The following is a 114,447-nucleotide window of genomic DNA, read 5'->3' as shown; positions in this document are numbered from 1 at the left end:
ACTTTACTTGCAATAAGGAAATACCTACATACACCAACTCAACGCATGGTTTATTTGATCTAGTTTTCCGGCCAGTAAACTCTGCGTTTATGAATACATCAGGTGATCGCTTAAGAACGTTACTTAGGGAAGTGCATCTTTCCGCCTCCGACTTCGCCAAGAATCGCGACGTCACGCCCCAGCACGTCAATAACTGGTTCAAGCGTGGCGTGCCCATGGCCCGGCTCGACGAAATAGCAGAACTGCTGTGTGTCACCAGCCGCTGGCTGCGTACCGGCGAAGGCCCCAAACACCCGCCGACCAACTACCACCTGGAAGGCTCCAACCGCGCAAACAACGCCGCCGCACGCGAAGACTGCGGCCACTACCTCTGCGACCCCAGCAGCGGCCCGGAAAAAGTCGACGTGGAAGTCCCCCTCCACGCCTCCTTCAACGCCCAGGAAACCCTACGCCTGTCCCTGCATACCCTGGAACAACTCAATGTCACCGCCGACCGCGCCTTGGGAGCCTATATGGTTGGCAACAGCATGATCGACATCATCCAGGACGGCGCCATCCTGGCCATCGACCGCGGCCGCACGCAAATCATCGACGGCGAGATCTACGCCCTCGAACACGACGGCATGCTGCGCATCAAATACCTCTACAACCGACCCGGCGGCGGCCTGCGCATCCGCAGCCACAACAGCAACGAACACCCCGACGAACTCCTGACCTACGACCAGCGCTTCGAGCAAAACGTCCACATCCTGGGCTGGGTGTTCTGGTGGTCCACCCTCAACAAACGCCGCCCTCCCGTCCCGCTGGACGACCACCTGATCGGCCACGACAGCTCTAAATCAGACCAGGCGCTGGGAAAATGAAATAAATGTGAGTAACATGCGCGGCACATTTGGCAGGGTCGGCGTAAAGCCCACACACCCTGCCCGGCGACGCGGAGGAGTTCCCGCCGATGCCCCCTTTATCACTTGGGCGAGCGCTTGAGTGAACGATTGAAGGCTGGTGAGGTTTACCAAAAATAGACTTAACCAGTCCCCGAGAAGCCGGCCACAAGCCGGCTTTTTAATTGTCCGAAATAAACCTGTTCCATCCGAGAATCCTGCCGATAGCTCAGCTATCACGGGCGTTTCAGGCTCGTCCCTGTCCGATGGCGTTCAACGCCACTTGACCTCATCCGACGATGAAGTGGGGGGACAAAAGACTCGCATTCTGAATAGCTGTGTGGCGAGGGAGCTTGCTCCCTCGCCACAGGTTGAAGTTTTACTCTTGCTAAAGCGTCAAAAATCCACGGTCGCCGACAACTCGTACGTGCGCGGCGCGCCCAGGCCCAGGCTGGACGTCAGCGGCATGCCCCAGTACGCCTTGTCAGTGACGTTGGTCACCGTGCCACGCAGGGTCACTGGTCGCCCGGCGACCTGCATTGCATACCGCGAGCCCAGGTCGAAAATGGTGTAGCCGGGGATCGACTGCGAGTTGTCATCACTGATGTATTGCTGGGAAACCGACGTCGCGTTGGCGGTCAGGGTCAGGCCCGGCACCAGTGGCGTGTCCCATTCCGCGCCGAGCTTGCCTTGCAGCTTGGGCAACCCGGTGGCCGTCTTGCCTTCGTCATCGCCGCCTGGCGATTTGGTGATCTTCGGATCAACATGGGCAACGCCGCCCATCAGGCGGACGTCGTCGATGGGCGAGCCGAAGAAGCCCCACTCGATGCCTCGGTTGCGCTGTTCGCCACCAAAGGAGAACACATTGGTCACCGGATCGGTGGAGCTGCCCGGGCGCTCGATCTGATACAAGCTGAGGGTGTGGGTGAACGCGCCCAGGTCGAGCTTGAGGCCGATTTCCTTCTGCTTGGATTTGTACGGGGCAAAAACGTCGCCGTAGTTAGCCGCCGTCATCGGCGCCATCGCGCCTTTGCTCAGACCCTCGATGTAGTTGGCATACACCGAAACCTGTTCCGTGAGCTTGACCACCACGGCTGCGGCGGGAGTTGTCGCGCTTTCGTCATAGCCGGGCTTGTTACGCGCGCCGGTGGTGGTATTGAAGGTGTCCGTGACCACGTTCTGGCGGCGCACGCCAAGGGTCAGTTGCACCTTGTCGTCAAGGACCGACAAGGTGTCCGCCACGCCGTAGCTGGTCAGCGTGGATTCGGTGTGCGCCACCGGCGCAAAGCTGCGCGGCGCCTCCGGCCCCCAGGTCGGGTGATAGATATTGGTCAGCCAATCCGCACCGGGCACCCAACGCCGGCCATAGTCCTTTTGCTTGTCGGCATACCGCGTGGCATTGACCACCCACTGGTGCCCGATCGGCCCGGTCTGCCATTTGCCCTTGAGCCCCGCCTCGCCCGAGGTTTTCTCGATGTCCATCTTCAGTTGGCCCATGCTGGTCTTCAAATCCCCCGCATTGTTGATCACCTGGGCCGACATCGCGCCGCTGTAGCGGTAGTGGGTCTCGCTGGCGCCGAACGCCGCGTAGGCCGACAGTTGCTCAGTCAGGTCAAATTCGCCGCGCACAATCGCGCCCTGATCCTTGGTATCGACAAACGCCCAGTCCGGGTTGAGCAAAGTGTCCGACTTCGGCGGCTTGGGCACGGCCACATTCGCCGCCAGGCTGATCCCACGGTTTTGCCCGCGCACGCGGTCTTCGCTGTTGTAGAGGTCGGCCGACAGCCGCGCCCGCTCACCGCGCCAATCCAGGCCCAACGAATTCAACTGCGCTTTCTGCTGTTGCTGCTCGGTCGCTGTGTCGCCATCGCGGTACACACCGTTGAAGCGCACGCCAAATTGCTGTTCATCGCCAAAGCGACGGCCTACGTCGAGGTGGCCGCCAAACTGCGCCTCGGACATGTAGGTGGTGGTAAAGCGCGTCAGCGGCTCAGCACCGGCACGCTTGGGCACCAGGTTGACCATGCCTCCCACCGAACCGCCTGGCGGCATGCCATTGAGCAGCGCCGACGGGCCTTTCAATACTTCGATGCGCTCGTACATTTCCGGCGAAATGCGGTAGTACGGCGCCACGCCAAACAGGCCGTCGATGGTCACGTCGCTGATGCTGGTGGCAAAACCACGGATCGAATAGTTCTCGCTGTAGGTGCCCTTCAGGCCATTGCTGAACACCGCAGGGTCGGTCGCGGCGATCACATCGGTGACGGTCTGGGCCTGGCGGTCGGCAATGAACTTTTCCGTGTAGCTGATGGTGCTGAACGGCGTTTCCATAAAGTCCTTGTTGCCCAGCAGGCCGAGCCGGCTGCCATACGCCACCTGGTCACCGGCGTAGCTCAGCGGCAGGTCGGCGGCCGGCATCTCACCCTCGACGCGAATCGCCGGCAACGTGGACACGCGGTTTTCTTCGGCTTGCACGAGTTCTTCGGCGAACGCAGGGGCACTGCTGATTGCCAGGCCGAGCAAGGCCATGGAGGTAAAACCCGGACGAGCGGGCACAGGGGTACGTGTACGGTGAGTCATGGAAGGCTCCGTAAGGTGGGATGTTTTTTTAGTGTTGGCAGCTTGAAGCGGGGTTAACGCCTGGAATCAGGGTTGATAGCCCTGGATCACATCGGCGATCACTTGCTTGATCGAGCTAGGGCTGGCCGCCATGACGTACCAGGCATCGGCATCGACAAACACCACGCGCCCGGTTTTCCAGGCATTGGTCTGGCGCAACAACGGGTTGCCCAGGGTTTGCGCATTCAGCAACGGGCGATGCTCCATGACGGCCGTGCGATCAACTACGTAGAGAATGTCCGGGTTGGCCTGCTGGATGAATTCACTGGAAATCGGCTGGCCATGCAAGCCGGCCTCGGCGGTCGGGCTGGCCGGTTTCACCCCCAGCTCGGTGAACACAAAGCCGTAGCGCGACTGCACGCCAAACGAGCTGAACGCACCGTTGTTATGCAGCACCACCAGGGCGCGCTCGGGGCGGTCGGCGGTGATGCGTTTCGCTTCTGCAACCTTGGCGTCGAGGGCGCCAACCTGTTGTTGCGCCAGGGCCGGCTTGGCGAAGATCTGCCCGAGGGTCAGCAGGTGCTGCTTGATTACTTCGATATGGCGCTTCTGGCTGTCGCGGTAATCCACGTCGAAATGCACGGTGGGCGCGATCTCGCTGAGTTCGCCGTAGTGCGGGGCCTGCAGCGAGGTGATCAGGATCAGGTCCGGCTTGGCCGCGTGCACCCGCTCCAGATTCGGCTGGACGATGGCGCCGGTGTCCACCACCGCCGCGTCGTCCTTGTAGCGTTGCAGGAACGGCGGCACGAAGTCCTTGGGCATACCGGCCACCGGTACGCCCAGTTGGTCGAGAAAATCCACTTCGTTCATGTCCAGGGCCACCACGCGCTGTACGGGCGGCTGGATCAGCGTGCTGCCCAACGCGTGGGTCACGTTGATCGGGGCGGCGGCCGAAGCCGGCCCTGCGCCAAGCGCGGCCAGTAACAGGGCGCAGGCCCAGGCTGTGTGTGTGCGGTTCATGGGAGTTCTCATGCGGGGTTGAAGTAGTTGCACAGGCGGCCACGGGCGCCGTGGGTGATCTCGAAATCGAGGTCGTACAGTTCGCCCAGGCGGGTTTCGTTGACCACCTCGGCCACGCTGCCGGCGCAATGCACGGCACCGCCTTTCATCGCGAGGATGTGGTCGGAGTAATGGGCGGCGAAGTTGATGTCGTGCACCACCAGGATCACCGTACGGCCCTGCTCGTCACACAGCCGGCGCAGCGCACGCATGATGTGCACGGCGTGTTTGATATCGAGGTTGTTCAACGGTTCGTCTAGCAGCAGGCAGTCGGTTTGCTGGGCGATGGTCATGGCCAGGAACGCCATTTGCCGCTGGCCGCCGCTGAGCTCGTCGAGGTAGGCGCGGCGCAGGGGTGACAGCGCGAGAAAGCTCAGCGCGTCATCGATCACGCGGTGATCTTCGCCGGTCAGCGCGCCACGGCTGTAAGGGAAGCGCCCGAAGGCCACCAGTTCCTCGACGGTCAGGCGCAGGTTGAAATCCGGCGCCTGGCGCAAGGTGGCCACGCGCTTGGCGTAGTCGCGCAGCGGGATATCGCCGACCTGGCGGCCATCCAGGCGAATGTCGCCGCCGCTCGGTGCCATCAGCCTCGCGATCATCATCAACAGCGTGGTCTTGCCGGCGCCATTGGGGCCGATCAGCGAGGTCAGGCGCCCAGCGGCAAAGCTGGCGTTGACGCCGGCCAGCACGGTCTGGGTGCCGTAGGTTTTGTGGAGGTTGTGCACAGTGATCATCGGGTGCCTCGGGTGCGCAGCATCAGCGCCAGGAAATACGTGCCGCACAGCAGGTTCACAAGAATGCTGACGGTGGTCTTGTAGTTGAAGACGTGCTCGACCAGCAGTTGCGCCGCGATAAAAATCGCGATGGCAATCGTGCTGCCCATGGGCAACGTGACCCGGTGGCGGAACGTGCGCGCCAACGCATAGGTGGTGTTGGCCACGAGCACGCCCATGAACGCCGTGGGCCCCAGCAGCCCAGTGGAAATCGCCACCAACGCCGCGACCAATGCCAGTTGCAGGCGCACCACGCGCGGGTAGTCCACCCCCAGCGACATGGCTTGGTCGCGGCCCAGGGCGAGCACATCGAGGGTCGGCAACGTGCGTGCAAAGCCCAGGCACAGCGCCGCCACCAATAACCCCGAGAACAGCAGTTGCTGCGGCTGCACGCGGTTGAACGAGGCCTGGCTGAAGCCTTGCAGGATCGAGAACTCGCCGGGGCTGATCTTCAACTGCACAAACTGCGTGACCGTGCCGATCACCAGGCTCAACACCAGGCCCAGCAGCAACAGGAAGTACACGTTGCTGTTGCCCTCGCGCAGCAACCAGCGTTGCAGCGCCCAGGAATAGCCGAGCATCAGCAGCACCGACAGCACAAAGTTGCCCTGGCTGCCCAGCAGCATCAGGCTGGCGGTGCCCAGCAACAACACCAACAACGCCTGGAACAACAGGTACACCGCTTCATAACCCATGATCGCCGGCGTGAGGATGCGGTTGCCGGTGAGGGTCTGGAAAATGATCGACGACCACGCCACGCACACCCCGCCGATACACATCGCCGCCAACCGCGCGAGCCGCTTGGGGATCACGTAGTCAAAATCCAGCCCCGAACGGAACAGCACAAAGCCCGACGCCAGGGCGAATACCAAGGCCCACAGCCGCTTCATCGCTGCCTCCAGACGATCAACGCGAGGAACATCCCGCCACCCACGATGCCCGCGGTGAGGCCAATCGGCACTTCGAACGGGAAGATCAGCAGGCGCCCGAGAATGTCGCAGGCCAGCAGCAACGCGGCACCGCCGAGGGCGACGATGGGCAGCGTGCGGCTGAGGTTTTCGCCGTAATACAAGGCCACCAAATTGGGAATCATCAGGCCGACAAAGGGGATCGAACCGATGGTGATCACCGTCGCCGCCACGGTCACGGCCACCAGCAACAGGCCCAGCGCCGCCGTGGCCGCGTAGTTCACGCCCAGGCTAGTGGCCATGCCCTCGCCCATGCCCATCACGGTAAAGCGCTGCGCATACAGGTACGCCAGCGCGACGATGGGCAGGATCAGATAAATGATCTCGTAGTTGCCCTGCACCACCTTGGAAAAATCCCCCAGCAGCCAGCCCTGCATGCTTTGCAGGATGTTGTGGCGGTACGCATAAAACTCGGAAATGGCGCTGAGCACACCGCCGTACATCAGGCCAATCACCGGCACCAGCAAGGTATGGTGAAAACGCAGGCGCCGGATGATCGCCAGGAACACTAGGCTCGCCGCGAAGCAACACAGCAGCGCAAACAGCATGCGCACGCCGGCGCTGGCAGCCGGCGCCACGCCCAGCGAGACGAGGATGCCAAGCTTGGCCGCGTCCAGGCCGCCGGTGGTCCCCGGCTCCACGAACTTGTTGCGCAGGATGTGCTGCAAGATCACCCCGCACACCGCCAAGCCCACGCCGGTCAGCACCAACGCGGCCAAGCGCGGCAAGCGGCTGGCCGTCAGCGTCAGCCACGCGTCGCCGTCGACTGCCAACAGGTCGATCTCGCGGGCGCCGACCAGCAGCGACGCGCCGCACAGCACCAGCAACACGCCACAGCCCACTAGACGCATCATGCAATCCGCCAACCACGGGCCGCCCGGCGCTGGGCGAGAAACTGCGCGTACCGCCCAGCGCTGGCCGCCAGGATCGCTGGCGTGCCCTGCTCGACAATCTCGCCGTCATCCAACACTAGAATCTGATCGGCCATGGCCACCGTCGACAACTGATGCGCGATCACAATCAACGTGCAGCGCCCGCGCAACCTGGCCAGCGCATCGGCGATGGCGGCTTGGTTGTAGGTGTCGAGGGCGGCGGTGGCTTCGTCCACCAGCAGGATCGGCGCGTCCTTGAGCAACGCACGGGCAATGGCGATACGTTGGCGCTCGCCCCCTGACAACCGCGCCCCGCCCTCGCCCACCGGCGTGTGCAGGCCCAGGGGCAAACGCGCAATGATCTCGGCCACGCCGGCTTGCTGCGCCACCGCCGCAATCTCGGCCAGGCTGGCGCCCGGTTTACCGAGGCGGATGTTGTCGGCAATGCTGCCCTGGAACAGGTAGGTGTCCTGGAAAATCTGGCTGATCTGCGCGGCCAGCACCGCTTCGGACATCTCGCGCACCTCCACGCCACCGATCAACACCTGGCCCCGGTTCGCATCGAAGAAGCGCGCCAGCAGCCGCACCAACGTGGTCTTTCCCGAGCCCGACGCGCCGATCAGTGCGGTCATGCTGCCCGGCTCGATACGCAGGCTCACCCCGCGCAGCACCTGGGGTTCGTCGGGGGCATAACGAAAACTGACGTTGCGCAATTCCACCGAACTATCCATGGGCATTTTCGCTTGCGCGGCGACCGGTAACGGCTGCTCGGCAAGAATGCTGCGCACCTCATCGAGCTGGGCGTTGGCGCTGCGCAGGATCTCGCCATAACTGGCCACTTCCAGCAGCGGTTCGATATAACGACACACCAGCACCAAGGCCACGCAGACGGCGATGGCTTCGTGGGCATCCAGGGCGTCGCACCACAGCGCGACCGCCACCAGTAAGGCGCAGAAGATCCCTTGCACCGCCCAGGCATTGAACACCGCCGACAATGAGGAGCGATAGATCAAACGCTGGCCGGACTGGCGTTGCTGGTCGATGGCCTGGTCCAGCAAACGCGTAGCGCCGCCGCTACCATTGAACGCGCGCAACACCGACTGGGCCTGCGCGAACTCGACCATGCGCTGGCTGGTCTGGGCGAAGTTCTGCTGATAGGTGTTGTCGGCACTTTGGCCCAGGCGCGCGGTGAGCAGCATCACGCCCACCAACACCGGTAGCGCCAGCAACGCCAACACACCCAAGGGCCAGTGCAAGGCAAACAGCGCGGCAACCAGCACCAACGGCGTCACCGCGCCGCTGATCACCGGGGTGAACACATGCGCCGGCAACTGCGCCACCGCCATCATGCCCTGGGTGATCAGATGGCCGAGCCGCGCACTGTTTTGCGCGCTGAACCAGCCCAGCGGCAGGCGCGCCACGTGATCGCCGACGCGTTGTCGCGCACCTTGCAGGCCCGCCACGCCGACGGCTACACCGGCTTTGTCGAGGGTGCGACGCCACAGCGCGCAAGCGGTCACGCCAAACAGCAGCGCAATCAACCAACGCCCTGCCTCCAGCGCATCACCGGCCAACAGGTGGCTGATCAGCGGCACCAGCGTGATCAGGGTCAGCCCGCTGAGCAGGCCGTAGAACACCGCCATAACGGCATAGCGGCGCAGCGTGGGCGCGTCTTCACCGAGCAGGCGCACAAAAGTCTTCAGCATGGTTGCACCGCCTGTGATTCGCTGCGGGCGTAATCGCCCAGTTGCCATAACCGTGCGTAGAGCCCGCCATGGGCCAGCAGGTCGGCGTGACGGCCATGCTCGTGCAGGGTGCCGTCGTGGATCACGAGGATCTGATCGGCGTGCATCACCGTGTCGAGCCGATGGGCGATGACCAACAATGTGCGGCCCTGGGCGAAGCGTGACAGTGCTTCCTGGATCGCCACTTCGTTGTCGGCATCGGCCGCGGCGGTGGCCTCGTCGAGCACCAGCACTGGCGGGTCCAGCAGCACTGCACGGGCGATGCTGAGGCGCTGTTGCTCGCCGCCGGAGAGCTGGGCGTCCTCGCCGATCACCGAGTCGTAACCACGCGCCAGGCGCAGAATGCGCTCGTGGATATTCGCCGCGCGGGCGGCGTCTTCGATCTGTTGCGCGGTGGCGGACGGTCGGCCGAGGGCGATGTTGTCGCGCACGCTGGCGTTGATCAGGCGCACCTCTTGCAGCACAAAACCGATGCGCTGATACAACAGCGGCGTATCGATGTGGCGCAGGTCCGCACCGCCCAAAGTGATGCGCCCACTGCTGGGATCGAAAAACCGCAGCAGCAGGCGCGCCAGCGTTGACTTGCCGGCGCCGGACAGGCCGACGATGGCCGTGGTGGTGCCCGGTTGCAGGGTGAAGTTGATGTCCCTCAGCACCGCGTGGTCGCGCTCATAGGCATAGCCAACCTGCTCAAAGCAGATTGCGTTGCCGCTCGGCAACTGCACGGCCGATTGCGTCAGCGTCGGCGTGTCCAGCAACCCCTGCACGCGCTGCGCAGCGCCGGTGGCGTTGTTCAAATCGTGGGTGATGTAGTGCAACAGCAGCAACGGCGCGCTCAGACCCGGCGCCACCAATACGAAGGGCAGCACGTCCACTGGCGCGATCCAACCCAGGCTAACAAACAGCGTGCCCGCTGCCAGTACTACGCCGAGCACAGTGACCGGCGCGATCATCGCGTTGGCATTCGCCATCGACGCCACCAGCGGGCGGGTGAAGTCGATAAAGGTCGTGGCAAAGGTGTCGATGGCGCTGCGATAAGCCCCGTGCGCTTTGCCACTGGCGCCGAAAGCCTTGACCACCGGAATGCCGTTGACGAACTCCACCACCGCGTTGTCGATGCGAGCCATCCCGCTGACAAATTCCTGCATACTCGCGCCGCTGGCGCGCATGGCCCGCGAGAGAAACAGGAAATACCCGGCAAACGGCAACAGCGACACCAGCGCCAAACGCCAGTCCATCGCAAACAGGTAAACCATCGACACCAACACCGCTCCGCCCGCGCGCCCGGCGGTGGTGTAGAAATGCGCGGTGAGGCTGTGCAGCGTATTGATATCGTCCTGCATCGCCCGTTTCACTTCGCCCGATGCTCGGCTGCTGAACCAACCCAGTGGCACACGGCTCAGGCGCTGGGTGATCGCGCGGCGTAAATGGTGAGTGAGGCGATTGTCGGCCAGGTGGGCGAGCAGCTCAGCGATAAAAATCAATGCCATGCCCGCGAATAGGCTTAAAGCGCTAAGGCCTACAACCCACCACAGTTCGCTCGACAGCTGAGCGCCAGCACCGAGGACACGTGCGGCGATATGGGCGATGGCCGCCAGCGGCACCAGCGTCAGCATGCCGCCGACAGCGGCAAGCCCTGCGGCGACACACAGACGCCCACGGATAGGCGTCAGAATCCGGCTAAGCGTGCCTGCGACTTGAGGGTTGGCCGAAGCCGCTTCAGGTGAGTCCATTGACAGAAAAAGTCCGTTTGAGAATCAGAATCATATTTAGTTGCATGACTATAAACTAATTTGCGCAAAGCCGACAAGACAGCTACAACCTTGTGTTCAGCGATTAAGGAATACCCATGGAACCCGCAAAAAAAACCGCCACTCGCGGCCGCCCGCCGAGCATCACCCGCGAGCGCATCGTCGACGCCGGCATCGAGATGGGCCTGCCCAACATCACCTTCGTCGGCCTGGCGGCGGCGTTGGGGGTCAGCCATATGGCGCTGTACAAACACGTGGCCAACCTCGAAGCGCTCAAGGCCATGGTTGCTGAAGAAATCTTCACCCGCTGGCAGATCCCCCAGGACTGCGGTGAGGCCGACGGTGGGTTGAAGGACTACCTGATCGTGTTCGCCACCTCGGTACGCGAATTCGTCAAAACCCACCCCGGGCTGACGCCCTACGTGATCCGCCGCGCGGCAGCAACCGCGCCGATGCTGGCCAAGATTGATGGGCACCAAGCGTTGATTGCGCAGGGGTTTGGGGTGAGCAAGGAACAGGCGCGGTGGCTACTGGCGACGGTGGCGTTTCACTGCATGGCGGTGGCGGATACGGTGTACACGGTGACGCAGCGGGAGCCCGTGGTGGAAACGGCGCGGGATACGGAAGAAGCGGAGATGGAGGTGGAATTGGCGCGGGGGATGGAGGCGTTGGTGGTGGGGGCGTTGGTATTGGTGGAGGGCGTTGCCTGAGCGTTGCCAAGGCCTGCCTTGGGCAGGCCGATAGGTTGTCATCGTCCCAATCGGGACTTGACCGGTTTCTGAGGCCATCCAGATCAGAAAGCTACGTCGTTGCGCGGTAAATTCTTTCGGCTTGGCGTCCGGGTGCGTAGAGCATCGAAGAGTTCTACCTCAATGACCTTACTTTCGCCGCCCCTATCCACAACATCTGGGGAGCGCCTGTGGCCTCATTGAAAATCGGAATAAATTTTATAAATAACGCCGCACAAGCCGGCTTTTTATTTGCCCCGAATAAAGCGCCCCAACAGCCTGACTACCCATCGGGCTAGACACCTTAAAAAAAAGCAAAGAGCCGCACCCTCAAGCACGGCTCTCGCCATCTAACTAACAACGACAGCCCTATCGAGTCCCGCGCAAGCGCAACGCCGAGGGCATGAAGTACGAGTCTTCCGGAATCGGCTGCGCAAAGTCCACCGTCTGCGGCTCTTCGTTATCCAGGTTCTGCACGTAGTACCGCCGTGCCTGCAGGTCATGGAACACGTCCAATGCGCTCCAGGTAGTCGGCAAATCATAGAAGTTTTTCAGGTAGGCCATCGACACCCGCCACAGTTCGCCACGGCCGTCGTACTGATCAACCACTGCCGCGCCCCAGCTGTCTTCATCAAGGTACAGCACGCGTTTGGAATACAGGTGCCGCGCCGTTGGTTTGAGGGTGCCTTCGACTACCCACACGCGGTGTAGCTCGTAGCGGGTGTATTGCGGGTTGAGGTGGCCGACTTTGAGCAGGTCGGCGTATTTCACGTCGGCGCTGGCGAGCTTGTAGTTGTTGTAGGGGATGTAGATTTCTTTCTTGCCCAGCAGTTTCCAGTCGTAGCGATCCGGCGAGCCGTTGAACATGTCGGTGTCGTCCGCCGTGCGCAGACCATCGGAAGATGAGATCGGTGTGTCGTAGGCCAGGTTCGGTGCGCGGCGTACGCGGCGTTGTCCGGCGTCGTAGATCCAGGCTTGGCGGGCGTCTTTGATCTGGTCGAGGGTCTCGTGCACCAGGGTCGCACCACCGGCCAGGCGGGCCGGGCTTTTTACGAAGGTCAGGTAGTAGAACAGGATGTTTTTCAGGTCGGCGTATTGCCCGCCCTGGCGGTAGTAGTTGAACAGCCCCTCCTGCTGCGCCGTGACCAGGGCGAAGCTGCCGTTGCGTTGCACGGGCGCCTCCGAGGCGCGGCGCACGATGTAGGTGCCGCGGTAGCGGGTGATGTGGTTCCACAGTGCTTCCACGCCGTTTTGCGGAATGGGGAACGGCACGCCGCCAAAGGCATCGGCGAAGCCGGTACCACCGTCCAGCAGCTTGGCGCTGGTGGCGTTCTTGAAGGTGTTGTCATACACCCACTGCGGCGCCGAGCCGGAGCGTCGGCTCGGATAGATGGGCATCTGGAAGCTGTCGGGGTAGCTGTTGAACAAGGCGATCTCGCCCGCCGTCAGGTTGGCCTTGTACTGTTCCAGGTTGGCCTTGGTGATGGTGAACAGCGGTTTGTCACCGGCAAAGGGGTCGATGTGGTGCTTGCCCTTTTCATAGCCCTTGGGCGCCTGGGTGATGCCGCCCTCCCAGGTGGGGATGGTGCCGGCGGCATTGCCCGCGCGCTCGGCGCCGAAGGGGGTGAGCTGGGCCTTGAGCTGTTGCGCATCTTGGGGCGAGAGCGCCGCAAGGGCATTGCCAGCGGCCAGGCCGAGGGCCAGCGCCAGGCCGGCGGTGAGCATTCGAGGTGTGTGGAACATGGCGAATCTCCAAAAGAACGAGGGCGGGCAACCGCCCTCGCGCCGCAGCATGGCAGCGGCTTACAGGAAGTACTTGAGGTTGAAACCGATGTTGTCGCGGTCGCGGATAACGTTGTTCTGGCCGCCACCAAAGAACTCGGTGTATTGCAGCTCGGCTTCCAGCTTGTTCTGGTAGTTGGCCTTGAGCCCCAGGGTGTAAGCCTTGCGGCCCTCGATGTAGTTGCCGGCCTGGTAGGAGTTGCCTTTGAAGTCGTCTTTGTAGACCACGTAGGGCGACAGGTTGACCCCGGCGTACACGTCGTTCCAGGTACCGTTGAACATCACCGTGTAGCTGTAGGAATCACGGCTGACCTGGTCATCACGATCACCACCCGACACATAGGAAGTGTTGCCGCTGCCCGCGTAGTAACGGGTGCTGCCATCGTAGGCCTGGTACTTCAGGCCACTGCCGCGCAGGTGCTCGGAGGCCAGTTCGAAGACGCCGAACAGCGAGTCGAAGCCCAGGCCCGGGCCGAAGTTATAGATGCTGCCCAAGGAGGTATTGAAAGCCTCTACGCGCTCGGAGTTGTCGATCTGGCTGTCGAGGTTGACCATCTGCCCGCCGACATTGATGAACTGCCCGCCCGCTGCCGCGCCGGCACCATTGGCCAGGTCGCCGATCAGGTCGTTGGTGGCGGCAACGCCGATGGGCAGGTTCGGCCGGTAGGCCAGCTCGCCAAACACCGAGGCCTTGCCCAGGGTGGTGTTGAAGCTGAAGCCGTACATGCGGATATCTTCAGCGTAGCGCCGGTGCGCCTGGATGTTGCCCATCACGTCAACCGTCGCCAGGCCATTGGCCAGGGCCGCCGCCTGGCTGCCGGCCACCGACGACAGCATGCTGGTCAGGGCCGCCATGTCGATACCTTTGTAGCCCGCCAGGTTAGCGGCGATGGTCGGCTCCTTGGCGTGGTAGTTGACCAGGTACAGGCCGAACTCGGTGCTATTGAGCTCCTCGGCGATGTAACGGAAGGCGAAGCCGAACTGGCCATCGTTGCGCGCGTTGTAGTCCTTGCCGATCGACGCCACCTTGAGGGTGTTACCGTAGGCCGGGGTCATGCCGTTGGCGTAGAGCCCGGTGCTGCGCAGCATGCCCCCGAGCATCGGGTTGTTGCCCAGGGCGTCGTATAGCCCGATGACGTTGCCGCCGATGGGCGTCGGGGTGTCGAGGGCACTGCCGGTGAAGTTGTTGTAGCCGGTGCGGCCGCCATCGGCGAACAGGTCGCTCTGGGAGTAGAAGGTGCCGACTGGATCGATGCGTGTCTCCTTCCAGTTCCACTGGTAGAAACTCTCCATCGACAGGTTGTCGCTCAGCCCGATATTGAAGCTGATGGCTTCCACCGGCATCAGCACTTCCTTGACCTCGGCACCCGGCAGGCGGTATTTGGCCGCGTCCACCGGGTTGGTGGTGTTGACCCCGCCGCGATAGAAGATGCCCTCGCCCCAGTTGAATACCTGGCGCCCCAGCCGGGCAGTCAGCGGCATCTGGCCAACGTCCCAGTTGCCGTAGACGTAGGAGTCGAGAATCTCCACGCGGCTACCGGCAATATCCCGGGTCTGGTCAGTGAAGTGGTTATCCTGGGGATGGCTCTGGCTGGGTTGCGATGGGCTGTTGTTGCGGTAGTAGTCGTTGCGCTTATCCATGATCTGGGTGTCATAGAACGCCGTGCCACGCACGAACAACCCGTAGTTCTGGTAGTTGGCTTCCAGCTCCGACGTGATCTTGTACACCTCGGAAACCAACCCGGTGTCGAAGTTGCGATTGCCGTCGTTGGTGTTGACGTCGTCGTTGCCCTTGTCCCGCCCCTGGACCCGCCACAGGCGCCCATAAGACAGGGTGCTGTCGAGCGAGCCGGTGACCTGCTTGTCCAGCAGGCTGAACTCCATGGCCTGCACGCCCCCGCTGCTGCACAGTTGCAGCAGGCCTACCAGGCCGACACCCGCCCCAGTGGATTTGATGGACCATTTACCCTCGGATCCCGAGCCTTGCGCGCGCACTGTCGTGCTCATTGCGGTCTCTCCCCTGCAATCTTTCTTGTTGTTATTGCACTGCGATGTGTTGTGGTTTCACTGCGCCGGGCGATCGAGGCCGGCCCGGACGTAGTTGCGACTGTGGGCGCCAAAGTGGCGCAGCAACTGCACCAACTGCTCGTTGAGCCGGGCATGGTCGTAGCGCTCGACGGGCAACTGGTTGCCGGCACTGAAGCTCTGGGTTGCCCCGGGCGTGGCCAGCCACTGGCCGATGGCCTCGTCGAACGCCACCGCCTGGGCATCCGCCTCGGCGCTGACCACCTGGCGCAGGTAGTCCGTCGAATAGCCGGGGTAATCGCCGTCTTGGCGGGTGTCGGCATAGGCCGCCAGCATCGGGTTGTTCGCCCCCGTCAGCAGCAGGTGACGTAGCCAGGCAAACTGGTAGCGCTCCACCTCGTTGTGGCGCGTGGCGACACGTTCGATCGCCGCTTGCTTGTCGCTGTCATAGCCGGCCAGGGCCTTGCCTTCCATCAGCAGCATGCTGGTCAAATCGTCGCCCGGCAGCGTGGTGGCGTGATAGGGCTGGGTCAGGTCCTGCAGGTAGTGCATGCCCCAGCCGAGGAAGCGATAGCCCCAGTAGGGATGGCCATTGGCGAAGGCAAAACGTGCCAGGCCGAAGTACTGGTAGGCGCGCCAGTCCGGCCAGTTGCGCAGCAGGAACGGCGCAGCGGCATACACCAGCGCGCTCTCGTGGAAGAACCCCATATGGAACGGCGCCTGGGAGCTGTACTGGAAACGCGCATCGCCAAACGACTGCACGCCAAAGCCATACAACGCGCCGACGGCCCCCGGGTTATCGCTGAACAGGTTGATATCGTGACCGTAGTCCGGCTCGTCGGCAGCGGTCGCCAGCACCGCCAGCGGCGCGACCTTCTGCCCCGGTTGCAGTTGGATAAAGCGCTGGCGATTCCACGGTGAGAGGGTTTGTTCGACAATCACGTCGGCCGCCTTGAGTTGCGCGCGCCCCGCCAGGTCTTCGCCGGGCATGGGCTGGATCACCTGGGCCAGGTGGATCTGTGGATTGACCCGCAGGGCCATGAGGAAGTCGCGGCGCAAATCGGCGCTGGGCTGGGGCGCCAGGCGCAGGTTAGCGGGGCGCGGCGGATAGTCGGGAAAGTGGCTGCGGGCGAAGTTTTCCTGCTCGTCCAGCAGGGCCACCAGGCCAGCGTATTGCTGGGAAAGAAACTGCTCAAGCGTCTCGACCTGCACCTCGGGCGCCTCGCGCAACGCGGGCAAATCTTGCAGGGCCAGGTAGCTGCCCACGCTGTGATTGGACCAGGCACCAACCCCCGGCGACAAACTCCATAGCCCCAGGCACAGCAGCAACGACGGCAACTTCATGGCTTTACGCTCTTGTTGTAGATGCGTTCAGCCTAACAATCCGGGTATGCCCCGACACTGTCCGATCTTGCCAAAACGACTCACCAATAGCGCCACGTAGCGGGGTCTAATGCCCCTGTAGGAGCGAGCTTGCTCGCGAAGGACGTCAACGATAACGCGTGCTTGCAGGATAAACGCGGAGCTCTCAAGTTCTTCGCGAGCAAGCTCGCCCCTACAGGGGGGCCTACGCCGGGTAGCCGGTAATCTCGCGGATGCTCTGGTACAGCGGCTTGAGCTGGCGATACATGCGCAGGTAAACCTCACGGTACAAACGGTCGTACATCTGTTGTGCCTCGGGTTGAGGCATGAAGACTTCGGCGGTGCGGGTCATGGCGGCGATGGCGGTATCAAAATCCGCGTACAACCCAAGCCCCACGGCACAGGCGATCCCAGCGCCCAGCCCGGACGCCTCATACACATGGGGACGCTCGGCGGGCAGGCCAAAGATATCGGCGGTCAGTTGCATCGCCGCGTCGCTCTGGGAGCCGCCACCGGCCACGCGCAAGCGCGTGATCGATAGTTTCGAACGGCGCTCGATACGCTCCTTGCCCTGGCGCAGCGCATAGGCCAGGCCCTCAAGAATCGCCCGGTAGATATGGGCCCGGGTGTGCACATCGCCAAAGCCGATCATCGCCCCCTTGGCCTCCACCCCCGGCTCGCGGATGCCGGGCGACCAGTAGGGTTGCAGGGTCAGCCCCATGGAGCCAGGTGGCACAGCGTTGACCAGCGCATCAAACAACTGTTCCGGCTCCAGGCCCTGCTCGCGGGCCTGTTGCATTTCCCGCAGGCCAAACTCGTTTTTGAACCAACTGACCATCCAGTAGCCGCGATAGATCATGACTTCGCAGTTGTAGTGATCGGGAATCGCCGCCGGGTAAGGCGGGATCAGCGGGACAATCTCCAGGTAGCGCGAGCGAGTGGTGGTGATGGTCGCCGTGGTGCCATAGGACAGGCACGCGGTCGTCGCTTCCACCACGCCGGAACCAAGCACCTCGCAAGCCTTGTCGGAGCCGGCGGCAATCAGTGGCAACCCTTCCGGGATGCCGGTATGGCGGCTGGCCTCGGCGGTGATGCGGCCCAGCTCTTCCCCCGGTTTGTACAGGCTCGGCAGTTGTTCCGCACGCACCGCCAGGGCCTGCCATTTCCAGTCCCGGGGGGCGGCCCAGCGCAGATGCTTGAAGTCGAAGGGCAAGTAGCCCACGCAACAGCCCACCGAGTCGACAAAACGCCCGGTCAGGCGATGGCTGAGAAACCCCGAGAGCAGCAGGAACTTGTCAGTGGCAGCCCAGATATCCGGCTGATGCTGGGCGATCCAATTGGCCTCGGCCTGGGCGCGGAAGTAGTCCACCGTGGCCTCGGCCCCCACCAGTTTGAACAGCCAACCCCAGGGCCCCTTGATCCCGCCCTCCGGCTCGCACTGGCGCTGGTCGAGCCAAAGGATGGCCGGCCGCAGCGCCTGGCCTTGGGCATCGACATTGATCAAGGTGCCGCGCTGAGTGGTCAGGGATACGCCACGGATCAGACTGCGATCGATGCCGGTCTGCGCCCACAACTGCTGGCAGGCCTCCCCCAGTTTGCGCCAGTAATAGTCCGGGTCCTGCTCGGCCCAGCCGGGCTGGCTGGAATAGTAGGCCTGCAACTCGACCTTGCCTTTGCCCAACAGGTTGCCCTGCAGGTCGAACAACAGCGCACGAACACTCTGGGTGCCGTTGTCGATCGCCAGCACATAGTCTTTGCCGGGGGTGTTGTTATCCACGAAGCTCTCTTTTTTCATGAGGCACTCTTCAGATCGAGGCGCAAGGGACGCTGTGATGGCGTTGCCAGAGTTGCAGGTAGCGCTGCTGTTCCTGTTCCCAGCGCGTGTCGTCCCAACCCAGGCGAGGCTGGCATAGCCGACGGATGTCCGCCAGGTAGTGGGCAGCGCCTTCGGCCAGTAGCAGGCCGAGGCGTGTGCGCCGCAGCAGCAGGTCGTCCAGGTGCAAAACCATCTCGGTCTCGGCGGCAAACGCCAGCTCCGCCCAGAGGGTATCGCTGGCGCCCACACAATCACTGCCCAGGCTGTTGATCAGACTGGCCAGGCGCGGCAAATCGCGGCCATGACGCCCGGCCAGGCGCCGCACGCCGGTGTCGCTCAGCCCGGGGATCGCCTGCAACGGTACGGCCTGGAACACCGGCGCGCCGTCATCTTCCAGGGGTTTGCCGAGCATCCCGGCACAGGCCCGCAACACCTCAATGGCCTGGGGCCTGAAGGTGGTCAGCTTGCCTCCCGCCAAGGTCACGCAGCCGGGTTCCTGCCACAGCACGTGCTCGCGGGTTTCATTCGATGGCTTGGCCTGGGAGTCGGCGGCGCCCACCACCGGACGCACCCCGGACCAGGTGCACAGCACGTCCGCCGCCGTCACTTGGGCCTGGGGAAATGGCTGGGCGCAGGCTTCCAGCAGGTAGTCGAGTTCATCAAAGGTGATGCTCGCACCAAGGTCCAGATCCTCGCGGTGATCCAGGTCGGTGGTGCCCACCACCGTGGCCCCTTCCCACGGAAAGACAAACACCGGGCGGCCGTCGCGCCGGTGCATGAAACTGAAGGCATGGGCCACCGGCAAGCGCCAGCCCGGCAACAACAGATGGCTGCCACGCAAGGGCCGCAACTGGCGCTGCCCGCCGCCCGGTTGCAGGCGCTCAGCCCAGGCACCAGTGGCCACCGCCAGCACCGCGCAGCGCACTTGCATAACCGCGCCGCCCTCAGTGTCCTCGACCTCGACCCCACACACTCGCTCGCCGTCGCGCAACACCTGGCGCACCCGCAGGCCATTGAGCGCCCAAGCGCCATCGGCACGGGCCTCGGCCAGCACGCGCATGACCAGCCGCGCATCGTCGGTCAGCGCATCGCGAAACTGCGAAGCCCCCAGCAGCCCCGGCTCCTTCAAGCCCGGTGCCAGATAGCGCAGTTGCTCAGGCTTGTGGAACTGCCGGCTGCGACAACCGGCCAGGGCGTCATACAGGCGCAGCAAACCGCCGAATACCCGCGGCCCGGGGAACCCGCCGCGATAGTGCGGCATCAGGAAACTCATGGGGTCCACCAACCCCGGCGCTTCGCCCATCAAGCGTTGGCGCTCGCGCACCGAATCACGGGCCAGGCGCCACTGGCCCTTGGCGATGTAGCGCAGGCCACCATGGACCATTTTCGACGAGCGGCTGGAGGTGCCCCAGGCAAAATCCCGCTGCTCCAGCAGCAGGCAGCGCCAGCCGCGCCGGGCCGCCTCGCGCAGGATCCCGGCGCCGCTGATGCCGCCGCCGATCACGATCAGGTCCCAGGTTTCACTCGCCAGTTGCGGCAGCACGGCCTCGCGCCATTGGGTATTCCAGTCATTGCTCATGGGCCTAGTCTTCCAGCAGCGTGCCGGGGTTGAGGCGCCCGGCCGGATCAAAATGCCGGCTCAGGCTGTGCAGCGCTGCCATCGCCAATTCGCCCTTTTCCCTCGGCAGGTAGGGCGCGTGGTCCTTGCCCACGCCATGCTGGTGGCTGATGGTGCCGTGGTTTTCGACGATGGTGCGGCTGGCCGCCTGCTTCAGGACCTTCCAGCGTTCGAGGGTGGCCGGGTAGTCCGCCGCCGGGCGGAACACGTAGCTGGTGTAGATGCTCGACCCTTCGCCATAGACATGGGACAGGTGGGTGAACACATGGACCCGCTCGCCCTCGGCCGCCAGGCAATCGCGCAGGCTGGCCTCGATCGCGTGCAGCAAGGCGTCGACATGGCACCAGTCGGTCGCGGTCTCCAGGGTGTCGACCACGTAGCCGGCCTGCCAGAGGTTCTCCCGCAGGTAGGGGAAGCGAAAGCGGTTCTGTTGCCATTTCTTGCCCAGCAAGGTGCCGGTGAACACGCCGCCAAAGGCCTTCAGATGCTGGCGGGCCTGGCGCAACGACAGGGCATTCTGCCGACGATTGCCGGTGACACCGAAGGTCAGCAGGCACTTGCCCTCGCCAGCGCCACGCAGCGCCAGGTAGCGCTCCAGCCAGGCGATTTGGTTGGGGTGGCCGGCCAGCGCCAGCTGAGTCTGGGTTTCCATGGCATTGGACAGGCGCAGCATCGACAGCGGCACCCGTGCCTGCACCAGTTGCCGAATGGCCTGCAGGGCCCGGGGCCAGTCCGGCAGGAACACGCCATAGAAGCGTTCATCCTCGGGCAAGGCGCTGACCCGCACCTTGACCTCGGAAATGATGCCGAAACGTCCTTCACTGCCCAGCACCACTTCCCGCAGGTCGGGGCCGGCGGCCGACGCAGGGAAGCTCGGGATCGCCAGGGGCCCGGCGAACGTTTCCAGGGTGCCGCCGGCGAACAGTTGCTCGATCCGCCCATAGCGCAGCGATTGCTGGCCGCTGGAGCGACTGGCGACCCAGCCGCCCAGGGTCGACAGTTCCCAGGACTGCGGGAAGTGCCCCAGGGTGTAGCCTTTGGCCCGCAGCTGGCTCTCCACCTGGGGGCCACTGGCACCAGGGCCGAAGGTGGCGAGCAGGCTTTGCTCGTCCAGGTCGAGCAGGCGATTCATATGGGCCAGGGACACCGTCAGCACCGGGCGCAAGGACGCCGGCGGGTTGATATGCCCGGCCACCGAGGTGCCACCGCCATAGGGGATCAGGCACAGGTCGGCACTGTCGGCCAGGGCCAGCAACTGGCGGATCTGCTCGACGCTTTCCGGCAGGGCCACCCCATCCGGATACTGGCCCAACGTCCCCTCACGCAGGGCCAGCCAGTCCGGCAAGCTCTGGCCCCGGGCATGCATCAGGCGGTCACGGGGCTCGATGCTGTAAAGCGGATGGGGCGCCAGGCGCGAGGCGGGAACCCTGGCCAGGGCGCTGTCCAGGCTGGCGTCAGGCAGGGTGTGACCCTCGCCCAGTCGCTCGCGCAAAAACGCCGCCCCATGGGCCGGCATCTCCATCTGCGTGGTTTCTTCGCCCCAGCCGTTCCAGCGTCGCATGCGTGTTTCTCCCAGCAGATCGTGTGATTTTCAGTCCACCCATACTAATCAGCCGGCGCAAGCTGTCACGGTCGCATCAGGACAAATGGAGTAGCCAATTGGGTCAATCGGTCCATTACCCGATGTCGCCACGGGAGCATTTACTTTAGCCACGGTTTCAAATTACCTTGCCAGCCATCGAAGCGCGCAAGGTAATGCCGCCGGCAACACCCCCGCCAGGAACCCGATCATGCAGACACTCGGCTCGACCTCAGTCCCTCCTCTGCTGAAATATCTGCGCCATGCCGAACAACTCGGCGTAGCGACCGCCCCCGCCCTGGCGGCGGCCGGGATCACTGCCGGCCAACTGGACGACAACAGCCTGCGCCTGCCCGTGCACGTCCACGAACGCCTGCTGGAGTATTTCTGCGAACACTCCGGGGACCTGCTGTTCGGGCTCAATTCGGCACGTTTCGTGTTGCCCAACTCGTGGAGCGTGCTGGGTTACATCACCATGAACTGCGCCACCCTGGGCGAGGCGATGAACCGCATCATGCCGTTCGAAAAGCTGGTGGGCGACATGGGCACCAGCCGCGCGGAGATGGTCGGTGAGCAGGTGCGGCTGATTTGGAACTGCCGTCACCAGCAGCCACGGATCCGTCGGCATATGGTCGAGAACGTGCTGGCGTCCTGGCTGGTGTATGCACGCTGGATCGCCGACGCCGAACTGTCGCCCAGCCAGGTGCTGCTCGAACACCCTTTGCCGGACGGCGCGCAACTGAGCCAATACGAGGACTTCTTCGGTTGCCCGGTGCTCTTCGAGCAACCCTGCTCGGCCCTGGTAGCGCCGTTGAGCTACCTGCAAACACCCCTGCGCCAGGCCGATGCGCAACTGCTGCGGACCCTGGAAGAACACGCCCTGGCCCTGATGGCCACGCTGGACGACTCGACCCTGGCGCTAAGGGTGAAGAACGCCCTGCGCCAGTTGCTCAAGGAAGGCCTGCCGCGCAAGGAACAGGTGGCCGAGCAGTTCGCCATGTCGGTGCGTACCTTGCAACGCCAGTTGCAGCAGGCCGGCACGTCCTACCAGCAGATCCTCGACGACTTGCGCCAGGAACTGGCCGAGCACTACCTGCTGCACAGCGACCTGCCGATCCAGGACATCGCCCAATATTTGGGCTTTACCGAACCGCGCTCGTTCCACCGCACCTTCAAGAGCCGCACCGGCATGCCGCCGGGCGAGTATCGGCAGACTCACCGCGCCAGCTGAAACAGCGCAGATTACAGGCGGTCGAGCCCCAACCCCTCAATCAAATCCTCCCCCGCCTCGTCCGCCCGCCACCGCCGGCTGGATATGCGCATGGTGTAGCGCCGCCGATACTCTGAAGGCGTCAGCCCCGTAGTGCGCAAAAACAGGCGGCGAAACGCACTGGCGTCTTGATAACCGCAGTACTCCATGACTTCCGTCAGATCGATCAAGGTCACTTCCAGCAATTGCTTGGCCCGTTCAACCCGCAGGCGGTGCAGGTAGTCCAGGGGCGTCATGCCTTCCACCTCTTTGAAGTGCCGCAGCAAGGTCCGCGGGCTGGCGGTCGCGGCCTCGGCTACCGCGTCCAGGCTGTAGGGTGTCTGAATATGCTGCTGCAGCCATTGCTTGGCGCGGAACACGACGCTGTCGCGGGTTTTTACCGAGATGCCGGGGAAGTTCAGGCTGGAATGCTCAAAACGCATCGGGTGGTAAAGCAGGCCGTTGGTGGCGATCTGGGCCATTTCTTCGCCGGCGAAGTGACGGATCAATTCCACCATCAGGTCGCAGACCGCCGCAGGGGCTCCGGCGGTGAATACAGGCCCGTCGACTACCACCGGGCCTTCCATCGCCAATTGCACGTTAGGAAAGGCGGACGCAAACCAATTGGCAATCATCCAGGTGACGGTTGCGCGCCGGCCATCCAGTACCCCTGCACGGGCAAGCAGCACGGCGCCGTTAAAACTGGCAGCCACCACACGCCCTTGGGCGTGATACCGCGCAATGCAGTTCAACTCGTCGGTGCATTGAGCAAGAACCTGGTTCAGGTCCGGCACGCTTTTCATCTGCACGCCAGGCACAAACAGGACCGTCTGCGAGGGCCGCAGGGTTTTGCGGCCGGGGCTGGGCGGGCGCATTTCCGACAGCCAGTCCGGAAGTGGCAGTTCATTGCCCGCCGCATCGATCAAGCGCCAGTGGAAAAACGCCCCGCGCTTATCCGGGTTGCGCAGCTGCCAGAGGTTGTTGAAGGTGCGCAGCGTGTCGATAACGCTAAACAGCGTGCCAGCGAGATTGTGCGGGCCATGCAATAAATCGACGCGGACATTCATGGGCTTACCTGGCGATATTGGATTTATGGTTGGCGATATTAGCCCTACGCCTCATAAAAACCAGCCCTGGCACTGCGCTGACTTGTGGCGATGAGGCTTGCCCCCTCGACAAAGCTCAGCAGATCCCTGGTTTTTTATTGGCGATATTGGCTCTATTGCTGTCGGTATTCGCCGTATTACCGCAATCGCTTCGACGCTAGACTGAAAAACACCTGGCCTCAGCAAGAAAAAAAACAAGGGTATCAGTCAGTGAAAACAACAATAAGAAACGCCTGGGGAAGTACCGGCAAGCCAGTGGCTGCAGGGTTGGCCACGACCTTGCTCAGTGCGGGTATCAGCGCTCCAGTCAGCGCAGGGGAGTTGGTGTTCAGTGACCTCAAGTCAGGGCTGGGTAACGGCATGCAATGGCAACATGAAGACACGCGCCTGCAGGTCAAAGGCGCCCTGGCCCTGGGCACGGTACGACGCATGGACGACCCAAGCCACCGCCTGACCAGCGCCGAATACGGTATGAACCTGTTCAACGACGGCAACCTCAACTACAAGCGCGGCGATGCGGTTTCTACGTCCGCCGAAGCCTACCTGCAAGCCGATCTGAGCCACCGCAACCTCGGGGTTTTCGTCAGCGCAAAGGGGTGGTACGACTACACCCAGAAACACCAGGACGTCGACCACGGCAGCGTCCCCAACGGCTATCGCTCGGGAGAACCACTCAGTGACTCGGGGTTCGATTCCCTGGCGCGCTTCTCCAATGCGCTGTTCAACGATGCCTACGTCTACGGCAACTTCCAGCCTGGCGGGCATGACCTGCTGGTGCGCCTGGGCGATCAGGCGATCCCGTGGGTCACGCCGACTACCATCAGCGGTGGCCTGCAGGCGGTGAACGCGTTTGACTGGGCGGCGGCACGCCGGGCCACCTCGATTGCCGAGGCCCGCACCGTGCCAATGCCGACCCTGTACGCCAAGCTGGCCCTGACCGAGAACCTGTCGGTGGATGCGTTCAACCAGTTTGAATTGCGCCCCAGTGCCTATTCTGGCTGCGGCACATTTCTGTCGACCAGCGACTACGCCCAACCGGGCTGCAACCAATTCATCCTTAACGGCAGCGTAATGAGCGCGATCGCCGGACGGCCGATCTACACCAGCGATGGCCAGGCCCTCAACAACTCCCTGGACTACGTGGCCCGCGGCCCGGACCATCGCCCAGGCAACAATCAGTTCGGCGCCAGCCTGCAGTATTTGTGGAAGGACGTCGGGTTGTTCGGTTTGTATTTCGCTGACTACAGTAGCCGCGAAGCGCTGACCCAAGTGGTGCGCACCGGCCCTGGCGTACTGACGCCACCGGCCGCGAACGTGGGGCAGGCAACGCCAACCGGCGTGGCGGCTTATTATCAGCGCGCCTATCCAACCCGCATTCGCCTGTATGCCCTCAACTTCAAGACGCGGCTACCGGGCGGCACCGGGATTTATGCCGAATACAGTTACCGCCCCAATCAACCGATTGCATGGAACGGCGCCGACTTTATTGCCGGGCTGCTCGCCGGCAGCGGGCCCCTGGGCTACCTGTCCAAAACCCCGACGGGCTACCTGGCAAGCGGCTACGACCGCTTCCACGTCAGCCAATTGAATCTGGGCGCCAGCCACCCTTTTGGCCAGGTGTTGGGCGGCGCAATGAAGCTGTCCGCAGAAGCCGGATTGAAATACGTACACGACCTGCCCGACACCGAGCAGATCCGTTATGGCCGCCCCGGTTTCGGCAGCGCGCCCTACGGTAAAGCCGCGAAGTGCACAGGCCCGGCGGCCAGGTGCGCGGATGACGGGTTTATCACGCCGTTTGCCTGGGGCACCCGCGTCAAAGGCGAAATCAACTACAGGAATGTGTTGCCCGGGCTGGACGTGACGCCGTCGCTGACACTGGTCTACGACATCAAGGGGCATGCCTATGACGGGGTATTTTCCGAGGGCCGCTACGCACAAATACTCGGTGTGCGCGGCGATTACAAAAGCACGTACACCTTCGATCTCAGCTACCTGAACACCGGTGGCGGCGATTACAACCTGGTGGCAGATCGCAGCCTGTTAGAGGCCAGTGTCGGCATTCGCTTCTAGCACTCCCCTTAAAACAAGGCCATTTCCATGCGTTCATTGACCGATAGCCGACGCCCGCTCGTAGTTGCCCTGCTGATGACAGTGGTGATTATCAGCGTGCTGGACAAGACCATTTTCGCCTTCGCCGGCCCGCAGATCATTGATGAGTTAAAGCTCACGCCAGCGCAGTTCGGCTTTATCAGCAGCGCGTTCTTTTTTCTCTATTCGATCTCGGGGGTGCTGGTGGGTTTTCTTGCCAACCGCATGCCGAGCCGCTGGATTCTCTCCGGCATGGCCCTGGTGTGGATGACCGCACAATTGCTCGCGGCCCTGTCCACCAGTTTCTTTACCCTGTTGGCCAGCCGCGTACTGCTCGGCGCCGGTTGCGGCCCGGGCACGGCGGTGACCCAACACGCCTGCTTCAAGTGGTACACCAGCCGCGAGCGGGTGCTACCGGCGGCGCTGATTCAGGTTGCGATCATGCTCGGTGCGATTGCCGGCGCCGTGGCGCTGCCCAAGTTGATCGAGCAGTACGGCTGGCGCACGGGCTATGTGCTGCTGGCCGGTGTCGGCCTGGTGTGGCTGCTGCTGTGGCAACGATATGGCCGCGAAGGCCAGCATGACGATACACGGGACACCCAGGGTGACCTGCTGCCTACGCTGCCCTACAAGCGGCTGTTGCTCAACCGCACGTTTGTCTGCATTACCTTGGTTGCGTTCTGCAGCTACCTGCCCAATGCCTTGCTCTACAGTTGGTTGCCCACCTACCTGCAAAGAGGCCTGGGCATGACGCCGATGCAATCGGGCTACCTGGTGCTGGCCACCACACTGGGGGTGATCTTTATCAACCTGCTGGTTTCCAGCCTGGCGCAACGCGCAATGAAACGCGGCGCCAGCATCCGCAAGGCGATGGTCGTGCCGCCCCTGCTGGCTTGCCTGGTCGCCGCCGTGACCTACATCCTGATGGGTTTTACCAACACCAGCCTGACCGTGACCCTGGGCTTTTTCCTCCTCGGCAGCATTCTCCTCAACCTGCTGTCGGCTTTCGGTTTCAGCATCGTTGCCCACATCGCCCCGGCTCGCCAACGCGGGAGCATGCTGGCGATCCATATCGCCCTGCTGACCACCGCCGGCATGCTCGCGCCCGTGCTGGTCGGGCAAGCCATCGGCTGGCAGAACGGCGACCTGGTGAGTGGCTTCGAACTGGCCATCGGCCTGTTTGGTATTGCCCTGCTGGTGTTCAGCCTGCTTGGGCTTGCGCTGATCGACCCGGAACGCAGTCGCCGCGCACTCACGGCCAGCATTCCCGGCGCAGGTTCTGCGGCCATCAGCCCGGCATAAGCCGCGCAGCGGCGGCCCCACCACCTTGATCGCTGCGCGCAGCGCCCAGCACGACTGCCAATAGGGAACACCCGATGGACTTATCCTGCTTTTCACAAAGCTACGCCGAAGCTCGGCAAAAATTCCTCCAGGCCTGCGCCAGCGCCGGCCTGGAGGTCCAATCCCATCCTCACCCGTTACCGGGCAGCGATGGCGAGGAACTGGCCCTGGATGTGGCGCTTGCAGGCTCGCCCACGGCCACCAACCTGCTGGTCCTGAGCAGCGGTGTGCATGGCGTGGAAGGTTTCTGCGGCTCGGCCGTGCAGGTCGATCACCTGCGCAACCGCGAGTGGATGCAACACGGCCAGCGCCAGGACCTGGCGGTGCTGTACCTGCATGCGATCAACCCCTACGGCTTCTCCTGGCTGCGCCGGGTCAACGAAGACAATGTCGACCTCAACCGTAACTTCATTGACTTCGCGCAACCGCTGCCCGACAACCCTGACTACCACGCCCTTGCCCCACTGCTGCTGCCGCGACGGCAACCACCGACCCTGCTCAGCACGTTGGGCCTGGCCGGATACGCCCTGCGCCATGGCAGCAAAGCCCTGCAGTCAGCTATTACCCGCGGCCAACACAGCCACGCGGATGGCCTGTTTTTCGCGGGCACCTCACCAACCTGGAGCAATCGGCAACTCCGCCAGATTATCCGTCGCCTGGGCAACCACTGCCGGCGCATCGGCTGGATCGATGTGCACACGGGGCTAGGTCCGTGTGGCGTGGGTGAGCGGATCTACAAAGGGCTCAACCACCCCGGCGATATTGCACGGGCGCGAAGCTGGTGGGGCGCGCAGGTCACGACCAGCGCAGACGGAACCTCCTCGTCGGCCATGCTCAACGGCACCCTGGACCTGGCCGTGATGGAGGAATGCCCCCACGCGCAATACAACGGCTTGACCCTGGAGTACGGCACACAGCCGGGGCCACGGGTGCTGGCGGCCCTACGTGCCGATCACTGGCTGCACACCCATCCGGATACGGCACACGCCCGGCGAGTGCAGATCAAGCGCCAGTTGCGCGATGCTTTCTACATCGATACCGAGCGCTGGAAACGCCAGGTACTGGAACAAGCCCGCGAAGTGACGGCGCTGACCCTGCGCGGTCTTGCCACACGCCTTGAATGACAAAAATGCCCACTATCGGTGGGGTACCCACTCAAACCACAGAGGATGTTCATGATGAGTGCCTATTTGGTGCAAGCGTTAAAAGAGGTCATGCAAAAGATCCAGGCCCGTCTCGACCTGCATCAGGATCAGGTCGTCGCCACACTCAGCCAGGTAGCCACTGGCGAACTGCAGATGACCGAAACGCTCAGCCCCCAGGAGCAGGAAAACGCCCGGGTGCTGTTCGGCTGGGTGGCCCAGGAGGGCCCGCAAAAGGTGTTTGCCGCGATTCAGCCAATCCTGGCCGACCCTGCCACGTTGAGCGCGGGCGTCACCTTCGATGACCTCATCAACGGCCCGCCGTTCGGGATCATCCCCCCTGCTCTCAAGCACATTGACCTGCGCGGCCTGACCCGGCTCGCGGTCCTGCTGGCCAGCTACGTTTTCTATGAGCAATTCCACTACCCGCAGGCAGAAACCGGGGTGTACGACATCTCGGGCAAGCCCTTCCAAAAACTCAAGTGGCTTTATCGCTACTGGTTCAATCAACTTGAGGTGGCCGAGAAAGGCTCAGGGCTGGAGGAGCTGTTTGAGTCGCAGGCGTTCAACTTCTTCAACCTCAATCAATCGCCGCTGGACCCTGGCTTCGGCTACCCGCCTTTGCGCTCGGTCTCGGTGTCATGTGCCGGAGACCTGCTGGCGGTCGATGTCCTGACCCCGGAGAACACACCGCACCTGTTCGATGACATCACGGACTTCTACAGCACCGCAGACATCGTCAGCGCCAACCTGGAATCGACCGTTGACCGGGACAGTGAACTGGGACGCTATCAGGACAAAGGGCAACCGGCCAAGATGAACACCTCCGAGGCGATGTTCCGCAAGTTCCGTGATGAAGCGAACATCAACTTCTTCAGTACCGCGACCAATCACGCCCTGGACTGGGGTGAACAAGGCGTACTCGCCACCCTCGATGTACTGAAAAAATCCGGCGCCTACTATGCCGGCACTGCCGCCAGCCAGGCCGAGCAGGATGACGTGGTGGTGGTGGAGAAAAACGGCATCAAGGTTGCCCTGCTCGCCTATACCTTTGACCTCAACGGCCGCGACCCATCGCCTGACAAGACGTACCTGGCCAACGTGGTGCGCTTCAACGATGTAAACCCGGCGCCCGACTACTCACTGATCGAAGAACAGGTCGCCCGCGCCAAAGCCAAGGGTGCGGACTGGATCATTGCCTACTGCCACTGGGGCTGGGAGTTCGAGATGTACCCCCACGTCAATATCGTGGAAGCCGCACGCAAGGTGATTGCCTGCGGTGTAGACACGATCCTCGGCAACCATGCCCATGTCAGCCAGCCCGCAGAACTTATCCCGCGCCCTGGCAAGCAGGATGCGCTGGTGATCTACGCGTTCGGCGACTTCGTCAGTTACCACCCCGAAAGCCGTAACTCAAAACTGGCCTACACCCTCAAATTCAGCATCGGGAAATTCCTGGGGGTTACTCGCCTGTTCAACGTCAAGGCACTGCCTATCTACATCGTTAACGAAAGATTGGATGACAAGCGTTTCAACTGCCGCATCGTCAAGTTCTTCGATGTGCTGGAGAACCCGGATGGCTACGGGCTGACCGAACTGGAGAAGAGCCAACTGCCCCATCTGCGGGACAAGGTGTGGAACGAAATCCTGTCGCCACTTTCCAGCCTCCCGGACTGATGGGAGCAACAGCGCCAAGCCTGCCTTGAACCGCAGGCTTTTTTTTCGCGGGCCTTGACTCTCCCCTATACGGCAGACCCTACGCTGAGCATCACTCCCTTCAGGACTTCCCCCGTGGTTCAGCGCACCCTGGTCATCCTTGGCCATTCCTCCAGCACCAGCTTCTGTTCGGCCCTCGCCGAGACCTACCTGCAGTCGGCCCGAAACGCCGGCCATGAGGTGCGCATCCTGCGCCTTGGCGAGCTGGTTTTCGACCCGATCCTGCACCATGCCTATCACCAGGCCCAACCCCTGGAGCCCGACTTGCTCGGCGCCCAATCCGACATTCTGTGGGCGACACATCTGACGTTCGTGTTCCCCATCTGGTGGGGCGGTGTTCCGGCCTTGTTGAAGGGGTTCATCGAGCGGATTTTCCTTGCCGGCTTCGCCTTCAAATACCGCAAGGGCAAAGCGTTCCCCGACAAGCTGCTGCAAGGCCGAACCGCTCACCTGCTGGTGGCCCTGGATACGCCGCCGTGGTATTACCGCTGGTTCTACCGCATGCCCGGATTGCACCAGATGCGCAAGACCACCCTTGAGTTTTGCGGCATCAAGCCGACCAAGACCTTATTGTTCGGGCCTGTGCTGGGCTCTACCGCAGCGCAGCGCGACAAGTGGCTGAAAAAGGCCGGCACACTCTTTTAGGAAAGGATCTGCATGTACATCGGTAAAGCCGCGCAGCTGTCAGGTACGACAATCAAGGCCATTCGTCACTATGAGGACATCGGCTTGCTGCCACCGCCACAACGCGAGGGGCGGTATCGGGTTTACTCGGCGCAGAGCGTGGAGCTGCTGACGTTTATCAAGTGCGCGCAACAGCTGGGTTTCAAGCTCAAGGAGTTGCAGGAGATTCTGCACGGGCACCGTGGCGATGAGCTGCCATGGCAGCGCGCCAACCAGGCGATAGCGCAAAAGAAGCGCGAGTTGATGACGCAGATCGAAGCCCTGCAACAGGTGCATGCAGGGCTGGTGGCGTTTGAGGGCAGCCTGGAGCAGGCCCAGGGTCAGTGCCAGTTTGCACGGCTGGTGGAAACTGGCACTGCGCGCAACAGCTAGTTCAGCAGATCGCCCCATTTGTTTTGCAGGGCGCGCTCTTCGGCGATGATCTCCCGCGTCAGGTTGTCGACCCACTGCTGGGCAAACCCATTGGCCTCACGCAGCAGCAACATGATGTCGTCGACTTCGAAATCGCCAGGTTTGGCGCCGCCCTTGTGCTCATCCAACAGCTTCCTGACCATCTCGTTGAGCTGCTGCTTGGTGGCCATTTTGGCCATGGCCATTGCCATCAGCATCTGGTCGTCTTCCGGCCTGACCTTGCTGTGGGGACTGCGTTCCTGATAGTTCTCGCACACCATCAGGAACCCGGTCAGGAAGCCCTCGAGCAGGCCATCCTGCTGGCGGATCGATTCGGGAATCTTGTGAAAAGAGAAGCCGTACATAAAGGCCATCACGTAGAAAATCTGCTCTTCAATCTCTTCATCCGGGCAGCCGATCAGCTTTTTCGCCTTGGGAATCACCGCCCCCAGGTAGTTGATCGGCAACTGCCAGATCACAGCTGAATCAGGATCGTCACGCTGTTCCTGTTTCAGGTCGGCAAGGATGGCCTGCATCTTTTCAATCGCCCGCTGCCCCGGTTGCACCACCGGTTCGTCGTCCATCAGCAGGTCATCGAGTTCGGCGTGATAGGCCGGTGCCAGTTGCGCCGCCGGGGTGATGTCTTGCAACGCCGCGACCCGCTCGGCTTCACCGGCCAGCAGTTTGTCGAGGAGCTTGTTGCGGTTGTCGAGCACAAAACGTACGAAGGTCTCTTCCTTGAGGGCCAGGCGCACAACACCGGGCAGGAAGGCGTAGATAAACCCGCCGAGCTTTTCGACATTGCTGTCATCGCGCAGGGCCGCCAGGGACGCTTCGCCGGTCTTGTCCTTGATGAACGGCAGGATCTTCGATTTGTTCTGCTCGATGGCCACGGCAACGTAGCCCAAGAGCTTGTCCTTGCCGCTGACTTTTTTCTGCGGGTCGTCAGAGGATGTCTCTTCGATCACCGCCAAGGCGAGGATTTCTTCGGCAACCGGCTCTACCAGCGCGGGCTCGGCTTCGGGCTTGGGCGCGAGCACCGCGACGGCAGGCTGCGCCACTGCCACCAGCGGCTGAGCGGCCAACCCACGGCGGGCATCGCCCAGTGCCTCGTTGATCACCGAGAAGAACTCACCCAGCTCTTTCTCACCCACCTGGGTAAAGGTTCCGACCTTGCGCGAGTTGACGAACAGGTCGCGTTTTTCCACCGCCAACGAATCCAGATGGCGCCAGAAAAACAAGCGTGGCGTGTCAAAGACCATCTTCACCGCCAGCTTGCTCTCGCCCATCAACACGCCTTCCTTGGCGCCGCCGAACAGGGTGTCGTCAATCAGCACCAGCACTTCGTCTGCGCTCATGTTGGCGCCGTAGGACTCCAATGCCGCCGACAGTTTTTTCTGCGGGATATGCGGGCGCACATACACACGCTCCAGCCCCAACCGTTCGGCCAGGCTGAGGGTCATTTGCACAATGGAATCCACCTGCTCCGCCGACAGCTCCTGGTTACCGGCCGAGGCTTTTACCGCCGCAGGCTTGGTCTGCGGGGCCGACTGCTCGCCGCCCCGGGTCCGCAGCCATTCCTGCACCAGGGAAAAGCAATCGTGCAGATCGTCTTTGTCCGGCATGTTGAAGGCAATCGCCTGACGCTTGTTGAGGAAGAGTTTGCTGCCCTTGAGTTCCAGGGCGTCTACCTCGTCGTAGGCATAGGCCACGGCATCACTGAAGCTCTCGCGGATGGCCAGGTATTGCTGGCCGATCAGGCAGCCGTCCTTGCCGCTGGCGAACATGGTGTCGTCAATCAGCACCACCACTTCGCTGGGGTCCACGGTCAGGCCATAGGCAGAAAGGGCGTTGCTCAAGAGTTTCTTCGGGATATTGGGTGCAACATGGACCCGCCCCGAACTCGAATACTTTTGGGCCTGCAAGAACTCCAACAACGACATATCCCTATCTCCCTTTCTGATTTTTTTCAGCGTCATCACGCCTGGCCCCCGGAGGTTGCGCGGCAGAATAGCACTAGGCCACTATCCCGATCACCCTTCAAGACAGCTCCAGCTTGAGCTTCAACTCCTGGACCCGTGCCCGCTCCGCCCGCAAGGCGCGCTTGAGTTCACGGTTTTCCATCTCGCGGATCTTGGCCCAGCGTGCTGCCGTGCGGCAGCCAGCCACGAAGGTCCAGATTTCCCGCAGGCGCAGGTACTGCATCAACAGCACCAGCAAAATCACGCCAATGAGCACCAGTGCGCTTGTCGAAACAAGCTCCGACATCCCCATGTCCTGCTTCCTTTTAGTGAGTTCGAGTGATCTCGAAGACAGCCGCAAGATATGTCGTGTTTTATTACAGGTCCATACTGTAGACAGATACAGGTAAAGTAATCGCACACATGGGAGGGGTCATGAAACGCAAACAATCCGTCGAGCAGGTCCGCTGGGACCTGGCACTTCGCTATCGTTTAATCGAGACCGTCGCGTGGTGGGAAGGCCGCCTGACCACAGGGCACTTGATCCAGAGCTTCGGCATCAGTCGCCAGCAGGCTTCGAAAGACATCAACACCTACATCACCGAACATGCGCCCCGAAACTTGACATATGACAAGCAGCTCAAGGGCTACATCCCGAGCAAACACTTCAAGCCGCGCTTTATCGACGACAGCGCCAGCGCCTATTTGCACCTGCTGTACCAAAACAACGAACGCGCGCCGCACATCGAAGGGCTGGCGCTGGCCTATGCCCATACCAAAGTGCTGGAAGTGCCGGACCGCAGCATCCGCCCACAAATCCTGCGCCCGCTGCTCAAGGCTTGTCGCGAAGGGTTACGCCTGGAAACCGAGTACGTGTCCCTGGCCAACCCGGAGCCCGAGGTGCGCCTGATCGCGCCACACACCCTGGTGTACACCGGCATGCGTTGGCATGTGCGGGCCTACTGCGAGAAGAACGGCAAGTACCGCGACTTTGTGCTCAGCCGCCTGCGCGGGGAACCGGAGTTACTGGGCAAGTCCGATAACCCGATCGGCGAAGACCACGTGTGGCAGACCGCCGTGGACTTGGTGATCACCCCGGACCAGCGCCTGGCGGCGATGCAGCGGGCAATCATCGAGGCGGATTTCGGCATGCTCGATGGGCAGTTGGTGATCCCCAGCCGCCAGGCACTGGTGAAATATGTCCTACAGCGCTACCAGATTGATCCAAAGAACCTGGACCCCAAACCCGAGGCCCAGCAGATTGTGGTGAAAAACCTGCAAGAGCTGAAGCCTTGGCTGTATGACTGAAAACGGCTTTTGCCAGTCAGCAACATCGCCGTTTGATGTGGGCTCAAGCGGCGATTCCACCCAGTAAATTCTTCCTGCACGTAAGCCCATTCTGATTTAACAGACCACACCTCCAACCGCCCTTTTCCTGCGGCATTCTCCGACGCCTTTCTTTTGCAGAGACGTCATGGATGCCAGCCCCTGCCCCTGATTCATCGCCTATCGACCTGATCGAATACGAGCTGAATGGCTTTCACCAGAGCCTGGCGGTGTATCGCCAGCAGGTCACCAACTGGTACGCGCAGGCCCTGGACAAGGCCAGCCATGCCGCGGACTTGCCGGCGTTACTGGGCATGGAGCGGGTGCTGCGGGTCGGGGATTCCCAAATGTCGGTGAGCATGACCGACAGCGATTTTGCTTCCAGTGTTGCCGTGTGCCCGGCAGGCGGTGAGCTGAAGATCGAGAGCAAGTTCGAGTCGGTGTATGACGTGCCGCTGGGCAATCTCCAGGTGCAGGTGATTGGCCTGGATGACGGCAGTTCCACGTTTATCCAACTGGATGAACAGGGTCAGGCCTCCCATCACTGCGTGGCCGGCGGGCGCTATCAGGTGCGTGTGCAGGGCGGGGTGTCGGCGGCGCAGGTGGAGGCGCTGTTTGCGTCCTACGACGGTTTGACCGCTGAGCTGCAAGCCTGGCTGCGCAAGGAGTGGAGTGGGTTCAAACCGCACTGGCAGGCCTCCAGCGCGAGCGCCATTGGCAGTGGGATATTGGCCGGGACCTGGTCAGCCATTTCCGGAGTGTGGGACAGCGTGTCGCTGGTGCAGGACATCCTCAAGGACCCGGCCAAGCACATCGAACGCCTCGGCACCCAGGCCGCCGAGTTGGCGGCCCTGGCGCGTGAGGCGCCCCAGGTGATGGAACAGGCGATGTTGCTGGCCAGCGACGAGGCGGCGCTGTACCTGATGCTGCGCACGGCGATGATCTGGCTGTCGGCGTTGCCGCCCAGCCAGGTGGCGGGGAAAACCGCCGAGGTGATTGCCGGATTTGCCGTGTCGCTGCTCATTGATTTGCTGATTGCGCTGGTGCTGACCATTGCCCTGCAAGGTGCCGGGATCGCGTATCTGGGGCTGCGCCTGGCGAAGTATGGAGCGCAGGTGGTTGAGCTTGCGGTGGGCTTCGTCAAAGGCGTGTTCGACATCCTCAAGCGTTTTACGGCGGCGGTGGATCGCTACAAGGCGGTGGCCGTGCGCGGCGTCGTCGGCGGCTTACAAAAAGGTGGCCTGCAGATGCACTGGGGGGCACGGCGCAATACCACACTCAAGCAACTTGAGGCGGTGGACGACGCGCCCTCCTCCGCGAAAAACCCCAACGGCGCGGCCAGCGCCAGCGCCGATAAAACCGCGACCCATGGCTGCCCGGTGTCCATGGTCACTGGCGAAGAACTGCTGACCCTGACCGATGGCGAGTTGCAGGGCGTGCTGCCGTTTGCCTGGACGCGGCTGTATCGCACCAGTGCCGTGGAGGTGGATAGCGGCTTGGGTTTTGGCTGGAGCCATTCCCTGGCGCAGCGCCTGGAAGTGGCCGGCGAGTCGGTGGTGTGGACTGACCACGAGAACCGCAGCACCACCTTTCCCCTGCCCACCGTAGAGCGACCAGCCATCAGCAATAGCCTGGCTGAAGCGGCGATTTATCTGGGGGCGGCGTCGGATGAGTTGGTGCTGGCTCAAGGGGCACGGTCCTACCACTTCCAGGGCGGTGTGCTGACGGCGATCAGCGATGGGTATGACAACCGCCTGCGCATTTCCCGCGATGGGTTGGGGCGGATTCTGCGCCTGGATAACGATGCCGGGCGGGCGCTGCTGTTGCGCTACGAGCGCGGGCACATCGTGGCGGTGGACTACCAGGTGTTTCGCGTGGAAAGCGAAGCGGATGACGCCTGGGTGACTGAGCAGAACGTCGTTTCCTACCGCTACGACGAACAGTGGCGACTGGTTGAGGCGACCAACGCTGTAGGCGAAAGCGAGCGTTATCAGTACGACAGCCTTGCGGTGATCACTGAGCGGCAGTTGGCCGGTGGGGCGAGTTTCTTCTGGGCGTGGGAACGGTCTGGCAAGGCGGCGCGCTGTGTGCGGCATTGGGCCAGTTTTGCGCAGATGGATACGCGCTATGTCTGGGATGACGACGGCCGCGTCACCCTGCTCAACGCCGATGGCAGCCAGGAAGTGTATGTGCATGACCCGCGCGCACGGCTGGTGCAGCGGGTTGACCCGGACGGCGGCGAGCACTTCAAGTCCTACGACGCCCAGGGCCGGCTGACGGTTGAGCAGGATCCCCTCGGCGCGATTACGGCCTATCAGTACGACGAGGCTGGGCGCTTGGTGGCGCTGTTTCCGGGGGATGACGAGCCTACCGCCTACGAGTATGAGCATGGCTTCGTACGGGTCATGCGCCGGGGTGCGGCGGTCTGGAAGTACCAGCGTAATGATCAGGGCGATATCACCCGCCAGACTCATCCGGACGGCAATGTTACCGAGTACAGCTATGACAAGCGCGGGCAGCTTTTAGCGGTTTGGCATCCGGACCACAGCTGTCAGCGCCTGACCTGGAATGACCTTGGGCAGTTGGTTGGGGAACAACTGCCCAATGGCGGCGTGCGGCGTTATCGCTACGACGCTTTGGGCCGGCAGGTTGCCCGTGAAGATGAACACGGCGCGCTGACCCACTATCACTGGGACGCGGTAGGCCGCCTGCTCAAGGTGGTATTGCCGGGCGGCGCCACCCGCGAATTGAGCTACAACCCCTACGGAAAAGTCACCGCCGAGCGCGATGAACTGGGGCGTGTGACCCGGTATGAATATGCCGACGGACTGCACCTGATCAGTCGTCGGATCAACCCCGACGGTTCTCAACTCAAATACCGCTACGACAACACCCGCCTGCTACTGACCGAAATCGAAAACGAGTCAGGCGAGCGCTATCAACTGGCGTACCACCCCAACGGCCTGATCCAGCAGGAAACCGGTTTCGACGGCAAACGCACCGCCTACGTCTACGACCTCAACGGCCACCTGCAGGAAAAAACCGAGTTCGGCGACGATGACCGTCAGCTGATTACCGCCTACCAGCGCGATAACGCCGGGCGCCTCATCCGAAAAACCCTGCCCGATGGCAGCACGGTGGATTACACCTACGACCGCCTCGGCAATCTCCTAAGCGTCGACGACGGCCACTGGCCGCTGCACTACGAATACGACAGCCAGAATCGCCTGACCGCCGAACATCAAGGCTGGGGCACCTTGCGTTACGGCTACGACAACTGCGGCCAACTCGACCACCTGCGCCTGCCCGACAACAACCACCTGACCTTCAACCACGACAAGGGCGGGCACCTCGCCACCGTTGAGCTCAATGGCCGCACACTCACCTCGCACCTGTTCAAGGCCGGCCGCGAACAGCAGCGCCAGCAGGGCCAACTGCTGAGCCACTACCACTACGACGACCAGCGCCGCCTGGCCCAACACGAACACCGCCACGGCCTTCGCCGCTACACCTACGACCCAGGCGGCAACCTCACCCGCCTGCTCGACACCCGCAAGGGCCAGCACGACTACCACTACGACCCCCTCGACCGCCTGACCCGCGCCGACCACTCGCAAGACGTGCAAGAACGCTTCGCCCACGACCCGGCGGGCAACCTGCTGATGCAAGACCGCCCAGGCCCCGGCATCGTCGTCGGCAACCGCCTCTTGCTACAAGGCGACCGGCATTACGACTACGACGCCTTCGGAAACCTCATACGCGAACGCCGCGGCCGCGCGCAGCAACTGGTTACCGAATACCGCTACGACTGCCAGCACCGCCTGATCGGCCTCACCCAACCAGACGGCAGCCAGGCCAGCTATCGCTACGACCCGTTTGGCCGGCGCATCAGCAAAACCGTGGCGGGCAAGACCACCGAGTTTTTCTGGCAAGGCGACAAGGTCATCGCCGAACACACCCATGGCCAGCACCGCAGCTACCTCTACGAGCCTGACAGCTTCAGGCCGTTGGCCTTGCTCGACGGTTTCGGGCCGGCCAATACACAGGTCTTCCACTACCAACTTGACCACCTGGGCACGCCGCAGGAACTGACCAACGCGGACGGCAAAATCGTCTGGTCTGCCCATTACCAGGCCTACGGGAAAATCACCCGGCTGGATGTAGGCGAGGTCGCTAATCCACTGCGTTTTCAGGGGCAGTATTACGACCGGGAAAGCGGGCTGCATTACAACCGGCATCGCTACTACAATCCGGATAACGGACGCTACCTGACCCCCGACCCGGTGAAGTTGGCGGGTGGGGTGAACGGGTATTTGTATGCGCCTAATCCTACGGGGTGGGTGGATCCGTTGGGGTTGGCATGTAAACCTACAGATTGCCCTCAGCTAAACGCCAAAAAAGAGTGGCAGTTAAACTCCAACGTTGATCTTGACTGGCGTAAACAAAGCGGTAGTGCCTATGAACAAATGCATAAAGGCTTAAATGAGGCATTCCACCGCACAGGTATCCCCAAGCACGATTACAGCGTGACCAAGTGGGGAAAGGATAAATACGGAAAGTCCTTTCCAACCGAGTGGCGTGTACAGAAAGGACCAAACAGGGGAACGGAAGTCAACATTGACGACCCAGTACTCGTTTCTAGTAAACAGGGTCCTCAATCACCTCATATTGGTTACCAAACTGCCGGAAAAAGGACAGATGGTGGTGCAGTAAGAGGGCATATACTCCTAAAATCACTTCCAGTTAGCCGCTCAAGAATCGGAGCACCGTGATGAATTACCTAGAAGAAGAACTAGACGAAGTTCTAAAAACACTGAAGATCACCTCAAAAAAACTCAACCCGGAAGAACTTGAAACATTAATACTTAACTTAACAAAAAAATACTTTAAAACTGAAAAAAATGTACTAGACCCACTCGACTTCAATGAGAGCCACACCGAACACAACCCCGACTTTTGGAAGCAAATACCAGAACGCATAAAAAAAACCGACCTTATTCTTTTGGTTTTTGATACTGACTATAGAGGATGGAAACTCAAAAATGCACAAGACCTAGCACTAGTCGTAGGGGAAACAACTGGCTATCCGTTCTGGCTCACCGATCAGGACCTATCGTTTTTGGTTCACTTGGATGACCATGATTGCGTGCTATGGGCTTAAAAGCAAAGCACCCAACCGGACGGATTTATTTGATAGCGGGTCAGCGCAACAATAGATCCGCCATTGACGCGCCCATCCCCACTGAGTCTAGTGCTTATATGAAAAGTGCGATGAGCGGTGAACACTTACGGCCATTGTACGCGCACTGCACTAAATAGACCCGCCGTTCACACACAGCGCATACGGACTTCTAATATGAAACCACCACCAAAACTTTCAACCATCAAAAGCCTGCTATTTACATACAGCTTTGACAATTACGACGACCCCGACAGGGAACGTCTTATTGTTTCAAAAAACATTAATGACGACAAAGAACTTTCAGAGTTATTCGACAAACTGACGAAACCTGAGTTTCTTAATTACAAAAAAGAAGAAAGAGAATGGTACATCAATACACTAGAGCACTTCTTGAAAACCGATGAGAACTTTGATTCGGTTTTTTATCTTTTCGATACTTACTTTGACGATGAAATTACTGATCAGAGACAGTTTATGAAAGTCTTACTCGAATGCCTCAATCGCTATCACGCCGAGGCAATGCAGAATGAGTCATAAAATTAAAGCATCTGAACAACGCTCCTCAAATTTACTATTTCAACAACAGAAAGCTATGAGGTTCAGCCCCCAGCACAGCTTCACTTAGTAAACCAACCCATGACCAGCGAGTCATAAAAAACGCCACCCTCGATAACCGGGACGACTCTATTTAATCGTAGCTCGATACAGCAGCAAGTTTGCCATTGCCCCCCCGCAAGCCATTACTCTATGCGTAAATGCCGGAAAATACTTACGGCCGCTGCTCTCGCGCAGCGTTAAAAAGATCCGCACCTTTATATTGTATAAAGGCAAAAAGATACACTTTTCACAATAAGGCTCATTGACAATATCAACACCCATCCAGGCTCATTAAACAGCATCAATGACGTTGTAAGCTTTTCAAAAACCGTAGAAATAGATAAATCAAAAAGGCCAAGAGAATGAAAACCCAGACGATAGAAAATCTGATCAGCGAGGACGTAGCAAAAGGAAAAGCAAAGAAAATACATGACTCAACCTCCAACTTGTACTTTCAAAGCTCTTGACAAAAAAAACAAACATCAAAACCAATGCAGATCAACGCTCTTTAACAACATAATAAATGGCGAAAAATAGAGATGGATATTTAATAAAACAACAATTATCGCGACAGACCCACCGCTAAATAGATCCGTCCCCTTAAGTCCCAACACGACCATTTACGGCATTCCCAAAGTGAGCAATCTATGCTGAAAGCCCCCTTCACGGACACCCCCTACATCCCAAACATCTCCCACATACTGGGAGCGCTATCAATATACGACCTTGAAAACACCGTCGGAGAAGAACTTCGAAAATACGATCCAAATAACGCACAAGAAAGAGAGAAGATAATTAGGGATTTTATAATAAAAGATCTTCTATATCTGTCTTATAGGCACCGTTACTATTTAATTTTAGAACTCGAAAAGGCTTTGAAAACACCCAAGTACAATTTTGCCAAAGAATTTGAAAGCGATTACGACGAACACATAACTATGGCTTGGGACGAGACCGAAATAGATGATCCGCGACTTTTTTTTGCAGATATTCTGCGCCTAGCCAATGAAGAGTGGAAAGACGACCTGTACAAGGCCAGCCTGGAAGATCAGTCCACCTGGTGACTACTGCCTCAACGGCGACGGCCAGCCTGCCCCACCACCGTGCCCCAATTTGCCCCTCCCCCCCCTATCTGCTAGTGTCGCGCCCGTTTACCGTCAACCGGAATAGCCGCCATGGCCCGTAAAAAAGTTGCACTCGATTTCGAACAATCCCTCGCCGATCTGCAAACCCTGGTCGAGCGTCTGGAGAACGGCGAGTTGTCGCTGGAAGACTCGTTGACGGCGTTTGAGCAAGGTATCGGCCTGACCCGCGATTGCCAGAGCGCCCTGGCGCAGGCCGAGCAGAAGGTTCGGGTGTTGCTGGAACGGGATGGGGAGTTGGCCGAAGAACCTTTCGACGCGGAACAAGCGCAATGATCGACGTTTATCAGGCCAGCAGTCAGGCCCGGGTCAATGCTGCGCTGGAACCGTTGTTTGTCGCGCCAAGCCCGGAGCTGGCGCGGCTGTATGACGCCATGCGCTACAGCGTGATGAACGGCGGCAAGCGCGTGCGGCCCTTGCTCGCCTATGCGGCCTGTGAGGCGCTGGGTGTGGACGCCGCGCAAGCCAATGGTGCGGCGTGTGCGGTGGAGTTGATTCATGCCTACTCGCTGGTACACGACGATTTGCCGGCGATGGACGATGACGATCTGCGTCGCGGCCAGCCCACCACCCATAAAGCGTTTGACGAAGCCTGTGCGATCCTCGCCGGTGACGGTCTGCAAAGCCTGGCGTTCAGCGCCTTGCTTGATCCGCGCCTGAGCGGCGTCGATGCCCAGATCCGCCTGCGTATGGTCACCGCGTTGGCCGCTGCTGCAGGCCCGGCCGGTATGGTCGGGGGTCAGGCGATTGACCTGGGTTCAGTGGGCCTCAAGCTGGACCAGCAAGCCCTGGAATATATGCACCGGCACAAGACCGGTGCGCTGATCGAGGCTGCCGTGCACCTCGGTGCCTTGGCCAGTGGCCGCGCCGAAGCTGCGCAGTTGGCCGCCTTGCAGGTTTATGCCCGGGCTGTCGGCCTGGCGTTCCAGGTGCAGGACGATATTCTCGACGTAGAAAGCGACACCGCGACCCTTGGCAAACGCCAGGGCGCCGATATTGCCCGTGACAAGCCGACCTATCCATCGCTGCTGGGGCTGGAAGCCGCCAAGGCCTATGCCCTGGAGCTGCGTGACCAGGCCCTGGCCGCCCTGCGACCATTCGACGCGGCAGCCGAGCCGCTGCGTGACTTGGCGCGGTATATCGTCGAACGCCGCCACTGATTACAGCGGCCATTAGCGCCGCATATCGGCCAAGTTCGGTGCTCTGCGTGGGCAGTTTGCGATGCTTGAGGTAAACTGCCGCCTCTTCTATACCTATAACGATTCGCCTGATGCCCACGACGTTTCAAGAGATTCCCCGCAAGCGCCCGACCACGCCGCTGCTGGACCGTGCCAACACGCCGGCCGGCTTGCGCCGCCTGGGTGAAGCCGAGCTGGAAACCCTGGCCGATGAGTTGCGCCTGGAATTGCTCTACACGGTCGGCCAGACCGGTGGGCATTTTGGTGCCGGCCTGGGCGTCATCGAGCTGACCATCGCGTTGCATTACGTATTCGACACCCCGGACGACCGGCTGGTGTGGGACGTGGGTCACCAGGCGTATCCGCATAAAATCCTCACCGGACGCCGCGAGCGCATGGCCACCTTGCGCCAGAAGGACGGCATTGCCGCCTTCCCGCGCCGCTCCGAGAGCGAGTACGACACCTTCGGCGTCGGCCATTCCAGCACCTCGATCAGCGCAGCCCTGGGCATGGCGATTGCCGCCCGTCTGCAAAACAGCGATCGCAAGGCGATTGCCGTGATCGGTGATGGCGCGCTGACAGCCGGCATGGCGTTCGAAGCGTTGAACCATGCGCCGGAAGTGGACGCCAACATGTTGGTGATCCTCAACGACAACGACATGTCGATCTCGCGCAATGTCGGTGGTTTGTCCAATTACCTGGCGAAAATTCTGTCCAGCCGCACCTACGCCAGCATGCGCGAAGGCAGTAAGAAAGTGCTGTCGCGCCTACCCGGCGCGTGGGAAATCGCCCGTCGCACCGAAGAATACGCCAAGGGCATGCTGGTCCCCGGCACCCTGTTCGAGGAGCTTGGCTGGAACTATATCGGCCCGATCGACGGCCACGACCTGCCGACCCTGATCGCCACCCTGCGCAACATGCGTGACCTCAAGGGCCCGCAGTTCCTGCATATCGTCACCAAGAAAGGCAAAGGCTTCGCCCCGGCGGAAGTCGACCCGATTGGTTACCACGCCATCACCAAGCTCGAACCCCTGGACGCGCCCGTGGCGGCGCCGAAAAAAGCCAGCGGGCCGAAGTATTCCGGCGTGTTTGGCGAATGGCTGTGCGACATGGCCGTCGCCGATCCGCGCTTGGTGGGCATTACCCCGGCGATGAAAGAAGGCTCCGACCTGGTAGCGTTCAGCGAGCGTTTCCCGCTGCGCTACTTCGACGTGGCGATTGCCGAGCAACACGCGGTGACCTTTGCTGCCGGCATGGCCTGCGAAGGCGCCAAGCCAGTGGTGGCGATCTATTCCACCTTCCTGCAACGCGGTTATGACCAATTGGTGCATGACGTGGCGGTGCAGAACCTCGACGTGCTGTTCGCCATCGACCGCGCCGGTTTGGTGGGCGAAGACGGCCCGACCCACGCGGGCAGCTACGACTTGTCCTACTTGCGCTGCATCCCCGGCATGCTGGTGATGACCCCAAGCGACGAGAACGAACTGCGCAAGATGCTCAGCACCGGGCACCTGTACAACGGCCCGGCGGCGGTACGCTACCCCCGTGGCAACGGCCCGAATGCAGTGATCGAGAAAGACCTGGAACCGATCGAGATCGGCAAGGGTATCGTGCGTCGCCAGGGCAGCAAGGCCGCGTTCCTGGTATTCGGCGTGCAACTGGCCGAAGCCCTGAAAGTGGCGGAGAAAATCGACGCCACGGTGATCGACATGCGCTTCGTCAAACCTCTGGACGAAGCCCTGGTGCGCGAAATCGCCGGTAGCCATGAGTTGCTGGTGACCGTTGAAGAAAACGCCATCATGGGCGGCGCCGGTGCTGCAGTCAGCGAGTTCCTGGCGCGGGAGAATATCCTCAAGTCGGTGCTGCACCTGGGCTTGCCGGATATATACGTGGAGCACGCCAAGCCGGCGCAGATGCTGGCTGAGTGCGGGTTGGATGAAGCAGGAATCGAGGCCGCGGTGCGCCAGCGCATGGCCTTGCTCGGCCTGTAACCCAATCCTCCGGTAAAAACCGGATCAAATTGTGGGAGCTGGCTTGCCTGCGATAGCATCACCTAGGTCTATCTGAAAGACCGAGGTGTCTGCATCGCAGGCAAGCCAGCTCCCACATTTGTTTTGTATTGCCTTGGAACCCATGGACGGCCCATGAAATACCTTCGATTTGCCCTGCCCCTCCTGTTTTTACCCTCTGCGCAACTATTCGCCGACAGCCGCGACGCCGCCCTGAAGCTCCCCGACGTGGTGATCAGCGCCAACCGCCAGGTGCAGGCGCGCAATGACAGCAGCGCCGCCAACACGGTATTCACCCGCGACGATATCGACCGCCTGCAACCCTCCAGCGTCACTGACCTGCTCAGCCGCGTGCCCGGCGTGCAAGTGGCGCGGACCGGTGGCCGGGGCAGCTTGCCGGGGATTTTCATACGCGGCACCAAGTCGGCACAAAGCCTGGTGCTGGTGGATGGCCAGCGGATCGCCAATACCACCTCCGGCGACAGCGGCTTGCAATACCTGAATGTCGATCAGATTGAACGGGTGGAAGTGCTGCGCGGGTCGCGCTCGGTGATTTACGGCAGTGACGCGATTGGCGGGGTGATCCAGATATTCACCCGCCGCAATGCCGGACAAGGCCTGCAACCGCGCCTGAAACTGGGCTTTGGCAGTAACAACACCTGGGAGCGCAGCCTGGGGCTGTCGGGCGGCGATGAACGCACGCGCTTCAACCTGGGCTCGAGCCTGGATGAAACCGCCGGTATCGATTGGAGCCACGCCTCATTCCCCAGTGACCGTGACCATGATGCCTATCGCAATAAGTCGCTGAGCCTGAACCTCAGCCATGAGTTCAGTGATGAACTGGAGGTGGGCTTCAACCTGCTGGATAGCCGGGGCAAGTCGGAATATGACAATAGCTTTGGTCGCTATGATTTCGCCACTGGGCAAAGCGTCGGCCAGAAGCCCTATACCGACTACACCGTCAGCAGCGCCAGCGCCTATATCGACGCCCAACTCAACGAGGCATGGCAGACCCGTGTGGAGCTGGGCCACAGCGAAAACCGCGATACCAAACGCGACAAGCTCAGCCCTGACTTCAGTGTGTTCAACACCTACCGCGACTCGATCAACTGGCAGAACGACCTCACGCTCGATCAGCAAAACAGCCTGATCCTGGGTGGCGATTGGTATGAAGACCGTTTTCACGGCAGCACCACGTTCAGCGAAAACAGCCGCTGGAACCGCGCAGCGTTTATCCAGCATCGCTTCAAGGGAGAGTGGTTTTCCACCGAACTGGGGCTGCGTCACGACGACAACCAGCAATTCGGCGCGCAGAACAGTTGGAGCGGTACGCTGACCTTGCCGGTCAATAGCGACAACGACGTATTACTGAGTTACAGCGAAGGCTTTCGTGCGCCGACCTTCAATGACCTGTATTACCCCGACACCCAATACAGCAACCCAAACCTGCAGCCCGAAACGTCAAAAAGCTACGAACTGCAATGGCGCAGCCAGCTCAGCGACAGCTCGCGGCTGGAAGCCTCGCTGTATCGCACCGACTTGAAAGACGCGATCATTCTCGACGGCGGCAAACCGCAAAACGTCGCCACCGCCCGCATCAACGGCTTCGAAGCCGCCCTCAAGCAAGAATTGTTCGGCTGGCAAGGCAACCTCGGCCTGTCGATCATCGACCCGCGCGACCGCACCAGCGGCCATACCCTGGCCCGCCGGGCCCGGCGCACCCTGAACCTGGACCTGGATCGGCAGTTCGATCAGTTGAGCCTGGGCGCCAGTTGGCAGGCCATCAGCAGCAGCTACGACGCCGAGGACAATAAGAACCGCCTCGCGGGCTATTACCTGGTGGGATTGCGCAGCGGCTGGGCGCTGAGTCGGGAAGTGGCGTTGTCGCTTAAGGTCGATAACCTGCTGGATCGCCGCTATACACGGGCGTGGTACAGCTATAACGATCCGAATTTCCAGAACAACCAGCCGTATCGGGAAGAAGGCCGGACGTGGATGGTTGGGGTGACGTGGACGCCGCAGCTCTGAGGTTGTCTGGGCCGACGTCATCGCAGGCAAGCCAGCTCCCACATTTGACTTTACTCACACGCGGCAGTACAGAATATTTTGGCCGCACCCCAGCACAAATGTGGGAGCTGGCTTGCCTGCGATAGCGGTCTCAGCGGTTCGGCGCAATCACCTGACACAACCTGCCCACCGCCTCCACCATCTGCCCACTGGGCCGCTCCAACCCTTTATCCGGCACGATCAGCAAGCGCCCCTGGGCCACCGCCGCCACCTGAGGCCAGGCCCTCCAGTCGTCCAGTTGCGCTTGATCCGCCGCCAGGATCACCTCGGGATCACGCTGTAACACCGACTCGATACTGACCTGCGGCGCTGGCAGCTTGAGGTCGTCAAACACGTTGCGCGCACCACACACACTTAGCGCGTCGCTGATGATCTGCCCACCGCCCACGGTGTACAGCGGCTGGTTCCAAACCTGGTAGAACACCCGCAACGGCTCGCTGCGGTAATAGCGCTGACGCAGCTCGGCCAAGCGTTGGCGCAAGCGGGCGGCCAGTTGGCGACCATCCTCGGCACGACCCAACTGCCGGGCGATGGCCTCGACCTGGCTGCTCAGTTGTTCAAGGCTATGGGGTTCGGCGACGTAGATCGGGATGTTCAAGCGCTTGAGCTGCTCGCGCTGGGCAGGGCCGACGCTGCCGGGCCAGAGCAGCAGCAAGTCAGGCTGCAGGCTGAGCAGGCGCTCCAGGTCCAACTGCCCATAACGCCCCACCGAGGGCACATTGCGCAGCGCGTCAGGCCGTTCGCCGCCGTCGAGAACGCCCACCAACAGATCACTGGCGCCCAGTTCAACGACGATTTCAGATAAGGATGGCGCGAGGCTGACCACCCGCTCGACCGCCGTCGCCGACGCGCTGGCGGCCAGCAGCAAAACCGCCAGCCAGAGGCGCATCAACCGAGCTGACGCGGGATGCGATAGAGGTAGAACAGCACCAGGGTCGACAAGACCAGGAGAAACAGCGGCACCGCTTCCAGGCCGACGAACACCGCCAGCGCACCGATCCAGGCGGGGAATGCCGCGACCAGCAACGCCGTGCGTCGACGGGCCGCAAGGGTGATCCACGCGGCGGGTTCTTCAGGCGTATCGAGGGCCTTGGAGGTGGCGATCAGCGCGTGTTTGTAGCCATGGAAGTAACGCAGGCTGGCAAACATCGAGGCGACACCGGCGATAAAGAACGGCATCGCCAACACCGGCAACAATGGCTCACCCTGGCCAAATACCAGGTTGATCACGAACAACGGCAACACCGCCAGCGCCAGGTACTGCCACCAACTGAACGACAGCCGCCGCTTGACCTGCCCGCGCGTCACGCCCGGTCAACCTCGCCCTGGTGCTCGTTGCCCATCATGTGGTCGAGCTTGCTGGCCTTGGTCGCCAGGTAGAGTTTGTTGTGCGGGTTATGCCCGGTGTGCAGCGGCACGCGCTCGGCAACGGTGATGCCCATTTCGGTCAAGGCTTTGACCTTGCGTGGGTTGTTGGTCATCAGGCGCAGGGACTGGATGCCCAGGTGTTCCAGCATCGGCAGGCAGATGGCGTAGTCGCGCTGGTCGGCGGCAAAGCCCAGGCGCTCGTTGGCCTCGACCGTATCGGCGCCACCGTCTTGCAGTTCGTAGGCGCGGATCTTGTTCAGCAGGCCAATGCCACGGCCTTCCTGACGCAGATACAGCAGCACACCACGGCCTTCACGGGCGATGGCTTGCAACGCGGCTTCCAGTTGCGAACCGCAGTCGCAGCGCTGGCTGAACAGTGCGTCACCGGTCAGGCACTCGGAGTGCACCCGGCCCAGGACCGGGGCGCCATCGGCCACGTCGCCCAGGCTGAGCACGACATGCTCGCGCCCGGAGGCTTTTTCAAGAAAGCCATGCATGGTGAACGTGGCAAAAGGGGTAGGCAGCTTGGAAGCAGCGACGAAAACGACGGGCACCGTGTGCTCCTGATTTCAGATTTCACAGAGGCGGGCATTGTAACAGCACGTTCCTACACACGCTTAAGCTGAATTATCGCTGATAAAGATCAATCGGTTCGATTGGCCTTTGCCTTGGTTCTATGAATGCTCAGCTTTTCATGTAGGAGCGAGCTTGCTTGCGAAGAACCAGAGAGCGCCGCGCTTATCCTGCAACCAAGCGTTATCGGTGACGTTCTTCGCGAGCAAGCTCGCTCCTACATAAAAGCGGGGTGATCAGAACGGATAGGGCTGGTGCCAACGTTCGAAGATGGGTTTCAACTCGCCGCTTGTCACCAGCGACTCCATGCGCCGGTCAAACAACGCCATCAACGCCCGGCCCCGCTCATTGTCGGTAAACCCCAGGAACAGCGGCAGTTCGGCAATGTGCGTGAGCTTGAACACCGCGGGGTCGTCGGCTTGGCCAAGGATGTATTTCAGTTCGGCCAGGGCATCGATGTAGAAATCGGCCCGCCCGTGCTGGAGCATCGGCAAAATCCCGCCGCGCCGCTCGATCTGGTTGAAGCGGTGAATATTGGGCAGGTATTCCTCGTACTTGTAGCCGCGCACCCAGGCCAGGCGGTAGGCACCCAGCGTCTTCAGCGTCGGCTCTGGGCTGCTCGCCAGGGCGTAGATGTGGTCGGCGTCATAGTTCCAGCGGGCGTACAGCACGCCCTCGGTCTCATCGTGATAGGAGCCGACCCAGGCATCTACTTCGCCGCGCCGCGCCAGGCCGACCGAACGGGTGTAAGGCACGCTGCGGATCTTGACCTTGACCCCGGCGGGCTCGAAGACTTCCCGCAGCACGTCCCAGGCCAGGCCGCTGCCGTCGGCGTTGGTGTAGTCATTCCAGGCTTCACTGGCCAGGCGAATCTGGCCGGGTACTTCGGGAGTGTCAGCGGCCCACCCGGCAGATGCGCCAACACACAGCAGGATCAGCAACCAGCGACGTAGGCCCATGATGACGTCCTCCTGGGAAAGCGACCTTTTCTGTAACGTTGTAAAGGGTAGCGCAGCCAGCCGTGTCACGGCGTCTCGCGAAAATGCTGATAACCGCGCACGGCCGGGGTGATGTCGTGGCCACCGGCATCCAGCAGCCTCACTCCCGCTCCCGCCTCCACCCGCCCGACGACATGCACCGGCCACCCCTCAGCCAGCAATGGCCCCAGCTCAGTGGGTGGCAAGGTGAACGCGAGGACGTAATCATCCCCCCCGCTCAAGGCTGCGGACCGCGCCTGCTCATCGCCGAGAAAGGCCAGCAACGCGGCCGAAAGCGGCAGCCGTTGTCGCTCGATCACCAGGCTTACGGCCGAAGCCTTGGCGATATGCCCACAATCGGCCAGCAGGCCGTCAGAGATATCCAGCGCAGACGTAGCCTTGCCCCGCAACGCCATGCCCAAGGCCAACTGCGGTTGTGGCGACCAATAGTGGCCCAGCAGCGGCTCGGCGATTTGCGCTGCGGCGCTACGTTGCCCCAATACCAACGGCAAGGCCCCCGCGGCATTGCCCAGGTCGCCGCCGACACACAGCAGGTCGCCCGGTTGCGCGCCACTACGAGTCAACGCCAGCCCGGCCGGGACACGGCCAAACACGGTGACGGTCAGGCTCAACGGGCCACGGGTAGTGTCGCCGCCCACCAAGCCCACGCCACAGCGCTGGGCCATGGCGTTCAAACCCTGGGCATAGCGTTGCAACCAATCGGCCGCGACCGTAGGTGTGGTGAGTGCAAGGGTAAAGGCAAGGGGGCAGGCGCCCATGGCCGCCAGGTCGCTGACTGCCACCGCCAGCGAGCGCTGGCCGAGCAGGAACGGATCGCAGGGGTCGGCAAAGTGCACGCCGGCCACCAGGGTATCGGTAGAAATCGCCAGCTGTTCCCCGGGGGGAACCGCCAGCAAGGCGCAGTCGTCGCCGATCCCCAGGGCAATGCCTTCGCCGCCTTGCGCACAGGGCGCGGCGGCGAAATAGGTGCGGATCAGCTCGAACTCGCCCATCAGGGAGCCAAGCGCAGGTTAGCGCTTGTACGCCTTCACTTCGGCTTCACGCAGGCGCGGGGCCAGCTTGTCGAGCACGCCGTTGACGAACTTGTGACCGTCGGTCGAACCGTAGACTTTCGCCAGTTCGATACCTTCGTTGATCACAACGCGATACGGCACGTCGACGCGCTTGAGCAGCTCCCAGGTGGACAGGCGCATCACGCACAGTTCAACCGGGTCCAGCTCTTCGAGGGTCAGGTCCAGGCAAGGTGCCAGGGCCGTGTCGATCTCGCTCAGGTTGGCATGCACGCCGTGCAGGATGTCGTGGAAGTACGGCAGGTCGGCGAAGGTAAAGTCGTTATCGACGCGAAACTGCGCTTCGATTTCGTTCAGCGAAGTACCCGCCATCTGACGCTGATACAGCGCCTGGGTCGCCAACTGACGGGCAGCACGGCGCTTTTCGTTCTTCGACGGTTTGCCGGCGTCCGCAGGACGTGGCTCGCGTGGGTTGAAACGATCGCTCTCGTCGGAAATCACTTGGCCTCCAACTGCGACAGCAGGCTGACCATTTCCAGGGCGGACAGGGCAGCTTCAGCGCCTTTGTTGCCGGCCTTGGTGCCGGAACGCTCGATGGCTTGCTCGATGGAATCAACGGTCAGTACGCCGAAGGCCACTGGCACGCCGAACTCCATGGACACCTGGGCCAGGCCCTTGGTGCACTCGCCAGCCACGTATTCGAAGTGCGGAGTACCGCCACGAATGACCGCGCCCAGGGCGATGATCGCTGCGTATTCGCCTTGCTGGGCAACTTTCTGCGCAACCAGTGGAATTTCGAAGGCGCCAGGGGCACGGATAATCGTGATATCGCTTTCGCTCACACCGTGGCGAACCAGGGCGTCCACGGCACCGCTTACCAGGCTTTCAACCACGAAGCTGTTGAAGCGGCCAACCACCAGGGCATAGCGGCCTTTGGGGGCGATGAAGGTACCTTCGATGGTCTTCAGGGTCATTCGACAAATCTCTTAAAGAGCCGGGACGCGTCTATGACGCGCCCCTTAGTGATATTTGAACCGCGAACAAGGAGCGAAAATCGCCGGCCTTTATTCGGAGGGCACGTATTCTACTACTTCCAGGTCGAAACCGGATATCGCATTAAATTTCATGGGTGCGCTCATCAGGCGCATTTTGCGCACGCCCAGATCACGCAGGATCTGCGAACCGGCACCGACGATGCTGTAGGTGGTCGGCTTTTTCACCGGTACCTGGTCAGCGCTTTCGCGGATATGTGCCAGCAGCACATCGCCATCCACCGGATTGCCCAGCAGCAGCACGACACCGCTGCCCGCCTGAGAAACCGCGGCCATGGCGGCTCGCAGGCTCCAGCGGCCCGGCTGCTTGACCATCAACAGGTCACGCAGCGGGTCCATGTTGTGCACACGCACCAGGGTCGGCTCTTCGGCGCAGATGTTGCCCAGGGTCAGGGCCATGTGCACGTCGCCTTCCACCGAATCACGGTAGGTCACCAGGTTGAAATGCCCCAGTTCGCTGTCCAGCGGCTGCTCGGCAATCCGCTGAACGGTACGTTCGTGGATCATCCGGTAGTGAATCAGGTCGGCAATGGTGCCGATCTTGATGTTGTGCTCGGCGGCAAAGGCTTCCAGTTCCGGACGACGCGCCATGGTGCCGTCGTCGTTCATCACTTCGCAGATCACCCCACTCGGCTCGAACCCGGCCATACGCGCCAGGTCGCAGGCAGCCTCTGTGTGGCCGGCACGGGCCAGGGTGCCGCCAGGCTGGGCCATCAGCGGGAAGATATGGCCAGGGCTGACGATATCTTCGGCCTTGGCGTCTTTGGCGGCAGCGGCTTGCACGGTGCGGGCGCGGTCAGCGGCAGAGATGCCGGTGGTCACGCCGGTGGTCGCTTCAATCGAGACGGTGAACTTGGTGCCAAACCCCGAACCATTGCGCGGCGCCATCAGCGGCAGCTTGAGCAGTTCGCAGCGCTCGCGGCTCATGGGCATGCAGATCAGGCCACGGGCGTGCTTGGCCATGAAGTTGATGTGTTCAGGCTGGCACAACTCGGCGGCCATGATCAGGTCGCCTTCGTTCTCGCGGTCTTCGTCATCCATCAGGATGACCATCTTGCCTTGGCGGATATCTTCAACCAGTTCTTCGATGCTATTGAGCGCCACGCGGCACCCCCTTGGTCAGGATTTCAGGTAGCCGTTAGCGGCCAGAAAACTTTCGGTGATGTTACCGGCTGCAGGCTCTGCGGCCTTATCGCCTAGCAACAGGCGCTCCAGGTAACGGGCAAGCAAGTCCACTTCCAGGTTCACCCGGCGACCTGGCTGGTATGAGGCCATGATGGTTTCGCTGAGGGTGTGGGGAATGATCGTCAGTTCGAATTCAGCGCCGTTCACGGCGTTCACGGTCAGGCTGGTGCCATCGACGGTGATCGAGCCTTTGTGGGCGATGTACTTGGCCAGTTCTTTAGGGGCCCGGATGCGGAACTCCACGGCCCGCGCGTTTTCGCTGCGCGCCACCACTTCGCCGACGCCGTCGACATGGCCGCTGACCAGATGGCCGCCCAAACGGGTGGTCGGGGTCAGGGCTTTTTCCAGGTTGACCGGGCTGCCAGCCTTGAGGTCATTCATCGCGGTGCAGTCCAGGGTTTCGCGGCTGACGTCGGCGGCAAAGCCGTTGCCCGGCAGTTCGATGACGGTCAGGCATACGCCGCTGACGGCGATGCTGTCGCCCAACTTGACGTCGCCAAGGTCGAGCTTGCCGGTTTCAACCAACAGGCGCACGTCGCCGCCTTTGGGGGTCATGGCGCGGATGCTGCCGATGGATTCGATAATGCCGGTGAACATGGCCTTCTCCTGGAAAACAGTGCGGGTGCCTGGGCGCCCGGTCGGAATTATACGCTCGCTGGGGGGAGCGGGATGGCAGTGACTCGCCAGTCGTCGCCGACAGCGCGCATTTGCGTGATCTTGAGTTGGGGGGCGTCGGCCAGCTTCTCAAGCGGCCAGTCCAACAATGGCCGAGCGGCGGAGCCCAGGAACTTGCCGGCGACGAAAATCACGTATTCGTCCACCAGGCCCTGCTGGGCAAACGCCCCCGCCAGGCTCGGCCCGGCTTCCACCAGCACCTCGTTGACGCCACGGGCCGCCAGGGCCACCAGCGCCGAGCGCAGGTCGACCTGGCCGTCGACACCCGGTACCACCAGGCATTCGGGGCCACGGGGGAACTGGTTTTCGGGGGTCACGCAGGTGATGACCAGCGCCGGGCCGGCCTTGAAGAACGGCGCGTTGAGCGGCACCCGCAGGCGGCCGTCGATCAGCACGCGCAGCGGCGGGCGCGACATCGCCAGAGCGGTGGTCTGCGCATCCAGGCCCAGTTCGGCGGCGCGCACGGTCAGGCGCGCGCCATCGGCCAGCACCGTGTCGGCGCCGGTCAGCACCACACTGGCCTCGGCCCGCAGGCGCTGTACGGCGGCGCGGGCGGCAGGGCCGGTGATCCACTGGCTTTCACCACTGGCCATCGCGGTGCGGCCATCCAGGCTCATCGCCAGTTTGACCCGCACAAACGGCAGGCCGTGTTCCATACGCTTGAGGAACCCGGGGTTCAAGGCGCACGCCTGGCTTTCCAGTACGCCGCTGAGCACCTCGATACCGGCCTGGGCCAGGCGCTGCATGCCGCGCCCGGCCACTTCCGGATTCGGGTCCTGCATGCCCGCTACCACCCGCGCCACGCCGGCCGTCACCAGCGCATCGGCGCAAGGTGGCGTATGACCATAATGGCTGCACGGTTCAAGGGTCACGTACACCGTGGCACCCCGGGCTTTATCGCCAGCAGCGCGCAAGGCGTTGGGTTCGGCATGGGGTTCGCCGGTGCGCTCGTGCCAGCCTTCGCCGACAATCTGCCCATCACGCACAATCACGCAGCCGACCCGTGGGTTGGGGTGGGTGGTGTACAGGCCCTTGCGCGCCAATTCGAGGGCGCGGGCCATGTAATGGGCGTCAAGCACGGCCTGCTCAGCAGAAGGAAGGTTCATTCTTTGACCGGCTCACGGGCCAGGCGGTCGATCTCTTCGCGGAACTCGTTGAGGTCCTGGAAGCGTCGATACACCGAGGCGAAACGAATGTAGGCGACTTCGTCGAGCTTTTGCAGCTCGCCCATCACCAGTTCTCCAACCACCAGGCTCTTGACCTCGCGCTCACCGGTCGCCCGCAGCTTGTGCTTGATATGCACCAGCGCCGCTTCCAGCCGCTCGACACTGACCGGGCGCTTTTCCAGGGCGCGCTGCATACCAGCGCGCAGTTTGTCTTCGTCGAAGGGCTGGCGGCTGCCGTCGGACTTGATCAGGCGTGGCAGTACCAGTTCGGCGGTTTCGAAGGTGGTGAAACGTTCACCGCAGGCCAGGCATTCGCGCCGGCGACGCACTTGATCGCCCTCGGCGACCAGACGCGAGTCAATGACCTTGGTGTCGTTGGCACCGCAGAAGGGACAGTGCATGGTGGCAGGCAACAAAAAAAGGGAGGGCCATGGTAGCGCATCCCCGTGGCAAGACAAGCCATAGCCTTTACGGTATATAGGCTGACTATTATGTTTCTTATGTTTAGTTCACGGATTTTTGCCCTTTTTGGAGCCGTACATGCCGTTACGACCGCTGGTTTTACTCACAATGTTCAGTTTTCTGGTCGCCTGCAGCAGCGAGGCACCAAAACCAGCGGCCCCGCAACCCACGCCGCAACAAGAGAAAAAAATCCCCGGCCAGGAGCCTCTCGGGCCTTTGCCGGCGTATCAGCGTGAAGTGAGCGGCACCCTCAATGGCGTGCCGGCCGGCGCCGAAGTCGAGCTGGCGTTGCTGGTGATCGACGAGCGCAGCCGCCCGCAACAACTGCTGGCCAGCAGCGTGCTGATCGGCAACAACAAACCACTGGCCTTCCGCCTGCGCTTCAACCCCCAAGCCTTCCCGAGCGGCGCCCGCGTTGAGTTGCGTGGTCGCGCCAGCCAGTCCGGGCAGTTGATCCTGCATCTGCCGGCGGTGCGTATCCAGCAGCCGATCACCCAGACCACCGGGCCACTGCAACTCGTCCGCGCACCATGACGCCACCGCTGCACCTGCAACGAGCCTTGAGCGAGCTGATCGGCGACGCGCAACTGGTGCCCTGCCCGTTACCGGGCACCGACCTGTCGTTATGGCTGCTGGACGCCGACAACATGCACCGCGCCTTCAGCCCTGAGGAAACCCGGCGCATCCTGCACGAACCGCCCTACTGGAGCTTCTGCTGGGCCAGCGGCCTGGCACTGGCCCGTTACCTGGCGGCCAACCCGCAGTGGGTGCAGGGCAAGCGGGTCCTGGATTTTGGCGCCGGCTCCGGGGTGGCGGGGATTGGCGCAGTAAAAGCCGGTGCCCTGGAAGTGGTGGCCTGCGACCTCGACCCGCTGGCACTCGGCGCCTGCCGGGCGAATGCTGAACTCAATGGCGTAACGTTGGGCTATTCGGCGGATTTTTTTGCCGAGGCCGATCGTTTCGACCTGATCCTGGTGGCGGACGTGCTGTACGACCGGGCGAACCTGCCGCTGCTGGATCAGTTCCTCACCCGCGGGCGAGAAGCGCTGGTCGCCGATTCACGGGTGCGGGATTTCCAGCATCCGGACTATCAGCGGCTGGGGATTCTGGAGGCGTTGACGTTGCCGGATCTGGCGGAGCCTTGGGAGTTTCGCAAGGTGAGTCTGTACCATTCGCGCAGGCCTTGAGTCCGTCGCCAGCAAGCCGGCTCCTACAGCGCTTGTCTGCGCTTTCAGCCAACTGCGCCAAGCCTTATAGTTGCCCCATTCCCGCTTTCTTCGAGATACCCCATGAGTGAGCCCACGCCGTACATTTTCGATGTCACCACCGCCACCTTCGATCAGGCTGTCATCGAAAACTCGTTCCACAAACCCGTGCTGGTGGATTTCTGGGCCGAATGGTGCGCGCCATGCAAGGCGCTGATGCCGTTGCTGGCGCAGATTGCCGAGAGTTATCAGGGCGAGCTGCTGCTGGCCAAGGTCGATTGCGAAGCCGAGCAGGATATCGTTGCGCGCTTTGGCATTCGCAGCCTGCCGACCGTGGTGCTGTTCAAGGACGGTCAGCCGGTGGATGGGTTTGCCGGGGCCAAGCCGGAGTCTGAGATTCGCGCGTTGCTGGAGCCCCATGTGCAACTGCCGCCACCGGCCGATGAGGACCCGCTGGAGCAGGCCCAGGCGCTGTTTGCCGAGGGCCGTATCAGTGAGGCCGAGGCCGTACTGGTGACCTTGCTGGGTGAAGACAACACCAACGCCGCGGCGTTGATCCTCTACGCCCGCTGCCTGGCCGAGCGTGGCGAACTGGGCGAAGCGCAGACCGTACTCGACGCGGTCAAGAGCGACGCCCACAAGGCGGCCCTCGCCGGTGCCAAGGCGCAGATCACGTTCCTGCGCCAGGCTGCCGACCTGCCTGATACCGCCGACCTCAAGGCCCGCCTGGCGCAAAACCCGCAGGACGATGAAGCCGCGTATCAACTGGCCGTGCAGCAATTGGCCCGCCAGCAATACGACGCGGCGCTGGAAGGCCTGCTGAAGTTGTTTATCCGCAACCGCAGCTACAACGAAGGCCTGCCACACAAGACGCTGCTGCAAGTGTTCGAGTTGCTGGGCAACGACCACCCGCTGGTCACGGTGTATCGCCGCAAGTTGTTCGCCGCGCTGTACTAATCAGCGATCCAACTGTATTGCGGCGTATCCCCGCCGCTGGCCACCTTCACCTTGGCGCTATGGCGCAGGCGTACCAACAGGCGCTTGCCCGCCTGGGCGTTGCCGGCCAGGCCTTCGAGGCGGTCCGACAGCTCCAGCCCGCTGAGTTGCCCGGCCTCGCGCAGCAGGTCCTGGGCGGCCTGCCACAGGTTTGCGTCCTGATTGAGCGGCGCGGGGGTGACAGGCGCCTCGCCCGTCACCGGCGTGGTTGCCTGAAGGTGTACACCCAGCCGTGCCCAATCGCTCTCGTCCAACTCCAGGGTCAAGTCCACGGGCAGCTCGCCGATGGTTCCACGAATTCGCATCATTGCTCGTCCTCCAAGACTTTTCTGACGAGCATGCTCCCATGCGTCTTGCGCTGCGCCAAGCAGACGGTCAAACTCTCACGGCTTTTGTTATAAGATCACATAACAAAATATTCATTCACGCCCGGGAGTTTTTCTATGCGCCGCCTGTTGCTCGCTTTGCCGTTTGCCCTGTTGCCCCTGGCTGCCCTGGCGGCTGACGAACACGACCACGATCATGACCATGAACACGGCAGCCTTGGCGCCCATGAGCATGGCGTTGCCCGCCTTAACGCGGCGCTCGATGGCAAGGCCCTGGAACTGGAGCTGGAAAGCCCGGCGATGAACCTGGTGGGTTTCGAACACCTGGCCACCACCGATGCAGACAAAGCCAAGGTCGCCGCCGCCCGTAAACAGTTGGAACAACCCTTGGCGCTGTTCAGCCTGCCAAAAGCCGCCGGTTGTGTGGTCAGCAGCCAAGAGCTCGAAAGCCCGCTGTTCGGCGACAAGCCAGAAGACGATCATGACCACGCCACCGATGGCAAAGGCGCCGCTGCCCATGACCATGACCACAGTGAAATCCACGCCCACTACCAGTTCACCTGCACCAGCCCTGCCGCGCTGAAAAACCTCGACCTGGCGAACCTCTTCAAGACCTTCCCCGCCACCCAGAAAATTCAGGTACAACTGATCGGCCCAAGCGGCCAGCAGGGTGTTGAAACGACGGCCAAGGCTGCGACCCTGAAATTCTGACTACACACGCTCAACTGTAGGAGCTGGCTTGCCTGCGATGGCATCGGCGCGGTGTCGCAGATACACCGCGTAGTCTGCATCGCAGGCAAGCCAGCTCCTACAGGTGACCGCGCTCTGCAGGTGATACTGAGTTCCCATGACCCAAGCACTGATCGAACTGTCCGACCTGGGCTTTAACTGGCCCGGGCACCCCCAGTTGCTGGATATCCCGGCGTTTCGCCTGGAGCCTGGGGAAACCCTGTTTCTCAAGGGCCCCAGCGGTAGCGGCAAGACCACCCTGCTAGGCCTGTTGGGCGGCGTGCAGAAACCCACGCGTGGCAGCATTCGCTTGCTCGGCCAGGAGCTGACCGAACTGTCGGCCGGCGCCCGTGATCGGTTTCGGGTCGACCACACCGGCTACATCTTCCAGCAGTTCAACCTGCTGCCGTTTCTCTCGGTACGCGAGAACGTTGAACTGCCTTGCCATTTCTCCAAGCTGCGCGCGCAACGCGCGACCCAGCGGCATGGCAGCATCGATCAAGCCGCCGCGACCTTGCTCGCGCACCTGGGCCTCAAGGATGAGGGCTTGCTGGAACGCCGCGCCGACTCGCTGTCCATCGGCCAGCAACAACGGGTCGCCGCCGCCCGCGCACTGATCGGCCAACCGGAACTGGTGATCGCCGACGAGCCGACGTCGGCCCTGGACCACGATGCACGGGAAGCCTTCCTTCAATTGTTGTTCGCCGAATGCCGCGAGGCGGGCGCCAGCCTGTTGTTCGTCAGCCATGACCAGAGCCTGGCTTCGCTGTTCGACCGCAACCTGTCGTTGGCCGAACTCAATCGCGCCGCCACGCCGCTCGAGGTTTGAGATGTATTTGTTCCGTCTAGCCATGGCCAGCCTGGCAAACCGCCGCTTTACCGCGATCCTCACCGCCTTCGCCATCGCCCTGTCGGTGTGCCTGCTATTGGCGGTCGAGCGTGTGCGTACCGAGGCGCGCGCCAGCTTTGCCAGCACCATCAGCGGCACCGACCTGATCGTCGGCGCCCGCTCCGGCTCGGTCAACCTGCTGCTGTACTCGGTATTTCGCATCGGCAACGCCACCAACAACATCCGCTGGGACAGCTTCGAGCACTTCGCCGCCAACCCGCAGGTGAAATGGGCGATCCCCATGTCCCTGGGCGACTCCCATCGCGGTTACCGAGTGATGGGCACTACCGACGCCTACTTCGAACACTACCAATACGGGCGCAGGCAGAACCTGCAACTGGCCAGCGGCCGCGCCTTTGCCACTGACCCTTTTGAAGTGGTACTCGGCGCCGAAGTGGCTGACGCGCTGCATTACAAACTCGGTGACAAGCTGGTGCTCGCCCACGGCGTGGCGGTGGTCAGCCTGGTCAAGCACGATGACAAACCCTTCACCGTGGTTGGCATTCTGCAACGCACCGGCACCCCGGTGGACCGCACGCTGCATATCAGCCTGGGCGGCATGGAAGCGATCCATATCGACTGGCACAACGGCGTGCCGGCCCAGGGCAAGGGCCGGATCAGTGCCGACCAGGCGCGCAATATGGACCTCACGCCCCAAGCCATCACCGCGTTTATGCTGGGCTTGAACAACAAGATTTCGACCTTCACCCTGCAACGCCAGATCAACGAGTTCCGTGGCGAGCCGATGCTGGCGATCCTGCCGGGCGTGGCCTTGCAAGAGCTGTGGAGCATGATGGGCACTGCGGAAAAGGCGTTGTTCGTGATCTCGCTGTTTGTGGTGCTGACCGGGTTGATCGGCATGCTCACGGCGATCCTCACCAGCCTCAATGAGCGGCGCCGCGAAATGGCGATCCTGCGTTCCGTGGGGGCGCGGCCCTGGCATATTGCGAGCCTGCTGATTTTCGAGGCCTTCGCCCTGGCCCTGGCCGGCGTGGTGGCGGGGGTTGGCCTGCTGTATGTGTGTATTGCGGCGTCCCGTGGCTATTTGCAGGCCAATTACGGGCTGGACCTGCCGCTGGCGCTGCCCAGCCCGTATGAATGGACGCTGCTCGCCGGTATTCTGGGCGCCGCCCTGCTGATGGGCAGCGTGCCGGCCTGGCGCGCCTATCGCCAATCCTTGGCCGATGGCCTGTCGATCCGTTTATGAGGAAGGCTTTGATGCGTCATGCCCTGCTTGCGCTGTTATTGATGATCGCCCTGCCCGCCTGGGCCGCCGAGCCTCGGGATTTGTCGTGGCAGGAAATGATTCCACCGGACGCTCCGGTGGAGGTGCCGAATATGACGCCGCTGCACGACCTGTCGAACATGGCCGACGCCCTGTCAGCAGAGGCCGCACCAGCGGCCAAGCAGGATTTGCCCAACGCGCCGGTGGTCGCAACCCTCAACGACCAGCACATCCGCCTGCCGGGCTATATCGTGCCGCTGGAGGTCAGCGAAGAAGGCCGCACCACTGAGTTCCTGCTGGTGCCGTACTTCGGCGCCTGCATCCATGTGCCGCCGCCGCCGTCGAACCAGATTGTGCATGTACGCAGTGAGATCGGGGTGAAGCTGGAGGAGTTGTACCAGCCGTACTGGATCGAGGGGCAGATGCAGGTAAAACCGTCTACCAGCGAACTGGCGGATGCGGGCTATCAGATGGAAGCCGAGAAGATCTACGCCTACGAGTTGCCCGAATAGCAGCCTCAATCAAATGTGGGAGCAGGCTTATCGGATCACGGTTTCATTGAGCTGAGTCAAAGGCTCACGCGTAACGATCTTTACCATTGGACACAGCCAACTAAAAACGTCCTTTGGAGCCACCCATGCATAAGTCACTGCTCAGCGCTTCCCTCTTCGCGCTTGCACTCGCCGCCCCTCTCGCCCACGCTCACGAAGCTGGCGACATCCTCGTTCGCGCCGGTGCCATCACCGTTAACCCGAAGGCCGATAGCGGCAGCGTCAAGGTTGACCAGGGCCCATTGGCCGGCACCAACCTGGGTGGCAAGGCGACCATGAGCAGCGACACGCAACTGGGCCTCAACTTCGCCTACATGCTGACCAACCACGTCGGTATCGAACTGCTGGCCGCCACGCCGTTCGAGCATGATGTGAAGCTCAAGAACACCGCCCTCGGCGCCGCCAACGGCAAGCTCGGTACCCTCAAGCACCTGCCGCCTACCCTGAGCGTCGTGTACTACCCGCTGGACAGCAAATCGGCGTTCCAGCCTTACGTCGGTGCCGGTATCAACTACACCTGGATCTACGACGAACACGTTGGTAGCCGCGCCCAGGGCGAAGGCTTCAGCAACTTCAAGGCCGAGAACTCCTGGGGCTGGGCCGCGCAGATCGGCGCGGACTACATGATCAATGACAAGTGGATGATCAACGGCCAGGTGCGCTACATCGACATCAGCACCAAAGCCACCGTCGACAACAACGCCCTGGCGGCGGGCACTCGTGCCAAGGTCAATGTGGACGTGGATCCGATGGTCTACATGGTCGGTATCGGCTACAAGTTCTAAGCTAGGTTAAACAAACGCTACACAACAATGTGGGAGACCGGCTTGTGTAGGAGCTGGCTTGCCTGCGATGCATCGCCTCGGTGTCTTTGAAAGACCGAGGTGTGTGCATCGCAGGCAAGCCAGTTCCGGCACAGGACGGGCTCCCACATTTTTTTGTGTTCAGTCAGCTAGTTATGCCGGTAGAAGCGATCGAGTAGCGCCGGCAGTCCCGCGCGCCACGCCCGGGGCTTGATGCCAAACGTGTGCAGGATCTTCTTGCAGGCCAGCACCGCATGTTGCGGTTCGTCGGCGGCGTCTGGCCGGGCGGCGTGGGCTTGGGCGGTTGGCGCTTCGACCGCCAGCGCATGGAAATTGCGCGCTTCGGTGAGGATCGCCTGGCCAAGGGCCACAGGGGTGGTCGCCTCTTGCCCGGCGTAATGGTAGGTGCCCCACAACGGCGCCGCACAATCGAGTTGCTTGAGCACCGAGATAATCACCCGTGCCGCATCGTCCACCGGCGTCGGGTTGCCCCGTCGATCATCGGCCAGCAACAACTCCTCGGACTTCTCGGCACGCGCCAGGAAGCGCCCAAGCGCACCGTCGACACTGTCATCGAGCAACCAGCCAAAGCGCAGCAGCACATGTTGCGGGCAGGTAGCACGCACACTCTGCTCAATGCGCCATAGCGCCTGGCCGCGCAGGCCCAGGGGCACCGGCTCGTCTTTTTCGCTGTAGGCCGTGGCGCGCGAGCCATCGAACACCCGGTAGCTGGACGGTTGCAGCAGCGTGATGTTGTGGTGTTGGCACAGCTGCGCCAGGCGCTCGACGGCAGATTCCTGCCCGGCCAGACGGGCCTCGTTCACGCTCTCGGCCTGGAACCAGTCGAAATAGTAGGCGAGGTTGATCAAGGCATCGGGACGGGTGTCGTCGAGCAATTGGGTAAGACTGGCGGCATCCCAGCCGTCTTGGGGCGGGCGCGGGGCGAGGAAACCGATATCTTCCTCCGCACCGAGGCGAATCAGCGCCTGCCCGAGGGCATTCCCGCCGCCCAGTAACATAAGGCGCATTCGCATAAATTGAGCAGGCCCGGTCTGTTTGGAACGATGGCTATTGTCGACAGGCGTTGATGCCGTGCCGTTGGTATTTGCCAGAATCGTTGCATTTTGCGGGTTTGTAGCGCAACCGTCACTTACTAAGTGGCGTTAGGACAGCGCGCCGTTTGTAGGATCGTCGAAACTTTCGCGCGAGCACCACAGTCAGCCATTAACGAACGGAGGCCACTGCCCCGCCAACCCACGGGAGCCACCATGGCTGTGATTCCAGAATGGGTGCCTGTCACGCCCACTGCTGCCATCACCCGCTTCAAGGTGCTGACAGTCAATACCCACAAGGGCTTCACTGCCCTCAATCGACGCTTCATCCTGCCGGAATTGCGCGAAGCGGTGCGGGGTGTCGCAGCGGATGTGGTGTTCTTGCAGGAGGTGCATGGCACCCATGAGCACCACCCCCGGCGCTACAGCAACTGGCCGAGCATGCCGCAGTATGAGTTTCTCGCCGACAGTATCTGGCCGCAGTTCGCCTACGGGCGCAACGCGGTGTATCCCCATGGCGACCACGGCAACGCGTTGCTGTCGAAATTCCAGATCATTCGCTATGACAACCTCGATATCTCCCAGAGCGGCCACGAAAGCCGCGGGCTGCTGCATTGCGTGCTACGCCTGCCCGGCACCGGCCAGGAGGTGCACGCCATTTGCGTGCACCTGGGGCTGCGCGAGGTGCATCGCCAACAACAGCTCAAATTGCTGGCCCAGCGGGTGGCCGAGATCCCCGGCGCCGCGCCGCTGATCGTCGCCGGTGACTTCAATGACTGGCGCCAGCAGGCCGATCTGAGCCACAGCGGCCTGCAGGAAGTGTTTGTGCAGGCCCATGGCAAACCGGCGCGTACGTTTCCGGCGCGCCTGCCCTTGCTGCCGCTGGACCGCATTTACGTGCGCAACCTCAAGGTCCATCACGCGCAAGTGCTGACGGCCCGGCCCTGGTCGCACTTGTCCGATCACGCACCACTGTCGGTGGAGATTGAGTTATGAACGGCGCCGTGGAACACATCGCCACCGATCAGCCACCCGATGACGCCAGGGCCAGGGACCCGGACTACGGCTGGCAACCCGGCAACCAGGTGCAACTGCTGGAAAACGGCGAGGCGTACTTCCCCAAAGTCTTCGAGGCTCTGCGCCAGGCTCGCCAGGAAATCCTCCTGGAGACATTCATTCTGTTCGAAGACAAGGTCGGCCATGAACTGCACCGGATTCTGATCGAAGCCGCCCAGCGTGGGGTGAAGGTAGTGGTCAGTCTTGATGGCTTTGGCTGCGGCGAACTGAGCCCCGGGTTTCTCGGCGAGTTGTCCCAGGCCGGGGTCACGGTCCAGATGTTCGACCCGGCGCCCAAGACCCTGGGGTTTCGCACCAACTGGTTTCGCCGCCTGCACCGCAAGATCGTGGTCGTGGACGCTGAGGTGGGGTTTATCGGCGGGATCAATTTTTCTGCAGACCATCTGGCGGACTTCGGCCCCGAAGCCAAGCAGGATTATGCGGTGCAGGTGATCGGGCCGGCCGTGGCGGACCTGCATCACTTTGCCCTGGCGCAAAGTGGCCGCCCGGTGCGCACGCGGCGCGGTTGGCGACGGCGCCAGCAACCGTCCTGGGCGGCCGACGACGGTGAAGGCCTGGTACGCCTGATCTACCGCGACAATCTGCAACACCGCAGCGATATCGAAGAGGCCTACCTGCACGCCCTGCGCCACGCCCGCCAGCGCGTGGTGATCGCCAACGCTTACTTCTTTCCCGGTTACCGCCTGCTGCGGGAACTGCGCAATGCCGCCCGGCGCGGCGTGCAGGTGCAGTTGATCATGCAGGGCCAGCCCGATGTGCTGCTGGCCAAGCTGGCGGCGCGCATGCTCTACGACTATCTGCTCAAGGAAGGCGTGGTGATCCACGAGTATTGCCAGCGCCCCCTGCACGGCAAGGTGGCCCTGGTGGATGAGGCGTGGAGCACCGTGGGCTCGAGCAACCTCGACCCGTTGAGCCTGTCACTGAACCTGGAGGCCAACGTGCTGATTCGTGACCGGGAGTTCAATCAACACTTGTTCGAGCGCCTGGAAGACCTGAGCCGTAACCACTGCAAGACCATGCCGGAAAACCGCACCCCGCGCGGCTGGTTGTGGCGGGTGACCGTGGGGTTTGTGGTGTTCCATGTACTGCGGCACTTCCCGGCCTGGACCGGCTGGCTACCTGCACACAAACCGCGCTTGAAACCCTTCGTGCATGCCGGGAGCCAGGACCATGAGCCAAGCCCACACAGCTGATGCGCGCGCCCATGCGTTCAAACGCTGGAAGAAGCCGCTGACCGTCGCCTTCTTCCTGTTGCTGATCGTGCTCTTTACCCTGCTCGCGCGGCGTATCGACTGGAGCGAAGTATTTGCCACCCTCAGCGACTTCAAGCTACGCACCTTGTGGATCGCGGCCGGGCTGACGCTGTGCAGTTTCCTGGTGTATGCGTGTTTTGACCTGATCGGGCGGACCTACATCCGCCAGCCCTTGCGCTGGAAGCAGATCCTGCCGGTGGGCATCATCAGTTACGCGTTCAACCTCAACCTCAGCGCCTGGGTCGGCGGGATCGCCATGCGCTACCGGCTGTATTCGCGGCTGGGGGTCAGCAACGCCAATATCGCGAAAATTCTTGGCTTGAGCCTGGCCACCAATTGGTTTGGCTATATGGCCCTGGCCGGGGCGGTGTTCAGCAGCGGCCTGGTGACGATGCCCCCGGGCTGGAAACTCAGTAGCGGCGCCCTGCAAGGTGTTGGCGTATTGCTGGTATTGGCGAGCCTCGGCTATCTGGCTGCCTGTCAGTTCTCCAGGAAACGCGCCTGGTCGATTCGCGGGATCGAGATCAACCTGCCGTCGCTGCGCATGGCATGCCTGCAACTGGCCCTAGGTGCGTTGAACTGGTCGCTGATGGCGGCGGTGATCTTTACCTTGCTGCCGGCCAAGCTCGACTACCCGCTGGTGCTGGGGGTGTTGCTGATCAGCGCGATTGCCGGTGTGGTGACGCATATTCCGGCCGGCCTGGGCGTGTTGGAGGCGGTGTTTATCGCCCTGCTGCAACATGAAGCCTCACGGGGCAGCCTGCTCGCCGGGTTGATTGCCTACCGGGCGATCTATTTTATCTTGCCGTTGCTGATCGCCCTGGTGATGTACCTCGCCGTAGAGGCGAAGGCCAAGGCTTTGCGGGTGAAGAAAACACCCGCGTAAACCCGTCATTGGGATTGAATGATGCTCAACCGCTCGCCCACCACCATCTCGGTGATCCAGTCCACCAGGATCGAGGTATAGGCCTGCTGGGACACCGGGTCGCTCAATGAGTGGTCGCCACCGTCGATGATCCGATGCGTCAGCGAATGGGTCTGCTGGCAGGCAGCGCGGTAGCTCATGATGGTGGCGTGAGGCACGTGATCGTCGGTTTCCGACTCGACGATCAACACATCCCCGGTAAAGGCAGCGCAGGCGTGCAGTGCGCGATTGGTTTCGGCGTGCACCAGCGTGCTGCGGTAATCCATCAAGTCGGCTTTATCCAGGTCGCGCTTGGGGGTGTGCCATTGCTGGTCGCGGTACAGCGCCGGCACGCGCAGTGCCAGCCAGCGCACCGGGCGCAGGGAGGTGAGGATCGCTGCCAGGTAACCCCCGTAGCTGGTGCCCACCACCGCCACCGCCGAGGTGTCGATGGCCGGGTGCGCCAGCAGGCGATCATAGGCCGCGAGCAAGTCCCGCAGGTTGTCCTCCCGGGTGACCCGCGACAAGGGAATGCCATTGCCAGCATGCCCGCGCAGATCAAAGGTCAGGCACACGCAACCGAGGCCGGCGATGCCCTTGGCCCGCTCCAGGTCGCGCTCTTGGCTACCGCCCCAGCCGTGCACAAACAACACTCCGGGCACTTTTGACTTGGGACTGAGAAAGGTCCCGCTCATCTGTTCATCGTCGATATCAATGGTGATGGTTTCGCTTCTAGCCGTCATAGGGTTGGACCGTTACGTACTTGAGAAGAAAGTCGCTGTTTTCTGCCGGGCCGCGATAGATCTCGATGGCATTGGCGGGCAATGGCTGGTCGATATAGGTCTCCACGGACGATACGCGAATCGCGCGCAGGCCGGGATCGTTGATAAAGCTCTGCAACGCCGCGACCTCCGCGCTGCTGGCGCCGCCCATGCGCCAGGACTGCTCCAGCACACCACTGCGCTGCGTACCTTGGCTGTCCAGGCCCTGGGCAATGTCGTAATTGCGCCGCGAGGCATAAAAACCAGGATAGGCCTCATCGGCGGCGTTATCGAAAACTTGTGCCTGCTCAATGGCCAGGCGCACATCCTCGCCAAGCGACAGGGTCAGCAGCGCTTCGTAGTACCCCGGCACCACCAGCAGGTTGGAGCCACCGTAGACGGCTTCGCCCTGCCCGTCCTGGGTCAGGTATTGCTCGCCGCAGTAACTGAACACCCGCCCGCCAATAAAGCTTTGGCCGACGCTGTGAGTCACCACATCTTGTAGGTCTTGTTCCAGCACCACACCTTGGGCGAACAGGTCTGCCACATCGGCGCGGGCCAGGATTGCGTCGAATTGCTTGAGGCTGTCGACCACCTCTTGGCCCCGACCAGCGCAGGCATGCACCGGCTTCAGGCGAATCGGCCCGAGCTCCAGCAACTGCATGGCGGCCGCGCGAGCATCTTGCACGGCAAACACGCTCAGGCCGTCGAGCACCACGGCGCGTACCCGCTCGGCAAACAGCGGCGACCAGCCCTCGGGCGCCACCGCGTCAGGGCCATGCAGGCCGTGGGTAATGGCTTTGGTGCAGATGAAGTCATGGTCAACGTAACCGCCCCACAAGTCCTCCGGGCCCTTTACGCCCAGGCTCAATGCCTGGGCCGGTCCGACCAGTGTCTGGGTGGGCAGCAGGTACAGGTCCGCCTGGGCGTGCAGGTCAACGCTGTAGCTACCGCCGTAGTCGAGCCCGAGGATTTGCGCCAGCCAGCGAGCGAGGGCGCGGTTGGTTTCCACTTCGTGAAGGGGCGCGTCGGGCCGGATCGAGTGGGCCACCACGATTTTTTTACGGTTGGTCGGGGTCATGCGTCCCCCTTGGGCGAGGCTTGCAGGTGTGTAGCACCAGGGTTGCAGGGTTCAGGCCAAGCTACGCTCGGGGCAAAAGGTTGGCAGATCAAGCGGTTAGCGGGAAGGAGATGGCATTTGGCCTGCCTCATTCTGCACGAAGCGTGATCAAGGGTCCGGCGTTCTGCACGATGCAGGGCCTGGCAGCGAGCAAAAATGTGGGAGCGGGGTGTCCGGACGTCAGGCGGGGGCTTTTACCCCGAATCGGTTGCGGTAATCGCTGGGCGCAAGGCCGGTGATTTTTTTGAAGATTGCGCGAAAGGCGCTGGGGTCTTGATAACCCACGGTCCAGGCGATGTGGTCAATGGTGGTATTGGTAAATTCAAGCATCTGCCGCGCTTTGCCGACCCGCAGGTGCTGGCAGTATTCGGTGGGTTTGAGGCCGGTGGCAGTGCGAAAACGGCGCAGGAAAGTGCGTTCTTCCAGGCCGGCTGCCTGCGCCATTGCCGCAAGCGAAACATCCACCGCCCCGCTGGCTTGCAAGGCGTGCTGGACCTTGAGGATCGCCCCATCACCATGGCTCAGGATCGGTGCAAAATTGCTGCCGCACTGGCTGGCGCTGTCACTGTGTTCAATCACCAGAAAACGCGCGGTGCCGGCCGCGATGCTCGGGCCCATGAGGCGGTCGACCAGGCGCAGGCCCAGTTCGGACCAGGCCATCAGCCCGGCGGTGGTAATCAGGTCGCCATCATCGACGATAGGTTTGTCGGCCTCCAAGCGCACCGCGGGAAAACGCCTGGCAAAGGTGCTGGCCGAAGACCAGTGGGTGGTGGCGCTGCGCCCATCGAGCAAGCCGCTGCGCGCCAGCATGATCGAACCGATGCACACGCCTCCCAGCACCGTGCCGGCTGCATGTTGCTCGCGCAGCCATTGCAACAGCCGGGGCGGCGCCTGTTCTTCGCAGAATTCACCAATCGAGGGCGGTACAAGCACCGCCATCAAAGGTTGTTCGGGCCCAGGCAAACTGTCGAAAGCCCGAACAGGAGTACCATCGCTATCAACCTGCCAATGGCTGATACGCAACACGGGCAACTGCTCGGCCTGATGCTCGGCGGCGATGCGGTTGGCGACCCCAAACAGGTCGGTCAAACCGTGTACAGCAGCCATCTGCGCACCGCTGTAAATCAGCACGCCAAGCTCGACGATCGAGCGTTCCAGAGCCATTGTCAGTTTTCCCCCTGTTATTGTCGGTGCAGCCAATCCCTGAGCCTCGCGCCAGCCACGATACTGGACGCATCAACCCATCACGAGAAAATACTCATGGCCAAGCAAGCACTTATCCTAATTGATATCCAGAACGACTACTTCCCCCAGGGCCAATGGCCACTGGTTGGTGTCGAGGCTGCCGCAGACAAGGCACGACAGCTGCTCCAGGCGTTTCGCCAGGCAGGTGATGCGGTGATCCATGTGCGCCATGAGTTCACCGCCGACGACGCCCCCTTCTTCACACCTGGCTCCGAAGGCGCGCACTTGCATCCCAAGGTGCTGAACGAGAATGACGAACCGGTGGTGCTCAAGCATTTTGTGAATGCGTTTCGCCAAACCAACCTGCGCGAGGTGCTGGAACAGCGCAGCATCACCGACCTGGTGGTGGTGGGCAGCATGAGCCATATGTGCATCGACGCCGTGGTTCGGGCGGCGGCGGACTATGGCTACACCGTTACCGTGATCCACGATGCCTGTGCCACCCGTGACCTGGAATTCAATGGCAAGACTGTTGCGGCGGCCCAGGTGCATGAGGCCTACATGGCGTCGCTGGCATTTGCCTATGCCAGCGTGGTTTCGGCGGACGAGTTCCTCAAGGCCTGAAAGCTGACTGTCAGCGCGTGGCGATAATGAACAGGCGTGGAAACGGCAGTAACACTGTGCCATCGGCCAGGGCCAGGTAAGCCTCGCGGATGCGCGCCAGATAGGCGTCAAGGAAGGCGCCTTGCTCGGCCTCATCCAGCAACGCCAGGAATGGCCGCAGGCCCGTGCCCTTGAACCACTCCACCACCGCCTCATGGCCGCTGAGCGGGTGGTAATAAGTGGTGTGCCATACATCCACGGCGCTGCAATGCTTGCTCAGCAATTCAAAGTAGTAACTTGCCGGGTGACGCGCTTCATGTTTGACCGCGCCGATCTTGCCCGCCCACGGCCCTTGCGCTGCCACTTCACGGGCCAGGCGATGGGCGGGTTCGTTGAGGTTGTCCGGGGTTTGCACCGCCAGCGTACCGCCCGGTGCCAGTTGCGCCACCAGGTGCGGGTAGAGGCTGGCGTGGTCGGGCACCCACTGCAGCGAGGCGTTGGCAAGGATCACATCGAACTGTTGCGCAGGCTGCCAGGCGCCGATATCGGCCTGCTCAAAGCGCAGCGCCGGCAAGCGTTTGCGGGCATCGGCCAACATGTCGTCGGAGCTGTCCATGCCACAGACTTGCGCTCGCGGGAACCTCTGGGCCAACACTTGCGTGGAGTTGCCTGGCCCACACCCCAGGTCGACGGCGGTACGCACCTCGGTATTGGGTATGGCCGCCACTAGGTCGTGGACGGGGCGGGTACGCTGCTGTTCAAACAACGTGTATTGCTTGGCTGACCAGGTCATCACGGCGTTCCTACTTTTTTGTCGGTGGGCACAGCCTAAATCTTGTGAGCCACGAGGACAAACTCCAGGATTGGCGGCGCAGGCAATGGCGCCATTGCATCTGGCAACGTGCCTTCACGGGTTAAGCGGTTTTGAGCGCGGGTGATTAGCGCAGCATTGAAAGCTGCTTATCTTCCCGGCGCGACACTCGCGAAATCGGACTAACCTTATTTTCGACCAGCCTAGGTGCGACCTTTGAAATGGTCACGAATAAAAGGGGCCAGCGTAGTGTCCACGGACGATTTTTCTGGCTATCGCAGCCACATCAATACGTCATTGGAGCTATGCCATGGCTTATCTTAAAACACGTGAAGGCAACGATATTTTTTACAAAGATTGGGGTAGCGGCCAACCCGTAATGTTTTGCCACGGATGGCCGCTAAACAGCGACAGTTGGGAGTCGCAGATGTTGCATTTCGCCAACAACGGTTTTCGTGCCATTGCGCATGACCGCCGAGGGCATGGCCGCTCAAGCCAGCCCTGGGATGGCAATGACATGGATCACTACGCCGATGACCTGGCGGAACTGATCGAACACCTGGATCTGACCAACCTGATACTTTTCGGGTTTTCTACCGGCGGGGGTGAAGTTGCACGCTATATCGCGCGTCATGGCACTGCCCGTGTAGCAAAGGCAGGGTTGATCTGCTCGGTAACGCCCCTGATGTTGCAGACCCCCAGCAACCCTTACGGCACTCCAATCGAGGTTTTCGATGGGATGCGTGCCAACTCCCTCGCTAATCGCTCGCAGCTGTATCTTGATCTGGCCAGTGGCCCATTCTTCGGATTCAACCGCGCGGGTATCGAACGTTCCCAAGGCTTGATCAATTCGTTCTGGATGCAGGGTGTAATGGGCGGGCACATCAATACCTTCGATAGCATCAAGGCATTTTCAGAGACTGACTTTCGGGAGGACCTGACGCACTTCAGTATGCCGACGCTCATTATCCATGGCAGTGACGATCAAATCGTGCCAATCCGTCCATCGGCACTGGAGAGCCAACGTTTGATTCCACACGCCCTTTTGCAGGTGTATAGCGGCGCGCCTCATGGGCTGACCGACACTCACAAGCAGCGAGTTAACGACGATATGTTGAACTTCGCACAGCTTTGAGCTGAGTAATGGACATGAAAAAACCGCGTAGCCTGGTCGGCGGCGCGGTTTTCAATTTGCAGCGTTTGGCTTCGATACCTTAGAACGGGATATCGTCATCAAAGCTGTCGAAGTCAGCGGCCGGCTGCGGTGCTGCCTGCTGTGGCGCTGGACGCGACTCACGCTGTGGCTGCTGGCTTGGCTGCGGACGCGACTGCTGTGGACGCGGCGCCGAGTTGGACATACCGCCCTGGCCCTGTTGGTCGCCCTGTGGACGGCCGCCCAGCAGTTGCATGGTGCCTTGCATGTCGACCACGATTTCGGTGGTGTAACGCTTGATACCGTCTTTTTCCCACTCGCGGGTCTGCAGTTTGCCTTCGATGTAGACCTGCGAACCCTTGCGCAGGTATTCACCGGCGATCTCTGCAACCTTGCCGAACATCGATACACGGTGCCATTCGGTTTTCTCGACCTTCTGGCCGGTCTGCTTGTCGGTCCATTGTTCGCTGGTCGCCAGACTCAGGTTGGTCACGGCGTTACCGTTAGGCAAGTAGCGAACTTCGGGATCCTGGCCGCATGTACCGACCAATATGACTTTGTTAACCCCACGGGCCATAACGTTCTCCTAGGCTGGGCGCGCTGTCGGCACTGGGTTGACCAGTTGCTCGAGCGTCGCGCGATCCAATAGTTCGGTGTCCAATTTGATGTAAATGGCCGCCTCTTCAGCGACCACGACTGCATCTGTTACCCCTACGACGGCCTTCAGGCGCTCTACCAGACCGCTTTCACGGATCGCCTCGGGCGATAGCGGCAAACGCAGACTTGTGACGTAGGGAGGTTCGCGCATGGTAACAGCAAAGACCAGCCAAAGTGCAGCCAGCCCGGCGCATCCGAGGAACACAACCGACAAACCGCCATGCTGGAACATCCAGCCGCCCATGATGCCGCCCAGCGCCGAGCCAAGGAACTGACTGGTGGAATACACCCCCATTGCCGTGCCTTTGCCGCCTGCCGGTGAAACTTTACTGATCAGCGAAGGCAGTGACGCCTCCAGCAGGTTGAATGCGGTGAAAAACACCACCGTGCCGATTACCAGTGCCCGTAGGCTGTCGCCGAACTGCCAGAAGAATAGTTCAGTGAGCATCAATGTCGCGACGGCGCCGAGCAAAACTCGTTTCATTTTGCGTTTCTTCTCGCCGTAGATGATGAACGGGATCATGGCGAAGAATGAAATCAACAAGGCGGTGAGGTAGACCCACCAGTGCTGCTCCTTGGGCAACCCGGCTTTTTCCACCAGGGCCAGGGGCAAGGCGACGAAGCTGCACATCAGCATCGCATGCAATACAAAGATACCTAAATCCAGGCGCAGCAGGTCGGGGTGCTTGAGCGTCGGCAGCAATGCTTGCTTTGCCACGCCCGATTCACGGTGCTGCAGCGGCCCGGTGGAGCGCGGCACCATAAAGGCCACGATCACGATCCCGACCAGCGCCATGCCGCCGGTGGCCAGGAACAGGCCGTGCAAGCCGAACGCGCGGGTCAGCAGCGGGCCAACCACCATCGCAACGGCAAACGAAAGACCGATGGTCATGCCAATCATGGCCATGGCCTTGGTGCGATGCTGCTCGCGGGTCAGATCTGACAGCAGCGCCATCACCGCCGCAGAAATCGCCCCGGCACCTTGCAAGATACGTCCGGCGATCACGCCCCAGATCGAATCGGCATTGGCTGCCAGCACGCTGCCCAGGGCGAACACGATCAGCCCCAGGTAGATCACCGGCCGGCGGCCAATGCGGTCGGAAATGATCCCGAACGGAATCTGGAAAATCGCCTGGGTCAGACCATAGGCACCAATCGCCAGGCCAATCAAGGCCGGGGTCGCGCCTGCGAGGTCCATGCCATAGGTCGCCAGTACCGGCAACACCATGAACATGCCCAGCATACGGAAGGCGAACACCAGGGCCAGACCGCTTGCCGCTCGGGTCTCGCCGCTACTCATGCGTTCGCTGTGGGGATCGTGCATGGAAAAACCTCGTGTGAACCGGCGGCGATTCTACCAGTCCCATCGATTGAGAGGGTATATGCGGCGCTTTGCCGCGCAGCTTTCATGTAAGGCTGAAATGGGCAAACTGACAGTGTATATTCATCCAGTCTTTAGCCGTATACTCCTGCATTATTTATACGCCCGCCGTGCGAGGCCATCTTGGACAAGATCCTGATTCGTGGGGCTAGAACCCACAACCTGAAGAACATCGACCTGACCCTGCCCCGGGACAAACTGATTGTCATCACCGGCTTGTCCGGGTCCGGCAAGTCATCGCTGGCGTTCGATACGCTGTATGCCGAAGGCCAGCGTCGTTATGTGGAATCGCTGTCGGCCTATGCCCGGCAGTTCCTGTCGATGATGGAAAAGCCTGATGTCGACACCATTGAAGGCCTGTCGCCAGCCATTTCCATCGAACAGAAGTCGACTTCTCACAACCCACGCTCCACCGTGGGCACCATCACCGAAATCTACGACTACCTGCGCCTGCTGTACGCACGCGTAGGTATTCCACGCTGCCCGGATCACGATATCCCGCTGGAAGCCCAGACCGTCAGCCAGATGGTTGACCTGGTGCTGGCCCAGCCGGAAGGCGCCAAGCTGATGCTGCTGGCGCCGGTGATCCGCGAGCGCAAGGGCGAACACCTGTCGGTCTTCGAAGAGCTGCGCGCCCAGGGTTTTGTCCGTGCCCGGATCAACGGCAAGCTGTATGAGCTGGACGAAGCACCGAAGCTGGATAAGCAGAAGAAGCACACCATTGATGTGGTGGTCGACCGCTTCAAGGTACGTGCCGACCTGCAGCAACGCCTGGCGGAGTCGTTCGAGACCGCGCTGAAGCTGGCGGACAGTATCGCCCTGGTCGCACCGATGGACGACGAGCCAGGTGAAGAAATCATCTTCTCTGCACGCTTCGCCTGCCCGATCTGCGGCCACGCCATCAGCGAACTGGAACCCAAGCTGTTCTCTTTCAACAATCCGGCCGGCGCCTGCCCGACCTGTGACGGGTTGGGGGTCAAGCAGTTCTTCGATATCAAGCGCCTGGTCAATGGCGACCTGACGCTGGCGGAGGGCGCCATACGCGGCTGGGACCGGCGCAATGTCTACTACTTCCAGATGCTCGGGTCGTTGGCTGCCCACTATAAATTCAGCCTGGAAGTACCGTTCAACGAGCTACCGGCAGAGCAGCAGAAAGTCATCCTGCATGGCAGCGGCTCGCAGAACGTCGATTTCAAATACCTGAATGACCGTGGCGATATCGTCAAGCGCTCCCACCCATTCGAAGGCATCGTGCCCAACCTGGAGCGCCGCTACCGGGAAACCGAGTCGGCCAGCGTGCGCGAGGAACTGGCCAAGTTCCTCAGCACCCAGCCCTGCCCGGATTGCCGTGGCACCCGCTTGCGTCGCGAGGCACGCCACGTATGGGTGGGCGAGAAAACATTGCCCGCAGTGACCAACCTGCCCATCGGTGATGCCTGCGAATACTTCGGTGTATTGAAGCTGACCGGGCGACGCGGCGAGATTGCCGACAAGATCCTCAAGGAGATCCGCGAGCGCCTGCAGTTCCTGGTCAATGTGGGCCTGGATTACCTGTCCCTGGACCGCAGTGCCGACACCCTGTCTGGCGGCGAAGCCCAGCGCATTCGCCTGGCCAGCCAGATCGGTGCAGGCCTGGTGGGCGTGCTTTACATCCTCGACGAGCCTTCAATCGGCCTGCACCAGCGCGACAATGATCGCTTGCTGGGCACGCTCAAGCACCTGCGTGATATCGGCAACACGGTGATTGTGGTCGAGCACGATGAGGATGCCATTCGCCTGGCGGACTATGTGGTCGATATCGGCCCCGGCGCTGGCGTCCATGGCGGGCACATCGTTGCCCAGGGCACGCCAGCCGAAGTCATGGCCCACCCGGACTCCCTGACCGGCAAATACTTGTCTGGCCGGGTCAAAATCGAAGTGCCAGCCAAGCGTACGCCACGCAACAAAAAACAGGCGCTGCACCTCAAGGGCGCGCGCGGCAACAATCTGCGCAATGTCGACCTGGAAATCCCCTTGGGCCTGCTGACCTGCGTCACCGGTGTTTCCGGGTCAGGCAAATCCACGCTGATCAACAACACCCTGTTCCCCCTCAGCGCCACGGCGTTGAACGGCGCCACCACCCTGGAAGCTGCAGCGCATGACAGCATCAAGGGCCTGGAGCTCCTGGACAAGGTGGTGGATATCGACCAGAGCCCGATTGGTCGCACCCCCCGCTCCAACCCGGCGACCTATACCGGGCTGTTCACACCGATTCGCGAACTGTTCGCCGGCGTGCCGGAGTCCCGGTCCCGGGGTTATGGACCTGGGCGCTTCTCCTTCAACGTCAAGGGTGGGCGCTGCGAGGCGTGCCAGGGCGACGGCTTGATCAAGGTGGAGATGCACTTCCTACCGGACATCTACGTGCCATGCGATGTGTGCAAGAGTAAGCGCTACAACCGCGAGACCCTGGAGATCAAGTACAAGGGCAAGAACATCCATGAAACCCTCGAGATGACCATCGAGGAAGCGCGGGTATTCTTTGACGCCGTGCCGGCCCTGGCACGCAAGCTTCAGACCCTGATGGACGTGGGCTTGTCGTATATCAAGCTGGGACAGTCAGCGACAACACTGTCCGGTGGCGAAGCGCAGCGGGTCAAGTTGTCTCGTGAACTCTCCAAGCGCGATACCGGCAAGACCCTGTACATCCTCGACGAGCCGACCACTGGCCTGCACTTCGCGGACATCCAGCAATTGCTCGACGTGCTACATCGTTTACGTGATCACGGCAACACCGTGGTGGTGATCGAGCACAACCTGGATGTGATCAAGACGGCCGACTGGCTGGTGGACCTTGGGCCGGAAGGTGGCTCCAAGGGCGGGCAGATAATTGCAGTGGGCACGCCGGAACAGGTTTCCGAGATGCCGCAATCCCATACTGGCTACTATCTGAAGCCGTTACTGGCGCGCGACCGGGCCTGATTGCCAGGCCCAACAAAAAGCCCCTGTCACCATAGCGATGACAGGGGCTTTTTTATTGCCGGTTGAATCAGAACTGCGATTGCAGGTAGTTCTCCAGGCCAATCAACTTGATCAGGCCCAACTGCTTTTCCAGCCAGTAGGTGTGATCTTCTTCAGTGTCGTTCAACTGTACGCGCAGGATTTCCCGGGTCACGTAGTCGTTGTGCTTCTCGCAAAGCTCAATGCCCTTGCATAGCGCGGCGCGGACTTTGTACTCCAGGCGCAAGTCGCTGGCGAGCATCTCAGGCACCGTAGTGCCGGTATCCAGGTCGTCAGGACGCATACGCGGCGTGCCTTCGAGCATCAGGATACGACGCATCAGCGCGTCGGCGTGCTGTGCCTCTTCTTCCATTTCGTGGTTGATACGCTCGTAGAGCTCAGTAAAGCCCCAGTCTTCGTACATACGCGAGTGAATGAAATATTGGTCACGAGCTGCCAGTTCGCCCGTCAGCAACGTGTTGAGGTAATCGATTACGTCGGGGTGACCTTGCATCGCCCTACATCTCCCTGCTTGAAAGGCCCTAGTTTGAACCATGCTGACCTGCAGGTCACGGGACGAACGGCAGAAAAGTGAAGATTTCCGGAGAAAAGTAGCTGAAATAACGCAAAAACCGCCCAAATGAGGGCGGTTCTGCTTATCACTTAGAGTTAGTTAAGCGATACACCCAGCGCAGTTGCGATTCCTTCTCCATAAGCCGCATCTGCCTTGAAGAAGTGTTGCAGCTGACGTTGAACCACATCGCTGGAAACACCCGCCATCGCGCCGGCGATGTTGTTGATCAACAGCGCTTTTTGCTCGGCATTCATCAGGCGGAACAGCGCACCGGCATGGCTGTAGTAATCGGTGTCTTCACGGTGATCATAACGATCCGCCGCGCCACTGAGTGCCAAGGCAGGTTCTGCGTACTGCGGCGCCTGCTTAGGTGCATCCCCATAGCTATTAGGCTCGTAGTTGGGAGCCGCGCCACCGTTGCTGCCAAACGCCATAGAGCCATCACGCTGGTAGTTATGGACCGGACTGCGCGAGGCATTCACCGGCAGGTGCTGATGATTAGTGCCAATCCGGTAGCGGTGCGCGTCAGCGTAGGCGAACACACGGCCTTGCAGCATGCGGTCCGGGGACAGACCGACCCCTGGCACCATGTTGCTTGGGCCGAACGCTGCCTGCTCCACTTCGGCGAAGTAGTTCAGTGGGTTGCGGTTCAACTCCAACTCACCGACCTCAATCAGCGGAAACTCTTTTTGCGACCAGGTCTTGGTCACGTCGAAGGGATTCTCGTAGTGAGCGTTGGCCTGGGCTTCAGTCATGATCTGGATGCAGACGCGCCATTTCGGGAAGTCACCACGCTCGATGGCCTCAAACAGATCGCGCTGGGCGTAATCCGGGTCAGTACCCGCAATGCGCGCCGCATCGGCAGGCGCCAGATTCTTGATGCCTTGCTTGGTCTTGTAGTGCCACTTCACCCAGTGACGCTCGCCATTGGCGCTGATCAAGCTGTAGGTATGGCTACCGAAGCCGTGCATGTGACGGTAGCCGTCCGGGATGCCACGGTCTGAAAACAGAATGGTGACCTGGTGCAGCGCCTCAGGCGAATGCGACCAGAAGTCCCACATCATCTGCGCGCTTTTCAGGTTACTTTGCGGCAGGCGCTTTTGGGTGTGGATAAAGTCCGGGAATTTCAGCGGGTCACGGATAAAGAACACCGGGGTGTTGTTACCGACAATGTCCCAGTTGCCTTCTTCGGTGTAGAACTTCAACGCAAAGCCACGTGGGTCGCGCTCGGTATCTGCGGAGCCGCGCTCGCCCCCGACTGTCGAGAAGCGCAGGAAGGTCGGCGTCTGCTTACCAACAGCTTCAAACAGCTTGGCGCTGGTGTACTGGGTGATGTCTTTGGTGACCGTAAAGGTTCCGTACGCTCCCGAGCCTTTGGCGTGTACACGACGCTCTGGGATGTTTTCACGGTTGAAGTGGGCAAGCTTCTCGATCAGGTGGAAGTCGTCGAGCAGCAACGGGCCACGCGGGCCGGCGGAACGGGAATTCTGATTATCGGCAACGGGAGCGCCGCTGGCGGTTGTAAGGGTTTTCTGGCTCATGCTCAATTTCCTCAGGTCAGTCTTGGAACTGCCGGCTAATCGGCTTGGAGGAAGTATTGACCAGGAAGATGACACCATCAAATTTATTAAATCATGCCTATCGATAGTTAATTACTAACGACGCACTGGCTCGCATAGCCAAAATTCAATCAATACCCGTCATGGGCTTTTCTATCGCCCACAAAAAACCGGGCACTAGGCCCGGTTTTTCGTAGCAGACTGTCGTCTTACTCGGCGGATACAGCTTCGCCAGCAGTAGCACGATCAACCAACTCGACGTACGCCATAGGCGCGTTGTCGCCAGTGCGGAAACCGCACTTGAGGATGCGCAGGTAGCCACCCTCACGGGTAGCATAACGCTTGCCCAGGTCGTTGAAGAGCTTACCAACAATAGCTTTCGAACGGGTACGGTCGAAAGCCAGACGGCGGTTAGCCAGGCTGTCTGTCTTGGCCAAAGTGATCAGCGGCTCAGCAACGCGACGCAGTTCTTTGGCTTTCGGCAGTGTAGTTTTGATCAGCTCGTGCTCGAACAGCGACACCGCCATGTTTTGAAACATGGCCTTGCGGTGCGAGCTGGTACGGCTCAGGTGACGACCACTTTTACGATGACGCATGGTTCATTCCTTACCAAACTCACGTTCGGTGATTACGACGATCAGGCAGTCGCCTTGTCGTCCTTCTTAAGACTTGCAGGCGGCCAGTTGTCGAGGCGCATGCCGAGGGACAGACCGCGGGAGGCCAGAACGTCCTTGATTTCAGTCAAGGATTTCTTGCCCAGGTTCGGAGTCTTCAACAGTTCTACTTCGGTGCGCTGGATCAGGTCACCGATGTAGTAAATGTTTTCCGCCTTAAGGCAGTTAGCCGAACGTACAGTCAGTTCCAGATCGTCAACCGGGCGAAGCAGGATCGGATCGATCTCGTCTTCCTGCTCGATTACCACTGGTTCGCTGTCACCTTTGAGGTCGACGAACGCAGCCAACTGCTGTTGCAGAATGGTTGCAGCGCGGCGAATAGCCTCTTCAGGATCCAGAGTACCGTTGGTTTCCAGATCAATAACCAGCTTGTCCAGGTTAGTACGCTGCTCGACACGGGCGTTTTCCACCACGTATGCGATGCGGCGAACCGGGCTGAACGAAGAGTCAAGCTGCAAGCGACCAATGCTGCGGCTTTCGTCTTCATCGCTCTGACGCGAGTCGGCCGGTTCATAACCACGACCACGAGCTACGGTGAGCTTCATGTTCAAAGCGCCGTTAGACGCCAGGTTAGCGATTACGTGATCGGGGTTAACGATCTCGACATCATGATCCAGCTGAATATCGGCAGCGGTAACCACCCCCGAACCCTTCTTCGACAAGGTCAGCGTAACTTCGTCACGGCCGTGCAGCTTGATAGCCAGACCTTTAAGGTTCAACAGGATTTCAATTACGTCTTCCTGTACACCTTCGATGGCGCTGTACTCGTGGAGCACACCGTCAATCTCGGCCTCGACTACTGCACAGCCGGGCATTGAGGACAACAGGATGCGGCGCAGCGCGTTGCCCAGGGTGTGGCCAAAACCACGCTCGAGAGGCTCGAGAGTGATCTTGGCGCGGGTTGGACTGACAACCTGCACATCAATATGGCGGGGTGTCAGGAACTCATTTACCGAAATCTGCATGGATGCACCTATTTTCTAGCCCTTACTTGGAGTAGAGCTCGACAATCAGGCTTTCGTTGATGTCGGCGGACAGATCACTGCGAGCAGGAACGTTCTTGAAAACGCCCGACTTCTTCTCAGTGTCTACTTCTACCCATTCTACGCGGCCACGTTGGGCACACAGATCGAGAGCTTGGACAATGCGAAGTTGGTTTTTTGCTTTCTCGCGAATCGCGACCACGTCACCAGCACGAACCTGGTAGGACGGAACGTTAACGGTTTGGCCGTTTACGCTGACGGATTTGTGCGATACCAGCTGACGGGATTCGGCACGAGTCGAACCAAAGCCCATACGGTATACAACGTTGTCCAGACGGCATTCGAGCAGTTGCAGCAGGTTTTCACCGGTTGCACCTTTCTTGCCAGCAGCTTCTTTGTAGTAGCCGCTGAACTGACGCTCGAGAACGCCGTAGATACGACGGACCTTCTGCTTTTCACGCAGTTGGGTGCCGTAGTCGGACTGGCGACCGCGGCGTTGGCCGTGGATACCAGGTGCTGCTTCAATGTTGCACTTCGATTCGATCGCGCGCACGCCGCTCTTCAGAAAGAGATCGGTGCCTTCGCGACGAGCGAGTTTGCATTTTGGACCAATGTAACGAGCCATTCTTTACAATCTCCTGGATTACACGCGGCGCTTCTTCGGCGGACGGCACCCGTTGTGCGGGATTGGCGTCACGTCGGTGATGCTGGCGATCTTATAGCCACAGCCGTTCAAAGCACGGACAGCAGACTCACGACCTGGACCTGGACCCTTGACGTTAACGTCGAGGTTTTTCAGGCCATATTCCAGCGCAGCTTGACCAGCACGTTCAGCAGCTACTTGAGCAGCAAACGGGGTGGACTTGCGGGAACCGCGGAAACCCGAACCACCAGAGGTAGCCCAAGAAAGCGCGTTACCTTGACGGTCGGTGATGGTCACGATGGTGTTGTTAAAAGATGCATGGATGTGGGCGATGCCATCAACCACTGTCTTTTTAACTTTTTTACGAGGACGAGCAGCAGGTTTTGCCATGATAATTTTCCTGTCGATTCGCTGGGGCGATTACTTGCGGATCGGCTTACGCGGACCTTTACGGGTACGCGCGTTAGTCTTGGTACGCTGACCGCGTACTGGAAGACCACGACGATGACGCAGACCGCGATAGCAACCGAGGTCCATCAAACGCTTGATTTTCATGTTGATTTCGCGACGCAGGTCACCTTCAGTGGTGAACTTCGCCACTTCGCCACGCAGCAATTCAATCTGCTCGTCGCTCAGATCCTTGATCTTAGCGGCTGGGTTTACCCCAGCAACTGCGCAAATTTTCTGCGCAGTAGTGCGACCAACACCATAGATGTAGGTCAGCGAGATAACAGTGTGCTTGTTATCTGGAATGTTAACGCCTGCAATACGGGCCATTCAGTGGGACTCCAATTGACAGCTACCTACGCCCCGGAAGCCAAGAAATAGGGCGCGAGATAATATCGCTGTAATAACAAATAATCAACCCGGCAGCGCACTAGCTGCCGGGCTTCAAGCGGATCACACTCAGCCTTGGCGCTGTTTGTGACGCGGTTCCGCGCTGCAAATTACTCGAACAACACCTTCGCGGCGAATAATCTTGCAGTTACGGCACAGCTTTTTCACCGATGCACGAACTTTCATCACCAACTCCTCGAACCTTATGGGGTACTCAGCGCAACATGCCGCTGCCGTAGCCCTTCAGGTTGGCTTTCTTCATCAGGGATTCGTACTGGTGCGAAACGAGGTGCGATTGTACTTGGGACATGAAGTCCATCACAACCACGACGACGATCAGCAACGAGGTCCCGCCAAGGTAGAACGGAACGTTGGCTGCAACCACCAGGAACTGGGGCAACAAGCACACGGCCGTCATATATAGAGCACCGAACAGGGTCAAACGGGTCAGAACGCCATCAATGTAGCGCGCCGACTGCTCGCCCGGACGAATACCCGGAATAAAGGCACCGGACTTCTTCAGGTTTTCCGCTACGTCTTTCGGATTGAACATCAACGCCGTATAGAAGAAGCAGAAGAAAATAATCCCTGCACTAAACAGCAGAATATTCAACGGCTGACCAGGAGCGATCGACTGCGAGATGTCCTGCAACCAGCCCATACCTTCAGACTGACCGAACCAGGCACCCAACGAAGCCGGAAACAGCAAAATGCTGCTCGCGAAGATAGCAGGAATAACACCGGCCATATTCACTTTCAGCGGCAAGTGGCTGGTCTGCGCAGCGAAGACCTTGCGGCCCTGCTGACGCTTGGCGTAGTGAACAGCAATACGACGCTGACCACGCTCAATGAACACCACAAAACCGATAATCGCTACTGCCAGCAAACCGATGGCAACCAAGGCGAAGATATTGATATCACCCTGACGTGCAGACTCGAAAGACTGCCCGATTGCCCTCGGAAGACCGGCGACGATACCTGCGAAAATCAACATCGAGATACCGTTGCCAACACCACGCTCAGTAATCTGCTCACCCAGCCACATCATGAACATCGCACCAGCCACAAATGTGGTTACCGCGACGAAATGGAAGCCAAAGTCACCAGTGAACGCTACGCCCTGCCCTGCCAGACCGATGGACATGCCAACAGCCTGGACAAGAGCAAGAACGACAGTGAGGTAGCGGGTGTACTGGCTAATCTTGCGACGACCAGCTTCACCTTCCTTCTTCAACTGCTCCAGCTGCGGGCTGACGGCGCTCATCAACTGCATGATGATCGATGCCGAAATGTACGGCATGATCCCCAGTGCAAAGATGCTCATCCGCTCCAGCGCGCCGCCGGAAAACATGTTGAACAAGCTAAGAATGGTCCCCTCATTCTGTCGAAACAGGTCTGCGAGTCGGTCCGGGTTGATACCTGGAACCGGGATGTGTGCGCCTATTCGGTAGACGATAATCGCCAGGAACAGAAAACGCAGACGAGCCCAAAGTTCAGACATACCGCCTTTGCCGAGCGCTGAGAGAGCACCTTGCTTAGCCATTTATTCCTCGAACTTGCCGCCAGCTGCTTCGATAGCCGAACGCGCACCTTTGGTGGCGCCGATTCCCTTGCCGATAGTGACAGCGCGAGTCACTTCACCGGACAGCATGATTTTCACACGCTGTACGTTGACGTTGATCACGTTGGCATCTTTCAGGGTCTGCAGAGTAACGATGTCGCCTTCCACTTTAGCCAGTTCGGACAAACGCACTTCTGCGCGATCCATGGCCTTCAGGGAAACGAAACCGAACTTCGGCAGGCGACGATGCAGCGGCTGTTGACCGCCTTCAAAGCCTGGAGCGATGGTGCCACCGGAGCGGGAGGTTTGACCTTTGTGGCCACGGCCACCAGTCTTACCCAAACCGCTACCGATACCACGGCCCGGACGATGCTTTTCGCGACGGGAACCCGGCGCTGGACTCAGATCATTGAGTTTCATCGATTAACCCTCGACACGCAGCATGTAGTAAGCCTTGTTGATCATCCCGCGATTCTCGGGAGTATCCTGGACTTCTACAGTGTGACCGATGCGACGCAGACCCAAACCCTTAACGCACAATTTGTGGTTAGGGATGCGGCCGGTCATGCTTTTGATCAGCGTTACTTTAACGGTAGCCATGATCAGAAGATCTCCTTGACGCTTTTGCCACGCTTGGCGGCAATGGATTCAGGAGATTGCATGGCTTTCAAACCTTTGAAAGTGGCGTGAACCACGTTTACCGGGTTAGTCGAGCCGTAGCACTTGGCCAGAACGTTCTGAACGCCAGCAACCTCGAGGACAGCACGCATAGCGCCGCCAGCGATGATACCGGTACCTTCAGAGGCAGGCTGCATGTACACCTTCGAAGCGCCATGGGCAGACTTCATTGCGTACTGCAGGGTGGTGCCGTTCAGGTCAACTTGGATCATGTTGCGACGAGCAGCTTCCATTGCCTTCTGGATCGCAGCAGGCACTTCACGCGACTTGCCACGGCCGAAGCCAACACGGCCCTTACCATCACCAACCACGGTCAACGCGGTGAAGGTGAAGATACGGCCGCCTTTAACGGTCTTGGCTACGCGGTTAACTTGAACCAGCTTCTCAATGTAGCCTTCGTCGCGCTTTTGGTCGTTATTTGACATAACTTAGAACTCCAGCCCAGCTTCACGAGCAGCATCAGCCAGCGCTTTAACGCGGCCGTGGTACTTGAAGCCAGAGCGGTCGAAAGCCACTTGCGAGACGCCAGCGGCCTTAGCACGCGTAGCGACCAGCTGGCCAACCTTAGTGGCCGCGTCGATGTTGCCAGTGGCACCATCACGCAGTTCTTTATCCAAAGTCGAGGCGCTTGCCAGGACTTTGTTGCCGTCGGCCGAGATGACCTGGGCGTAGATGTGCTGCGACGAGCGGAACACGCAGAGACGCACGACTTCGAGTTCGTGCATTTTCAGGCGTGCTTTGCGAGCGCGACGCAGTCGAGTAACTTTTTTGTCGGTCATTTGCTATGCCCTACTTCTTCTTGGCTTCTTTACGACGGACGACTTCGTCCGCGTAGCGCACACCTTTGCCTTTGTACGGCTCTGGTGGACGGAAGTCGCGGATCTCGGCAGCCACTTGACCTACCAGCTGCTTATCGATGCCCTTGATCAGGATATCGGTCTGGCTAGGAGTTTCAGCGGTGATGCCTTCCGGCAGTTCGTAATCCACTGGGTGCGAGAAGCCAAGGGCCAGGTTCAAAACCGTGCCTTTTGCTTGCGCTTTGTAACCAACACCGACCAGCTGGAGCTTACGCTCGAAGCCTTGGCTTACGCCTTGGACCATGTTGTTTACCAACGCACGCGTGGTACCGGCCATTGCGCGAGTTTGTTGATCGCCATTGCGAGCAGCGAAACGCAGCTCACCAGCTTCTTCAACGATCTCAACGGACGAATGGATGTTCAGTTCAAGAGTACCCTTGGCACCCTTCACCGAAAGCTGTTGGCCTGCGAATTTTACTTCGACACCGGCTGGCAGCTTAACGGGGTTCTTAGCGACGCGAGACATGCTTATCCCCCCTTAGAACACAGTGCAAAGAACTTCGCCGCCGACACCGGCAGCGCGCGCAGCACGATCCGTCATCACACCTTTGTTGGTGGAGACGATAGACACACCGAGACCGCCACGAACTTTCGGCAGATCTTCAACGGACTTGTACTGACGCAGGCCTGGACGGCTAACGCGCTTCACTTCCTCGATGACCGGACGGCCTTCGAAGTACTTCAGCTCGATGGACAGCAGTGGCTTGATTTCGCTGCTGATCTGATAACCCGCAATGTAGCCTTCGTCTTTCAGGACTTTGGCAACAGCTACCTTCAACGTGGAAGATGGCATGCTTACGACGGACTTTTCAGCCATCTGGGCATTACGGATACGAGTTAGCATGTCCGCTAACGGGTCCTGCATACTCATGGGCTAGACGCTCCTAATACAAAAAAATTAGCCTTGCGGCTACATATGTCACCGAGAATCTCCGAGCATAAAACACACGGGCTCAGGCGAGCCGCGTATTTTAGACACACTCCGGAAATGAAACAAGCCCCAAAAGGGGCTTGTTCCAGATTCTAGGCCACCGGTGGTCAGTATCTTGCGATCCTGGCCACCTGGACTTCGAAAGTACTTACCAGCTGGCTTTAACCAGACCTGGTACGTCACCACGCATTGCCGCTTCACGCAGTTTGTTACGGCCGAGGCCGAACTTGCGGTAAACGCCGTGTGGACGACCGGTCAGGCGGCAGCGGTTACGCATGCGCGAGGCGCTTGCGTCACGTGGCTGCTTCTGCAGAGCTACTGTAGCTTCCCAACGCGCTTCTGGACTTGCGTTCAGATCAACGATGATAGCTTTCAGTGCTGCACGCTTCTTGGCGTACTTGGCAACCGTCAGCTGACGCTTCAGCTCGCGGTTTTTCATGCTCATCTTGGCCATGGTCCTACTCCAATCAGTTGCGGAACGGGAATTTGAACGCACGCAGCAGAGCGCGGCCTTCATCATCGTTCTTGGCAGTGGTGGTCAGGGTGATGTCCAGACCGCGGAGAGCATCGATCTTGTCGTAGTCGATTTCCGGGAAGATGATCTGCTCTTTCACGCCCATGCTGTAGTTACCACGACCATCGAAGGACTTGGCATTCAGGCCGCGGAAGTCGCGAACCCGAGGCAGGGAGATCGACAGCAGACGATCCAGGAACTCGTACATACGCTCACGGCGCAGAGTCACTTTGACACCGATCGGCCAACCTTCACGGACTTTAAAGCCAGCGATGGATTTCCGAGCGTAAGTCACAACGACTTTTTGACCGGTGATCTTTTCCAGGTCAGCAACAGCGTGCTCGATGACTTTTTTGTCACCGATCGCTTCGCCCAGACCCATGTTCAGGGTGATTTTGGTAACGCGCGGAACTTCCATCACGTTCGAAAGCTTAAGTTCTTCCTTAAGCTTCGGAGCGATTTCCTTCCGGTAAATCTCTTTTAGTCGTGCCATGGTCTTATCTACCTAGCAGTGTTCAAGCATCAACCGCTTTTTGGGTCGACTTGAAGACACGAATTTTCTTACCGTCTTCTACTTTGAAACCAACGCGATCAGCCTTGTTGGTTTCGCCATTGAAGATGGCGACGTTAGAAGCGTGCAATGGCGCTTCTTTCTCGACGATACCGCCCTGTACGCCCGACGCGGGGTTAGGCTTGGTATGACGCTTGACCAGGTTCAGACCACCAATGACCAGACGGTCATCAGCAAGAACCTTCAGCACCTTACCGCGCTTACCTTTGTCTTTGCCGGCGATCACGATGATCTCGTCGTCACGACGAATCTTTTGCATGTCGGATCTCCTTACAGCACTTCTGGGGCGAGCGAGACGATCTTCATGAACTTCTCAGTACGAAGTTCACGGGTCACTGGCCCAAAGATACGGGTGCCGATCGGCTCTTGCTTGTTGTTCAGAAGAACAGCAGCGTTGCCATCAAAGCGGATAATGGAGCCATCAGCACGACGTACGCCGTGACGAGTGCGGACTACAACAGCAGTCATCACTTGGCCTTTTTTCACTTTACCGCGAGGAATTGCTTCCTTGACGGTAACTTTGATGATGTCACCGATACCAGCGTAACGACGATGGGAGCCACCCAGCACCTTGATGCACATAACACGGCGAGCGCCGCTGTTATCGGCCACATCGAGCATGGATTGAGTCTGAATCATATAATTTCTCCGACCCCTAGTCCTTAGACTTCCACAGCGCGTTCGAGAACATCAACCAGCGCCCAAGACTTAGTCTTGGCCAGCGGACGAGTTTCACGAATAGTGACTTTGTCGCCGATGTGGCACTGGTTGGTTTCGTCGTGCGCGTGCAGCTTAGTCGAACGCTTAACATATTTACCGTAGATCGGGTGCTTAACGCGACGCTCGATCAAAACGGTGATGGTTTTGTCCATCTTGTCGCTGACAACACGGCCAGTCAGCGTACGGACAGTCTTTTCGGCTTCAGCCATGATCACTTACCTGCCTGCTGGTTGAGCACAGTCTTCACGCGAGCGATGTCACGCTTAACTTGCGAGAGCAGATGAGACTGCCCCAACTGGCCAGTTGCTTTCTGCATACGCAGATTGAACTGGTCGCGCAGCAGGCCGAGCAGTTGCTCGTTCAGCTGCTGTGCGGATTTTTCACGAAGTTCATTCGCTTTCATCACATCACCGTCCGTTTAACAAAGGCGGTGGCGAGCGGCAGCTTTGCAGCAGCCAGGGCAAAAGCCTCACGCGCCAGCTCTTCAGTTACACCCTCGATTTCATACAGGACTTTACCTGGCTGAATCTGGGCTACCCAGTATTCCACGTTACCCTTACCTTTACCCATCCGAACCTCGAGAGGCTTTTTGGAGATCGGCTTGTCCGGGAATACACGGATCCAGATCTTGCCGCCACGTTTTACGTGACGGGTCAGTGCACGACGCGCTGACTCGATCTGACGAGCGGTGAGACGACCACGAGCTACAGACTTCAGCGCGAACTCGCCGAAGCTGACTTTGCTACCGCGCTGAGCCAGACCACGGTTGTGGCCTGTCATCTGCTTGCGGAACTTCGTACGCTTAGGTTGCAACATTTGGCGTACCCCTTACTTAGCAGCTTTTTTACGAGGCGCTGGTGCTTGTGGTTTCAGTTCTTCTTGGCGACCACCAATTACTTCGCCTTTGAAGATCCAAACCTTTACACCGATCACACCGTAAGTGGTGTGAGCTTCGTAGTTGGCATAGTCGATGTCGGCACGCAGGGTGTGCAACGGCACACGACCTTCGCGATACCATTCAGTACGTGCGATTTCAGCACCGCCGAGACGACCGCTCACTTGGATTTTGATGCCCTTGGCACCAATACGCATTGCGTTTTGCACGGCGCGCTTCATAGCACGACGGAACATTACGCGGCGCTCCAGCTGCTGAGCTACGCTCTGCGCAACCAGCATACCGTCGAGCTCCGGCTTGCGGATCTCTTCGATATTGATGTGCACAGGCACACCCATTTGCTTGGTCAGGTCCTGACGCAGTTTCTCAACATCTTCACCTTTCTTCCCGATAACGATACCTGGACGAGCGGTGTGGATGGTGATACGTGCAGTTTGAGCCGGACGATGGATATCGATACGGCTTACGGACGCGCTTTTTAGTTTGTCTTGGAGATACTCACGCACCTTCAGATCAGCGAACAAATAGTCCGCATAAGTCCGACCGTCTGCGTACCAGACGGAGGTGTGCTCCTTGACGATTCCCAGGCGAATGCCAATGGGATGTACTTTCTGACCCATCTCTTCGACTCCGTTACTTGTCAGCAACCTTGACAGTGATATGGCAAGACCGCTTGACGATGCGATCAGCACGGCCTTTGGCACGCGGCATGATACGCTTCAGCGAACGCCCTTCGTTGACGAAAACGGTGCTGACCTTCAGGTCATCAACGTCTGCGCCTTCGTTATGCTCGGCGTTGGCTACGGCCGACTCCAGCACTTTCTTCATGATCTCGGCGGCTTTCTTACTGCTGAAAGCCAACAGGTTGAGCGCTTCGCCCACCTTCTTCCCGCGGATCTGGTCGGCGACCAAGCGGGCTTTCTGGGCGGAGATTCGAGCGCCCGACAACTTAGCGGCTACTTCCATTTCCTAACCCCTTAACGCTTGGCTTTCTTGTCTGCCACGTGCCCACGGTAAGTGCGGGTACCGGCAAACTCGCCCAGTTTGTGGCCGACCATGTCTTCGTTAACGAGAACTGGGACGTGTTGACGACCGTTGTGTACTGCGATGGTCAAACCGACCATTTGTGGCAGGATCATAGAACGGCGCGACCAGGTCTTAACTGGTTTGCGATCGTTCTTTTCCGCCGCCACTTCGATCTTCTTCAGTAGGTGAAGATCAATAAAAGGACCTTTTTTCAGAGAACGTGGCACTGTCGTATCCCTCTATTTACTTGCGACGACGGACGATCATTTTGTCGGTACGCTTATTACCACGAGTCTTCGCGCCCTTAGTCGGGAAGCCCCATGGCGATACCGGATGACGACCACCAGAGGTACGACCTTCACCACCACCGTGTGGGTGGTCAACCGGGTTCATGGCAACACCACGAACGGTTGGGCGAACGCCACGCCAGCGTTTGGCACCAGCTTTACCCAGCGAACGCAGGCTGTGCTCGGAGTTCGAGACTTCGCCCAGGGTCGCACGGCATTCAGCCAGTACTTTACGCATCTCACCAGAACGCAGACGCAGGGTCACGTAGACACCTTCACGAGCGATCAGCTGAGCCGAAGCACCAGCGGAACGAGCGATCTGTGCGCCTTTACCTGGCTTCAATTCGATGCCGTGTACGGTGCTACCAACTGGAATGTTACGCAGTTGCAGAGCGTTGCCCGGCTTGATCGGTGCCAGGGCACCTGCGATCAGCTGGTCGCCAGCACTCACGCCTTTAGGCGCGATGATGTAGCGACGCTCGCCATCTGCGTACAGCAGCAGAGCGATGTGAGCAGTACGGTTTGGATCGTATTCGATACGCTCGACAGTGGCAGAGATGCCATCTTTGTCGTTGCGACGGAAATCGACCAGACGATAATGCTGCTTATGGCCACCACCGATGTGACGAGTGGTAATACGACCATTGTTGTTACGACCACCAGTCTTCGATTTCTTCTCGAGCAGCGGTGCGTGAGGAGCGCCTTTATGCAGCTCCTGGTTGACCACCTTGACCACAAAACGGCGGCCAGGGGAAGTCGGTTTGCATTTAACGATTGCCATGATGCACCCCTTCCTTACTCAGCACTGCTGCTGAAATCGAGATCTTGGCCTGGCTGAAGGGAGATAACTGCCTTCTTCCAGTCATTACGCTTGCCCAGACCGCGAGCAGTGCGCTTGCTCTTACCCAGAACATTCAGGGTAGTAACACGCTCTACTTTCACGCTGAACAGGCTTTCGACGGCCTTCTTGATTTCCAGCTTGGTTGCGTCAGTTGCAACCTTGAAAACGAACTGGCCTTTCTTGTCAGCCAGAACCGTAGCCTTTTCGGAAACGTGCGGGCCAAGCAGAACTTTAAATACGCGTTCCTGGTTCATCCCAGCAGCTCCTCGAATTTCTTCACGGCCGACACGGTGATCAACACCTTGTCGTATGCGATCAGACTAACTGGATCGGAACCTTGCACGTCACGTACATCAACGTGTGGCAGGTTGCGAGCAGCCAGGTACAGGTTCTGATCAACAGCTTCGGACACGATCAAAACGTCGGTCAGATTCATGTTGTTCAGCTTGCCCAGCAGATCTTTGGTTTTTGGACCTTCAACAGCGAAGTCCTGAACCACGACCAGACGATCAGTACGCACGAGTTCAGCAAGGATGGAGCGCAGTGCTGCGCGATACATCTTCTTGTTGAGCTTCTGAGAGTGATCCTGTGGACGAGCTGCGAAAGTGGTACCGCCGCCACGCCAGATTGGGCTACGGATAGTACCGGCACGAGCACGGCCAGTACCTTTCTGACGCCAAGGGCGCTTACCGCCACCACGAACGTCGGAACGGGTCTTTTGCTGCTTGCTACCTTGACGGCCGCCGGCCATGTAGGCCACGACTGCTTGGTGAACGAGCGTCTCGTTGAATTCGCCGCCAAATGTCAGTTCGGAAACTTCGATCGCTTGAGCGTCATTTACATTTAATTGCATGTCAGCTTCCCCTTAACCGCGAGCCTTGGCCGCTGGACGTACAACCAGGTTGCCGCCAGTAGCGCCAGGAACAGCACCCTTGACCAACAACAGATTGCGTTCAGCGTCGACGCGCACTACTTCGAGGGACTGCACGGTCACGCGCTCAGCGCCCATATGACCGGACATTTTTTTGCCCTTGAATACACGACCAGGAGTCTGGCACTGGCCAATAGAGCCCGGGACGCGGTGGGAAACGGAGTTACCGTGAGTGTTGTCTTGGCCACGGAAATTCCAACGCTTGATCGTACCCTGGAAGCCTTTACCTTTGGACTGACCGGTTACATCAACCAGTTGACCAGCGGCGAAGATTTCAGCGTTGATCAGATCGCCAGCCTGGTAGTCACCATCTTCAAGACGGAACTCCATGACAGTACGACCAGCTGCAACGTTTGCTTTAGCGAAGTGACCTGCTTGAGCAGCAGTCACGCGCGAAGCACGACGCTCGCCGACAGTGACTTGCACTGCACGATAGCCATCGGTTTCTTCAGTTTTGAACTGGGTGACGCGATTCGGCTCGATCTCAATGACCGTGACCGGAATGGAGACACCTTCTTCGGTGAAAATACGGGTCATACCGCATTTACGACCGACTACACCAATAGTCATGTTGTAAACCTCATGAGTGTACGGGGCTTTCACCCGCTATGGCCGCCCATTTCAGAGCGTTACACGACTAAGACCCGAGTCTTAGCCGAGGCTGATCTGTACTTCCACACCGGCCGCCAGATCAAGCTTCATAAGAGCATCAACGGTTTTATCCGTTGGCTGGACGATGTCCAGAACGCGCTTATGAGTACGGATCTCGTACTGGTCACGCGCGTCTTTGTTGACGTGCGGGGAAACCAGAACGGTGAACCGCTCTTTGCGGGTAGGCAGTGGAATAGGACCACGCACTTGTGCCCCAGTACGTTTCGCGGTTTCCACGATTTCCTGGGTGGATTGGTCGATCAGGCGATGGTCAAAAGCCTTCAACCTGATACGGATTTGCTGATTTTGCATTGGATTTCAGACTCCGGCTGCTATTCCCAGCGAGCGCAATACGCCCGTTAAAAGGAGGCGCAATTCTATAGACGCCCCAGATAGGTGTCAACCCAATAAAAAAGGCCTCCGCTAAGCGGAGGCCTTCTCAAAAAACCGAGCTACCTCAGAAGAGATAATTACTCGATGATTTTAGCTACAACACCAGCACCAACGGTACGGCCGCCTTCACGGATAGCGAAGCGCAGACCGTCTTCCATTGCGATGGTTTTGATCAGGGTGACAACCATTTTGATGTTGTCGCCTGGCATTACCATCTCAACGCCTTCCGGCAGTTCGCAGTTACCAGTTACGTCGGTAGTACGGAAGTAGAACTGTGGACGGTAGCCTTTGAAGAACGGAGTGTGACGACCGCCTTCTTCTTTGCTCAGCACGTACACTTCAGCTTCGAACTTGGTGTGCGGCTTAACCGAACCTGGCTTAACCAGAACCTGGCCACGCTCAACGTCGTCACGCTTGGTACCACGCAGCAGAACGCCGCAGTTCTCGCCAGCACGACCTTCGTCGAGCAGCTTACGGAACATTTCAACACCGGTGCAGGTGGTGACGGTAGTGTCACGCAGACCAACGATTTCCAGTGGATCCTGAACCTTGACGATACCGCGCTCGATACGGCCAGTTACAACAGTACCGCGACCGGAGATCGAGAATACGTCTTCGATTGGCATCAGGAACGGCTTGTCGATAACACGAACTGGATCTGGGATGTAGCTGTCCAGAGTCTCAACCAGTTTACGAACGGCAGTGGTGCCCATTTCGTTTTCGTCGTTACCTTCCAGAGCCATACGAGCAGAACCGATGATGATCGGAGTGTCGTCGCCTGGGAAGTCGTAAGTGCTCAGCAGATCGCGCACTTCCATCTCAACCAGTTCCAGCAGCTCAGCGTCGTCTACCAGGTCAGCCTTGTTCAGGAAGACCACGATGTACGGAACGCCAACCTGACGGGACAGCAGGATGTGCTCACGGGTTTGTGGCATCGGACCATCAGCGGCCGAGCAAACCAGGATTGCGCCGTCCATCTGGGCAGCACCGGTGATCATGTTCTTCACATAGTCAGCGTGACCTGGGCAGTCAACGTGAGCGTAGTGACGGATCAGCGAGTTGTATTCAACGTGCGCGGTGTTGATGGTGATACCACGAGCTTTTTCTTCTGGCGCGCTGTCGATTTTATCGAAATCAACGATTGCGGAACCGAATACTTCGGAGCAAACGCGAGTCAGAGCAGCAGTCAGAGTGGTTTTACCATGGTCAACGTGACCGATGGTGCCAACGTTGACGTGCGGTAGGGAACGATCAAATTTTTCTTTAGCCACGACAATTAACTCCTTGCCTAAAGGACTGAATCAGCCTTGTTTTTTGGATACAGTTTCAGCGATATGCGCCGGAGCTGTGTTGTATTTTTTGAATTCCATAGAGTAGCTTGCGCGACCCTGGGACATGGAACGAACGTCGGTCGCATAACCGAACATCTCACCCAACGGAACCTCGGCGCGAATCACTTTGCCGGAAACCGTGTCTTCCATACCCAAGATCATGCCGCGACGACGGTTAAGGTCGCCCATGACATCACCCATATAGTCTTCAGGTGTAACAACTTCTACCGCCATGATTGGCTCAAGCAACTCACCACCGCCCTTCTGGGCCAGTTGCTTGGTTGCCATGGAAGCAGCCACCTTAAACGCCATCTCGTTGGAGTCGACGTCGTGGTAAGAACCGTCAAAAACGGTTGCTTTCAGGCCGATCAGCGGATAGCCGGCAACAACACCGTTCTTCATCTGCTCTTCGATGCCCTTCTGGATAGCAGGGATGTATTCCTTAGGAACCACACCACCTACTACTTCGTTCACGAATTGCAGACCTTCCTGACCTTCGTCAGCAGGAGCAAAACGGATCCAGCAGTGACCGAACTGACCACGACCGCCGGACTGACGAACGAACTTGCCTTCGATTTCACAGTTCTTCGTGATGCGCTCACGATAGGAAACCTGAGGCTTACCGATGTTGGCTTCGACGTTGAACTCACGGCGCATCCGGTCAACCAGGATGTCCAGGTGCAGCTCGCCCATGCCGGAGATGATCGTTTGACCAGTCTCTTCATCAGTCTTGACGCGGAAAGATGGATCTTCCTGAGCAAGCTTGCCCAGAGCGATACCCATTTTTTCCTGGTCATCCTTGGTCTTAGGCTCTACGGCAACCGAGATAACCGGCTCCGGGAAGTCCATGCGAACCAGGATGATTGGCTTAGCAGCGTCGCACAAAGTCTCACCAGTGGTGACGTCCTTCATGCCGATCAGGGCCGCGATGTCACCAGCGCGTACTTCCTTGATCTCTTCGCGGGCGTTTGCGTGCATTTGCACCATACGACCCACGCGCTCTTTCTTGCCTTTAACCGAGTTGATCACGCCGTCACCGGAGGCCAACACGCCCGAGTAAACGCGGACGAAGGTCAAAGTACCCACGAATGGGTCAGTAGCGATCTTGAACGCCAGAGCCGAGAACGGCTCGCTGTCGTCAGCATGACGCTCCATCTCTTCTTCCTCGTTATCAGGGTTGGTACCCTTGATAGCAGGAATGTCGGTTGGAGCAGGCAGGTAGTCGATAACGGCGTCGAGAACCAGGGGAACACCCTTGTTCTTGAAGGAAGAACCGCAAACAGCCAAGACGATCTCACCAGCAATAGTACGCTGACGCAGAGCGGCCTTGATTTCCACGTTGGTGAGTTCTTCACCTTCGAGGTACTTGTTCATCAGCTCTTCGCTGGCTTCGGCAGCAGCCTCAACCAGGTTATTGCGCCACTCGTCAGCCAGTTCCTGCAACTCTGCAGGGATAGGCTTGCGAACAGGAACCATACCTTTGTCGGCGTCATTCCAGTAGACGGCTTCCATGGTGATCAGATCGATCTGGCCCTGGAAGTTGTCTTCGGAACCGATAGCCAATTGGATTGGCACCGGAGTGTGACCCAGACGCTGCTTGATCTGACCGATCACGCGCAGGAAGTTCGCACCAGCACGGTCCATCTTGTTTACGTAAACAAGACGCGGAACACCGTACTTGTTGGCTTGACGCCATACGGTTTCCGACTGAGGCTCAACACCCGAAGTACCGCAGAACACAACGACCGCGCCGTCGAGTACACGCAGGGAACGTTCAACTTCAATAGTGAAGTCAACGTGGCCCGGGGTATCGATTACGTTGAAGCGATGCTCGTCTTTGTACTGCTTGGCAGAACCTTTCCAGAAGGCGGTAATAGCAGCAGAAGTAATGGTAATACCACGCTCCTGCTCCTGAACCATCCAGTCTGTGGTCGCGGCGCCATCATGCACCTCGCCCATTTTGTGACTTTTGCCGGTGTAAAACAGTACGCGCTCGGTGGTGGTGGTTTTACCAGCATCCACGTGAGCAACGATACCGATGTTACGGTAGCGGCTAATCGGAGTAGTACGAGCCATAAAGCCCTCGCAAAATTAGTGAAGCTAAGATTAGAAGCGGTAGTGCGAGAAAGCTTTGTTAGCTTCAGCCATACGGTGCACGTCTTCACGCTTCTTAACAGCAGCACCTTTACCTTCAGCAGCGTCCAACAGCTCGCCGGCCAAACGCAGAGCCATAGACTTCTCGCCGCGCTTACGGGCGAAGTCTACCAACCAGCGCATTGCCAGGGCGTTACGACGGGACGGACGAACTTCAACCGGAACCTGGTAAGTAGCACCGCCTACACGGCGCGACTTCACTTCGACCAGCGGAGCGATGGCGTCGAGAGCTTTCTCGAAGATTTCCAGGGGGTCGCTGTTCTTGCGTTCTTTAACCTTTTCCAGCGCGCCATAAACGATACGCTCGGCAACGGCTTTCTTGCCGCTTTCCATCACGTGGTTCATGAACTTGGCCAGGATTTGGCTTCCGTATTTTGGATCGTCAAGCACTTCGCGCTTGGCTGCTACGCGTCTTCTTGGCATGGATAAGCCCTCAAACGGTCTTCAGGTTCGTTCGGAATCGGTGCCCTTGCGGGACGCCTCCGACCTTACTCTTATCGACTCAGAAAATAAGATGATTCAGTTTACAAAAAGCCGCTACTACTTAGGCTTCTTGGTACCGTACTTCGAACGACCCTGGTTACGACCTTTAACGCCGGAAGTATCCAAGGAGCCGCGTACGGTGTGGTAACGAACACCTGGCAAGTCTTTTACACGACCGCCGCGGATCAGTACCACGCTGTGCTCTTGCAGGTTGTGGCCTTCACCGCCGATGTACGAGGAAACCTCGAAACCGTTGGTCAGGCGCACACGGCATACTTTACGCAGTGCCGAGTTAGGTTTTTTCGGCGTAGTGGTATACACGCGAGTGCATACGCCACGACGTTGCGGGCAGTTCTGCAGCGCAGGCACGTCGGATTTCTCGACGATACGCTTACGCGGCTGACGTACCAGCTGGTTGATAGTTGCCATCTACTAGCTCCACTGTTGTCTTGCGACGCTATTGTCTTGCAAGAAAAGCAAAATGGCAGGAACGAATTCCCGCCAAATTTAGGGGTACAAGAGTCTAAAGAGGATCTTGCCCCCAGTCAAGGCAAGGCCCCGACCTCCCCCTCCACCGAAACCCGACAAAACTGTCTTGTTCCGACGAACGGGGCTGCCAGGGCCCGGTCTTATTTATCGCAGAACTCAGTTACCGCTAGAGTTCAGCGCTTCGGTCAGTGCAGCTTCCACTTCACTGGCGCTTACGCGCAGCGGCTTGTCGAGTTCACGGCGACGCTTACGCTCGCTGTGGTAGGCCAAGCCGGTACCGGCCGGGATCAGACGACCCACAACCACGTTTTCTTTCAGGCCGCGCAGGTAGTCGCGCTTGCCGGTTACCGCCGCTTCGGTCAGTACGCGAGTGGTTTCCTGGAAGGAAGCCGCCGAGATGAACGATTCGGTGGACAACGACGCCTTGGTGATACCCAGCAGAACACGAGTGAACTTGGAGACAAACTTGTCCTCCGTGCTCAGGCGCTCGTTTTCTACCAGTACGTGAGTCAGTTCCATCTGGTCGCCCTTGATGAAACTCGAATCGCCGGATTCAGCGATTTCAACTTTACGCAGCATCTGACGCAGGATGGTCTCGATGTGCTTATCGTTGATCTTCACGCCCTGCAGACGGTAAACGTCCTGGATCTCGTTGACGATGTACTTGGCCAGCGCACTCACACCCAGCAGACGCAGGATGTCGTGAGGATCGCTCGGGCCGTCGGAGATAACTTCGCCGCGGTTTACCTGTTCGCCTTCGAAGACGTTCAGGTGACGCCACTTCGGAATCAGCTCTTCATACGGATCGCTACCGTCGTTCGGGGTAATGACCAGACGGCGCTTGCCCTTGGTCTCTTTACCGAACGCGATGGTGCCGCTGACTTCAGCCAGGATCGACGCTTCTTTCGGACGACGAGCTTCGAACAAGTCGGCAACACGCGGCAGACCACCGGTGATGTCGCGGGTCTTCGAAGTTTCTTGCGGGATACGAGCGATAACATCACCGATCGCGATCTTCGCACCATCCGCTACACCGACCAAGGCGTTGGCTGGCAGGAAGTACTGAGCGATAACGTCAGTGCCTGGCAGCAACAGATCCTTGCCGTTGTCATCGACCATCTTCACGGCAGGACGGATGTCTTTACCGGCAGCTGGACGATCTTTGGCGTCGAGTACTTCAATGTTGGTCATACCGGTCAATTCGTCAGTCTGACGCTTGATCGTGATGCCTTCTTCCATGCCCACGTAGGTCACGGTACCTTTCATTTCGGTAACGATTGGGTGAGTGTGCGGATCCCACTTGGCCACGATTGCGCCAGCGTCGACCTTGTCACCTTCTTTAACCGAAATCACAGCACCGTACGGCAGCTTGTAACGCTCACGCTCACGACCGAAGTCATCAGCGATTGCCAGCTCACCGGAACGGGACACAGCAACCAGGTGGCCATCCACTCGCTCAACGTGCTTGAGGTTATGCAGGCGGACGGTACCGCCATTCTTCACCTGAACGCTGTCAGCTGCGGAGGTCCGGCTAGCCGCACCACCGATGTGGAACGTACGCATGGTCAGCTGGGTACCCGGCTCACCGATGGACTGGGCAGCGATAACGCCGACCGCTTCACCGATGTTCACCTGGTGACCACGAGCCAAGTCACGGCCATAGCACTTGGCGCAGATGCCGTAGCGGGTTTCGCAGCTGATCGGCGAGCGAACAATCACTTCGTCGATGCTGTTGAGTTCGATGAACTCGACCCACTTCTCATCTACCAGGGTGCCGGCAGGAACGATAACTTCCTCGGTACCTGGCTTGAATACGTCACGGGCAATAACACGGCCCAATACGCGCTCACCCAGCGGCTCTACAACGTCACCGCCTTCAATGTGCGGAGTCATCAGCAGGCCGTGCTCGGTGCCGCAATCGATCTCGGTTACGACCAGATCTTGTGCAACGTCTACCAGACGACGAGTCAGGTAACCGGAGTTAGCGGTTTTCAACGCGGTATCCGCCAGACCTTTACGAGCACCGTGCGTGGAGATGAAGTACTGAAGTACGCTCAAACCTTCACGGAAGTTCGCAGTAATCGGCGTTTCGATGATGGAACCATCCGGCTTGGCCATCAGGCCACGCATACCGGCGAGCTGACGGATCTGCGCAGCAGAACCCCGTGCGCCCGAGTCGGCCATCATGTACATCGAGTTGAAAGACTCTTGATCGACTTCGACGCCGTGGCGGTCGATGACCTTCTCTTTCGAGAGGTTGGCCATCATCGCCTTGGACACTTCGTCGTTGGCCTTGGACCAAAGGTCGATCACTTTGTTGTACTTCTCGCCCTGGGTTACCAGGCCGGAGGCGTACTGGCTCTCGATCTCTTTCACTTCGTCAGTAGCGGCACTGATGATGCGGGCTTTTTCATCCGGGATAACGAAGTCGTTAACACCGATGGAAACGCCGGAAATGGTCGAGTAAGCGAAACCGGTATACATCAACTGGTCAGCGAAGATCACGGTCTCTTTCAGACCAACCACGCGGTAGCACTGGTTGATCAGCTTGGAGATCGCCTTTTTCTTCATCGGCAGGTTGACGACGTCGTAAGACAGACCTTTTGGCACAACCTGGTACAACAGCGCACGGCCGACAGTGGTGTCGACGATACGGGTGTTGCTCACGCTGCCGCCGTCACGGTCGTTGACGGTTTCGTGGATCCGCACCTTGACCTTGGCGTGCAGTGCGGCTTCGCCGGCACGGAACACACGGTCAACTTCTTGCAGGTCAGCGAATACACGACCTTCGCCCTTGGCGTTGATCGCTTCACGGGTCATGTAGTACAGACCCAATACAACGTCCTGCGACGGAACGATGATTGGCTCACCGTTGGCTGGCGACAGGATGTTGTTGGTCGACATCATCAACGCACGCGCTTCCAACTGGGCTTCCAGTGTCAGCGGTACGTGCACGGCCATTTGGTCGCCGTCGAAGTCGGCGTTGTACGCAGCACAGACCAGAGGGTGCAGCTGGATAGCCTTACCTTCGATCAGTACCGGTTCAAACGCCTGGATACCCAGACGGTGAAGGGTCGGTGCACGGTTGAGGAGAACCGGGTGTTCGCGAATCACTTCAGCAAGAACGTCCCAAACCTCTGGCAGTTCGCGCTCGACCATTTTCTTGGCCGCTTTGATGGTGGTCGCAAGACCGCGCATTTCCAGCTTGCCGAAGATGAACGGCTTGAACAGCTCCAGCGCCATCTTCTTAGGCAGACCGCACTGGTGCAGACGCAGGGTCGGGCCTACGGTAATTACCGAACGACCGGAGTAGTCAACACGCTTACCGAGCAAGTTCTGACGGAAACGACCCTGCTTACCCTTGATCATGTCAGCCAGGGACTTCAGAGGACGCTTGTTGGAACCTGTGATAGCACGGCCACGACGACCGTTGTCGAGCAAGGCATCGACCGCTTCTTGCAACATACGCTTTTCGTTGCGCACGATGATGTCCGGAGCGGACAGATCAAGCAGGCGCTTCAAGCGGTTGTTACGGTTGATCACGCGGCGGTACAGGTCGTTGAGGTCGGACGTCGCGAAACGACCACCGTCCAACGGTACCAGCGGACGCAGGTCTGGCGGCAGAACCGGCAGAACGGTCAGCACCATCCACTCTGGCAGGTTGCCGGAGCCCTGGAAGGCTTCCATCAACTTCAGACGCTTGGACAGTTTCTTGATCTTGGTTTCGGAGTTGGTTTGCGGAATTTCTTCGCGCAGACGACCAATCTCGTGCTCCAGGTCGATAGCGTGCAGCAGTTCGCGGACAGCCTCGGCACCCATGCGGGCATCGAAATCGTCGCCGAACTCTTCCAGCGCTTCGAAGTACTGCTCGTCGTTCAGCAGCTGACCCTTTTCAAGGGTGGTCATGCCTGGATCGATAACGACATAGCTCTCGAAGTAGAGAACGCGTTCGATATCACGCAGGGTCATGTCCATCAGCAAACCGATACGGGACGGCAGCGATTTCAGGAACCAGATGTGGGCAACCGGCGAAGCCAGCTCGATGTGCGCCATGCGCTCACGACGAACCTTGGCCAGCGCGACTTCAACGCCACACTTCTCGCAGATCACACCACGGTGCTTCAAGCGCTTGTACTTACCGCACAGGCACTCGTAATCCTTTACCGGGCCAAAGATCTTGGCGCAGAACAGGCCGTCACGCTCAGGTTTGAACGTACGGTAGTTGATGGTTTCCGGCTTTTTAACTTCACCGAACGACCACGAACGGATCATCTCAGGCGATGCCAATCCAATACGGATGGCGTCGAACTCTTCGACTTGACCCTGGTTTTTCAGCAAATTCAGTAGGTCTTTCAAGGCCTTTCCTCCTGGCGGAGCAGAGAGCGGGCTAAACAGCCCCGCTCTCGATTCGCGTCACGTGTTATTCGGTTTCCAGATCGATATCGATGCCGAGGGAACGAATTTCTTTGATCAACACGTTGAAAGACTCGGGCATGCCCGGCTCCATACGGTGATCGCCGTCCACGATGTTTTTGTACATCTTGGTACGGCCGTTCACATCGTCCGACTTCACTGTGAGCATTTCTTGCAGAGTGTATGCAGCACCGTATGCTTCCAGTGCCCAGACCTCCATCTCCCCGAAACGCTGACCACCGAACTGAGCCTTACCACCCAGCGGCTGCTGGGTAACCAGGCTGTACGAACCGGTAGAACGAGCGTGCATCTTATCGTCTACCAAGTGGTTCAGCTTCAGCATGTACATGTAGCCAACAGTAACCGGGCGCTCGAACTTGTTGCCGGTACGGCCGTCGAACAGCTGCATCTGGCCGCTTTCTGGCAGGTCTGCCAGTTTCAGCATGGCCTTGATTTCGCTTTCCTTGGCACCGTCGAACACCGGGGTAGCCATTGGAACGCCGCCGCGCAGGTTCTTCGCCAGATCCAGGATCTCCTGGTCGGAGAAAGTGTCCAGCTCTTCTTTGCGGCCGCCGATCTCGTTGTAGATCTCGTGCAGGAACTTACGCAGGTCTGCGACCTTGCGCTGCTCTTCGATCATACGGTTGATCTTCTCGCCCAAACCTTTAGCCGCGAGGCCCAGGTGGGTTTCAAGGATCTGACCAACGTTCATACGCGAAGGTACGCCCAACGGGTTGAGGACGACGTCGACCGGGGTGCCATTGGCATCGTGCGGCATGTCTTCAACCGGCATGATCACGGAGACCACACCTTTGTTACCGTGACGACCGGCCATCTTATCGCCCGGCTGGATGCGACGACGGATTGCCAGGTAAACCTTGACGATTTTCAGCACGCCTGGAGCCAGGTCATCGCCCTGCTGCAGTTTGCGCTTCTTGTCTTCGAACTTGTCGTCCAGCAGACGGCGGCGATCAACGATATAGGCCTGAGCCTTCTCGAGCTGCTCGTTCAGAGCATCTTCAGCCATGCGCAGTTTGAACCACTGCCCATGCTCAAGACCGTCGAGGATTTCGTCGGTGATGTCCTGACCTTTCTTCAGACCTGCGCCGCCTTCGGCCTTGTGGCCTACCAGTGCGGAACGCAGACGTTCGAAGGTCGCGCCTTCAACGATACGGAACTCTTCGTTCAGATCCTTGCGGATCTCGTCGAGCTGGGTCTTCTCGATGGACAGTGCACGAGCATCACGCTCAACGCCGTCACGGGTGAAGACCTGTACGTCGATGACAGTACCCTTGGTACCGGTAGGTACACGCAGGGAAGTGTCTTTAACGTCGCTGGCTTTTTCACCGAAAATGGCGCGCAACAGCTTCTCTTCCGGAGTCAGTTGAGTCTCGCCTTTCGGGGTGACCTTACCAACCAGGATGTCGCCTGCGCCAACTTCAGCACCTACGTAAACGATACCGGCTTCGTCCAGCTTGTTCAGTGCAGCCTCACCCACGTTCGGGATGTCTGCAGTGATTTCCTCAGGCCCAAGCTTGGTGTCACGCGCCACACAGGTCAGTTCCTGGATGTGGATCGTGGTGAAGCGGTCTTCCTGAACCACACGCTCGGACAGGCAGATGGAGTCTTCGAAGTTGAAGCCGTTCCACGCCATGAACGCGATGCGCATGTTCTGACCCAGAGCCAGCTCACCCATATCGGTGGACGGGCCGTCGGCCATGATGTCGCTACGCTGAACGCGATCACCCTTGCTCACCAGCGGACGCTGGTTGATGCAGGTGTTCTGGTTCGAGCGGGTGTATTTGGTCAGGTTGTAGATGTCGACACCGGCTTCGCCAGTTTCAACTTCGTCATCGGCAACACGAACCACGATACGGCTGGCATCAACGGAGTCGATCACGCCGCCACGACGAGCCACGACGCAAACGCCGGAGTCACGGGCTACGTTACGCTCCATGCCGGTACCTACCAGCGGCTTGTCGGCACGCAGGGTCGGTACAGCTTGACGCTGCATGTTGGAACCCATCAACGCACGGTTGGCGTCATCGTGCTCCAGGAACGGGATCAGCGACGCTGCGACCGAAACTACCTGCTTGGGCGATACGTCCATCAAGGTGACGTCTTCCGGCGCCTTGACGGTGAACTCGTTCAAGTGACGAACAGCTACCAACTCGTCGATCAGGACTTTCTTGTCGTTCATCGTGGCCGAAGCCTGAGCGATCACGTGATCAGCTTCTTCGATGGCGGACAGGAACACGATCTCGTCGGTGACCAGAGCGTCTTTCACCACACGGTACGGGCTCTCGAGGAAGCCGTACTGGTTGGTGCGCGCATAAGCGGCCAGGGAGTTGATCAGACCGATGTTCGGACCTTCCGGCGTTTCGATCGGGCATACACGACCGTAGTGCGTCGGGTGAACGTCACGAACTTCAAAGCCAGCACGCTCACGGGTCAGACCGCCCGGGCCCAGTGCAGAAACACGGCGCTTGTGGGTGATCTCGGAGAGCGGGTTGTTCTGGTCCATGAACTGCGAGAGCTGGCTGGAACCGAAGAACTCTTTCACCGCCGCAGCCACTGGCTTGGCGTTGATCAGGTCTTGCGGCATCAGGCCTTCGCTTTCAGCCATCGACAGACGCTCTTTGACCGCACGCTCAACACGTACCAGGCCAACGCGGAACTGGTTCTCGGCCATTTCGCCTACGCAGCGAACACGACGGTTACCCAGGTGGTCGATGTCATCGACGATGCCTTTGCCGTTACGGATGTCGACCAGGGTCTTCAGCACCGCAACGATGTCTTCCTTGCACAACACGCCCGAACCTTCGATCTCGGTACGACCGATACGACGGTTGAACTTCATCCGGCCTACAGCAGACAGGTCATAGCGCTCTGGGCTGAAGAACAGGTTGTTGAACAGGGTTTCGGCAGCGTCTTTGGTTGGTGGCTCGCCAGGACGCATCATGCGATAGATCTCGACCAGCGCTTCCAATTGGTTGCTGGTGGAGTCGATCTTCAGGGTGTCGGAGACGAACGGACCGCAGTCGATATCGTTGGTGTACAGGGTCTCGATGCGAACAACCTGAGCCTTGGCGATTTTGGCCAGGATCTCGGTGTTCAGCTCGGTGTTGCACTCGGCCAGGATCTCGCCTGTAGCCGGGTGAACGATGACCTTGGCAGTGGTGCGACCCAGGACGTAGTCCAGAGGCACGTCCAGCGACTTGATACCGGCTTTTTCGATCTGGTTGATGTGGCGCGCAGTAATACGACGGCCAGCCTCAACAATGACCTTGCCCTTCTCATCCTGGATGTCCAGGACCGCAATTTCACCACGCAGACGCGAAGCAATCAGTTCCAGGCTGAGGGTTTCATCCTTCAGGCTGAATACGTTGGTGGTGTAGAAAGCGTCCAGCACCTGCTCGGTGGTATAGCCGAGCGCGCGCAGCAGTACCGAGGCCGGCAGCTTGCGACGACGGTCGATACGCACGAACACGCAGTCTTTCGGGTCGAACTCGAAGTCCAACCACGAACCACGGTACGGAATGATCCGCGCGGAGTACAGGAGCTTACCGGAGCTGTGCGTCTTGCCACGGTCGTGATCGAAGAACACGCCAGGGGAACGGTGCAGCTGGGAAACGATTACACGCTCGGTACCGTTGATAACGAAGGTACCGTTCTCAGTCATCAATGGGATTTCGCCCATGTAGACTTCTTGCTCTTTGATGTCCTTGATCGCTTTGTTCGACGATTCTTTGTCGAAAATGATCAGACGAACTTTTACCCGCAAAGGTACGGCGTACGTAACACCGCGCAACACGCATTCTTTGACATCAAATGCCGGTTCGCCCAGGCGATAACCGACGTACTCCAGCGCAGCATTGCCGGAGTAGCTGATGATCGGGAAAACGGATTTGAAGGCCGCATGCAGGCCCACGTCGCGGAACTGATCTTTGGTCGCTCCCGCCTGCAAGAATTCACGATACGAATCCAGCTGGATAGCCAGAAGGTACGGGACATCCATGACGTCCGGCAACTTGCTAAAGTCCTTGCGGATACGTTTTTTCTCAGTATATGAGTAAGCCATCAGCGTTCCCCAGCTTGGTCACCTGCTTGTTTGGCCCTCCCGACGGGAGCAGCCAGAAAATCTTGCAAACCCCATGGTTTGCACCACCGCATCGGGTGGCTACAGCGCGTTAGTGGCGGCGACCGAGTCGACAGCCAAGAACGGAAAAAGGCCGGTGGCAAGAGCCACCAGCCATCAGCCTTCAGCTTAACGCTTGGGCTGGAAACGCAAGGTCGATGCTTACTTCAGCTCGACTTTAGCGCCTGCTTCTTCCAGTACTGCTTTGGCTTTTTCAGCTGCTTCTTTGGCAACAGCTTCCAGAACCTGGGCAGGAGCGCCGTCAACTACAGCCTTGGCTTCTTTCAGGCCCAGACCGGTCAGTTCACGTACTGCCTTGATCACGTTTACTTTCTTCTCGCCAGCTTCCAGCAGCATGACGTTGAATTCGGTTTGCTCTTCAACAACGGCAGCAGCAGCAGCTGGACCGGCGGAAGCAGCGGCAGCGGAAACGCCGAATTTTTCTTCGAAAGCTTTGATCAGCTCAACAACCTGCAGAACCGACATTTCAGCTACGGCGTTGAGGATATCGTCTTGGGAGATAGACATTGCTGTATTTCCTGAATTGGGGGACGGCCTACGCGGCCATCGAAATAAACAAAAATACGCGAGAGAAAGTGCTCAGCCTTAGGCTGCGGCAGCTTCTTTTTGCTCGCGAACTGCAGCCAGAGTACGAGCCAGCTTGCTGGTAGCGCCTTGAATCACGCTCATCAGCTGCGAAATAGCTTCGTTACGGGTCGGCAGTGTTGCCAGTACGTCGATTTGGTTAGCTGCGAGGAACTTGCCCTCGAACGCAGCTGCCTTGATCTCGAACTTATCCTGACTCTTGGCGAATTCCTTGAACAAACGGGCAGCAGCGCCTGGATGGTCCTTGGAGAACGCGATCAGAGTCGGGCCCGTGAACACGTCGTTGAGGACACTGTATTCAGTGTCAGCAACAGCGCGCTTGAGCAGGGTGTTACGTACAACACGTACGTATACGCCAGCTTCACGAGCCTCTTTACGGAGTCCGGTCATAGCGCCTACTGTCACACCACGGGCATCAGCCACGACAGCGGACAGAGCAGCTTTGGCAGCCTCGTTGACTTCAGCGACGATGGCCTTCTTGTCTTCGAGATTAATTGCCACGGGTTTAACTCCTGCTTGTTACCGTTTCATCTGGCCTAGGCCGGATGTCGTTTTGGTGTCTGATTCGGTAAGGAACCGGGAGCACCATCTGCGTAGGCTTGATGGTTTAAGACTTGCGTCGCCTACGGTCTTGGATAGCCCCCGCCAGGCAGGGACCCCAATTTTTCAACTGGCACGATCACTCGCGCCAATTTGTGTCTTATACGTCCAGCGAACCTTGGTCGATGACCAGACCTGGGCCCATAGTGGTGCTCAGGGTAACGCGCTTGACGTAGATGCCTTTCGAGGAAGCTGGCTTGATACGCTTCAGATCAGCGATCAGGGCTTCAACGTTTTCCTTCAGCTTGACGGCGTCGAAGCCAACCTTGCCAACGGAGGTGTGAATGATGCCGTTTTTGTCGGTGCGATAACGAACCTGACCAGCCTTGGCGTTTTTAACCGCGGTGGCTACGTCTGGCGTTACGGTACCGACTTTCGGGTTAGGCATCAGGCCACGTGGGCCCAGGATCTGACCCAACTGACCTACAACGCGCATTGCATCCGGGGAGGCAATTACTACGTCATAGTTCAGGTCGCCGCCTTTCATTTCGGCAGCCAGGTCGTCCATGCCAACGCGATCGGCGCCAGCGGCCAGAGCAGCTTCAGCTGCCGGGCCTTGGGTGAAGACAGCAACACGTACAGTCTTGCCAGTACCGTGTGGCAGCACAGTAGCGCTACGAACGACCTGGTCGGATTTACGTGGGTCAACACCCAGGTTTACAGCAACGTCAACGGACTCGCTGAACTTGACAGTCGACAGCTCGGTCAGCAGGGCGGCAGCGTCTACAAAGTTGTAGGACTTGCCCGCTTCGATTTTGCCGGCGATAGCCTTTTGGCGCTTGGTCAGCTTAGCCATTACACACCCTCCACGTTAAGGCCCATGCTACGAGCAGAACCGGCGATGGTACGCACGGCTGCATCCATATCAGCTGCAGTCAGATCCGCGTTTTTGGTTTTCGCGATTTCTTCCAGCTGAGCACGAGTTACAGTGCCAACCTTAACGGTGTTCGGACGAGCGGAACCGCTAGTCAGACCAGCAGCTTTCTTCAACAAAACCGAAGCCGGGGTCGACTTGGTTTCGAAAGTGAAGCTACGGTCGCTATATACAGTGATGATCACTGGAGTCGGCAGACCTGGCTCAATACCCTGAGTACGGGCGTTGAAGGCCTTGCAGAATTCCATGATGTTCACGCCGTGCTGACCCAGAGCTGGACCGACGGGTGGGCTAGGGTTGGCCTGAGCGGCCTTCACTTGCAGCTTGATGTAAGCGGTAATCTTCTTGGCCATGAGGCACTCCAATTACGGGTTCAAGCGCCTCGAAAGGCTCCCCGGTTACTTGCGCGTTTATCCCAGTGACGACAAAACCCCACAGCCTAAGGCTGCGGGGTTGGGATGCTTTGCCAGCTAGACCTTCTCGACCTGGCTGAACTCCAACTCTACCGGAGTAGAGCGACCGAAAATGAGCACTGCCACTTGGATCCGGCTCTTTTCGTAGTTAACTTCTTCGACAGTACCGTTGAAATCAGCAAACGGACCATCTGTGACACGAACAACTTCGCCCGGCTCGAACAATGTCTTCGGCTTCGGCTTGTCGCTACCGTCAGCAACACGACGCAGAATCGCTTCTGCCTCTTTGTCGGTGATCGGCGCAGGCTTGTCAGCGGTACCGCCGATGAAGCCCATCACGCGAGGAGTGTCCTTGACCAAGTGCCAAGTACCCTCGTTCATGTCCATCTGTACCAGCACATAGCCAGGGAAGAACTTGCGTTCGCTTTTGCGCTTCTGGCCATTCCGCATTTCAACCACTTCTTCAGTGGGAACCAGAATTTCGCCGAAGCCATCTTCCATGCCTGCCAGCTTTACGCGCTCTAGCAAAGAGCGCATGACATGCTTCTCGTAACCCGAGTAAGCATGCACAACGTACCAACGCTTAGCCACGGGACACCCTTAGCCAACAATCAAGGAAACAAGCCAGCCGAGCAGGGAATCAAGCCCCCACAACAGCAACGCCATAACCAAAACAACAGCCACAACAATCAGCGTGGTCTGCGTGGTTTCTTGGCGAGTCGGCCAAACGACTTTACGTATTTCGGTGCGAGCTTCCTTTACCAGTACAGCGAAAGACTTACCCTTTACAGTCTGCAGACCAATGAAGACAGCCACAGCAGCAAGGGCGAGCAATACGAGTACGCGATACAGGATCGGCGAAGCAGAATAGTACTGATTGCCAACAACGCCTACGACCACCAAAGCGACGACAGCGAGCCACTTAACCAGATCGAAACGAGAGCTTTGAGCTTCAGCCTTAGGAGTCATCTATGAAGATCCTGTGAAAAGAAAGCCAGACACACCACGTGAATCTGGCAGGTCAGGAGGGAATCGAACCCCCAACCTACGGTTTTGGAGACCGTCGCTCTGCCAATTGAGCTACTGACCTAAAACAAAATCAGGCCGACCATTATGCAGGCCTGAAAAAGACTTTACAACAACCAACCCCAAGAGACTTGAAACAACCCAGCAAAACCAGGTAAAACAGAATCAAGCCGAGACAGCTGTTAAAACAAAGGCAGATATTTTCATATCTGCCTTGTTATATGGAGCTCTTGAGCGGATTTGAACCGCTGACCTCACCCTTACCAAGGGTGTGCTCTACCAACTGAGCTACAAGAGCGAAACATCTTGCACAACCTGCAAACTTGGAGCGGGTAGCGGGAATCGAACCCGCATCATCAGCTTGGAAGGCTGAGGTTCTACCACTAAACTATACCCGCGGAGCTTGCAGCTCACGCTAAAAATGGTGGAGGGGGAAGGATTCGAACCTTCGAAGTCGTAGACGTCAGATTTACAGTCTGATCCCTTTGGCCGCTCGGGAACCCCTCCTAAGCGAGCCGGCATTTTACATTACGCCGACCTTCTGTCAAGCATTTTCTCATTAAAAATATGAGGTTAGCTGCGTGACGATCGCTTCACACCAACTCCCCTAAAGGGTCATCACTGTGGAGCGGGCGCCATTCTATGCAAACTATTCGACAGTTGCAATGCCTTCGCACGGCATTATTTTATGTTTTAACTCATTGAATTCATTAGCAAGGCTTTCAAACGGCAGATCGTCAGCCAGGCGGCGACTTTCAGGCGCCACGCGCAACCAAAAAGCAGGCACACCTGCGGCAAGCATTTGCTGGATCCTCACCTTGATATCCAGGCTGATCAGGCGCTGCTCAAGGAACTGCGCCTGCTCCTGACTGGCAAAACCGCCGATATACAAGCAACCAGCGGACACCTCTGGAGCCCGGGACCGATCACGGCGCGTCATTGCTTCAGCTGACTCACTCAGCAACTGAATATCCTGCTGAGAGCCCTTGTACAGCGCCAGGGGCGTTACATCCTTCGCACGCAACGGAGCCTCTTGCTGGTGCCAGACGTAATAAAAGACATTGAGAACCAGCAACAACAGAAACAACCAACGCATAAAAACCTCAAGACAAAGGGCACGCCATCGCCAAGCCAACAAATACAAGGTCCGGAACGAAGCGAGCACCCGGCAAGGCGTCGGCTACCAGCTCAGCATCCCCACCCGTAAGGAAAACCGAGAAATCCTCCCCCCAGTAACTGCGGGCCAACTCCAGCTGTGAGTGAGCAAAACCGCGGAGCATAAGCGTACAACCCCGCTCAACAGCTTGCGCAGTCGTACGCCCAGGCACCAGGCTTTCCAGCGCACGCTCAGCTGCAACGTCGTCATACCGTATTTTACGGGTATGGGTTCGCAGCTGATTACGCATCAGCGGCATGCCAGGACAGATAAATCCTCCAAGATGCTCCCCATCTGCCGTAATAAAATCGGCCGTGGCGGCTGTACCAAAATCTAGTACCAAGCATGCTCCAGAGGCCAACTGGAAGCCCCCAAGCATCGCCAGCCAGCGGTCAAGCCCCAGGCGGGCATACTCGTCATAACCATTGCGCACACCCGCCATCTCACGCGATGGCGCAGCACAACTGATAGAGACACCAAAGGCCGCAACCAAAACGCCGACCAGGCGATCCGTCTCTTCCAGGGCGCGCACGCTGACTAACCTGCAGTGTTGCAGCGAAAGACCGATCAGCGAATGAAGAGCACCCAGCAGCGCCACATCGGAATCAACAACGCCCTCAGCAAAAACGGCTGCCTGGCTTGCCTCGAGGACTCGCCACTTGATGAAGCTATTCCCACAGTCGAGCTCAAGAATCATCACGCAACCTCAGGCTTAACTCACCACCACTGTATGTTTTCTCAACACCATTTACGTCGAGACGCAGGGCGCCTTGATCATCAATGCCCAGCACGATGCCGTCTACCTGGTTAACACCTGCGATCAACGACACAGCCTTACCCTGCCAGAGATGATTCTGCTGCCACTCATCCCGGATTACCGAGAAACCAGAGTCCCTATGGCGCTCCAAATAAGCCTGCAATGCCTGACTCAGATGAGCGACCAGATGATTTCGATCCACCGAACGACCTGTTTCGAGCTGTATCGATGTCCACTGCTGATCAACCTCCTCAGCGCTCTGCATGTTGGCGTTAATACCAATACCGAGCACTACATGACAGACATCAGCAGGATCACCGACCAGCTCAAGAAGGATGCCTGCAACCTTCTTCGACCCAACAAGAACGTCATTCGGCCATTTCAAACCTGAGCCATGGACACCAACGTCTCGCAAGGCTCGCATGACCGCCAAGCCCACAACAAGGCTCAGCCCCTCAAGCTGGCGCATCCCCCCATCGATACGAAGCACAAGGCTGTAGTAAAGGTTCTGCGCAAATGGACTGACCCACTTGCGCCCTCGACGCCCCCTGCCTGCAGTCTGCCGCTCCGATAGAACCAGGAATGGCGCCGCCTGCCCCGCATCGATTAGACGCAACGCCTCTGCATTAGTGGAGTCGATGGTATCCGATATGAAAATCGAACCAGCGCAGATCGACGAGCTCAAGGTGATCTCGTCAGCATTCAATAGAACCAGAGGGGATGCCAATTGATAGCCCCTCCCCCTGACCTTATGAATTGTCAGATCCAGCTCAACCTCCAGATGCTGGAGCTGCTTCCACACAGCACTGCGACTGACACCCAGGGCTGCGCCTAGCGCTTCACCCGAGTGGAATCGGCCATCTTTCAGAAGTGTTAACAACGTCAGCATGCAAGTCTCGCCTCACAATGAGGCACGCATGATAGCTATGCGTAGAGCCATTGCATAGAAAGCAAGCAAGGACTTCAATTGGACAACCCACCAGCCCTGTCGCACTTTTCTACCGCCCAAAACAAAACCCCAACTGCTTTCGCAATTGGGGTTTCGGAATTTAATCTTGACGATGACCTACTCTCACATGGGGAAACCCCACACTACCATCGGCGATGCATCGTTTCACTGCTGAGTTCGGGATGGGATCAGGTGGTTCCAATGCTCTATGGTCGTCAAGAAATTCGGGTACTGAGTCGTGGCCAGCTGGCCTCGCTTCAGCAAATTGGGTATGTAATAGAATTCGGTGTTTGCAAGAATCGAACTTTCGGTTCGTTTCGTCTTCACACACCGCAATCTGGCTCTGCTCTTTATTCAAGAGTAGTCAAATTGCTTGGGTGTTATATGGTCAAGCCTCACGGGCAATTAGTATTGGTTAGCTCAACGCCTCACAGCGCTTACACACCCAACCTATCAACGTCGTAGTCTTCGACGGCCCTTCAGGGAACTCAAGGTTCCAGTGAGATCTCATCTTGAGGCTAGTTTCCCGCTTAGATGCTTTCAGCGGTTATCTATTCCGAACATAGCTACCCGGCAATGCCACTGGCGTGACAACCGGAACACCAGAGGTTCGTCCACTCCGGTCCTCTCGTACTAGGAGCAGCCCCTCTCAAATCTCAAACGTCCACGGCAGATAGGGACCGAACTGTCTCACGACGTTCTAAACCCAGCTCGCGTACCACTTTAAATGGCGAACAGCCATACCCTTGGGACCGGCTTCAGCCCCAGGATGTGATGAGCCGACATCGAGGTGCCAAACACCGCCGTCGATATGAACTCTTGGGCGGTATCAGCCTGTTATCCCCGGAGTACCTTTTATCCGTTGAGCGATGGCCCTTCCATACAGAACCACCGGATCACTAAGACCTACTTTCGTACCTGCTCGACGTGTCTGTCTCGCAGTCAAGCGCGCTTTTGCCTTTATACTCTACGACCGATTTCCGACCGGTCTGAGCGCACCTTCGTACTCCTCCGTTACTCTTTAGGAGGAGACCGCCCCAGTCAAACTACCCACCATACACTGTCCTCGATCCGGATAACGGACCTGAGTTAGAACCTCAAAGTTGCCAGGGTGGTATTTCAAGGTTGGCTCCACGCAGACTGGCGTCCACGCTTCAAAGCCTCCCACCTATCCTACACAAGCAAATTCAAAGTCCAGTGCAAAGCTATAGTAAAGGTTCACGGGGTCTTTCCGTCTAGCCGCGGATACACTGCATCTTCACAGCGATTTCAATTTCACTGAGTCTCGGGTGGAGACAGCGCCGCCATCGTTACGCCATTCGTGCAGGTCGGAACTTACCCGACAAGGAATTTCGCTACCTTAGGACCGTTATAGTTACGGCCGCCGTTTACCGGGGCTTCGATCAAGAGCTTCGCGTTAGCTAACCCCATCAATTAACCTTCCGGCACCGGGCAGGCGTCACACCCTATACGTCCACTTTCGTGTTTGCAGAGTGCTGTGTTTTTAATAAACAGTCGCAGCGGCCTGGTATCTTCGACCGGCATGAGCTTACGGAGCAAGTCCTTCACCCTCACCGGCGCACCTTCTCCCGAAGTTACGGTGCCATTTTGCCTAGTTCCTTCACCCGAGTTCTCTCAAGCGCCTTGGTATTCTCTACCCAACCACCTGTGTCGGTTTGGGGTACGGTTCCTAGTTACCTGAAGCTTAGAAGCTTTTCTTGGAAGCATGGCATCAACCACTTCGTCACTCAAAGAGTAACTCGTCATCAGCTCTCGGCCTTAGAATCCCGGATTTACCTAAGATTCCAGCCTACCACCTTAAACTTGGACAACCAACGCCAAGCTGGCCTAGCCTTCTCCGTCCCTCCATCGCAATAACCAGAAGTACAGGAATATTAACCTGTTTTCCATCGACTACGCTTTTCAGCCTCGCCTTAGGGACCGACTAACCCTGCGTCGATTAACGTTGCGCAGGAAACCTTGGTCTTTCGGCGTGGGTGTTTTTCACACCCATTGTCGTTACTCATGTCAGCATTCGCACTTCTGATACCTCCAGCAAGCTTCTCAACTCACCTTCACAGGCTTACAGA

The 114,447-nt window shown here is 59.5% G+C and carries 111 protein-coding genes, 4 tRNA genes, 2 rRNA genes and 1 pseudogene (1 of these 118 cut by a window edge); 32 read left to right on the top strand and 86 right to left on the bottom strand.

The features are described 5' to 3' along the window. Positions 1–89 precede the first annotated feature (89 nt). Positions 90–863, top strand: a complete 774-nt coding sequence (locus tag HKK57_RS13255; RefSeq protein WP_169390270.1) for a LexA family transcriptional regulator — start codon at positions 90–92, stop codon at positions 861–863. A 414-nt stretch (positions 864–1,277) separates the two neighbouring features. Here the strand turns inward: HKK57_RS13255 and HKK57_RS13250 are convergent, their stop codons facing one another. The 7 genes from HKK57_RS13250 to HKK57_RS13220 form a co-directional block, all read right to left on the bottom strand. Beyond that, on the bottom strand, positions 1,278–3,461 hold the full coding sequence (locus HKK57_RS13250; protein WP_224791119.1) for a TonB-dependent receptor: 2,184 nt from the start codon (positions 3,459–3,461) through the stop codon (positions 1,278–1,280). Between the two features lie 66 nt (positions 3,462–3,527). Continuing rightward, complete coding sequence (locus HKK57_RS13245; protein ID WP_029292289.1) at positions 3,528–4,460, bottom strand: siderophore ABC transporter substrate-binding protein; 933 nt, start codon at positions 4,458–4,460, stop codon at positions 3,528–3,530. Positions 4,461–4,468: 8 nt separating this feature from the next. Then, positions 4,469–5,233, bottom strand: a complete 765-nt coding sequence (locus HKK57_RS13240) for an iron ABC transporter ATP-binding protein (RefSeq protein ID WP_169390269.1) — start codon at positions 5,231–5,233, stop codon at positions 4,469–4,471. Then, complete coding sequence (locus HKK57_RS13235; protein WP_029292291.1) at positions 5,230–6,162, bottom strand: iron chelate uptake ABC transporter family permease subunit; 933 nt, start codon at positions 6,160–6,162, stop codon at positions 5,230–5,232. The genes HKK57_RS13240 and HKK57_RS13235 overlap by 4 nt, the downstream gene beginning before the upstream one ends. Then, a complete protein-coding gene (locus HKK57_RS13230) occupies positions 6,159–7,091 on the bottom strand; it encodes an ABC transporter permease (protein WP_070995860.1) in 933 nt (310 codons plus the stop codon). Before HKK57_RS13230 ends, HKK57_RS13235 begins: the two co-directional genes overlap by 4 nt. Beyond that, positions 7,091–8,818, bottom strand: coding sequence for an ABC transporter ATP-binding protein (locus HKK57_RS13225; RefSeq protein ID WP_169390268.1), 1,728 nt, complete (start codon positions 8,816–8,818; stop codon positions 7,091–7,093). The genes HKK57_RS13230 and HKK57_RS13225 overlap by 1 nt, the downstream gene beginning before the upstream one ends. Next, positions 8,812–10,590, bottom strand: a complete 1,779-nt coding sequence (locus tag HKK57_RS13220; RefSeq protein ID WP_169390267.1) for an ABC transporter ATP-binding protein — start codon at positions 10,588–10,590, stop codon at positions 8,812–8,814. The genes HKK57_RS13225 and HKK57_RS13220 overlap by 7 nt, the downstream gene beginning before the upstream one ends. A 116-nt stretch (positions 10,591–10,706) precedes the next feature. Here HKK57_RS13220 and HKK57_RS27155 point away from each other — a divergent pair, with 116 nt between their 5' ends. Further along, on the top strand, positions 10,707–11,318 hold the full coding sequence (locus HKK57_RS27155) for a TetR/AcrR family transcriptional regulator (RefSeq protein ID WP_029292295.1): 612 nt from the start codon (positions 10,707–10,709) through the stop codon (positions 11,316–11,318). Positions 11,319–11,705: 387 nt separating this feature from the next. Here the strand turns inward: HKK57_RS27155 and HKK57_RS13210 are convergent, their stop codons facing one another. The 6 genes from HKK57_RS13210 to HKK57_RS13185 all read right to left on the bottom strand — a co-directional run bounded on the left by HKK57_RS13210 (position 11,706) and on the right by HKK57_RS13185 (position 21,500). After that, entirely contained in the window at positions 11,706–13,079 is a 1,374-nt protein-coding gene (locus HKK57_RS13210; protein ID WP_169390266.1) for a DUF1329 domain-containing protein, read from the bottom strand. Positions 13,080–13,139: 60 nt separating this feature from the next. Continuing rightward, positions 13,140–15,125 carry a DUF1302 domain-containing protein gene (locus HKK57_RS13205; RefSeq protein WP_092230715.1) on the bottom strand — a complete coding sequence of 662 codons (1,986 nt, stop codon included), beginning with the start codon at positions 15,123–15,125 and terminating at the stop codon, positions 13,140–13,142. Positions 15,126–15,182: 57 nt separating this feature from the next. Continuing rightward, positions 15,183–16,487: a phospholipase gene (locus tag HKK57_RS13200; RefSeq protein ID WP_169390265.1), complete on the bottom strand. Its 1,305-nt coding sequence runs from the start codon at positions 16,485–16,487 to the stop codon at positions 15,183–15,185. Positions 16,488–16,710: 223 nt separating this feature from the next. Continuing rightward, positions 16,711–18,300, bottom strand: coding sequence for an FGGY-family carbohydrate kinase (locus tag HKK57_RS13195; protein WP_050492741.1), 1,590 nt, complete (start codon positions 18,298–18,300; stop codon positions 16,711–16,713). Between the two features lie 10 nt (positions 18,301–18,310). Then, the gene (locus HKK57_RS13190) at positions 18,311–19,900 is read right to left on the bottom strand and encodes a glycerol-3-phosphate dehydrogenase/oxidase (protein WP_169390264.1); all 1,590 of its coding nucleotides are present in this window, start codon (positions 19,898–19,900) and stop codon (positions 18,311–18,313) included. A 4-nt stretch (positions 19,901–19,904) separates the two neighbouring features. Next, entirely contained in the window at positions 19,905–21,500 is a 1,596-nt protein-coding gene (locus HKK57_RS13185; protein WP_169390263.1) for an FAD-binding oxidoreductase, read from the bottom strand. Positions 21,501–21,729: 229 nt separating this feature from the next. On the opposite strand from HKK57_RS13185, the gene gliR reads away from it, so the two are divergent. Further along, positions 21,730–22,749 carry an AraC family transcriptional regulator GliR gene (gene gliR / locus HKK57_RS13180; RefSeq protein ID WP_029292302.1) on the top strand — a complete coding sequence of 340 codons (1,020 nt, stop codon included), beginning with the start codon at positions 21,730–21,732 and terminating at the stop codon, positions 22,747–22,749. 11 nt (positions 22,750–22,760) lie between these two features. Here gliR and HKK57_RS13175 read toward each other — a convergent pair whose 3' ends face one another. Beyond that, the gene (locus HKK57_RS13175; RefSeq protein WP_070995853.1) at positions 22,761–23,834 is read right to left on the bottom strand and encodes a GlxA family transcriptional regulator; all 1,074 of its coding nucleotides are present in this window, start codon (positions 23,832–23,834) and stop codon (positions 22,761–22,763) included. A 249-nt stretch (positions 23,835–24,083) separates the two neighbouring features. Between HKK57_RS13175 and HKK57_RS13170 the strand changes: the two genes are divergently transcribed. The 6 genes and pseudogenes from HKK57_RS13170 to HKK57_RS13145 all read left to right on the top strand — a co-directional run bounded on the left by HKK57_RS13170 (position 24,084) and on the right by HKK57_RS13145 (position 31,216). Continuing rightward, on the top strand, positions 24,084–25,943 hold the full coding sequence (locus tag HKK57_RS13170; protein ID WP_237150391.1) for a DUF1302 domain-containing protein: 1,860 nt from the start codon (positions 24,084–24,086) through the stop codon (positions 25,941–25,943). Positions 25,944–25,970: 27 nt separating this feature from the next. Further along, the gene (locus HKK57_RS13165; protein ID WP_029292305.1) at positions 25,971–27,263 is read left to right on the top strand and encodes an MFS transporter; all 1,293 of its coding nucleotides are present in this window, start codon (positions 25,971–25,973) and stop codon (positions 27,261–27,263) included. Positions 27,264–27,337: 74 nt separating this feature from the next. Next, a complete protein-coding gene (locus HKK57_RS13160; RefSeq protein WP_154906528.1) occupies positions 27,338–28,426 on the top strand; it encodes a M14 family metallopeptidase in 1,089 nt (362 codons plus the stop codon). A 54-nt stretch (positions 28,427–28,480) separates the two neighbouring features. Then, entirely contained in the window at positions 28,481–30,121 is a 1,641-nt protein-coding gene (locus HKK57_RS13155) for a CapA family protein (RefSeq protein WP_169390262.1), read from the top strand. 114 nt (positions 30,122–30,235) lie between these two features. Continuing rightward, positions 30,236–30,831: pseudogene (locus tag HKK57_RS13150) on the top strand (NAD(P)H-dependent oxidoreductase). After that, a complete protein-coding gene (locus HKK57_RS13145; protein ID WP_104910988.1) occupies positions 30,818–31,216 on the top strand; it encodes a MerR family transcriptional regulator in 399 nt (132 codons plus the stop codon). The pseudogene HKK57_RS13150 and the gene HKK57_RS13145 overlap by 14 nt, the downstream one beginning before the upstream one ends. Here HKK57_RS13145 and HKK57_RS13140 read toward each other — a convergent pair. After that, on the bottom strand, positions 31,213–33,177 hold the full coding sequence (locus HKK57_RS13140) for a hypothetical protein (protein WP_169390261.1): 1,965 nt from the start codon (positions 33,175–33,177) through the stop codon (positions 31,213–31,215). The genes HKK57_RS13145 and HKK57_RS13140 overlap by 4 nt on opposite strands. A 97-nt stretch (positions 33,178–33,274) precedes the next feature. Continuing rightward, complete coding sequence (locus tag HKK57_RS13135; RefSeq protein ID WP_169390260.1) at positions 33,275–33,508, bottom strand: hypothetical protein; 234 nt, start codon at positions 33,506–33,508, stop codon at positions 33,275–33,277. Positions 33,509–33,630: 122 nt separating this feature from the next. On the opposite strand from HKK57_RS13135, the gene HKK57_RS13130 reads away from it, so the two are divergent. The 9 genes from HKK57_RS13130 (at position 33,631) to HKK57_RS13090 (ending at position 46,657) form a co-directional block, all read left to right on the top strand. Continuing rightward, a complete protein-coding gene (locus HKK57_RS13130) occupies positions 33,631–34,503 on the top strand; it encodes a WYL domain-containing protein (RefSeq protein WP_029292312.1) in 873 nt (290 codons plus the stop codon). 170 nt (positions 34,504–34,673) lie between these two features. Beyond that, positions 34,674–39,293, top strand: coding sequence for an RHS repeat-associated core domain-containing protein (locus HKK57_RS13125; protein WP_169390259.1), 4,620 nt, complete (start codon positions 34,674–34,676; stop codon positions 39,291–39,293). After that, a complete protein-coding gene (locus tag HKK57_RS13120) occupies positions 39,293–39,682 on the top strand; it encodes a hypothetical protein (protein ID WP_169390258.1) in 390 nt (129 codons plus the stop codon). Before HKK57_RS13125 ends, HKK57_RS13120 begins: the two co-directional genes overlap by 1 nt. Positions 39,683–39,877: 195 nt before the next feature. Beyond that, entirely contained in the window at positions 39,878–40,240 is a 363-nt protein-coding gene (locus HKK57_RS13115) for a hypothetical protein (RefSeq protein ID WP_169390257.1), read from the top strand. 707 nt (positions 40,241–40,947) lie between these two features. After that, positions 40,948–41,364 (top strand): hypothetical protein, encoded by a 417-nt coding sequence (locus HKK57_RS13110; protein WP_070995311.1) that lies wholly within the window; start codon positions 40,948–40,950, stop codon positions 41,362–41,364. 111 nt (positions 41,365–41,475) lie between these two features. Further along, positions 41,476–41,718: an exodeoxyribonuclease VII small subunit gene (locus HKK57_RS13105; protein ID WP_169390256.1), complete on the top strand. Its 243-nt coding sequence runs from the start codon at positions 41,476–41,478 to the stop codon at positions 41,716–41,718. Beyond that, on the top strand, positions 41,715–42,602 hold the full coding sequence (gene ispA / locus HKK57_RS13100) for a (2E,6E)-farnesyl diphosphate synthase (protein WP_029299449.1): 888 nt from the start codon (positions 41,715–41,717) through the stop codon (positions 42,600–42,602). Before HKK57_RS13105 ends, ispA begins: the two co-directional genes overlap by 4 nt. A 110-nt stretch (positions 42,603–42,712) precedes the next feature. Then, positions 42,713–44,611: a 1-deoxy-D-xylulose-5-phosphate synthase gene (gene dxs, locus HKK57_RS13095; protein WP_154908047.1), complete on the top strand. Its 1,899-nt coding sequence runs from the start codon at positions 42,713–42,715 to the stop codon at positions 44,609–44,611. Positions 44,612–44,764: 153 nt separating this feature from the next. After that, positions 44,765–46,657, top strand: coding sequence for a TonB-dependent receptor domain-containing protein (locus tag HKK57_RS13090; protein WP_169390255.1), 1,893 nt, complete (start codon positions 44,765–44,767; stop codon positions 46,655–46,657). Positions 46,658–46,787: 130 nt separating this feature from the next. Here the strand turns inward: HKK57_RS13090 and HKK57_RS13085 are convergent, their stop codons facing one another. The 11 genes from HKK57_RS13085 to nrdR all read right to left on the bottom strand — a co-directional run bounded on the left by HKK57_RS13085 (position 46,788) and on the right by nrdR (position 55,124). Further along, on the bottom strand, positions 46,788–47,585 hold the full coding sequence (locus HKK57_RS13085; protein ID WP_169390254.1) for a cobalamin-binding protein: 798 nt from the start codon (positions 47,583–47,585) through the stop codon (positions 46,788–46,790). Next, positions 47,585–48,004: a nuclear FMR1 interacting 1 family protein gene (locus HKK57_RS13080; RefSeq protein ID WP_169390253.1), complete on the bottom strand. Its 420-nt coding sequence runs from the start codon at positions 48,002–48,004 to the stop codon at positions 47,585–47,587. Before HKK57_RS13080 ends, HKK57_RS13085 begins: the two co-directional genes overlap by 1 nt. Continuing rightward, positions 48,001–48,618: a GTP cyclohydrolase II gene (gene ribA, locus HKK57_RS13075; RefSeq protein ID WP_029299440.1), complete on the bottom strand. Its 618-nt coding sequence runs from the start codon at positions 48,616–48,618 to the stop codon at positions 48,001–48,003. The genes HKK57_RS13080 and ribA overlap by 4 nt, the downstream gene beginning before the upstream one ends. A gap of 255 nt (positions 48,619–48,873) precedes the next feature. Continuing rightward, positions 48,874–49,596 carry a substrate-binding periplasmic protein gene (locus HKK57_RS13070; protein WP_169390252.1) on the bottom strand — a complete coding sequence of 241 codons (723 nt, stop codon included), beginning with the start codon at positions 49,594–49,596 and terminating at the stop codon, positions 48,874–48,876. Between the two features lie 65 nt (positions 49,597–49,661). After that, complete coding sequence (gene thiL, locus HKK57_RS13065; RefSeq protein ID WP_154908050.1) at positions 49,662–50,627, bottom strand: thiamine-phosphate kinase; 966 nt, start codon at positions 50,625–50,627, stop codon at positions 49,662–49,664. 18 nt (positions 50,628–50,645) lie between these two features. Then, positions 50,646–51,146: a transcription antitermination factor NusB gene (nusB, locus tag HKK57_RS13060; RefSeq protein WP_029299437.1), complete on the bottom strand. Its 501-nt coding sequence runs from the start codon at positions 51,144–51,146 to the stop codon at positions 50,646–50,648. Beyond that, complete coding sequence (ribH, locus tag HKK57_RS13055; protein ID WP_003176356.1) at positions 51,143–51,619, bottom strand: 6,7-dimethyl-8-ribityllumazine synthase; 477 nt, start codon at positions 51,617–51,619, stop codon at positions 51,143–51,145. The genes nusB and ribH overlap by 4 nt, the downstream gene beginning before the upstream one ends. A gap of 90 nt (positions 51,620–51,709) precedes the next feature. Continuing rightward, positions 51,710–52,801, bottom strand: coding sequence for a bifunctional 3,4-dihydroxy-2-butanone-4-phosphate synthase/GTP cyclohydrolase II (gene ribBA / locus HKK57_RS13050; protein ID WP_029299436.1), 1,092 nt, complete (start codon positions 52,799–52,801; stop codon positions 51,710–51,712). 15 nt (positions 52,802–52,816) lie between these two features. Further along, positions 52,817–53,479, bottom strand: a complete 663-nt coding sequence (locus HKK57_RS13045; protein WP_029299435.1) for a riboflavin synthase — start codon at positions 53,477–53,479, stop codon at positions 52,817–52,819. Between the two features lie 47 nt (positions 53,480–53,526). After that, positions 53,527–54,663 carry a bifunctional diaminohydroxyphosphoribosylaminopyrimidine deaminase/5-amino-6-(5-phosphoribosylamino)uracil reductase RibD gene (gene ribD / locus HKK57_RS13040; RefSeq protein WP_169390251.1) on the bottom strand — a complete coding sequence of 379 codons (1,137 nt, stop codon included), beginning with the start codon at positions 54,661–54,663 and terminating at the stop codon, positions 53,527–53,529. Then, entirely contained in the window at positions 54,660–55,124 is a 465-nt protein-coding gene (gene nrdR, locus HKK57_RS13035) for a transcriptional regulator NrdR (protein ID WP_029299433.1), read from the bottom strand. Before nrdR ends, ribD begins: the two co-directional genes overlap by 4 nt. A gap of 139 nt (positions 55,125–55,263) precedes the next feature. On the opposite strand from nrdR, the gene HKK57_RS13030 reads away from it, so the two are divergent. The 3 genes from HKK57_RS13030 (at position 55,264) to trxA (ending at position 57,347) form a co-directional block, all read left to right on the top strand. After that, entirely contained in the window at positions 55,264–55,719 is a 456-nt protein-coding gene (locus HKK57_RS13030; RefSeq protein ID WP_029299432.1) for a YbaY family lipoprotein, read from the top strand. After that, positions 55,716–56,372: a class I SAM-dependent methyltransferase gene (locus HKK57_RS13025; protein WP_029299430.1), complete on the top strand. Its 657-nt coding sequence runs from the start codon at positions 55,716–55,718 to the stop codon at positions 56,370–56,372. Before HKK57_RS13030 ends, HKK57_RS13025 begins: the two co-directional genes overlap by 4 nt. A 102-nt stretch (positions 56,373–56,474) precedes the next feature. Next, positions 56,475–57,347 carry a thioredoxin gene (trxA, locus tag HKK57_RS13020; RefSeq protein ID WP_029299428.1) on the top strand — a complete coding sequence of 291 codons (873 nt, stop codon included), beginning with the start codon at positions 56,475–56,477 and terminating at the stop codon, positions 57,345–57,347. On the opposite strand, the gene HKK57_RS13015 is transcribed toward trxA, so the two are convergent. After that, the gene (locus HKK57_RS13015; protein ID WP_029299425.1) at positions 57,344–57,694 is read right to left on the bottom strand and encodes a hypothetical protein; all 351 of its coding nucleotides are present in this window, start codon (positions 57,692–57,694) and stop codon (positions 57,344–57,346) included. The genes trxA and HKK57_RS13015 overlap by 4 nt on opposite strands. A 135-nt stretch (positions 57,695–57,829) precedes the next feature. Here HKK57_RS13015 and HKK57_RS13010 point away from each other — a divergent pair, with 135 nt between their 5' ends. The 5 genes from HKK57_RS13010 to HKK57_RS12990 all read left to right on the top strand — a co-directional run bounded on the left by HKK57_RS13010 (position 57,830) and on the right by HKK57_RS12990 (position 61,891). Further along, positions 57,830–58,423, top strand: coding sequence for a DUF2796 domain-containing protein (locus tag HKK57_RS13010; protein ID WP_169390250.1), 594 nt, complete (start codon positions 57,830–57,832; stop codon positions 58,421–58,423). A 136-nt stretch (positions 58,424–58,559) separates the two neighbouring features. Further along, a complete protein-coding gene (locus tag HKK57_RS13005) occupies positions 58,560–59,270 on the top strand; it encodes an ABC transporter ATP-binding protein (RefSeq protein ID WP_029299421.1) in 711 nt (236 codons plus the stop codon). Position 59,271: 1 nt separating this feature from the next. After that, on the top strand, positions 59,272–60,537 hold the full coding sequence (locus HKK57_RS13000; protein WP_070995300.1) for an ABC transporter permease: 1,266 nt from the start codon (positions 59,272–59,274) through the stop codon (positions 60,535–60,537). Between the two features lie 11 nt (positions 60,538–60,548). Then, complete coding sequence (locus HKK57_RS12995; RefSeq protein WP_029299418.1) at positions 60,549–61,067, top strand: DUF3299 domain-containing protein; 519 nt, start codon at positions 60,549–60,551, stop codon at positions 61,065–61,067. Between the two features lie 125 nt (positions 61,068–61,192). After that, on the top strand, positions 61,193–61,891 hold the full coding sequence (locus HKK57_RS12990; RefSeq protein WP_070995296.1) for an OmpW/AlkL family protein: 699 nt from the start codon (positions 61,193–61,195) through the stop codon (positions 61,889–61,891). Between the two features lie 167 nt (positions 61,892–62,058). On the opposite strand, the gene HKK57_RS12985 is transcribed toward HKK57_RS12990, so the two are convergent. Further along, a complete protein-coding gene (locus HKK57_RS12985) occupies positions 62,059–62,943 on the bottom strand; it encodes a sugar nucleotide-binding protein (protein ID WP_032867470.1) in 885 nt (294 codons plus the stop codon). A 234-nt stretch (positions 62,944–63,177) separates the two neighbouring features. Here HKK57_RS12985 and HKK57_RS12980 point away from each other — a divergent pair, with 234 nt between their 5' ends. Genes HKK57_RS12980 through HKK57_RS12970 form a run of 3 tightly spaced genes read left to right on the top strand, consistent with a single transcriptional unit; the run spans position 63,178 to position 66,177 of the window. After that, positions 63,178–63,957, top strand: a complete 780-nt coding sequence (locus tag HKK57_RS12980) for an endonuclease/exonuclease/phosphatase family protein (protein ID WP_070995294.1) — start codon at positions 63,178–63,180, stop codon at positions 63,955–63,957. After that, positions 63,954–65,231 (top strand): cardiolipin synthase ClsB, encoded by a 1,278-nt coding sequence (gene clsB, locus HKK57_RS12975; protein ID WP_070995293.1) that lies wholly within the window; start codon positions 63,954–63,956, stop codon positions 65,229–65,231. The genes HKK57_RS12980 and clsB overlap by 4 nt, the downstream gene beginning before the upstream one ends. After that, on the top strand, positions 65,209–66,177 hold the full coding sequence (locus HKK57_RS12970; RefSeq protein ID WP_092230771.1) for a lysylphosphatidylglycerol synthase domain-containing protein: 969 nt from the start codon (positions 65,209–65,211) through the stop codon (positions 66,175–66,177). Before clsB ends, HKK57_RS12970 begins: the two co-directional genes overlap by 23 nt. 5 nt (positions 66,178–66,182) lie before the next feature. Here HKK57_RS12970 and HKK57_RS12965 read toward each other — a convergent pair whose 3' ends face one another. The 3 genes from HKK57_RS12965 to HKK57_RS12955 all read right to left on the bottom strand — a co-directional run bounded on the left by HKK57_RS12965 (position 66,183) and on the right by HKK57_RS12955 (position 69,240). Further along, a complete protein-coding gene (locus HKK57_RS12965) occupies positions 66,183–66,938 on the bottom strand; it encodes an alpha/beta hydrolase family protein (protein ID WP_029299412.1) in 756 nt (251 codons plus the stop codon). Next, entirely contained in the window at positions 66,928–68,037 is a 1,110-nt protein-coding gene (locus HKK57_RS12960; RefSeq protein ID WP_169390249.1) for a DUF3182 family protein, read from the bottom strand. The genes HKK57_RS12965 and HKK57_RS12960 overlap by 11 nt, the downstream gene beginning before the upstream one ends. 219 nt (positions 68,038–68,256) lie before the next feature. After that, entirely contained in the window at positions 68,257–69,240 is a 984-nt protein-coding gene (locus HKK57_RS12955; RefSeq protein WP_092230779.1) for a GlxA family transcriptional regulator, read from the bottom strand. Between the two features lie 96 nt (positions 69,241–69,336). Between HKK57_RS12955 and HKK57_RS12950 the strand changes: the two genes are divergently transcribed. Then, complete coding sequence (locus tag HKK57_RS12950) at positions 69,337–69,885, top strand: cysteine hydrolase family protein (protein ID WP_169390248.1); 549 nt, start codon at positions 69,337–69,339, stop codon at positions 69,883–69,885. A 10-nt stretch (positions 69,886–69,895) separates the two neighbouring features. On the opposite strand, the gene tam is transcribed toward HKK57_RS12950, so the two are convergent. After that, positions 69,896–70,657 (bottom strand): trans-aconitate 2-methyltransferase, encoded by a 762-nt coding sequence (tam, locus tag HKK57_RS12945; protein WP_169390247.1) that lies wholly within the window; start codon positions 70,655–70,657, stop codon positions 69,896–69,898. Between the two features lie 328 nt (positions 70,658–70,985). On the opposite strand from tam, the gene HKK57_RS12940 reads away from it, so the two are divergent. After that, entirely contained in the window at positions 70,986–71,810 is an 825-nt protein-coding gene (locus tag HKK57_RS12940; RefSeq protein WP_029299407.1) for an alpha/beta fold hydrolase, read from the top strand. A 79-nt stretch (positions 71,811–71,889) separates the two neighbouring features. Here HKK57_RS12940 and HKK57_RS12935 read toward each other — a convergent pair whose 3' ends face one another. Together HKK57_RS12935 and HKK57_RS12930 are read right to left on the bottom strand one after the other, a co-directional pair. After that, the gene (locus tag HKK57_RS12935; protein WP_017849542.1) at positions 71,890–72,405 is read right to left on the bottom strand and encodes a single-stranded DNA-binding protein; all 516 of its coding nucleotides are present in this window, start codon (positions 72,403–72,405) and stop codon (positions 71,890–71,892) included. 9 nt (positions 72,406–72,414) lie between these two features. Next, on the bottom strand, positions 72,415–73,809 hold the full coding sequence (locus HKK57_RS12930; protein WP_029299405.1) for an MFS transporter: 1,395 nt from the start codon (positions 73,807–73,809) through the stop codon (positions 72,415–72,417). Positions 73,810–73,989: 180 nt separating this feature from the next. Here HKK57_RS12930 and uvrA point away from each other — a divergent pair, with 180 nt between their 5' ends. Then, positions 73,990–76,824: an excinuclease ABC subunit UvrA gene (uvrA, locus tag HKK57_RS12925; RefSeq protein WP_169390246.1), complete on the top strand. Its 2,835-nt coding sequence runs from the start codon at positions 73,990–73,992 to the stop codon at positions 76,822–76,824. A gap of 67 nt (positions 76,825–76,891) precedes the next feature. Here uvrA and bfr read toward each other — a convergent pair whose 3' ends face one another. The 51 genes from bfr to HKK57_RS12670 form a co-directional block, all read right to left on the bottom strand. Continuing rightward, positions 76,892–77,356, bottom strand: a complete 465-nt coding sequence (gene bfr, locus HKK57_RS12920; protein ID WP_029299402.1) for a bacterioferritin — start codon at positions 77,354–77,356, stop codon at positions 76,892–76,894. A 155-nt stretch (positions 77,357–77,511) separates the two neighbouring features. Beyond that, positions 77,512–78,957, bottom strand: coding sequence for a catalase (locus HKK57_RS12915; protein ID WP_029299400.1), 1,446 nt, complete (start codon positions 78,955–78,957; stop codon positions 77,512–77,514). 227 nt (positions 78,958–79,184) lie between these two features. Next, positions 79,185–79,571: a 50S ribosomal protein L17 gene (rplQ, locus tag HKK57_RS12910; RefSeq protein WP_007918448.1), complete on the bottom strand. Its 387-nt coding sequence runs from the start codon at positions 79,569–79,571 to the stop codon at positions 79,185–79,187. Positions 79,572–79,612: 41 nt separating this feature from the next. Then, positions 79,613–80,614 (bottom strand): DNA-directed RNA polymerase subunit alpha, encoded by a 1,002-nt coding sequence (locus HKK57_RS12905; protein ID WP_003176403.1) that lies wholly within the window; start codon positions 80,612–80,614, stop codon positions 79,613–79,615. 22 nt (positions 80,615–80,636) lie between these two features. Then, on the bottom strand, positions 80,637–81,257 hold the full coding sequence (gene rpsD / locus HKK57_RS12900; RefSeq protein ID WP_003210056.1) for a 30S ribosomal protein S4: 621 nt from the start codon (positions 81,255–81,257) through the stop codon (positions 80,637–80,639). An 18-nt stretch (positions 81,258–81,275) separates the two neighbouring features. After that, on the bottom strand, positions 81,276–81,665 hold the full coding sequence (rpsK, locus tag HKK57_RS12895) for a 30S ribosomal protein S11 (RefSeq protein ID WP_002555466.1): 390 nt from the start codon (positions 81,663–81,665) through the stop codon (positions 81,276–81,278). 30 nt (positions 81,666–81,695) lie between these two features. After that, positions 81,696–82,052, bottom strand: a complete 357-nt coding sequence (rpsM, locus tag HKK57_RS12890; protein ID WP_024077676.1) for a 30S ribosomal protein S13 — start codon at positions 82,050–82,052, stop codon at positions 81,696–81,698. Positions 82,053–82,181: 129 nt separating this feature from the next. Further along, the gene (rpmJ, locus tag HKK57_RS12885) at positions 82,182–82,298 is read right to left on the bottom strand and encodes a 50S ribosomal protein L36 (RefSeq protein WP_002555468.1); all 117 of its coding nucleotides are present in this window, start codon (positions 82,296–82,298) and stop codon (positions 82,182–82,184) included. A 28-nt stretch (positions 82,299–82,326) separates the two neighbouring features. After that, on the bottom strand, positions 82,327–83,655 hold the full coding sequence (gene secY, locus HKK57_RS12880; RefSeq protein WP_018612224.1) for a preprotein translocase subunit SecY: 1,329 nt from the start codon (positions 83,653–83,655) through the stop codon (positions 82,327–82,329). Continuing rightward, a complete protein-coding gene (gene rplO / locus HKK57_RS12875) occupies positions 83,656–84,093 on the bottom strand; it encodes a 50S ribosomal protein L15 (RefSeq protein WP_016969471.1) in 438 nt (145 codons plus the stop codon). 3 nt (positions 84,094–84,096) lie between these two features. Further along, the gene (gene rpmD / locus HKK57_RS12870; RefSeq protein ID WP_003176408.1) at positions 84,097–84,273 is read right to left on the bottom strand and encodes a 50S ribosomal protein L30; all 177 of its coding nucleotides are present in this window, start codon (positions 84,271–84,273) and stop codon (positions 84,097–84,099) included. 2 nt (positions 84,274–84,275) lie between these two features. Continuing rightward, positions 84,276–84,776, bottom strand: coding sequence for a 30S ribosomal protein S5 (rpsE, locus tag HKK57_RS12865; RefSeq protein ID WP_003186035.1), 501 nt, complete (start codon positions 84,774–84,776; stop codon positions 84,276–84,278). Between the two features lie 3 nt (positions 84,777–84,779). Continuing rightward, complete coding sequence (gene rplR, locus HKK57_RS12860) at positions 84,780–85,130, bottom strand: 50S ribosomal protein L18 (protein ID WP_003186037.1); 351 nt, start codon at positions 85,128–85,130, stop codon at positions 84,780–84,782. A gap of 10 nt (positions 85,131–85,140) precedes the next feature. Continuing rightward, the gene (gene rplF, locus HKK57_RS12855) at positions 85,141–85,674 is read right to left on the bottom strand and encodes a 50S ribosomal protein L6 (protein WP_003176412.1); all 534 of its coding nucleotides are present in this window, start codon (positions 85,672–85,674) and stop codon (positions 85,141–85,143) included. Between the two features lie 12 nt (positions 85,675–85,686). Further along, a complete protein-coding gene (gene rpsH / locus HKK57_RS12850) occupies positions 85,687–86,079 on the bottom strand; it encodes a 30S ribosomal protein S8 (protein ID WP_017848802.1) in 393 nt (130 codons plus the stop codon). 208 nt (positions 86,080–86,287) lie between these two features. After that, positions 86,288–86,593, bottom strand: coding sequence for a 30S ribosomal protein S14 (gene rpsN / locus HKK57_RS12845; protein WP_003176414.1), 306 nt, complete (start codon positions 86,591–86,593; stop codon positions 86,288–86,290). A gap of 13 nt (positions 86,594–86,606) precedes the next feature. Beyond that, entirely contained in the window at positions 86,607–87,146 is a 540-nt protein-coding gene (rplE, locus tag HKK57_RS12840) for a 50S ribosomal protein L5 (RefSeq protein ID WP_003210069.1), read from the bottom strand. A gap of 22 nt (positions 87,147–87,168) precedes the next feature. Next, positions 87,169–87,483 carry a 50S ribosomal protein L24 gene (gene rplX, locus HKK57_RS12835; RefSeq protein WP_029299388.1) on the bottom strand — a complete coding sequence of 105 codons (315 nt, stop codon included), beginning with the start codon at positions 87,481–87,483 and terminating at the stop codon, positions 87,169–87,171. 11 nt (positions 87,484–87,494) lie between these two features. Then, positions 87,495–87,863 (bottom strand): 50S ribosomal protein L14, encoded by a 369-nt coding sequence (rplN, locus tag HKK57_RS12830; protein WP_002555479.1) that lies wholly within the window; start codon positions 87,861–87,863, stop codon positions 87,495–87,497. Between the two features lie 23 nt (positions 87,864–87,886). Next, a complete protein-coding gene (gene rpsQ / locus HKK57_RS12825) occupies positions 87,887–88,153 on the bottom strand; it encodes a 30S ribosomal protein S17 (protein ID WP_003176419.1) in 267 nt (88 codons plus the stop codon). Between the two features lie 2 nt (positions 88,154–88,155). Further along, a complete protein-coding gene (gene rpmC / locus HKK57_RS12820; protein ID WP_002555481.1) occupies positions 88,156–88,347 on the bottom strand; it encodes a 50S ribosomal protein L29 in 192 nt (63 codons plus the stop codon). Then, positions 88,347–88,760, bottom strand: coding sequence for a 50S ribosomal protein L16 (gene rplP / locus HKK57_RS12815; protein ID WP_003232424.1), 414 nt, complete (start codon positions 88,758–88,760; stop codon positions 88,347–88,349). The genes rpmC and rplP overlap by 1 nt, the downstream gene beginning before the upstream one ends. 12 nt (positions 88,761–88,772) lie before the next feature. Then, entirely contained in the window at positions 88,773–89,459 is a 687-nt protein-coding gene (gene rpsC, locus HKK57_RS12810) for a 30S ribosomal protein S3 (RefSeq protein ID WP_003176422.1), read from the bottom strand. A gap of 13 nt (positions 89,460–89,472) precedes the next feature. Further along, the gene (gene rplV, locus HKK57_RS12805; RefSeq protein WP_003103908.1) at positions 89,473–89,805 is read right to left on the bottom strand and encodes a 50S ribosomal protein L22; all 333 of its coding nucleotides are present in this window, start codon (positions 89,803–89,805) and stop codon (positions 89,473–89,475) included. Positions 89,806–89,816: 11 nt separating this feature from the next. Continuing rightward, positions 89,817–90,092 (bottom strand): 30S ribosomal protein S19, encoded by a 276-nt coding sequence (rpsS, locus tag HKK57_RS12800; RefSeq protein WP_002555486.1) that lies wholly within the window; start codon positions 90,090–90,092, stop codon positions 89,817–89,819. 16 nt (positions 90,093–90,108) lie between these two features. Next, complete coding sequence (rplB, locus tag HKK57_RS12795) at positions 90,109–90,933, bottom strand: 50S ribosomal protein L2 (RefSeq protein ID WP_003176423.1); 825 nt, start codon at positions 90,931–90,933, stop codon at positions 90,109–90,111. 14 nt (positions 90,934–90,947) lie between these two features. Beyond that, positions 90,948–91,247 carry a 50S ribosomal protein L23 gene (gene rplW, locus HKK57_RS12790; protein ID WP_002555488.1) on the bottom strand — a complete coding sequence of 100 codons (300 nt, stop codon included), beginning with the start codon at positions 91,245–91,247 and terminating at the stop codon, positions 90,948–90,950. Continuing rightward, positions 91,244–91,846, bottom strand: coding sequence for a 50S ribosomal protein L4 (rplD, locus tag HKK57_RS12785; RefSeq protein ID WP_029299292.1), 603 nt, complete (start codon positions 91,844–91,846; stop codon positions 91,244–91,246). The genes rplW and rplD overlap by 4 nt, the downstream gene beginning before the upstream one ends. Positions 91,847–91,858: 12 nt before the next feature. Continuing rightward, positions 91,859–92,494, bottom strand: coding sequence for a 50S ribosomal protein L3 (gene rplC, locus HKK57_RS12780; RefSeq protein ID WP_003194649.1), 636 nt, complete (start codon positions 92,492–92,494; stop codon positions 91,859–91,861). Between the two features lie 81 nt (positions 92,495–92,575). After that, the gene (rpsJ, locus tag HKK57_RS12775; RefSeq protein ID WP_003186070.1) at positions 92,576–92,887 is read right to left on the bottom strand and encodes a 30S ribosomal protein S10; all 312 of its coding nucleotides are present in this window, start codon (positions 92,885–92,887) and stop codon (positions 92,576–92,578) included. Positions 92,888–93,045: 158 nt separating this feature from the next. Further along, on the bottom strand, positions 93,046–94,239 hold the full coding sequence (gene tuf, locus HKK57_RS12770) for an elongation factor Tu (protein ID WP_029299269.1): 1,194 nt from the start codon (positions 94,237–94,239) through the stop codon (positions 93,046–93,048). Positions 94,240–94,269: 30 nt separating this feature from the next. Further along, positions 94,270–96,375: an elongation factor G gene (fusA, locus tag HKK57_RS12765; RefSeq protein WP_029299268.1), complete on the bottom strand. Its 2,106-nt coding sequence runs from the start codon at positions 96,373–96,375 to the stop codon at positions 94,270–94,272. A 30-nt stretch (positions 96,376–96,405) separates the two neighbouring features. Next, the gene (rpsG, locus tag HKK57_RS12760; protein ID WP_002555493.1) at positions 96,406–96,876 is read right to left on the bottom strand and encodes a 30S ribosomal protein S7; all 471 of its coding nucleotides are present in this window, start codon (positions 96,874–96,876) and stop codon (positions 96,406–96,408) included. A 117-nt stretch (positions 96,877–96,993) separates the two neighbouring features. Further along, positions 96,994–97,365, bottom strand: coding sequence for a 30S ribosomal protein S12 (gene rpsL, locus HKK57_RS12755; protein WP_002555494.1), 372 nt, complete (start codon positions 97,363–97,365; stop codon positions 96,994–96,996). Positions 97,366–97,581: 216 nt separating this feature from the next. Next, positions 97,582–101,781 carry a DNA-directed RNA polymerase subunit beta' gene (rpoC, locus tag HKK57_RS12750; RefSeq protein WP_029299253.1) on the bottom strand — a complete coding sequence of 1,400 codons (4,200 nt, stop codon included), beginning with the start codon at positions 101,779–101,781 and terminating at the stop codon, positions 97,582–97,584. 64 nt (positions 101,782–101,845) lie between these two features. Continuing rightward, positions 101,846–105,919 carry a DNA-directed RNA polymerase subunit beta gene (gene rpoB, locus HKK57_RS12745; protein WP_029299252.1) on the bottom strand — a complete coding sequence of 1,358 codons (4,074 nt, stop codon included), beginning with the start codon at positions 105,917–105,919 and terminating at the stop codon, positions 101,846–101,848. 219 nt (positions 105,920–106,138) lie between these two features. Next, positions 106,139–106,504 carry a 50S ribosomal protein L7/L12 gene (gene rplL, locus HKK57_RS12740; RefSeq protein ID WP_029299250.1) on the bottom strand — a complete coding sequence of 122 codons (366 nt, stop codon included), beginning with the start codon at positions 106,502–106,504 and terminating at the stop codon, positions 106,139–106,141. Positions 106,505–106,582: 78 nt separating this feature from the next. Further along, positions 106,583–107,083, bottom strand: coding sequence for a 50S ribosomal protein L10 (rplJ, locus tag HKK57_RS12735; protein ID WP_003176433.1), 501 nt, complete (start codon positions 107,081–107,083; stop codon positions 106,583–106,585). Positions 107,084–107,282: 199 nt separating this feature from the next. Next, positions 107,283–107,978 (bottom strand): 50S ribosomal protein L1, encoded by a 696-nt coding sequence (gene rplA / locus HKK57_RS12730; protein ID WP_003176434.1) that lies wholly within the window; start codon positions 107,976–107,978, stop codon positions 107,283–107,285. Continuing rightward, the gene (gene rplK / locus HKK57_RS12725) at positions 107,978–108,409 is read right to left on the bottom strand and encodes a 50S ribosomal protein L11 (protein ID WP_003210097.1); all 432 of its coding nucleotides are present in this window, start codon (positions 108,407–108,409) and stop codon (positions 107,978–107,980) included. The genes rplA and rplK overlap by 1 nt, the downstream gene beginning before the upstream one ends. Positions 108,410–108,526: 117 nt before the next feature. Next, positions 108,527–109,060 carry a transcription termination/antitermination protein NusG gene (nusG, locus tag HKK57_RS12720; RefSeq protein ID WP_003176436.1) on the bottom strand — a complete coding sequence of 178 codons (534 nt, stop codon included), beginning with the start codon at positions 109,058–109,060 and terminating at the stop codon, positions 108,527–108,529. A gap of 9 nt (positions 109,061–109,069) precedes the next feature. Continuing rightward, the gene (secE, locus tag HKK57_RS12715; RefSeq protein ID WP_029299242.1) at positions 109,070–109,438 is read right to left on the bottom strand and encodes a preprotein translocase subunit SecE; all 369 of its coding nucleotides are present in this window, start codon (positions 109,436–109,438) and stop codon (positions 109,070–109,072) included. A gap of 45 nt (positions 109,439–109,483) precedes the next feature. Continuing rightward, positions 109,484–109,559, bottom strand: a tRNA-Trp gene (locus HKK57_RS12710). 158 nt (positions 109,560–109,717) lie between these two features. Next, a tRNA-Thr gene (locus HKK57_RS12705) sits at positions 109,718–109,793 on the bottom strand. A gap of 26 nt (positions 109,794–109,819) precedes the next feature. Further along, a tRNA-Gly gene (locus HKK57_RS12700) sits at positions 109,820–109,893 on the bottom strand. Between the two features lie 24 nt (positions 109,894–109,917). Beyond that, positions 109,918–110,002: transfer RNA gene (locus tag HKK57_RS12695), tRNA-Tyr, on the bottom strand. A gap of 142 nt (positions 110,003–110,144) precedes the next feature. After that, a complete protein-coding gene (locus tag HKK57_RS12690; protein WP_169390245.1) occupies positions 110,145–110,591 on the bottom strand; it encodes a hypothetical protein in 447 nt (148 codons plus the stop codon). Positions 110,592–110,598: 7 nt separating this feature from the next. Beyond that, on the bottom strand, positions 110,599–111,348 hold the full coding sequence (locus HKK57_RS12685) for a pantothenate kinase (RefSeq protein WP_029299238.1): 750 nt from the start codon (positions 111,346–111,348) through the stop codon (positions 110,599–110,601). Beyond that, entirely contained in the window at positions 111,338–112,297 is a 960-nt protein-coding gene (gene birA, locus HKK57_RS12680) for a bifunctional biotin--[acetyl-CoA-carboxylase] ligase/biotin operon repressor BirA (RefSeq protein WP_169390244.1), read from the bottom strand. Before birA ends, HKK57_RS12685 begins: the two co-directional genes overlap by 11 nt. Before the next feature lie 164 nt (positions 112,298–112,461). Then, positions 112,462–112,577, bottom strand: a 5S ribosomal RNA gene (rrf, locus tag HKK57_RS12675). 164 nt (positions 112,578–112,741) lie between these two features. Next, positions 112,742–114,447: ribosomal RNA gene (locus tag HKK57_RS12670) — 23S ribosomal RNA — on the bottom strand (it continues 1,185 nt past the right edge of the window).

The organism is Pseudomonas sp. ADAK21, assembly GCF_012935735.1.
GTDB lineage: Bacteria > Pseudomonadota > Gammaproteobacteria > Pseudomonadales > Pseudomonadaceae > Aquipseudomonas > Aquipseudomonas proteolytica.
Note: the sequence above shows the minus strand (reverse complement) of the source record. Positions and strands in the feature narration are given on the sequence as shown.

Coding starts and splice junctions, on each gene's coding strand:
- HKK57_RS13255 (WP_169390270.1), top strand. CDS start 90: ATGAATACATCAGGTGATCGCTTAAGAACGTTACTTAGGGAAGTGCAT.
- HKK57_RS13250 (WP_224791119.1), bottom strand. CDS start 3,461: ATGACTCACCGTACACGTACCCCTGTGCCCGCTCGTCCGGGTTTTACC.
- HKK57_RS13245 (WP_029292289.1), bottom strand. CDS start 4,460: ATGAACCGCACACACACAGCCTGGGCCTGCGCCCTGTTACTGGCCGCG.
- HKK57_RS13240 (WP_169390269.1), bottom strand. CDS start 5,233: ATGATCACTGTGCACAACCTCCACAAAACCTACGGCACCCAGACCGTG.
- HKK57_RS13235 (WP_029292291.1), bottom strand. CDS start 6,162: ATGAAGCGGCTGTGGGCCTTGGTATTCGCCCTGGCGTCGGGCTTTGTG.
- HKK57_RS13230 (WP_070995860.1), bottom strand. CDS start 7,091: ATGCGTCTAGTGGGCTGTGGCGTGTTGCTGGTGCTGTGCGGCGCGTCG.
- HKK57_RS13225 (WP_169390268.1), bottom strand. CDS start 8,818: ATGCTGAAGACTTTTGTGCGCCTGCTCGGTGAAGACGCGCCCACGCTG.
- HKK57_RS13220 (WP_169390267.1), bottom strand. CDS start 10,590: ATGGACTCACCTGAAGCGGCTTCGGCCAACCCTCAAGTCGCAGGCACG.
- HKK57_RS27155 (WP_029292295.1), top strand. CDS start 10,707: ATGGAACCCGCAAAAAAAACCGCCACTCGCGGCCGCCCGCCGAGCATC.
- HKK57_RS13210 (WP_169390266.1), bottom strand. CDS start 13,079: ATGTTCCACACACCTCGAATGCTCACCGCCGGCCTGGCGCTGGCCCTC.
- HKK57_RS13205 (WP_092230715.1), bottom strand. CDS start 15,125: ATGAGCACGACAGTGCGCGCGCAAGGCTCGGGATCCGAGGGTAAATGG.
- HKK57_RS13200 (WP_169390265.1), bottom strand. CDS start 16,487: ATGAAGTTGCCGTCGTTGCTGCTGTGCCTGGGGCTATGGAGTTTGTCG.
- HKK57_RS13195 (WP_050492741.1), bottom strand. CDS start 18,300: ATGAAAAAAGAGAGCTTCGTGGATAACAACACCCCCGGCAAAGACTAT.
- HKK57_RS13190 (WP_169390264.1), bottom strand. CDS start 19,900: ATGAGCAATGACTGGAATACCCAATGGCGCGAGGCCGTGCTGCCGCAA.
- HKK57_RS13185 (WP_169390263.1), bottom strand. CDS start 21,500: ATGCGACGCTGGAACGGCTGGGGCGAAGAAACCACGCAGATGGAGATG.
- gliR (WP_029292302.1), top strand. CDS start 21,730: ATGCAGACACTCGGCTCGACCTCAGTCCCTCCTCTGCTGAAATATCTG.
- HKK57_RS13175 (WP_070995853.1), bottom strand. CDS start 23,834: ATGAATGTCCGCGTCGATTTATTGCATGGCCCGCACAATCTCGCTGGC.
- HKK57_RS13165 (WP_029292305.1), top strand. CDS start 25,971: ATGCGTTCATTGACCGATAGCCGACGCCCGCTCGTAGTTGCCCTGCTG.
- HKK57_RS13160 (WP_154906528.1), top strand. CDS start 27,338: ATGGACTTATCCTGCTTTTCACAAAGCTACGCCGAAGCTCGGCAAAAA.
- HKK57_RS13155 (WP_169390262.1), top strand. CDS start 28,481: ATGAGTGCCTATTTGGTGCAAGCGTTAAAAGAGGTCATGCAAAAGATC.
- HKK57_RS13145 (WP_104910988.1), top strand. CDS start 30,818: ATGTACATCGGTAAAGCCGCGCAGCTGTCAGGTACGACAATCAAGGCC.
- HKK57_RS13140 (WP_169390261.1), bottom strand. CDS start 33,177: ATGTCGTTGTTGGAGTTCTTGCAGGCCCAAAAGTATTCGAGTTCGGGG.
- HKK57_RS13135 (WP_169390260.1), bottom strand. CDS start 33,508: ATGGGGATGTCGGAGCTTGTTTCGACAAGCGCACTGGTGCTCATTGGC.
- HKK57_RS13130 (WP_029292312.1), top strand. CDS start 33,631: ATGAAACGCAAACAATCCGTCGAGCAGGTCCGCTGGGACCTGGCACTT.
- HKK57_RS13125 (WP_169390259.1), top strand. CDS start 34,674: ATGCCAGCCCCTGCCCCTGATTCATCGCCTATCGACCTGATCGAATAC.
- HKK57_RS13120 (WP_169390258.1), top strand. CDS start 39,293: ATGAATTACCTAGAAGAAGAACTAGACGAAGTTCTAAAAACACTGAAG.
- HKK57_RS13115 (WP_169390257.1), top strand. CDS start 39,878: ATGAAACCACCACCAAAACTTTCAACCATCAAAAGCCTGCTATTTACA.
- HKK57_RS13110 (WP_070995311.1), top strand. CDS start 40,948: ATGCTGAAAGCCCCCTTCACGGACACCCCCTACATCCCAAACATCTCC.
- HKK57_RS13105 (WP_169390256.1), top strand. CDS start 41,476: ATGGCCCGTAAAAAAGTTGCACTCGATTTCGAACAATCCCTCGCCGAT.
- ispA (WP_029299449.1), top strand. CDS start 41,715: ATGATCGACGTTTATCAGGCCAGCAGTCAGGCCCGGGTCAATGCTGCG.
- dxs (WP_154908047.1), top strand. CDS start 42,713: ATGCCCACGACGTTTCAAGAGATTCCCCGCAAGCGCCCGACCACGCCG.
- HKK57_RS13090 (WP_169390255.1), top strand. CDS start 44,765: ATGAAATACCTTCGATTTGCCCTGCCCCTCCTGTTTTTACCCTCTGCG.
- HKK57_RS13085 (WP_169390254.1), bottom strand. CDS start 47,585: ATGCGCCTCTGGCTGGCGGTTTTGCTGCTGGCCGCCAGCGCGTCGGCG.
- HKK57_RS13070 (WP_169390252.1), bottom strand. CDS start 49,596: ATGGGCCTACGTCGCTGGTTGCTGATCCTGCTGTGTGTTGGCGCATCT.
- thiL (WP_154908050.1), bottom strand. CDS start 50,627: ATGGGCGAGTTCGAGCTGATCCGCACCTATTTCGCCGCCGCGCCCTGT.
- ribH (WP_003176356.1), bottom strand. CDS start 51,619: ATGACCCTGAAGACCATCGAAGGTACCTTCATCGCCCCCAAAGGCCGC.
- HKK57_RS13045 (WP_029299435.1), bottom strand. CDS start 53,479: ATGTTCACCGGCATTATCGAATCCATCGGCAGCATCCGCGCCATGACC.
- ribD (WP_169390251.1), bottom strand. CDS start 54,663: ATGAACCTTCCTTCTGCTGAGCAGGCCGTGCTTGACGCCCATTACATG.
- nrdR (WP_029299433.1), bottom strand. CDS start 55,124: ATGCACTGTCCCTTCTGCGGTGCCAACGACACCAAGGTCATTGACTCG.
- HKK57_RS13030 (WP_029299432.1), top strand. CDS start 55,264: ATGCCGTTACGACCGCTGGTTTTACTCACAATGTTCAGTTTTCTGGTC.
- HKK57_RS13025 (WP_029299430.1), top strand. CDS start 55,716: ATGACGCCACCGCTGCACCTGCAACGAGCCTTGAGCGAGCTGATCGGC.
- trxA (WP_029299428.1), top strand. CDS start 56,475: ATGAGTGAGCCCACGCCGTACATTTTCGATGTCACCACCGCCACCTTC.
- HKK57_RS13015 (WP_029299425.1), bottom strand. CDS start 57,694: ATGATGCGAATTCGTGGAACCATCGGCGAGCTGCCCGTGGACTTGACC.
- HKK57_RS13010 (WP_169390250.1), top strand. CDS start 57,830: ATGCGCCGCCTGTTGCTCGCTTTGCCGTTTGCCCTGTTGCCCCTGGCT.
- HKK57_RS13005 (WP_029299421.1), top strand. CDS start 58,560: ATGACCCAAGCACTGATCGAACTGTCCGACCTGGGCTTTAACTGGCCC.
- HKK57_RS13000 (WP_070995300.1), top strand. CDS start 59,272: ATGTATTTGTTCCGTCTAGCCATGGCCAGCCTGGCAAACCGCCGCTTT.
- HKK57_RS12995 (WP_029299418.1), top strand. CDS start 60,549: ATGCGTCATGCCCTGCTTGCGCTGTTATTGATGATCGCCCTGCCCGCC.
- HKK57_RS12990 (WP_070995296.1), top strand. CDS start 61,193: ATGCATAAGTCACTGCTCAGCGCTTCCCTCTTCGCGCTTGCACTCGCC.
- HKK57_RS12985 (WP_032867470.1), bottom strand. CDS start 62,943: ATGCGAATGCGCCTTATGTTACTGGGCGGCGGGAATGCCCTCGGGCAG.
- HKK57_RS12980 (WP_070995294.1), top strand. CDS start 63,178: ATGGCTGTGATTCCAGAATGGGTGCCTGTCACGCCCACTGCTGCCATC.
- clsB (WP_070995293.1), top strand. CDS start 63,954: ATGAACGGCGCCGTGGAACACATCGCCACCGATCAGCCACCCGATGAC.
- HKK57_RS12970 (WP_092230771.1), top strand. CDS start 65,209: ATGAGCCAAGCCCACACAGCTGATGCGCGCGCCCATGCGTTCAAACGC.
- HKK57_RS12965 (WP_029299412.1), bottom strand. CDS start 66,938: ATGACGGCTAGAAGCGAAACCATCACCATTGATATCGACGATGAACAG.
- HKK57_RS12960 (WP_169390249.1), bottom strand. CDS start 68,037: ATGACCCCGACCAACCGTAAAAAAATCGTGGTGGCCCACTCGATCCGG.
- HKK57_RS12955 (WP_092230779.1), bottom strand. CDS start 69,240: ATGGCTCTGGAACGCTCGATCGTCGAGCTTGGCGTGCTGATTTACAGC.
- HKK57_RS12950 (WP_169390248.1), top strand. CDS start 69,337: ATGGCCAAGCAAGCACTTATCCTAATTGATATCCAGAACGACTACTTC.
- tam (WP_169390247.1), bottom strand. CDS start 70,657: ATGACCTGGTCAGCCAAGCAATACACGTTGTTTGAACAGCAGCGTACC.
- HKK57_RS12940 (WP_029299407.1), top strand. CDS start 70,986: ATGGCTTATCTTAAAACACGTGAAGGCAACGATATTTTTTACAAAGAT.
- HKK57_RS12935 (WP_017849542.1), bottom strand. CDS start 72,405: ATGGCCCGTGGGGTTAACAAAGTCATATTGGTCGGTACATGCGGCCAG.
- HKK57_RS12930 (WP_029299405.1), bottom strand. CDS start 73,809: ATGCACGATCCCCACAGCGAACGCATGAGTAGCGGCGAGACCCGAGCG.
- bfr (WP_029299402.1), bottom strand. CDS start 77,356: ATGCAAGGTCACCCCGACGTAATCGATTACCTCAACACGTTGCTGACG.
- HKK57_RS12915 (WP_029299400.1), bottom strand. CDS start 78,957: ATGAGCCAGAAAACCCTTACAACCGCCAGCGGCGCTCCCGTTGCCGAT.
- rplQ (WP_007918448.1), bottom strand. CDS start 79,571: ATGCGTCATCGTAAAAGTGGTCGTCACCTGAGCCGTACCAGCTCGCAC.
- HKK57_RS12905 (WP_003176403.1), bottom strand. CDS start 80,614: ATGCAGATTTCGGTAAATGAGTTCCTGACACCCCGCCATATTGATGTG.
- rpsD (WP_003210056.1), bottom strand. CDS start 81,257: ATGGCTCGTTACATTGGTCCAAAATGCAAACTCGCTCGTCGCGAAGGC.
- rpsK (WP_002555466.1), bottom strand. CDS start 81,665: ATGGCAAAACCTGCTGCTCGTCCTCGTAAAAAAGTTAAAAAGACAGTG.
- rpsM (WP_024077676.1), bottom strand. CDS start 82,052: ATGGCCCGTATTGCAGGCGTTAACATTCCAGATAACAAGCACACTGTT.
- rpmJ (WP_002555468.1), bottom strand. CDS start 82,298: ATGAAAGTTCGTGCATCGGTGAAAAAGCTGTGCCGTAACTGCAAGATT.
- secY (WP_018612224.1), bottom strand. CDS start 83,655: ATGGCTAAGCAAGGTGCTCTCTCAGCGCTCGGCAAAGGCGGTATGTCT.
- rplO (WP_016969471.1), bottom strand. CDS start 84,093: ATGAAACTCAATGATCTGAGTCCAGCGCCGGGTTCCCGTCGCGAAAAG.
- rpmD (WP_003176408.1), bottom strand. CDS start 84,273: ATGGCTACCGTTAAAGTAACGCTGATCAAAAGCATGACCGGCCGCATC.
- rpsE (WP_003186035.1), bottom strand. CDS start 84,776: ATGTCAAATAACGACCAAAAGCGCGACGAAGGCTACATTGAGAAGCTG.
- rplR (WP_003186037.1), bottom strand. CDS start 85,130: ATGACCGACAAAAAAGTTACTCGACTGCGTCGCGCTCGCAAAGCACGC.
- rplF (WP_003176412.1), bottom strand. CDS start 85,674: ATGTCTCGCGTCGCTAAGAACCCCGTTAAGCTGCCAGCCGGTGTCGAA.
- rpsH (WP_017848802.1), bottom strand. CDS start 86,079: ATGAGTATGCAGGACCCGTTAGCGGACATGCTAACTCGTATCCGTAAT.
- rpsN (WP_003176414.1), bottom strand. CDS start 86,593: ATGGCCAAGATGAGCATGAAAAACCGCGAGCTGAAGCGTCAGCTGACG.
- rplE (WP_003210069.1), bottom strand. CDS start 87,146: ATGGCACGACTAAAAGAGATTTACCGGAAGGAAATCGCTCCGAAGCTT.
- rplX (WP_029299388.1), bottom strand. CDS start 87,483: ATGCAAAAGATTCGTCGTGACGACGAGATCATCGTGATCGCCGGCAAA.
- rplN (WP_002555479.1), bottom strand. CDS start 87,863: ATGATTCAGACTCAATCCATGCTCGATGTGGCCGATAACAGCGGCGCT.
- rpsQ (WP_003176419.1), bottom strand. CDS start 88,153: ATGGCTGAAGCCGAAAAGACTGTCCGTACGCTGACTGGCCGTGTTGTC.
- rpmC (WP_002555481.1), bottom strand. CDS start 88,347: ATGAAAGCGAATGAACTTCGTGAAAAATCCGCACAGCAGCTGAACGAG.
- rplP (WP_003232424.1), bottom strand. CDS start 88,760: ATGTTGCAACCTAAGCGTACGAAGTTCCGCAAGCAGATGACAGGCCAC.
- rpsC (WP_003176422.1), bottom strand. CDS start 89,459: ATGGGTCAGAAAGTACATCCCATTGGCATTCGCCTGGGAATCGTCAAG.
- rplV (WP_003103908.1), bottom strand. CDS start 89,805: ATGGAAGTAGCCGCTAAGTTGTCGGGCGCTCGAATCTCCGCCCAGAAA.
- rplB (WP_003176423.1), bottom strand. CDS start 90,933: ATGGCAATCGTTAAATGCAAACCGACTTCCCCTGGCCGCCGTTTTGTG.
- rplW (WP_002555488.1), bottom strand. CDS start 91,247: ATGAACCAGGAACGCGTATTTAAAGTTCTGCTTGGCCCGCACGTTTCC.
- rplD (WP_029299292.1), bottom strand. CDS start 91,846: ATGCAATTAAATGTAAATGACGCTCAAGCGATCGAAGTTTCCGAACTG.
- rplC (WP_003194649.1), bottom strand. CDS start 92,494: ATGACTATTGGTGTAGTCGGTCGTAAATGCGGTATGACCCGTATTTTC.
- rpsJ (WP_003186070.1), bottom strand. CDS start 92,887: ATGCAAAATCAGCAAATCCGTATCAGGTTGAAGGCTTTTGACCATCGC.
- fusA (WP_029299268.1), bottom strand. CDS start 96,375: ATGGCTCGTACTACTCCGATTAGCCGCTACCGTAACATCGGTATCGTT.
- rpsG (WP_002555493.1), bottom strand. CDS start 96,876: ATGCCAAGAAGACGCGTAGCAGCCAAGCGCGAAGTGCTTGACGATCCA.
- rpsL (WP_002555494.1), bottom strand. CDS start 97,365: ATGGCAACTATCAACCAGCTGGTACGTCAGCCGCGTAAGCGTATCGTC.
- rpoB (WP_029299252.1), bottom strand. CDS start 105,919: ATGGCTTACTCATATACTGAGAAAAAACGTATCCGCAAGGACTTTAGC.
- rplL (WP_029299250.1), bottom strand. CDS start 106,504: ATGTCTATCTCCCAAGACGATATCCTCAACGCCGTAGCTGAAATGTCG.
- rplA (WP_003176434.1), bottom strand. CDS start 107,978: ATGGCTAAGCTGACCAAGCGCCAAAAGGCTATCGCCGGCAAAATCGAA.
- rplK (WP_003210097.1), bottom strand. CDS start 108,409: ATGGCCAAGAAGATTACCGCTTACATCAAGCTGCAAGTGAAGGCCGCT.
- secE (WP_029299242.1), bottom strand. CDS start 109,438: ATGACTCCTAAGGCTGAAGCTCAAAGCTCTCGTTTCGATCTGGTTAAG.
- HKK57_RS12690 (WP_169390245.1), bottom strand. CDS start 110,591: ATGCGTTGGTTGTTTCTGTTGTTGCTGGTTCTCAATGTCTTTTATTAC.
- HKK57_RS12685 (WP_029299238.1), bottom strand. CDS start 111,348: ATGATTCTTGAGCTCGACTGTGGGAATAGCTTCATCAAGTGGCGAGTC.
- birA (WP_169390244.1), bottom strand. CDS start 112,297: ATGCTGACGTTGTTAACACTTCTGAAAGATGGCCGATTCCACTCGGGT.